Raw genomic sequence first — 96,777 nt, 5'->3', positions numbered from 1 at the left:
CTCGTACTCGCGCCGGTCGACGGGGACACCTCACCCGTGCTGCTGCTCGAACTGGTCGTTGTGGAAACCTCTCCTGTAGAGGTCGAGGTCGAGGACCCACCCGTCGAGGTCGAGGTGGAACTGCCGCCGGTAGACGTGGTGGTCGATACGTCGACGATCACGTCGGGCGTTTCGCCCCCGGTCGTGGTGGTCGAATTGACGATGACGCTGCCGCCTCCGCTCGAGCCGGTGAAAAACCCGCCGAAGAAGCCGCCGCCGAAGCCGCCGCCATATCCGCCGCCATAGCCACCGCCCGGGATCGAGCGGGCCGAGCCGCCACCGCCGACCGGCGCCGCTGCCGGCAGCGGAGGTACGGGAACGGGGGCCATCGCCTGGCGATAGACCGGCGGGCAGATGTTGTTCGGGTTATAGGCCGCTTCGGGCGATTCGGCGGGCACGCATTCGACCTGGCGTGGAATGGTGCGGGCACGCGGCACGGTCGGCCGCGGCACAGCGCGCGGCTTGGCCTGCTTGACGTATTTCACCGCTTTCGATTTGTATTGCGGATTGTCGGAAATCGGCTTTTCCGCGACATGCACGGCACCGCCTGCAAGCAACGCTCCACCCGCCGCGGTGGCCGAGAGTTTGGCTAGAGCTGACTTGACCGACATCGTGAAACTTCCTCTTGCGACCGCCCAAGGAGCGGAGGAATTTCCGCGCCTTGCAGCGACCCTTGATTCTTTCTGCGACTCCCGTTTTCGGATTTTCGCGCGAATTTACTGATCGCTCATGCATCTAGAAAGTAAATTTTTCGCGGAAATACGAGGGTTGTGCAAGCCCCGTCCCGTTTCGGGACCCTCTGATGCAGCTTTCTTACCGCTTCGATAACCCTATTTGTCGAACATGTCTCCCTGCGGTGTCGATGGCGGCGACAAGCCGAGATGCGCCCAGCCTCCATCGTTGAGGCAGCGCCCCCGCGCGGTTCGCGCGATCAGGCCGAGCTGGATGAGATAGGGTTCGATCACCTCCTCCACCGTGTCGCGCGGTTCCGACAGGCCCGCCGCGAGCGTTTCCACCCCGACCGGGCCACCCTTGTAAGTCGTTGCGATCATGGTGAGATAGCGGCGGTCCATCGCATCGAGGCCGAGCGAATCGACCTCGAGCCTGGTCAGGGCCTCATCCGCCACTTTCGTGGTCACGATCGGCTCGCCCAGCACGCTGGCGAAATCGCGCACTCGGCGCATCAGGCGGCCTGCGACGCGCGGGGTGCCGCGCGAACGGCGGGCAATCTCGCGCGCGCCGCCCTCGTCGATGCCCATGCCGAGCAGCCCCGCGCCGCGGGTGACGACCTTGAGCAGCTCGTCCTCGGTATAGAAAGTCAGCCGCACCGGAATGCCGAAGCGGTCGCGCAGCGGCGTGGTCAGCAAGCCCTGCCGCGTGGTCGCGCCGACCAGCGTGAAGGGCGGCAGGTCGATCCGCACGCTGCGCGCCGACGGCCCCTCGCCGATGATGATATCGAGCGCGCGGTCCTCCATCGCCGGATAGAGAATCTCCTCGACCACCGGATTGAGCCGGTGAATCTCGTCGATGAAGAGCACGTCGTTGGGCTCGAGATTGGTGAGCAGTGCGGCCAGATCGCCCGCCTTGGCGATGACCGGGCCGCTGGTGGCGCGGAACCCCACGCCCAGCTCCTTCGAGACGATCTGCGCCAGCGTCGTCTTCCCTAGCCCGGGCGGGCCGAAGAACAGCACATGGTCCATTGCCTCGCCGCGCCCCTTGGCAGCCTCGACGAACACGCGAAGGTTCTCGCGCGCCGCCTTCTGTCCGACGAACTCGGCAAGGCTCTTGGGCCGCAGCGCCGCATCCGGGTCTTCGGGCTGCCGGTCGGGCGAATGGAGGGGGACGGGTTCGGTCACACCACCCCCATACCGTCATGCTGAACTTGTTTCAGCATCCATCGCGCGGCAATCACCCACGCATGCCGATCGAGCACCAACCCTGCGTCTACATCCTTGCGAGTCAGCCGCGCGGAACGATTTATGTCGGCGTCACCAGCGACCTTATGCAGCGTCTCTATCAACACCGGGAGGGCCTTACAGGCGGATTTACGGCGCGCTACAAGGTCCATCGTCTCGTGCGCTTCGAGATGTTCGGCGACATGGAGCAGGCCATCCTGCGCGAGAAGCAGTTGAAGCGCTGGCATCGTCAATGGAAGATCAACCTCATCGAAGGGGACAATCCGCACTGGATAGATTTGGCTATAGAATTGGGCTTCGAGCCGCTTGCTTCGGACGAGCCGAAAAATGGATCCTGAAACGAGTTCAGGATGACGACATGGGGGGATATCCCACTCAAAACGGGTTCACCGTGTAGCCCGCTTGCTGCAGCACCGCGTGCGCGGTCATGGCGGAGAGCGCCATCTCGACGCCGGGGACGAGGTCGTCCTGCGTGATGCCGTGCGCGACGGCGCTCTGGCCACACAGGATTACCCGCACACCGTGGTCGAGAAGGTCGCGCACCAGGGCGTGGCTGGCGTTCACGCCGGGCTTGCCCTGTGCCTCCCACGCCGGTTCCTTGAGCAGATCGAGCGAAGCGCCGCCGTGAACCACGACCGCGACCTGAATATCCTCAGGATCGACTCCGGCGGCAGCGTGCATGTTGATGAAGCGCGCGGCGCTTTCGATATGGCGGTTGGCCTTCCCCTCGCTCGCAGCCTCGCTGACGTCGAAGCTGTGCTTGAACGCCGTGCCCGCCGACAGCTTTCCCACGCCCTCGACCGGCGCGTGAGGCCCGAAGTCCTTGAACACCGGCCCCGTCTCGAAGGCGCTCATGTCCTGCGCGCTTGCCGCCGAAGCTACCAGCGCCGCCAGGGCCGCCGTCAACGCATATCGCAAAATTGCCACTCTCATCCTGCTGCCCTCTTCAATGCGACGCGGATGAGGTCGCCCTCGCCCGCATCTTCGCCCAGTTCGCCCTTTGCCGCGGCCACCGCGCGCGCGGCCACGGCGGGTTTGAAACCGAGGTTTTCGAGCGCGCTCACCGCATCGGCGCTGGCACTGCCCGCAGGGGTCACGGCGACACCCGCAGCGCCGACCATCCCGCCGCCCGGCAACGCGCCGGCCTTGTCCTTCAGCTCGTTGACGATGCGCCCCGCCAGCTTCGGCCCGACACCGTTTGCGCGCGCGATCATCGCCGCGTCGCCGTTCGAGCAGGCCGCCTGCACCTCGCCCGTCGAAAGCGCGGAGAGGATCGCCAGTGCCACCTTGCTGCCGACACCCTGTACCTGGGTGAGCAGGCGGAACCAGTCCCGCTCGGCGGCCTCGGCGAAACCCAGCAGGCGCATATCGGTCTCGCTCACCTGCAAATCGGTATAGACGGTGCAGGCCCCGCCCACCTCGCCCAGCGCGGCGAGCGTCTTGGTCGAGCAATGGACGAGATAGCCGACACCCGACACATCGATCACCGCCCAGTCGGCGCCGGTTTCGTCGAGCAATCCCTTGAGCTTTGCAATCATGGTTTGTTCCTGCCCGACATTGGGCGCCTTGACCAGTCCGGCGGCCGAATTATCGCCAGCGCCTGCCCCGGCCGGGTCCGGGTGACAAAGGCGACACCCCGTCACCCCATAGGTTCGTGACCCAAATCCCTGATTTTACGGCGCAATATCGCTCCAGGACCAGGGTGACACATTGCGGGCACCCCGCCCCCCCTTTCTCACTCCCCATTCCTATCGCAGACTTTCGGCCCTGTAGGAAAATCTCGGCTTCACCCCGCCCCAAAAAAGGCAAAGTGGACAGGCCTGGCCGCTTGGGACAAGACAGGCGCATGAGCTGGAATACATTCGGACGGACCCTGCGCTTTACCACCTGGGGCGAAAGCCATGGCCCCGCGATCGGCGCGGTGGTCGACGGGTGCCCGCCGGGGATCGCATTGTCCGAAAGCGACATCCAGCCCTTCCTCGACGCACGGAAGCCGGGGCAGAACAAGTTCACCACCCAGCGCCAGGAACCGGATGCGGTCCGCATCCTGTCGGGCGTGTTCGAGAGCAAGACCACGGGCACGCCGATCAGCCTGCTGATCGAGAACACCGACCAGCGATCGAAGGACTATTCCGAAATCGCGAAATCCTATCGACCGGGCCATGCCGACTATGCCTATGACGCGAAATACGGCTTCCGCGACTATCGCGGCGGCGGGCGCAGTTCGGCGCGCGAGACGGCGATGCGCGTGGCGGCGGGCGCCGTGGCGAGGCTGGTCATCCCCGAGGTAAGCATCGTCGCCTATGTCGCGGAAATCGGCGGTGACCGGATCGACCCCGCGAATTTCGACCGCGAGGAAATCGCGCGCAATCCCTTCTGGTGCCCCGACGCACAGGCCGCATTGCGCTGGGAAAGGCTGGTCGACGAGGCGCGCAAGGCCGGCTCGTCGCTGGGCGCGGTGGTCGAATGCGTGGCCGAAGGTGTGCCGGCGGGCTGGGGTGCACCCGTCTATGCCAAGCTCGACAGCGATCTGGCGGCGGGCATGATGAGCATCAACGCAGTCAAAGGGGTCGAGATTGGGGACGGTTTCGAGGCCGCGCGGCTGACCGGCGAACAGAACGCCGACCCGATGCGCCCCTCCTTAAACGATGGGGGCAATGACGGCCCCCGTTTCGAGGCCAACCATGCAGGCGGGATCGCGGGCGGCATCTCGACCGGCCAGCCGGTGACCTGCCGCGTGGCCTTCAAGCCGACCAGCTCGATCCTCACCCCTGTCGCCAGCGTGACCCGCGACGGCGAGGCAACCGAAGTGCGTACCAAGGGCCGCCACGATCCGTGCGTCGGTATCCGCGGAACACCCGTGGTCGAAGCGATGATGGCGCTGGTGCTGGCGGACCACAAGCTGCTCCACCGCGCGCAGTGCGGGCAGGGGTGAGAGCCCGCAATCATAGCATATTAACCGTATTTTTTGGAGCCTGCCTTAGTGGTGGTCGTTCGATGAGACCGCTACTGATCCTGTTTCTCTTCGCGATCAGCCTTGCCGCGCCCACCAGCGCTTCCGTTCAGGCTGGCGTGGAGAATTGCATTGCCGCGCTACCCGTAGCGAAAGGCGCGCCAGGAGCCGAGGCCTTCGCGCAGGATTGGCGATGCGATGGCGAAACGGTTTCGCTCGACAATGAACGGATTTTTTTGCGCATCGATGCCGGGCCAACGCATGGCGGTACGCGCTTCGTTACGGCCCAACGCGGAGTTTTCGAGCGGATCCATGTGGTGACGCGGGATACTGACGGGCGTATTCGCAGCCGGTCCTGGAAGATCGATGATCTCACACCGGTCGTCGGCACCGACCTCTTCAAGCTGCCGACCCCACCGGGCAGAGATGTGGTTGTGGCTATCGACCGACTAGGCGATCCGCGTGTGGTGACAACCGCCCGTCTGGTCGACCGCGATCCCGCCGCCGAGCCCGGGCTCGACAATCTCGTTCTTTTGATTGCCGCTCTGGCTGGCATGCTCGTCATGCCGTTGATCTTCGGAATGGCGGTCTATCAGGTGCTCCGGCAGAAATTCGTATTCTGGCATTTCGCCACCGCAACGACCCTGCTTGCCACGGTTCTTATCAATTCGGGTCTTTTATCGAAGATTGCGGGAGTGCCGATGGGCCTTCTCGTCCGCATGGCGCTGGCCGACACCGGCTTCACGGTTGCAGCAACCCTGATTTTCGCCACCCATTTCGTCGAGCGAGACGCCGTACCCCCTCGCTTGCGAAAACTGGCCATCATTTTCGCGGGCTGGGCGCTGTTCATTAGCGTCGCCAATGCGGTATTTCCGCTGGCCGCGCCGAACTGGCAATTCCAAGCTTACCATATGGGTTTCGTCCCCATCCTGGCGTTTCTCGTCGTGTATCTCGCAACCGCCGCGCGGCGGGGCAGCCGATACGTCTGGTATCTGATAGTCGGCCTCGCTCCGCTCATGCTGCTTGGCGGCTGGCGCCTTCTGGGACAGCTAAGCCCGATCGGCGCGCAGTATGATACGACATTGTTCTTTTATATCGGATGCGTGTTCGAAGAAGTCGCCGTCACTCTTGGCGTTGCCGATCGTCTTCTGACATTGCGGCGTGAAAGGGACCTGGCGATTGTCCGTGCCGATGAACTCGACGAGGTGAGCCGACACGACAGCCTCACCGGGCTCCTCAACCGGCGTGCGCTCGACGATAAGAGCGAACCGATTGTCGGTTCGTCGGCCATCGCCATCCTCGATATCGACTATTTCAAGGCAATCAACGACACCTATGGCCATATCGTCGGCGATCGCGTGCTCTGCGCACTCGCCGACGTTTTGCGCACCGAACCGCAGACACGCGCCATACGCTTGGGCGGCGAGGAGTTCCTGATCCAAACAACCCACCGCCGGCCGGAAAAGCAGCTTGCCGATCTTCGTCAAGCCGTCGCGAAGGCTATCGCAAGCGACGTACCGGAAATCGAATGGCAAGTAACATGCAGCATGGGTGTCATCATCCTCGCCGGGATCGATGCGAATAGCGAACTCGATTACGAGACCTTGTATTCGCGGTGCGATGTCCTTCTTTATCGCGCCAAGGACGAAGGCCGCGACCGTATGGTTGTCGAACGGTTAGCCTATTTCGAAAGAACCGAATCTTCGGCCATCGTGCGCAAACCCAGGGCGCCAAAGGATGCCGCATGAACCGGACGGAACGCGATGGCCCTTGCGTCCCGCGCGTTTGTCAGCCCCGCATAGCTAGGCTTGAAAACCGCGGCTTTCCCGCGCGGGGGACACTCCGCCGCGCATTGAATGTAGTGCGTTATGCGTCGGGTCTGGGCTGGGTGTAATCGACCGAATCGTCGCAAATACCGTCCTTCTCGCAATCGTTTAGGCCATCGCCGTCCTTATCCCAGCTCGGGTGCATGGTCGGCTCGAGATATTCCGGGCAATAGGTCGCTCCGTATTCCGCTGGTTCGAGACCGGCGGCTTGCGCTTCCTCTTCGCTCGCATAGCGGTTGCCTTCGCCATCGCAGAAGCTGATCTTGCGTTCCGCCAGCGGAGCTTCCGAGCCGGTAACCTGCTCGATTTCCGCCTCCGCGATTTCCGTTTCTGCGGTATTCGGGTCGGCATCCTGCTCAGCCTGCTCGCACGCGGCAAGGCCGACCAGCGCCGTGATCGCCATCGAAATTCCCAGTTTCCGCATCATCGAGTTCCTCCTCGTAAACAGGTCGCGGCCTTCACGTCATCGTCGGCCCGCATGACAGGTACAACGACCCGTCCATACACGCGTTCCTCCATGGGCGGCTTTGTGGCGGCAACCGCGCGAGCCGAACAGCACAGGATGGAAAATGCACGAACGCGTCCAGATGCCGAGCTTATCGAAGGTTCCATCGATTTGATCGATTATTTCGATCCTCGCAATCGCAACTTATCGCTTTTGTGCATCGCAACAAGGCCTATCTGACCCCCATCAGTTTCAACCCGAACTACGGAGACATTCATGGGTATCATCGGAAGCCAGATCAAACCGTTCACCGCCACCGCCTTCCAGGCCGGCAAGGACTTCTTCGAAGTCACGGACGAAGACGTGAAGGGCAAGTGGGCCGTTTTCTTCTTCTATCCGGCCGACTTCACCTTCGTCTGCCCGACCGAACTCGAAGACCTCGGCGAACATTACGAAATGCTTCAGAAGCTGGACGTCGAAGTCTATGGCGTATCGACCGACACCCATTTCAGCCACAAGGCCTGGCACGACACTTCGGAGAAGATCGGCAAGCTGAACTTCCCGTTCCTGGGCGACCAGAACCACGTGCTGGCACGCAATTTCGACGTGCTGCGTGAAGGCGCCGGCCTTGCCGATCGGGCGACCTTCGTGGTCGATCCCGATGGCGTCATCCAGCTCGTCGAACAGACCTGCGAAGGTGTCGGCCGCAATGCCAACGAACTGGTACGCAAGATCCGCGCGGCCCAGTATGTGCGCAACAATCCCGGCCAGGTCTGCCCGGCCGCATGGGAAGAAGGCGAAGACACGCTGGCGCCTTCGCTCGACCTCGTCGGCAAGATCTAGGCGTTAAGCCTGATGACAGATCGGGCGCTCTAAGGGCGCCCGCATAAGAGCCCGAGCCTAAAACTCGGGTCGCTGGAAGGCCCGGGGCACTCCCCTCCCCCCTCGCCCCGGGCCTTTTCCCTTCCTCAAGATTTTCGAATCCTTCGTCCCACCCGGAGCCCGGAGTCCGCCCATGCTCGACGCAACCATGACCCAGCAGCTCAAGACCTATCTCGCGAACCTGCGCGAACCGGTCGAACTGGTCGCCTCGCTCGGCGATGACGCCAAAAGCACGCAGACGCGCGAATTGCTCGAAGAAATCGCCGCGCTTCACGACCTTGTGAGCGCGAGTTTCGACGGAACCGATGAGCGCAAGCCCAGCTTCGTCATTCGCCGCGGCGGCGATGCGGAAAAGTGGGTTCGTTTCGCGGGCCTGCCGATGGGTCACGAATTCACCAGCCTTGTGCTGGCCCTGCTATGGGCCGGGGGACACCCGCCCAAGGTCGATGCCGATCTTCTGGAACAGATCCGCGGACTTGAAGGCGATTACGCTTTCGAAATGTATTTCTCGCTTTCCTGCCACAACTGCCCCGACGTGGTGCAGGCGCTGACCCTGATGGCGCTGGAAAATCCGCGCATAACCGCCACGCTGATCGAGGGCGGGACCTATCAGGACGAGGTCGATGCACGCGAGGTCATGGCCGTGCCCGCGACCTTCCTCAATGGCGAACCGTTCTACAACGGCAAGATGGAACTGGCCGAAATCCTGGCGAAGCTCGACACGGGCAGCGAAGCGAAGGCGGCAGAGAAACTGTCGGCCAAGGACCCGTTCGAAGTGCTGGTGGTCGGCGGCGGCCCGGCCGGGGCAGCAACCGCCATCTATACCGCGCGCAAGGGCTTTCGCACGGGCATCGCTGCCGAACGTTTCGGCGGGCAGTTGCACGATACGCTGGGGATCGAGAACCTGCCTGGCACGGTCTATACCGAAGGGCCGAAGCTGGCCGGCGAATTGAAGCGCCATGTGGGCGAATACGACATCGACTTGATGGACCTCGCCAAGGCAGTGAAGCTGATACCTGCCGAGAAGCAAGGCGGTCTGCACACGGTGGAGCTTGGCAATGGTGCGAGCCTCAAGGCGCGCAGCCTGATCCTCGCCACCGGCGCGCGCTGGCGCAATCTCGGCGTTCCGGGCGAAGCGGAATATCGCAACAAGGGCGTGGCCTATTGCCCGCACTGCGACGGTCCGCTGTTCAAAGGGAAGCGCATTGCCGTGATTGGCGGCGGCAATTCGGGCGTCGAGGCGGCGATCGACCTGGCCAAGATCGTCGGTCACGTCACGCTGATCGAATATGACGATCACTTGCGCGCCGACGAGGTGCTGCAAAGGAAGCTGCGCTCGATGGCCAATGTCGAGATCGTCACCAGCGGGCAGACCACCGAGATCACCGGCAAGGACGGCAAGGTCGACGGCCTCGTGCTGAAGGACCGCCAGTCGGGCGAGGAGCGCCGCATCGATTTGGAAGGCGTGTTCGTGCAGATCGGCCTCGTCCCCAATACCGAATGGCTGCAGGGTTCGGGCCTCGAACTCACCAAATTCGGCGAAATCGTCACCGACGAGGAAGGTCGCACCAACCTTCCCGGCGTCTTCGGTGCAGGCGACGTTACCGACGTGCCCTACAAGCAGATCGTGGTTGCCATGGGGGAAGGCTCGAAGGCAGGCCTGTCGGCCTTCGATTACCTCATCCGCACCGAGCCGGCCGAGGACGTCGCGCAAGCCGCCTAGAAAACATCCCCGTCATTGCGAGCGACGCAGTCGCGCGGCAATCCAATGTGCCGCAGATGTTGGTTTCGCCACCATGGATTGCCGCGTCGCCTGCGGCTCCTCGCAATGACGGGAAAACAACTGCACATCATCGCCTGAGGCAATCAATTCGACGCAATTAATCGATTGGACGAATTAACGACAAAGGCGCATCATCCTTTCACCGGATTTTCGAATCTAAAGAGAGTGGAGAGAGACGATGGACGCCAAGACAGGTGAAATGAGCGGCTGCCCCTTCCATGGCGATGGCGGGATGCGCGGCTTGCTGGGCCGTACCAACCGCGATTGGTGGCCCGACAGCCTTCAACTCGAAATCCTCCAGCAGGGCGGCCGCAGTGCCGACCCGATGGGCGAGGATTTCGACTATTGCGAGGCGTTCAATGCGCTCGACTATCAGGCGCTGAAACGCGACCTGACCGATCTGATGACCGACAGCCAAGACTGGTGGCCGGCCGATTACGGCCATTACGGCCCTTTCTTCATCCGCATGGCATGGCACGCGGCGGGCACTTATCGCACCGGCGACGGACGCGGCGGCGCAGGCAGCGGCCAGCAACGCTTCGCTCCGCTCAATAGCTGGCCCGACAATGGCAATCTCGACAAGGCGCGCCGCCTCTTGTGGCCGATCAAGCAGAAATACGGCAAGCACATCAGCTGGGCCGACCTGTTCATCCTCACCGGCAATGTCGCGATCGAGTCGATGGGCGGCCCGGTGTTCGGCTTCGGCGGCGGGCGCAAGGACGTGTTCGAGCCCGAAACCGTCTATTGGGGCACGGAGGAACAGTGGGTCGATACCGGTGCGGAAACGCGCATCATTCCCGATGAGGGCAAGGCGCTCGAGAACCCGCTCGCGGCGATCCAGATGGGGCTGATCTACGTCAATCCCGAAGGTCCGGGCGGCAATCCGCACGATGCCGAAGGCATGGCGCGCGACATGCGCGAAACCTTCGCCCGCATGGCCATGAACGACGAGGAAACCGTCGCGCTGACGGCAGGCGGCCACGCTTTCGGCAAGGCGCATGGCGCGAAGCCTTCCGACACTTTCGGCAAGGCACCCGAGGGCGAAAACCTGCACACCATGGGCTTTGGCTGGCTGACCGACCCCGAAGAAATCGGCAAGGGCCATATCACCACCAGCGGTATCGAGGGGGCTTGGACGCCCAATCCGACCCAGTGGGGCGGCGACTATTTCCGGCTGCTGTTCAAATACGACTATGAGCTGGTCCAGTCGCCCGCCGGCGCGAACCAGTGGCAGCCGATCGATCCGGACCCGGAAGACATGGCGCCCGATGCGCGCGATCCGTCCAAGAAGGTCCCGACCATGATGACCACCGCCGATATGGCGCTGAAACGCGACCCGGAATATCGCAAGATTTCCGAACGCTTCCGCGACGATCAGGCCGCGCTCGACGACGCTTTCGCCCGCGCCTGGTTCAAGCTGTGCCACCGCGACATGGGGCCAAAGGTCCGCTATCTCGGCCCCGAAGTTCCGGCCGAAGACCTGATCTGGCAGGATCCGGTCCCGGCCGGGAAGCAGGCGTCGGACAGCGCGGTCGCCGACTTCAAACGGGCGGTCCTCGATAGCGGCCTCAGCGTCAGCGAACTGGTCAAGGCAGCCTGGGCCTCGGCCTCGACCTATCGCAATTCCGACCATCGCGGCGGCGCCAATGGCGCGCATATCCGCTTCGATGCGCTGAGGAACTGGGCCGTCAACGATCCCGAGGAACTGGGCAAGGTGCTGGCCAAGCTCGACGAGCTGCGCGGCGACATCTCGATGGCCGACGCCATCGTTCTGGGCGGTGCGGCGGCGATCGAAAAGGCGGCGAAGGACGGTGGTTACGACATCACCGTGCCGGTCAGCACCGGCCGCGGCGATGCCAGCGAAGATCAGTTCGACGCCGAAAGCTGGGAACCGCTCGAGCCGTTTGCCGACGGGTTCCGCAACTATCTCAGGACCAAGGCGAGCGTGAAGACCGAAGACATGCTGGTCGACCGGGCGCATCTGCTTGGCCTGTCCATGCCCGAAATGACCGCACTGCTCGGCGGCATGCGGGCACTGGGAGCGGTCAGCAAGCATACGCAGCATGGCAACAGCATCGGCGTCCTCACCGATCGCCCCGGCGTGCTGTCGAACGACTTCTTCACCAACCTGCTCGCCATGGGCACGGTGTGGGAAGTGGTCGATGAGAGCGGAGACGAGGAGTTCGTCGGCAAGTGCCGCCTCAAGGGGGATGTGAAGTGGCACGCCACGCGCACCGACCTCGTCTTCGGATCGAATTCGCAGCTCCGCGCCGTGGCCGAAGTCTATGCCGAAAACGGCAACGAGCGGAAGTTCGTCGACGATTTCGTCAAGGCCTGGACCAAAGTGATGGAAGCCGATCGTTTCGATCTCGAATACGCCAAATATCACTGATCCGGCCCGCCGGTTCGCACGAAACCCCCGGCAGCGATGCCGGGGGTTTTTGTATTCGCGCGATCCGATCACACCGAACGGCAAAATGTGTCACCAGGCCCGGGACCCGAACCGGCGATCGGCTCGTATGTCTATCGCAATCACACAGAAAGGCGTCGCCCATGTCCGGCACGAAAATCCCCCCCACCACCACCGATGCAGGCATCCCGGTTCAGAGCGACGAGCATTCGCTGACGATCGGCCGCGATGGGCCGATCGTCCTCAACGATCACTATCTCATCGAGCAGATGGCGAACTTCAATCGCGAGCGCATTCCCGAACGCCAACCGCATGCCAAGGGTTCGGGCGCCTTCGGGTACTTCGAGACGACCGAAGACGTTTCGAAATATACCAAGGCCAAGCTGTTTCAGCCGGGCGTGAAGACCGATGTCGCAATGCGGTTTTCCACCGTGGCGGGCGAACGTGGCAGCCCCGACACCTGGCGCGACCCGCGCGGCTTTTCGGTCAAATTCTATACCGAAGACGGCAATTTCGACATGGTCGGCAACAACACGCCGATCTTTTTCATCCGCGATCCGCTGAAGTTCCAGCACTTCATCCGCAGCCAGAAGCGCCGCGCCGACAATGCCTTACGCGATCACGACATGATGTGGGATTTTTGGACGCTGAGCCCCGAAAGCGCGCATCAGGTGACTTATCTGATGGGCGATCGCGGGGTGCCCAAGAACTGGCGCGAGATGAACGGCTATGGCAGCCATACCTACATGCTCATCAACGAGGATGGCGAGAAGTTCTGGGTCAAATTCCACTTCCACACCGACGTCGGGACGGAAAGCGGCAATGCCCATCTGACGCAGGACGAGGCAGTCGAGAAAGCGGGCGAGGACAGCGATTACCACCGCCGCGACCTGTTCGACGCGATCCACAAGGGCGATTACCCGAGCTGGACGCTCAAATGGCAGATCATGCCCTATGAGGATGCCAAGACCTATCGCATCAATCCGTTCGATCTGACCAAGGTCTGGCCGCATGAGGATTATCCGCTGATCGAAGTCGGCAAGCTGGTGCTCAACGAAAACCCGGTCGATTGGGATACGCAGATCGAACAGCTCGCCTTCGAACCCAACAATATGGTCCCCGGCATCGGTCTATCGCCCGACAAGATGCTGCTGGCTCGCGGCTTTTCCTACGCCGATGCGCATCGCGCGCGGCTGGGCGTGAATTACAAGCAGATTCCGGTGAATTCGGCCAAAAACGCGGAGGTACATTCCTATTCGCGCGCAGGCGACATGCGGGTGAAGAATGCCGTCGATCCGGTCTATGCCCCCAATTCCTATGGTGGACCGGCGGCCCAGCCCGAAGTGGGCGGCGAAGCGACCTGGCACGCCGATGGCGATATGGTGCGGCAGGCCTACACCCTGCGCGAAGACGATGACGACTGGACACAGGCGGGCATCCTCGTGCGCGACGTCATGGACGATGCCCAGCGCGATCGCTTCGTGTCCAATGTCGCGGGCCATCTGGCCGATGGCGTCAGCGAGAAGGTTCTGGTGCGGGCGTTCGAATATTGGCGCAATGTCGATGCCGCGATCGGCGATCGCATCGAAGAGGCCGTCCGCGACAAAATCGGGGGTAAGTCGAACGCACCGGGCATGGCCAGCGCATTGTCGATTTCCGGTGAGGGCGCGGCGGCGAAGGCCGACGCCGAATGACCCTTCAGCGTTCGCGCCTGAGCACGATGTAGAGTGCACCGTCTCCGCCGTGGCGCTGATGCGCACGGCGGACGGCGGCGATGGCCGAATGATGGCTCGATGCAGCCAGCCAGTCGAGCACCTTGGCGCGGATCGCGCCTCTCCGGTCGCTGCGATCCGCCGCAGCGACCGGGCGCGGCTTGCCCGTAATCAGCAGGATCGTGCGCGCGCCCATCGCCCGTGCCTGCGCCACCCCGCTCATCAGCCGGTCATAGGCGGCATCGAGATTGTGGCCATGCAGGTCCAGCGTCAGTTCCGGCTGCAGCCCGCCGGATTTCAGCCGCCGATCCCAGTGCGAATCGAGACCCCGGTCGGGTTGAGTCGGCCGGGTCGGCGGCGGCGCGATGCGGGCCGGCTTCGGCGCGCGCGGCAAGCTTGCCTTTTTGGGCGGTGCGGGCCGGGCGGGCGCTTTCGCCTCATGCGCGGGGCGGGGTTGGACAGGCTTGAGCGGATGCAGCGGCACTGTCGTCGCCGCAACCTTCTCCCATGCCGCGGCCTCTTCCGCCGACAATCCGCGCGGCGCGCTCATCGCCGGGCTTGGAGCCGTTCGATCGTCCCCCGTGGCAGCAGAACCAGCGCCGATCCGCGCGTGCTCATCTCGCCCGCAATCGCGCGCGCATCCCGGCCGTTGCCCCAGAACGTGTCGAACCGATTGGCCCCCTTGATCGCGCCGCCCGTATCCTGCGCGATCCACAGGCCATCGGCGACATCGGTTTCCATATCGAGGAATACCGGGGCTCCATAGGGCACGAATTTCGGGTCGACCGCGACCGAGGCTTCACGGCGGACCGGCACGCCCAGCGAACCCAGCGGGCCATCCGAATTCAGCTCGCGGAAGAACACCCAGCTTTTATTGAGGCGCATGATGTCGCGCCCCTCGGCGGGATGGTCCCGAATATAGGCCATGATGCCCTGCATCGAGGTTTCGTAAGGCGTGCCTTCGCCGATCAGGCCGCGCTCGCGCATGACGCGCCCGATGCCGACATATTCGCGCCCGTTCTGGCCCGCATAACCGATCCGCATAAGCGAACCGTCGGGCAGGCGCAGCAGGCCCGAGCCCTGAATCTGGAGGAAGAAAAACTCTACCGGGTCCGCCGCCCAGGCTATCTCCAGCCCGCGATTTTCCAGCGCGCCGAGTTCGATTTCGGTACGGTCGTAAAAGGGGACGAAGGCCCCACCGGCATTGTAACGCCCGAGGGGGGACCGCCCTTCGCGCTCGCTTTCAGGCATATCATCGGGCCAGGTCCGCACGAGTTCCGGGGGCACGGCGTAGATAGGCACGTCATAGCCCGGCATGCGGGTGCGACTACCGCGGATTTCGGGCTCGAAATAGCCGGTGGCGAACGCCGCGCCATCGCCCACACGCGCGGTTTCGAAATAGCTGGTGAAGAAGCGCCGCGCATCGGACACCGGCCACGTTGCCGCGGCTTCGCAGGCGGGGCGCCAGTCTTCGGCAAAGGTCAGCCCGCTCGCATCCTCACGCTTGAGAATCGAGGGGCAGGATTCGATGAAGGATACCAGCGCCGTGCCTGCATCGTCGGGCGCCAACCCCAACGATGCGACATCCGCTCCGCGCTCGATCGGCGCGAAGGCGGCACTGGAGACGGTTCCCGGCGGTAGCGCCACACCCTGGACCGGCCTGGTATCGGGCACCATCCTGACGCAGGCAGCAAGCGCCAGCGTCATCGCGATCACCATCGATTTGTGCATGAACCCTCCCCGTTGCGCGCGGGGCGTCAGCCCTCGTCCGTCTCGTCGAGCACCCAGTTGGGATCGGACGCGCCGATATTGCGGCGGAATGTCCATATGTCGCGGCTCTCGATCGCATCGTCCAGCGAACCGGCAATCACATTCCCATCGGCATCGCGCGTCACGGCAGCGATATCGGCGACGAAAAGCACCGCGATGCGGGCGGTCCGCCCGTCGAGTTCGGCGGAATGGACGCTGGCGTCCTCGATCCGGATCAGACGGTTGTCGAGCGTTTCGCCCGCTTCCTCGCGCGCATCGATGGCGCCCGCGAAGCTGGCATAAACGTCATCGTCGGTGAGTTCGCGCAGGGTTTCCTTGTCGCCATTCCAGAAAGCTTCGAGGATCATGCCATAGGCACTCTTGGCCCCTTCGAGAAAGCCGAGCAGATCGAAAGCCGGATCTGCCGAAGCAATCGCGCGGACGCCCGCTTCGTTGGCCGGCGCGCGGCTGTCGTCGACCCCGCGCAGAACGACCGGCTGGCGTAGCTGACGCGGCGGATTGTCCGCACGCGGCGGGGTATCCCCACGTTCGAACCGGTGTGGAATCACCTCTTCCTCATGCTCCGAACGGCGACCGAGCACCGAATAGAGCCGCAGCCCGAGAAAGGCGGCGATCATGGCGAGAATGACGATCTCGATGATCACGTAAGTAACCTGCTTCCCTACTTCTTTTGCGGGCGGCAGCGTGCCCCCGGCAGTCCAGCGTCTTTCCTGCCCTAGATAGGAAGGAATTACAAACCGACAATGGTAGTGCGACGAACATCGCCCTGTGCCGCGACCGCTCGCGGCCACGCATTGCTACGCGCCGCCGACAATGCTAGGCGCGCGCCCCGACAGTCCCGTGCGACCACCAGCGGCTCGCGGGGACGCACATTCGGATAATTGGAAAGCGACTGCTCATGGCCGACGAAGGCGACGTTCTCACCGACCTCAACATGGATCCCGCAGCCGGCGCCAATGGCGTCGACAACCAGCCCAGCGCGGGCATTATCTCGCAATATATCAAGGACCTGTCGGTCGAAAACCCGAACGCGCCCGCATGTTTCCAGTGGAACGAGCAACCACAGCTCGACGTGCAGGTCAATATCGGCGCCGACAAAGTTACCGACGAGGTCCACGAGGTAACGCTGAAGATCACGGCCACGGCCAAGACCAGCCAGGGCAATCTCTACCTGATCGACCTCGATTATTGCGGGCTGATGGGCATGCGCAACCTGCCAGACGAACATGCGCACGCCTTCCTCTTCGCCGAAGCACCGCGCCTGCTGTTCCCCTTCGCGCGGCGCGTGATCGCCGATGCCAGCCGCGATGCGGGCTTCCCGCCGCTGATGCTCGATCCGATGGATTTCGGCGCGCTTTACCAGCAGCAATTGGCCGCCCGCGCGCAGGAACAGCAAGCCCAGGGCGCAACGCCGCCCGCTGGCGACGCCTGAGCGCCTGACTTGCAACCGAGGCTCTGACAGGTGAGCCTGCTCAAGAACGTCGGGACGATCGGCGGGCTGACCATGGTCAGCCGCGTGGCCGGGATGGCGCGCGAGATGATTTTCTCGCGCGTCCTCGGCGCCAATGCGGTGACCGATGCCTGGTTTCAGGCCTTCATCATCCCCAATGTTTTCCGCCGTCTGTTCGCGGAAGGGGCGTTTTCCGCTGCCTTCGTCCCGATGTTCTCGAAACGCCTGAACGGCGAAGGCGGGATCGAGGAGGCGCGCAGTTTCTCCGACGATGTGCTGAGCGTATTCCTGCCGGTGCTGATCGCATTGTCCGCGATCATGATGCTCGCCATGCCGGGGGTTATCTGGCTGTTGTCGGACAAGCCGGTCGATCCCGCGACATTCGATATCGCCGTCGCCTTCGCGCGGATCATGTTTCCCTATATCGTCCTGGTCAGCCTGGTCACGCTGTTTACCGGAATGCTCAATTCGGTCAGCCGCTTCGCCCCCGGGGCGAGCTTTCCGATCATCCTCAACCTGGTGCTGATCGCCGCGCTGCTGGCGGGCGACTTTGCCATGGGCGCGCTCGGCTGGAGCGTCGAGCAGGTCGCCTTCGGCGTGGCCTGGGCGGTCACCGGGGGCGGCGTGCTGCAACTGGCCTGGCTCTATTACTGGAGCAGGGTGGAAGGCTTCCGCCCGCGCCTGCTGTGGCCGCGGATCACGCCCGAGGTAAAGCGCCTGTCGATCATCGCCCTGCCCGCCGCGATCGGCGGCGGCGCCTACCAGATCAACACGCTCGTCCAGCTCTATTTCCTCAACCAGCTTGCCGCAGGCTCGGTGAGCTACATGAATTATGCCGATCGGCTGAACCAGTTGCCGCTTGGGATCATCGGCATTGCGCTGTCCACCGCGATCCTGCCGACGCTGTCGAAATTCGTTGGCAGCGACAACAAGGAAGGCGCCGATCGCATCCAGTCCGACGCGATCGAACTGTCGATGCTGCTGACCATTCCCGCAGCGGTGGCGTTGGCGATCTGCGCCACGCCTTTCGTGACCATGATTTTCCAGGGCGGCCGGTTCAGCGTGGAGGATGCAGCCATTGCGGGCGAAGTGCTGGCCGCGCTGGTGCTGGGGCTTCCGGCCTATGTGCTGGTAAAGGTGCTGGTGCCCAATTTCTACGCCCGGGCGGACACCAAAACGCCCGTAGTCGCGGCGTTTATATCGCTGGGCGTGTTCATTGCCTTCAACCTCGCCTTCCTCCAGCGGTTCGGAGTGATCGGCGTCGCCTATGCCAGCGTGATCGGCGCCTGGATCAATGTCGGCTTCCTCTGCCTCGTACTGGCGAAACGCGGCTGGTACGCGCTGCCGGGCGCGCTGCTGCTGCGGATCGCGCGGCAATTGGTCGCAGCCGGGGCGATGGGCCTTGCCTTGTTCTATGCGCGCGATTTGCTAACCGGCTGGTTCGCTGCGGGACTGTTCGCGCGCCTCGCCGCCCTCGCGGTGCTCGTCGCCTGTTCGGCCATCGTCTATTTCGGCGTCGCCTTCGCCGTCGGCGCCATCGACCGGCAGCGCATCGCTGCCCTCACCAAAAAGAGGAATCCCTGACCCCATGCGCCCTGCAATGAGAGTAGTTTCCGGCATCCAACCTACCGGCAATCTCCACCTCGGCAACTATCTGGGGGCGATCCGCAATTGGGTGCGGATGCAGGACGAGATGGGCGATGGCGAGCAATGCCTGTTCTTCCTTGCCGATCTGCATGCGATTTCCATGCCGCATGACCCGGCGGAATTGCGACGGGCGACGCTGGAGATGGCCGCCGCGCTGGTCGCCTGCGGCATCGATCCGTCGCGCAGCGTGCTGTTCAATCAGGCACAGGTGCCCGCCCATGCCGAACTGCAATGGTTGCTCAATGGTACTGCGCGGATGGGCTGGCTGAACCGGATGACGCAGTTCAAGGACAAGAGCGGCAAGAACCGCGAAGGTGCCAGCGCGGCGCTGTTCACCTATCCAGTGCTGCAGGCCGCCGACGTACTGCTGTATCAGGCAACACACGTCCCCGTGGGCGAGGATCAGAAACAGCATCTCGAACTCGCCCGAGACATCGCGCAGAAGTTCAATAACGACTTCGCTTCCGAGGATGCGCCGGTATTCACCCTGCCCGATCCGATCAGCCCTCCCAAGGCCGCGCGGATCATGAATCTGCGGGACGGAACCAAGAAGATGAGCAAGTCCGACCCTTCGGAAATGAGCCGCATCGAACTCGCCGACTCGCCCGACGAGGTGATGAAGAAGATCAAGAAGGCCAAAACCGATCCAGAACCCCTGCCGAGCGAGGAAAAGGGTCTGGAAGATCGCCCCGAGGCGCTGAACCTCGTCACAATCTATGCCGCGCTGACCGATGCCAGCGTCGAGGACGTGCTGAAGGACTTCGGCGGCGAGGGTTTCGGCAAATTCAAGCCGGCGCTGGGCGAACTGCTGGTGGAAACCCTGCGCCCTATTTCGGAGCGCTTCACCGCATTGCTCGACGACCGCGAAGCGCTGGATGCAATCCTCGCGCGCGGCGCCAGCCAGGCGCGCGAAATCGGACGGCCGACATTGGAGGCGGCCTACACTGCGTTGGGTCTTATCCGTTAAGTCCTTCAAAGACGGTACGTAGATACAAGAAATGTGAATCCGGGCATTCAAATCGGGTTCATGGGCGTTCGTCTACACACAGGCACAGTTACTGGCAGTGTGCCTTGGGGAAGCGGCGGACTGCGCAAATGCGCGTAATCGTGGTAGACTGCGTGCTCGTTCGAAGAGGACTGATGATGACCGACCGCAAAAAGGGTTGGGGGCGCACACTCAAGCTTGCCTCCGTTCCGATGATCCTGGCAGGCCTTGCCGCCTGCGCCACGCCGTTCAAAGCCGACGTTTCGCGCTATCAGACGCAGTTGCCCGCTCCGCAGGGCGAAAGTTACTATGTGGTCGCGGATGACCCGGCGCTGGCGGGCGGGCTCGAATTCGCTCAATATGCCGATCTCGTCGAAGCGCAGATGGCGCGGCTTGGATATGCGCAAGCTGGATCGGCAGACGATGCCTCGCTGCTGGTGCGCTTCGATTACGGGGTCGACAATGGGCGAGAGCGTGTGCGCACGACAGGCTTTCACGACCCGTTCTATTCGCCCTGGTACGGTTACCGTTCGCCCTTCGGCTACCGTTCGCGGCTCGGATATTACCGCCCGCGCTATTACGGCAGTCGCTGGGGCTACGGCTTCTACGATCCGTGGTTCGGCGGCCCCGAGGTGCGCAGCTATACCGTCTATACCAGCGGCATCGACATGAAGATCGACCGCGCGGCGACCGGCGAGCGATTGTTCGAAGGCAAGGCCCAGGCGGTATCCACCTCGAACCGTCTGCAATATCTGGTGCCCAATCTGGTCGAGGCGATGTTCACCGACTTCCCGGGCAATTCGGGCGAGACGCTGCGCATCTCGATCGCCCCGGAAAAGACCACGGTGCGCCGTATCGACTAGCGGCGCATCCGACCGACGCAATGGCAGGAAAAGGGCGGCCGATGGATCGGACCGCCCTTTTTCGTTTGTTTGCGTTCGCTTAATTCTGCCTGCGTCCCTGCTCGCTCGATGGGCGACCTGGGCATTCGCGCCCTTCCCCGGCTAAAATACCAGGCGAAGGAGATGGGAAATGATTAGACCCGACTTGCGGCTGCCCCGATCGGGATCGGTCCGTCGCGTATATGTCGGCCTGGCCCTGCTGGTGCTGATGATCCCGGCAATCGCGATGCAATTCACCGGCGAAGTGGCCTGGGATCTGCGCGATTTCGCGGGCATGGCCGCGCTGCTCGCCCTGCTCGGCATCGGCCTGGAAATCGTCTTGCGGCTCGCCCGGACACCCTCGGCGCGGCTGATCGGCATTGGCGGGGCGGTTGCAATCGCGATGCTCCTTTGGGTCGAACTGGCGACCGGCAAGGTCATCTAGCCAAGCCGCGCGTGCCCGCCGGTCGAACCGAAACCGCCCGCACCGCGATCGGTCTCGTCGAGTTCCTCGACCTCTTCCCACGCGGCCTGGGTGACCGGAGCCAGCACCAGTTGGGCGATGCGGTCGCCCCGCGCGATCGCGAAATCGCCAGCGCCATGATTGATCATGATGACCTTCACCTCACCCCGATAATCGCTGTCGATCGTGCCCGGCGTGTTCGGCACGGTAATGCCGTGCTTCAATGCCAGGCCCGAACGCGGGCGGACCTGAATTTCATACCCTTCGGGGATCGCCAAGGCGAGGCCGGTCGCAACCGCATGGCGCTGGCCCGGTTTCAAGGTCAGGTCTTCGGCCGCGAGCACGTCCATCCCCGCCGCGCCGCTGGTGGCATAGGCGGGCAGATCGAGCCCTTGTCCGTGAGACAGGCGCTTGAGCCGCACGCCGACGGGTTCAGTCATGGTCGTCCTCTACGGGCTGAAGGGCCTTGGCGGCGCGAAGCACCAGTTCGCGCGCCACGTCTTCCTTGGGCATTTCCGGCAGGCTTTCGACACCGCTCACGGTGACGATGTGAACCTGGTTCAGGTCACCGCCCATCACGCTGTCGCCTTCCGCGCCCGAAACATTGTTGGCGATGATCCAGTCGGCGCCCTTGCGCTTGCGCTTCGATTTGGCGTTCTCGACCACGTTCTCGGTCTCCGCGGCGAAGCCGATCAACAATGTCGGTCTTTTCTGCCCCGCGGCGGTGCTGGCGAGGATGTCGGGGTTCTCGGCCAGGATCAGGGCTGGCGGTGCGCTGCCGCGCTTCTTCATCTTTTCGCCCGCGACATGTTTGCTCTTCCAGTCGGCAACGGCGGCGACCATGAAAGCGATGTCGACAGGTAAGGCGCGGCGCACCTCTTCGGCCATGTCCTCTGCCGTTTCCACATCGACACGGTCCACCCCCACCGGCGTCGGCAAATGGACCGGCCCGGCGATCAGCGTGACCCGCGCACCGGCGGCGGCGGCCATCGCGGCGATGGCGAAGCCCTGCTTCCCGCTCGACCGGTTGGCGATATAGCGCACCGGATCGATCGGTTCGCGGGTCGGCCCGGCGGTGATCAGCACATGCTTGCCGTAGAGTGGGCGATGCGCCGGATCGGGATCGAAAGCGGCCTGCCCCGCCAGCGGGGAATCGTCGAATGCGACCGTAGTGGTCGCAGTCCGATCCGCGACCGGCTGCGGCATGGCGCGCATGTCCTGCCGAGCGACTTCGTGGTTGAGCGCCGCGGGGTCGATCGGCGGGGCGGACGACGCCTTGCCCTTCTGGGCAAGGATCGGCCCCGCATCGGGCAGCGGTTCGCCCGCCTCGGGCGGTTCGGCGATCTCGGGCGCATCCGCTTCGGGCAAGTCCTCGAGCTCGGCCTCGATCTCCTCGTGGCTGCGCTGCTGGGTCGAGCGCGGAATAATCATCGCAAGCAGGCCGCCCAATCCGCCGCCGCTCGGCTCCGCCTCGTCCTCGTCCTCGAGGTCTTCCGCCGTGTAGGAATCGTCGGCGATGTCCTCTGCGGGCGCCGCAAGCTGCGCGGGCGCGGGCGCCATCAGTTCGGGCACTTCGATATCGAGACCCAGCTCCTCGCCGATGCGGCCCAGGATCGCAGGTGGCTCGGGCATCCGGCCCGGACCGAACTCGCCGCACGCCATCGGGCCTTCGTCCGGATCCATTACCGCCACACCCGCCTGGCGCAGCCAGTCGGCATTGCGCCGGGTTGCCGAATTCTCCCACATCTTCACATTCATCGCCGGCACGGTCAGCACCGGCTTGTCGGTAGCGAGGATCAGCGTGGTGGCGAGATCGTCGGCAATGCCCGCCGCCATTTTGGCCAGCAGGTCTGCGGTGGCAGGGCAAACGACCACGAGGTCGGCCTCGCGACTGAGTTGGATGTGCCCCATCTCGACCTCGTCCTTGAGATCGAACAGCGAGGTATAGACCTTGTTCTCGGACAGGGCGGCGAGCGCCATCGGGGTGACGAATTGCTGCCCCCCCTTGGTCAGCACACACGTCACCTCGCCCCCCGCCTTGCGGATCAGCCGGACGAGCTCGCACGACTTGTAGGCCGCGATGCCGCCGCCGATGACGAGCAGGATCTTCGGACCGCTCATGCCGCGCCCCCACCGGCCTGCATCATACCCGCGCCCTTCCGGGCCGATCGGCGAATGGTAACCCGTAAACTCATCGCTGCGCTTGCTAGCGCCCCCTGTCCGACATGACCAGCGCATAGCACTGGCGTTTTTCCCGAATCCGCCTAACATCACATGGTGAAAAAAGGGGAAACGGGGAGGTTTTCATGCATGTGATCCTGAGCGCGATACTGCTTGCGCTGGCGATCCTCGATCTGGTGCTGGGAACCAGCTTTCTGGTCGACCCGGCAGGCGCGGCGGGCGATTTCGGGCTGGCAATCGCATCCACTCATGGCGAATCCACCCTGCGCGGAGACATGACCGCGTTCTTCTATGTGACTGCCGTGTCGCTTGCCTGGGGCGCATGGAAGCGGCGTCCCGAAGCGTTGCTGCCCGCGCTCGGCCTGTTCGGCATCGCCTTTATCGGGCGGTTCATCAACGTGATCGCGCAAGGCCCCTATGACGGGTGGATGATGCCCATGGCGGTGGAGGCTTTCCATTGCATCGTCATCATCGTGGCAATGCGGGCCTGGGGCGTTCCGAAACCGGACGCCTGATCGCACCGACCAGGTCGACGAGAGCACGTGGGGCGAAGGCCAGCCCAACACCGTAGGCGGGGATGAACAGACCCATCCAATAGACATTTTCCGGCCGCGCGAAAATCGCGACCGCCGCAATGAAGCCTGCGAACCACAGGCTGGCGAATATGCCAAGCCGACCACCCACGGCAAGCCAGCCGAACAGCGGGAGCACACCGAGCGGGCCGGCGAGCCATGCAGGAAGCGTTTGCAGCAAGGTGGTGATGTGGATGCCGTAAAACGGCAGAGCGGGTCCGATCATCCCGCGCCAGCCCGGCGAGACGAGATCGCCGGGCGCACGCACATCGGCGACAGCCGACGCGTGAAGGGCAAGGCCAAGCGCGATCAGGACCAGTGCGCCTGAAATCGCGACCAGCTTGCGTCGTTCGCCCGCGAATATGGCAATGGCGCCCCACGCAAGCAGGAAGGGCAGCGCCAGTTCGCGCAAGGCGATTGCGGCGAATGCCAGCATCAAGCCGCCAACCCACAGGCTGCCCGCCGAAGCGGCCAGCGCCAGCGACAGCAGCATCCCGGCCAGGATTTCGTGGCTGAAAGGAATGTCGGCAATGAACGCCACCATGCCGAACAGCCCGGCCAGCGCACCTGCGGCGAGGCGTTCCAACCGCCGTTCCCGTCGCAAAGCGACCATCCAACCCAGCACATTCGCGCTCCAGAGAATTACCGCGATAATGCGCCAGCCCCCTTCCCCCCAAAGCGCGCTCGTCCATGCCAGAATCGGTGTACGCACAGTGACGAAAGGCGTCAGCGGCATGCCGAAATCGCGATGCTCGTCTGCCACCGCTCTGTAATAGTCCTCTCCGGCCGCCACGCGCGCGTTGACCGCGCGGTAGAGGTCCATATCGACCCGCTGTCCGCGTTCGAGCCGCTGTTCGATATCCGCCTCGTGCGCAGCATTGCGCGCCTCGAGCGCAAAGGCGTTCCCGACACAGGCGAACAGCATCGCCAGCAGCAGCGCCAATGCCGCCCAACGCGGCAAACGTGCGAAAGGCCGTTCGGGCAGGGTCACGCCTTACCTCGCGCAGATTGCACCAAAGACGTGATGGCCATGGGCACGAAGGCGAGCCCGACGAACATTGCAGGCGCCACGACCGCCCCCCAGTAGAAATTGTTCGCCCGACCCGCGAGCATGAAGGCAAGACCATAGCCAAGAAAAAGGAGCGTGCCGGTCGTGCCTGCCGGCGATTTCCAGCCCGCCCAGCCGAGCACCATCAGCAGGACCAGCGGTCCGGCAATTTCATTCGGCAGGAAGCGCAGGTTCGAGCTCAAAACGATATTGCCGAGCCAGCCCGGTAATCCGCGCAGCACCAGCCAGTCGGGGCTTTCCGGATCGCTGGGCAGGACGTGCGACGAAACCAGCGAAAAATGCCAGGCTATTGCCGCAAGAAAAGCCATTATCAGAACGCCCCATGCCGCTGCCTCCTTCCAATCGCGCCGCCAGACCGCCATCGCGCCCATGAGTAGGACAAAAGGCAAGGCATGTTCGCGGATGGCCAAAGCCAGGGCAGCCACAGCCACAGCCAGAGCCCCGCCCCAGCGCCCGGGCCGGTGCAGCCCAAAGGCCAGCGCCAGAAGCATTCCTGCCCACAGTTCATGCAGCACGAAATGATAGCGGTGGACCCCGAGCGAAGCGCCCATCAACATAAACGCCGTACCGATCCGCTGCACGCGCCGACCGCCCGGTTCTTCGCCGAGGCGTTTCCACCACGCCCAGACAGTCGCGCCCATCAGCAGGATCGCGAGGACAGTCATCCCCGCTTCGCCCAGAGCAGCGTGGATATAGGCGAGCGTCGGGAGCCGCACCGCAAGGCCCGGACGCACCGGATAGTCGCTCGCGCGCTGCTCCTCGACGACGAAATCGTAATAGGCCTCACCGCCCGCGATCCGCTCGATCACGCGATCGTAGAAGGCAAGGTCATCGTCGCGCCGAGGTTGGCTCTCGGCTGACGGCTCGTTGGAGGGCAGGTCGAGACCTTCCGCGGGCATGCCATCCATGCGTGCACCCAGCGGAGTGAGCGCGGCAAGAACCAGCAGGGCAACCACCGCCGCCAACAGAATGCGGGCGGGCCATGACCTCCAGTGGGCGAAGCGGTCCCAGGCTGGCGCCGTAGCGGCTTTGCCTAGCCGATCCACCCCTGTGCTATCGCCGCCCATGTCGCCAGCCCCCCTGCCACTGCCGCCACGGCATAGCCCAGCAGCCCTCGCGAACGCTCCTTGCGACGGCGCCTTTCCCACATCAATTCCACATCGGGCAGCGGTGGCGGTTCGGGCGCGCCGCCCTTGGGCGGAAAGCGATCCTCGATCCTGCGGACGAGGTCGGGAATGCGCAGCAGCGTCTCGGTATCCTCGCGAATACGGTCGGCAATCGCGGCTTCCGGACCCAGCTCGTCGCGGATCCAGCTGCGGACATAGGGTGCGGAAGTGTCCCACATATTGATGCTGGGATTGAGCTGCGTGGCGATGCCCTCGACCATCACCATGGTCTTTTGCAGCAGCAGCAGGTGCGGCTGCGTCTGCATGTCGAAATCGCGAGTAATGGCGAACAGCCCGTCGAGCATCTGCCCGACGGACAGCTCGCTCACCGGCTTGCCGCGCATCGGCTCGCCCACCGCGCGCAGCGCCGTCGCGAATTCGTCGACATTGTGATAGCTCGGCACATATTGCGCCTCGAAATGGATTTCGGCGACGCGTTTGTAATTGCCGGTCGTCAGCCCGTAGAGGATTTCCGCAAGCCACATGCGCGCGCGCCGGTCGATCCGGCCCATGATGCCGAAATCGATCGCGGCAATGGTCCCGTCCGCCTTCACGAACAAATTGCCCTGGTGCATGTCGGCATGAAAGAAACCCGCAGCGATCGCCTGCTTGAGGAAGGCCAGCACCAGACGACTGGCAAGGTCTTCGGTATCGTGGCCCGCCGCGCGGATGGCCTCGGTATTGCTGATCTTGATGCCGTCGATCCAGTCGATGGTCATAACCCGGCCATTGGTGCGGTCCCAGTCGATGCCGGGTATCTCGTATCCAGGCGTGCCGACCATATGTTCGGCGAGTTCCGAGGCGGAGGCGGCTTCGCGCCGGAGATCGAGTTCGCGATTGGTCCAGCGCTTGAAATTGGCGATGACCAGGCGCGGACGAAGGCGCGAAGCCTCGCCGCCCATCGCCTCGACATGCGCGGCGGCCCATTCATAGGTGTCGATGTCGCGCGCGAACTGCTCGCGCACGCCGGGGCGCAGCACCTTGACCGCAACCTGCTTGCCCTCGGTCGTGACCGCGCGGTGAACCTGTGCGATCGAGGCGGCACCGATCGGGACGGGATCGAATTCGGAATACAGCGCCGTGAGAGGCTGCTCGAAGCTCGCCTCTATACTCTGCTTGATGTGCTCGAAGGCGACCGGTGGCAGATCGTCCTGCAAGGTCAGCAGATTGCGGGCCGCGTCCTCGCCGACGAGGTCGGGCCGCGTGGCGAGCGTCTGGCCGAGCTTGATCGCCGCCGGGCCGATTTCGCGGAAAGCGCCCGCATAGTCGGGTTCCTTGGGCTGCACGGTGCCGAAGCGGGCAATACGCACCAGCCGCTTGACCGGCGGCGGTGTGTTGGGATCGCGCTCAATCCCGCGCAGCGCACCGTGACGTGCCAGCGTGCGGCCCCATTTGAGAAGCCGCCAGATGTGGGTTGCGGGCCGTACCACGCTCTAGATTTTCCACCCCGAATGAATGTTCACGGCGCCGCCGAGAATCGATTCGACGCGTGTATTCTCGAAACCGGCATCGCGGATCATCGCCTCGAATTCGGCGGGCCTGGGAAAGCGGCGGATAGATTCGGCGAGATAGCGATAGCTGTCCTCGTCATTCGCGATCACCTTGCCAAGCTGCGGCATGACCTTGTGCGAATAGAGGTCGTAGATTTCCTTGAAGCCCGGCCATTCGGTCTGGCTGAATTCCATGCAATAGAAGCGACCGCCGAACTTCAGCACGCGGTGCGCCTCGCGCAAGGCCTTGTCGATATAGGTGACGTTCCGGATGCCGAAGACGATGGTGTAGGCATCGAATGTGCGGCTGGAGAAGGTCAGCTCCTCGGCGTTCTGGCGCGACCAGACCAGCCCGTCGATCCCGCGCTCCATCGCGCGTTCGATGCCGACGTCGAGCATGTCCTGGTTGATGTCCGAAACGGTGACACTCGCTCCGCGCTCCGCCATGCGGAAGGCGATGTCGCCCGTGCCGCCCGCCATGTCGAGGATCGCCTCGCCCGGCTGCGGCTTTACGCGCGCGGCGAAGCGATTTTTCCAAAGCCGATGCATACCGCCGCTCATGGCGTCGTTCATCACGTCGTATTTGGCGGCGACATTGGAAAAGACCTCGCCCACGCGGCCGGTCTTTTCGGTCGCGTCGATGTCTTCGTAGCCGAAGGAAACGGTGTCGTTCATGGGTAACGGCCTTAGGGGGTGATGGGCGCAAGGTAAATGCGGGTTGGAAGTGAGTTTTTGTCGCGTGCGTGAAGCGCATCCGCGCTTCCCTTGCTGTTCCGTCCCACGCCCCCTCCCGACCACCCATAAGATACCGTGCCGTGGGTGGTCGGGAGGGGCGTGGGACGGAACAGGGCGCAGCGACCGAAGGGAGCGAATAGACGCCATCAAGAGTCCCTGTTACCCGCTCTTGCACCATGCCCGAGCTACCCGAAGTCGAAACCACCGTTCGAGGCCTCGCGCGCTTTCTCGAGGGCGAGCGGATCGTCAGCGTGCGCGTGAACCGGCCCGATATGCGCCGCCCCTTTCCGCCCGATCTGGTGCAGGCGCTGACCGGGGCAAGCGTAACGCATCTTTCGCGCCGCGCGAAATACGGTCTCATCCATACCAGCCGCGACCACGCGATGGTTTTTCATCTCGGCATGAGCGGGCGGTGGCGGATCGATCCGGAGGAGGCCGACAAGCACGACCATCTGGTGATCGAGACGCAGCGCAACGTCTTTGCCCTCAACGATCCGCGGCGGTTCGGATCGGTCGATTTGATGACCAGCGGCGAGCTGGTGACGTGGAAACCCTTCGCCGCGCTGGGGCCGGAGCCGCTGGGCGATGACCTGACAGCCGAGCACCTGCGCGAGGCAACGCGCGGGCGCAAGCAGGCGATCAAGCTGCTGCTGCTCGACCAGCGGATCGTGGCGGGCCTCGGCAATATCTATGTCTGCGAGGCGCTGTGGCATGCGGGCATTTCCCCAAGAAAGGCAGGCGGCAAGGTGACCATGCCGCAACTTCGCCGCCTCGTCCCGGCAATCAAGGATGTGCTCGAGCGCTCCATCCGCGACGGCGGCAGCACCTTGCGCGACTTCGCCCAGCCCGATGGCGAGCTGGGCTATTTCGCCACTCGCTTCCACGTCTACGGCCGCGAGGGCGAGCCCTGCCACCACGAAGACGGCGGCACGATCCGCCGCATCGTGCAGGGCGGGCGCAGCACATGGTACTGTCCCGTTTGTCAGAGGTGAGGGTCCGATTCATGAAGATAAGCATCTTCGAAAATGCCACGCTGATCGGCGAAGCGACGGTTTTTGCTTTGGACCCGCCGATGTGCGTCGCGATGGCAAATTTGCACCAGCTCCCGCCTATGACGCCGAGCGCCATGCTAATGTCATCAACGCCGACTATGTTGGCGATAGGTCGGGAATTCTGCGACTTGAGTTGCCAGACGGAAAGGCGATGATAGCCGAAGCTATATCCATTCAGGACTTCCCCGAAATTGATGAGCGACAAGTGGATCTGATCGGGATATTCGAGCCTTCATTCGACGAGCTATTCAGCCAGCATCCCAGCTTCAAAGATTACTGGGACTCCCGCTGAGCGATATTCCGAAACCTCACAAATCCAGCGAAGCATATTCCCGTGGCGGGGGTAGGCCGTCCATTTTCTCGCTCAGGAGCGGGCGGAAGCTGGGGCGGCTTTTCATGACCATGTACCACTGGCGCGCCTGGTCGTGCCCCTTCCAGTCGATCGCGCCGAGGTAATCGACCACCGACAGATGCGCTGCGCAGGTCAGGTCCGCGAGGCTCAACGTCGGCCCCGCGAGCCATTGGCGCGTATCGACCAGCCAGTCGATATAGTCGAGATGGCCGTGCAGCATCCGGCCCAACTGGCGCAGCACCTGCCCATCGGGCGACTGGCGCAAGACAATGCGTTTCTTCATCTTCTCGTGCAGCGCGGGTTCGGTCACGTCGTGGTAGAAATTCTCGTCGAACAGGCTGACGAGGCGGCGGATTTCCGCACGCTGCAGCGCACTGCCGGAAATCAACGGTGTGCGGTCGACCGTTTCTTCAAGGAATTCGCAGATTGCCTGGCTGTCGCTCAGCGCCACCTGGCGCGCGGGGTCATGCAAGACCGGCGTCCGCCCGGCAGGATTGAGGTGCCAGAGCTCGTCGCGCCCTTCCCAAGGGTATTCGCGCACCAGCTCGTAAGCGACGTTCTTTTCGCCCATCAACAGGCGCAGCTTGCGACTGAAGGGACACAGGGGGAATTGATGAAGTTGCCACATGGATTCAGCCGCATTGCCACAAGGGCGGGCCGCCCGTCCACCGGGCCAAGAAGGCAAGTTGCCAATTTAGCGGTGGATCAATCGCGTTCCGGCATCGCTTCGCGGAACCGCTCGGCCATTTCGCGCAGCAGCGGGGTCATCGCGGCGAGACCTTCGGCCATCGAACCGGCGGCCTGCATGGCGCGCGGCACATTGCGCGCAACTTCGTCGCCGATGCGATCGGCTTCGGGCGTCATTTGGCGCAGCGTCATATCGGGATCGATAGGGCGCACGTCCTCACCCGCCATTTCGGCGGCGGCTTCGGCAAGCGGACCGATCGGCATATCGAGCAACACTTCGGTCATCGCCCGCAGCATCAGCGCCATGTCCCGCTGACGTTCGGGATCGTGCATCTGTTCGCCCACACCCGCAAGCGGCGCGTTGGTGGGTCCGGCGGCTTCAGCCATCGCGGGAGTGGCGAGCGCCGCGAGCAAGGCGGGCAGGAGGATTTTGCGCATGAGGTATCCCCGGCAGGTTCACAATCGGCGCACACCGCTAGCGCATGCGCACTGACGCGATCCTGAACGGGAGTTACAGACCCGATGCGTCCAGCATCAGCAGGCAGGCGGGCATCACTTCGTCCAGCCGCTCGGGCGATCCGCCGAACTCTTCATGCTCGCGCACCACCAGGCCCATGATCGTATCGCGATCCGCCCCTAGCTCGTCCATCAGCCGGGCGGTGGTACGCACGAAGAATTCCTGCCCGCGCTCGGCCATGACGGGATAGTTGGCGAGTTCGCCGTCGCGCTGGGCGCGGTGAACCAGGCCGAAGGCCACCGAACAGCGCAATCCGCTGGCCTGTTCGAGCGTGAGATCGGGCAGGTCCGTGGCGGCGGCAGCCGGAGCGCCGGTGGCGGCTTGCATGAAGGACAGGGCGAGCGAGGCGAGGATAGTCGACATGCGGCGCTTTTACGCGCGCCTGGCTGAACCGCAAGCGACGAAATACGATCGCCGCTTGCCAGGATGCTGCGGCCCAGTAAGGTGGCGAATCGAAACTCAAAGGAGAGAGACGGGATGTTCAACCACATCATGATCGGCACCAACGATATCGACAAAGCCAAGGCCTTTTACGAAAAAGTGCTTAAGGTCGTCGGCTGCGAAATGGCGATCGACAATACCGATGCGAAGGGCAACAAGCGCGTCTTCTTCATGCATAATGGCGGCACCTTCTGCCTTACCCAGCCGATCGATGGCGAAGCAGCCACCTGCGCCAATGGCATGACGATCGGCTTCAAATGCGACAGCGGCGAACAGGTGAAGGAATTGCACGATGCGGCCATAGCGGCCGGCGGCACCAGCATCGAAGACCCGCCGGGCCCGCGCCAGAACACCATGGGCACGATGCACTTGTCCTATTTCCGCGATCTCGACGGGCACAAAATCTGCGGCATCCACCGCGAAGCGTGATGCGCGGCGAAGCGGGATTGCTGGCGGACCTCGACGCGCTGGCAATCCCGTTCGAAGCGCATGAGCACGCGGCGGTCTTTACAGTCGAGGAGAGCCGGAACATCGATGCCGACATTCCCGGCACGCATACCAAGAATCTGTTCCTGAAAGATGCAGGCGGCACCTTCTGGCTGGTCACCGTGCCAGCCGAGGCACGCGTCGATCTGAAGGCCCTGCCCGCCGCGATCGGCTGCAAGCGCGTGAGTTTCGGCAAGGCCGGGGATATGGACCGCCTGCTGGGCATAACGCCCGGTTCGGTCACACCTCTCGCGATGATCAACGCACAGCCCGAAAGTGTGATCGTGGTGCTCGACCGATCGCTCGCCAAGGCGGAGCGGATGAACGTCCACCCCTTGCGCAACACCGGCACGCTCGGCCTATCCGGCAAGCATGTCCTCGCCCTGCTGCGCCATTGGGGGCATGAACCGCACGTGGCGGAAATTCCGAAGAAAGCCGGCTGACGATCAGCGCGCGAGTTCGAACACAGCAAACTCCGCACGGCTGTTGGCGGCCAAGCGACCGATCGGGCGCTCTTTGGCGAAATACCAGTCGCGCACAATGGTCGCGCCCTTTTCGGCAGCGAGGTCGCGGAAGTCGAGAATGGTGACGTGGTGGATGTTCTGCGTTTCGTACCAGCTCACCGGAATGCTGCGCGTCACCGGCATGCGGCCGCCCAGCATCAGCGCGGCGCGGGTGCGCCAATGCGCGAAGTTGGGGAAGCTGATAAAGGCCCGCCTGCCCACGCGCAGCAATTCATCGAGCATCCGGTCGGGCCGTTCGGCCGTCTGGAGCGTCTGGCTCAGCACGGCATAGTCGAACCCTTTATCCGGATAATCGCCCAGATCCCGGTCGGCATCGCCCTGCACCACGGACAGGCCCTGCGATACGCAGCGCTCGACACAGGCACCGTCGATCTCGATCCCGCGCACGTCGCATGCCTTTTCGCGCAGGGCCAGCATCAGCGCGCCATCGCCGCAACCGATATCGAGCACCCGGCTGCCCGGCTCGATCTGGTCAGCGATCACCGCGAGATCGGGGCGCAGTTCGGTTGCGGGATGGTTCATCCCAGAAACCCCCCGATAACCCGGTCGAGCGCGGGCACGTCGAGCAGGAAGCTGTCATGCCCGTGCGGCGCGGAAAGCTCGACGAAACTCACCGCGGCCCCCGCCGCATTCAGGGCGTGAACGACATGACGGCTCTCGCTCGTGGGGTAGAGCCAGTCGCTGTCGAAGCTGACGAGGCAGAAACGCGCATCCGCCCCCGCAAACGCATCGGCCAACCTGCCGCCATGTTCTTCCGCAAGGTCGAAATAATCCATCGCGCGGGTGATATAGAGATAGCTGTTGGCATCGAACCGCCGGGTGAAGCCGCTGCCCTGATACCGCAGATAGCTTTCGACCTGGAAATCGGCATCGAAACCGAAGCTCTTGGCGTCCCGGTCCTGCAGGTTCCGCCCGAACTTTCCGGTCAGCGCCTCTTCGGAAAGATAGGTGATATGCGCTGCCATGCGCGCCACGGCGAGGCCGTTATCGGGCGCCTCGCCCCCGTAATAATTGCCTTGCTTCCAGCGCGGATCGGCCATGATCGCTTGGCGTCCAAGTTCATGGAAAGCGATGTTCTGCGCCGAATGGCGACTGGTCGAGGCAATCACCAGAACACGGGCAGTGCGTTCTGGCCAGTTGGCGGCAAGGCTGAGCGCCTGCATCCCGCCCATCGATCCGCCGACTACTGCATGGAGACGGTCGATCCCGAGCGCATCGAGCAGGCCGACATGCGCACGCACCATGTCGCGGATGGTGATGACCGGAAAGCGCATGCCATAGGGGCTGCCGTCGGGGGCCGCGCTTGCGGGGCCGGTCGAGCCCATGCAGCTGCCGATGACATTCGCGCAGATAACGTGGAAGCGATCCGTATCGATCGGCTTGCCCGGCCCCACCATCCGTTCCCACCAGCCGGGCTTGCCGGTGATCGGATGGGCCGAGGCGACATATTGATCGCCGGTCAGCGCATGGCACAGAAGGATCGCGTTGGACCGGTCCGCATTCAGCTCGCCATAGGTCTCGAACGCCACCTCGACACGTGCCAAGTCGCCTCCCCCATCGAGAGGGAGCGGTCCGGGTAGTGTGATCGTTTGCGACGTCGCGCTCAAAACTGACCTTCGCGAGAGGAACAGGACAAGGATTGGCGCTACGCGCCAGTTTCGCTTCCGACAAGCTCAGCCTCGGCCTTTGCGAGATATGTTTTTTCCTCGCCACTCGTCCTGTGCTTGTCGAAGCGACGTAATTCTTTCATGCGGCGAAGCACAGATGGCAAAGCAAGTTCCCACAATGAAGCCCTGGATCGAGGGCATCCACGCCTATGTCCCCGGCAAGTCGACCCGCGCCGACGGGCGCAGGCTCGTCAAACTCTCCGCCAACGAGAACCCGCTGGGCTGTAGCGCCTCGGCATTGGCGGCACTGGCAACCGATCATGCGCCTGCCGCCTACCCCGATCCGGACGCCACGGCCCTGCGCGCCGCGATCGGCAAGCAGCACGGCATCGATCCCGCGCGAATCGTGTGCGGGACGGGTTCGGACGAATTGCTCAACCTTGCCGCGCAGGGTTTCGCCGGGCCGGGCGACGAGGTGCTCTTCAGCCGCTTCAGCTTCGCGGTCTACGACATCGCCGCGCGCCGATGCGGGGCGACCCCCGTCGAAGCGCCGGACACGGATTACACCGCCGACGTCGATGCCCTGCTCGCCGCGGTGACACGGCGCACACGGGTCGTGTTCCTTGCCAATCCGAACAATCCGACCGGGACATATCTGCCGCGGGCAGAGGTCGAGCGGCTTCATGCGGGACTGCCCGGCGACGCCCTGCTGGTGATCGATCAGGCCTATGCCGAATATCTCGAACCCGGAGAGAATGACGGCGGGCTCGACCTGGCGATGGCGCATGAGAATGTGCTCGTCACGCGTACCTTCTCGAAGATTTACGGCCTGGCTGGCGAGCGTATCGGCTGGGCAACGGGCACGCCCAACCTGATCGATGTGCTCAACCGCATTCGCGGCCCGTTCAATGTCACCTCCAGCGGGCAGCGTGCGGCCTTGGCCGCCATCGCCGACCACGCCTTTCTCGCCCGCTCGCGCGAGGCCAATCGCGAGGAGCGCAAGCGCTTTATCGCGGCGATCGAGGGGCTGGGCAATCACGGCCTGCGTGCAATATCCAGCAAGGCGAATTTCGTGCTGGTTCTGTTCGAGGGGGATCTTGCGGCCGAAACCGCGCTCGATGCCATAGCCGAGGCGGGATATGCCGTTCGCCACCTGCCCGGGCAGGGCCTGGCGCAAGCGCTGCGCATTACCATCGGCACCGCAAATCAAATGGACGAGATCATCGGCGTGCTGCGCAGTTTGTGCGGGGAAGACGCATGACCATCGAGCGCGTGGCGATTATCGGGCTGGGCCTGATCGGGGGATCGATCGGTTTGGCGGCGCGCGCCATGCAGCCCGAAGTCGCGACCACTGGCTGGGATGCCGATTCCGACGTGCGCGCCCGTGCCACACAACGCGGGCTGGTCGGCGCCGTGTGCGACAGCGTGGCCGATGCCGTGGGCGAGGCCGATCTGGTCATCCTTTGCGTCCCCGTCGGCGCCATGGGGTATGCCGCGGAAGCCATAGCTCCGCATCTGAGGCCGGGAACCGTGGTCAGCGATGTGGGATCGTCCAAGCGCAGCGTGGGCGAGGCGCTGACCAAGGCACTGCCCGGGGCCGTGGTGATCCCCGCCCATCCGGTCGCCGGAACCGAGAAGAGCGGGCCGGATGCAGGCTTTGCCGAACTTTTCCGCCATCGCTGGTGCATTCTCACTCCGGGCAAGGACGCACCGCAAGATGCCATCGAAGCCGTCAGCGGCTTCTGGGAGGGCCTTGGCGCGAAGGTCGAAATCATGGATGCCGGCCACCACGACCTCGTGCTTGCGGTAACCAGCCATATCCCGCACCTCATCGCCTATACCATCGTGGGCACCGCGAGCGATCTGGAAGATGTGACCCGGGGCGAGGTGATCAAATATTCAGCCGGCGGATTTCGCGATTTCACGCGCATCGCGGCGAGCAACCCGACCATGTGGCGCGACGTCTTCCTGTCGAACCGCGACGCGGTTTTGGAAGTGCTGGGGCGTTTCACCGAGGATCTCAGCCTCCTTCAGCGCGCCATCCGCAACGGCGACGGCGACACCCTGTTCGACCTGTTCGACCGCACCCGCACGATCCGCCGTTCGATCATCGACGAAGGCCAGGACGATGCGAGGGCGGATTTCGGGCGGGGCGACCACTAGGCGGTGAGCGGCTGGCTGGCTGTCAGCCTGCCGGAACCCGGTTTCCCCGACGACCGGCGCCGGGGCGAAAAGGGATCAGGAGCCCTCCCGCGAGATCGCAGCGATGAGGGATTTCGCTTCGGAACTGTCGGGCACTCTCTCAAGATAGGCGCGGTAGGTTTCGAGCGCTTCCTCGTTTCGTCCGGCAATACGCAAACCCTGTGCCAGACTGAAGATGGCGTCATCGGAATCGGGCGTTATCGCTCGGTTCAGGCGCAGAAGATCGATCCCCTTATCATAGTGTCTCCGGTGAATATATTTGAAGGCAGCCAGATCGATCACGCCGCCCCGCGCCTTTCGCACGGCGTCGCGGTTGCGGTTCATTTTCCATCCGGCATCGTATCCCTTCGCAACCGTTTCCGCGATGAGCTGCTTGGTGAAGGCGTAATTGCGGGTCTCATCGGTCGGTCCGGCGATCATTTCATGGGCATACATCTCCACATCCCAGTAAGCGTCGACATCGCCGTTGGAGAGGACGACGAAAACGGTATCGAGGTCCGGAAACATCATCAGCTCCGCCGCGACGCCGTAATGGCCGCCCGAATGGCCGAGGAGACGCGTTCCGTTGAGCGATTGCTCGATGATTCCGTAGCCATACTTCCCAACCGGTGTTTCAAGGCGTCCTTGTAGGAAGACATCGGTCATGTCCGGGCTCAGCAGCCGGTGTTGCTTGAGCGCGGTGGCGAAGCGGAGCAGGTCGCCGGCGGTCGAATAGCCACCCCCTGCCGCACTGCCGCGCGGTTCGGCTCGGGCGGCCATGTCATCCCATGACCCAGGACGCTCGACGGATCGCATGTAGCTTTGGGCGCGATCGGGCACCGGCTTTTCGGGGAGGAAATACCCTGTATCCTGCATTCCGGCCTTGTCGAAGACCGCAGCCTGCACATGGTCGTAATAGTTGGTGCCGGTCACCGCTTCGATAATCAGCCCGAGAACGACATAGCCGCCATTCGAATAGGAAAACGCCGTCCCCGGTTCATGCTCGAGCGGGATGTCGGCAAACAGCGGGAGATAGTCGCTATGGCTGTCCAGGCTGGCACCATCCAGCTTCTCCATCGCCTCCCAGTAATTGCCGACGCCGGACGTGTGCATCAGAAGATGCTCGATGGTAACGCGCTCTGCCGCGGCCCGGTTCGGATAGTCGGGCAGGTGTGTGCCGATCGTGTCATCCAGCGAAATTGCGCCGGCATCGACAAGCTGGAGGATGCTCACCGCCGTGAACATCTTCGGCACCGACGCGAGGCTGAATTTCGTATCGACCCTGTTCGCTCGCCCGGTTTGCCTATCGGCCAGTCCATAAGCCCCCTGGAACTCGATCTCGCCCTTTCGCGCCAGCAGAATTACGCCGCTGAAGTCGGCGGTTTCTGTGAGCTGTGACGCATAGCTTTCCAGGCTCGGTGCGGCAGTCCGGTCCAGAGGCGCCAGACATCCCGAAAGGGGGGCAAGGAGCGCCGCTGCAGCACCTATGGCCAGAACCTCGCGGCAAAAAATCTTCGTCATCGACATTTGTGGGGTTCACTTCCAATTTGTCATCGCAACTCATTTATGTAATCAGTTACGGACATGTCAAGCCGCATGAGAAAAGCACCCGAAGAACCTGCCCAAGACGCGGTCCGAGCCCATGGCGCTGCCGCGCTTGGTGGACGCCTGAGACGCCTGAGCGACAGAATCGATCGTGAAGCGAAGGCGCTCTATGAAGAGCGCGGGGTCGCCTTCGAGCAGCGCTGGTTTCCCGTTTTCAATTGCCTTCGTAGCGGGGAGCCGATGTCGGTTACCGACCTCGCCGACCGCCTGCAGGTTTCGCACGTGTCGATAAGCGTCATCAGGGGCGCGCTCGAGAAGGAGGGCCTGGTTGGGTCACGGGCGGATGAACGCGACGGCAGGCGACGCGTACTTGCCCTGACCGACAAGGGGATGGCTCTCGCCCGGCAATTGGCCCCGCTGTTCGATGCGCTCGACAAGGCCGCGATCGAATTGAACGCGGAAGCAGGCGATGCGATCGCCGCGATCGATCGGCTGGAAGATGCACTGGAGAGGAAACCGCTTTCCCAACGCGTCGAGGACCACTGCGGCTAGATTTGCGATGCCGACTCTTTCCCACAGCCGGTTTCCTGGGCTTGCGGGCGCGGCGAACTCACCCGTTGAGCGCGTTGATCGCCTCGCGCACCCGCTCTTCCACTTCCGCACGGGGGAGGCCCGGCGGGATCGGCTCGCCAAAGCGATACGTGATCCGACCCGGCTTTTTCAGTCGCCTGTGATAGATCGGCCCGCTATCGACCGCGACCGGCACCACCGGAAGGCCGAGCATCTTGTAAAGGCCCGCAAAGCCTGCCTGCAGCTTGCGCTTCTCGCCATGCGGCACGCGCGTGCCTTCCGGGAAGATTACCAGCGGGCGCCCCTCGGCAACCAACGCCTTGGCCGAGCGGATCATCTTCATCAACGCCTTGGCACCGGCCTCGCGTTCGACCGGCACCAGCCCGAAGGCAGCCGCCGCACGGCCCCATAGCGGGATGTCGAACAGTTCCCGCTTGGCGAATACGCTGGGGCAATCCAGCAGCGCGGGTGCATCGATCGCTTCGAAAAAGCTCTCATGCTTGATCGCATACAGGACCGGCTCATTCTGCGGCGCGCCTTCGATCACTATCTCGCAACCGAGCAGATGGGTCAGGCACCACCGCTGCCATTGCGACCAGTCCCGCACCCGCGCCCGGAATGCCTCCACGCTGAAGGTAAGCGCGATCAAAGAAGCCGAGGTAATCAGCAGGGAACCGATGTAAAAAGCGAAATAGAAGGCAAAGTTACGCAGCAGTCGCATGGGGGGCCTCAGCTCGGCAGGCCTTGCGAAATCGCGGCGGCCAGAAGCTTGTTATATTCCAGATAGAGCGTGGCGAGATTGGGGTGCGAGGAAACCGCGTCCTCGACTACTCTTATCTCCGGCGGAAGCGTTTCGGCGAATTCGGAACCGGCCCGCGCCATGTGCCAGTCCGTCGTCACCAGCCGGACGGATCGAAAGTCGTTCTCCTTGAGCCATTGCGCCGCCTCGCCAGCATTGCTGCGGGTATCGACCGCGAGATAGCCGAGCTTGACGCAGCATTCCATCGTGCGGGCCGATACATCGAATTCGGCCGCGAATTCGGCGGGTCGCACTTCCGGATCGACACCGGATACGAACATTTCCTTTGCCAGCCCCTGTTCGACCACCGAAAGACCGCGCGCGATGCGGCCCGGCCCGCCGGTGAGCACGACGACGGCATCGGTCGGCTCGCCCGAAACCGGCTTCGGCAGGGACACGGCGAAGCCGAGGAAACCGAACGCATAAACCAGCAGGGCGGCGGCGAATAAACGGAGAATCACAGCATTTTCCTGAGCGAGGCCAGCACGGTCAAACGTGCCGTGTAGACCGCTAGAACAACCGCGCCCACGGGGACAAGGGCCAAGACCAGCCAGTCGCTCGTCTCAAGGCCGCCGCCGGACACCAGACCCGAATCCAGCGCCGCGAATTGCGCGCCCATCAGCCACACGGCCATGGCACCGACCACCAGCCCCAACACGCCCCCGACCAGCGCATCGGCGAAAATCGATCTCTGGAAAATACGGGCGATCTGGTCGTCATTGCCGCCGAGAAGATGGACGATCTCGATTGTCTCGCGATTGGCACCCAGCGCATTGCGTGCCGCCAGCCAGACCGCTGCCGCGCCGGTAAAGGCGAGCAGGGCGATCAGCCCAAGCGCCATCCAGCCGAGCGCGGAAAGCGCCGACAGGACCGGCGCCAGCCATTGCGCCTGCGTATCGATCCGTGCGGACGGCGCTTGGTCGACAAGCAGGCTGCGCAATCGATCGAGCGTCGCCGCATCGGCGCCGTCGCGCAAGCGCATGTCGATCAGGGCGGGGAGCGGCACGGTCTGTTCGGGATCGTCGGTGCCCAGCCAGGGTTCGAGCAATTGCGCCACCGTCTCCTGCGGAACCACCGACAGGCTCGCAACCGCGGAGTCCTGCGCGAGGATCGCCGCCGCCGCTTGCGCCTGCTGCGCGCGCAGAGCGGGATCGGCTTCGACGATCTGGACCGTCGCACTGCCCGCCAGCTCTCCTCTCGCGCGGTCGGCCAGATTGCCGAGCGCCAGCCCGCCACCTGCGGCCAGCACGACAAGCGCGACCATGATCGCTATGACCCACGGCATCGGCCCGCCCAGGCGCGCTTGCGGCAGGAGATGCGCTGCCCGGCGGCCCCGGAAGGGCGACAGGCCGCGCTCCACCGCGCGGGTGACGACCGGAGGCTTCTTCATTCCCCCGCCCCCACACGGCGTGGCGGATAGCGCAGCGCGCCGGTGGGGTCCGACAATGCGCCCTTGTCGAGCCGCATGATAAGCGAATCGGGCACTTTTCGCAGCAGGTGGACATCGTGGGTCGCCACCACCACGGTGGTGCCGAGACGATTGAGTGCCTCGAACAGGCGAATGAGCTTGAGCGCCATTTCGGGATCGACATTGCCCGTCGGCTCGTCGGCCACGAGCATATCGGGCCGCCCGATTACCGCGCGCGCGATGGCGACGCGTTGCTGCTCGCCGCCCGAGAGCGTTGCCGGACGGGCGTCGGCCCGGTTGGCGAGCCCCACCCAGTCGAGCATATCGGACACCGGCCCCTGCAGATCCGCCTCGCGCACACCCGACACGCGAAGCGGAAGCGCGATATTGTCGAAGGCCGAGAGATGGTCGACCAGGCGGAAATCCTGGAAAACCACGCCCATCCGCCTGCGATAGGCGGGCAGGCGCTCGCGCGGGAGGGTGATGACATCGGTCCCGAACAGGCGGATCGCGCCGCGCGACGGACGCTGGGCGAGATAGAGCAGCTTGAGCAGCGAGGTCTTGCCCGCGCCGCTGGCCCCCGTGAGAAAATAGAAACGCCCCGGATAGAGCGTGAAGGAAACATTGGAGAGCACCTCGCGATCGGTGCCGTAACGCAGCCCGACATTGTCGAACTGGACAACTTCGCCCTCGGCCCCGCTCATAGTCCGGCCCGGTCGATCAAGAGGAAGAAAGCGCCCGTCATTGTCGGAAACAGCCTATACCCGCGCTTGCATGTGGAAAAAAGGCGCCGTCGGGGGTTGCGAACAGGGCAGTCGCTTGTCGTGATTCACGAGGCAGCCTAAGGCCTTGGGTCACCATGATCATCGCCTGCCCCGCTTGCTCGACGCGTTATGTCGTGCCCGACAGTGCCATCGGACTCGACGGGCGCACGGTGCGCTGCGCGAAATGCAAGCATAGCTGGTTCCAGGACGGCCCCGATGCCGAACGCCTCGCGGACGTCGATATAGTGCCGGTACCGCCACCGCCGCCAGAGCCGACTGCGCCGCAACCGGCTGCAGTCGAAAAGCCGGCCGCACCCGATCCGGCAGCCAAGCCGGGCTTCACATATGACGACGCGGATAGCGGAAGAACCGGCCGCGACGGGCCTGATTTCGACGAAACCGCACCGCCCTATGGCGAAGTGCAGGAGGATCTCCCGCCGCCGCCGGAGGCCGAAAGCGAACAAGGGCCTTCACGCTTCGATCATGCTCCCCCGTTCCGTCCGCGCCGGAACGTCACCAAGCTATGGACCTGGGCCGCGGCCCTCTTCGCGGTAATCGCACTCGGCACCGTGGCGGCGGTAAACTATGGCGGCGTCCCCGAATGGGTGCCAGTGACACGCCCGCTGTTCGGAGCCGCGCAACCCGATCTCGAACTGGCTTTCCCCGTGGACCAGCAGGAACGGCGTACATTGCCCAACGGGACCGAATTCTTCGGCGCGCGGATCATTGTCACGAATACCGCGCGCGAATCGCGGCAGATCCCGCCAATTCTGATCGTTTTGCGCGACCAGCGCGAGCGGCAGGTCTACAGTTGGGTCGTCCAGCCCCCCCAATCGAACCTGGCGCCGGGCGAGGAGCTGACCATCAACGAAGCCGTCACCGATGTACCGAAGTCGGCCGTGTTCGCGGATATCGGCTGGGCACCGCGCTAGCTTTCGGATTCGGTCAACAAAGGTGCTTGCGGGGGCGCAGCCTCGCTGCTAGTGGCGCGCTCCTACCGGCGGGAGCATCCAGCAGGATTCGCTCCCGATGCAGACTGTGTGCGGTCGTGGCGGAACTGGTAGACGCGCAACGTTGAGGTCGTTGTGGGTGAATAACCCGTGGAAGTTCGAGTCTTCTCGACCGCACCAATCCCTTGAAATCGAAGAGATCGTCCAAGGCTTCAAGGGTAGCGCGATCTTCGAGCCGCCCTTCGGATCATATCGGAAAGAGTATCGGAACGCTCGCTATGGCTGACGCTCGTCGCCCAGGCGTCAGGACCTAAACCTTTGCCGTCCCGTGTCTGGGCCATTGGCACTCTCATCCGGGCTCTTCGCGCAAGCTCTCGATCATCGCGTTCATATGACCGAGCACCTCTGCGGCATCGACCCCCTCCAACCCCGCCAGCGCCAATTGGTTGACCGAATGCGCCGCCTGTTTTGCCGACTGTTCGAGGGCTCGCGCCTTGTCGGTCAACCAGACAAGCTGCGCGCGCCGATCGTGCGGATGCGGCGTCCGCTCGATCAGTCCATCCCGCTTCATCCGCGAGAGGGTGTTGGCCATGGTCGCCTGCTCGACATCGAGGCGATCGGTAAGCTCTGCCTGGGTCAGACCATCGCCTTCCCAAAGTTCCAGAAGCGTCATGAACTGCGCCGGAGCGAGCCCCAGAGGCGCGATTCGGGCGTGCAGATGCTGGGCGAACAACCGCGCCAGCCGGTTGGTGACAAAGCCCATGGAGCCGTTTTTCTCGAATGACATCTCGTGACCTTGAATATCCATAGCATGCTGTGTATATGAAAATAGCATGCTATGTAGATGAGAGGAAGGTCCAATGAAGCATCTTACCGCATTCGCCATCCGGGAAAGCGCGATGGCCCTCGCCGCCGCTGCGACGCAGAAGCGCGAGCTCAAAATCGTGCCGGTGGTCGAAGGCCTTGGATATCGCCGCGCGATCCCCACCGATGCGCCGCTCGCAGCGGGATCGGGACAGTGAAAATGAAGAAGATCATCCATCCTCTCGCCGGTGGAGTTGCGATCCTCATGATTGCAATTTTCTGGCTCTCTACCGCCATCTCCGAACTCTCGGGCTCGGAACCTTTCGTAGTTCTCGTCAAGACGCTCATACCGTGGGGTTTCATCATTCTCGTTCCCGCTTTGGCGGCAGTCGGCGGAACCGGCTTCGCACTCGGCGGCGGGCGATCGAGCGGTCTCGTCGGCAAAAAGCGCAAGCGGATGCCGATCATTGCCGCCAACGGCGTTCTGATTCTCATCCCTTCGGCGCTGTTTCTGGCCGCCAAGGCGAAAGCCGGCGATTTCGATGGAACATTCTATGCCATACAAATGGTCGAACTCGCCGCAGGCGCGGTCAATCTCTGGCTTCTGACGAAGAACGCGCTGGACGGGCGCAAGCTCACCGCCCGCCGTCGCTCGTCAGCCAGGCGCTAGGTTTCTTGGCATCTTGGCGGCAGGAAAAATGCGCGCTCTATCTGTTTGCGGTCTACAACGGGATCGCCCGGTCCCGTCCCTGCGATCGTCGCGAAGCGTATCCGCATGAAGCGACGAGCGGATGTCCTGCGGTCGATCTCCGAACAAATTTTGAGGGATGCGCCCCGGTCCATCGTATTGTCTGACAGGATGTTCTCATCCTCGTGAGACAGGGCAGGGAAGAAGGTGCGCCATCATAGCCAAGATACGCAGGGGCGCAGGCTCTGCTGCGCGCCCCGACGGCCCCATGCTTTTCGCCGCGCCCGTCGTTTGGCGCGTTACAGCCGCTATCGAGATATTGCAGGGGCTGGGCGGACATCGTTCGCTTGGCACTGTTTGAGAAACCATGTCGAAGAAAGGTGAAGCAGCATGACCGAAACTCCATCCCACTCCGACAAGGCAGGGGGCGGCAATTATTGGCGATTCATGGCCATGGTTTCGACTTCCACCGTCATCATGTTCTTCCTGATGTATGCCAACACGTTCGACATGGACGATGTCTTCTGGAGCGAAACCCGCTTCTGGATGATGTTCGTGATGGGCGCGATGATGATGGTCGTCATGCTGCTCTTCATGTGGGGCATGTATAAGGACCGGACCAAGAACTTCGTCATTCTGGGTGTCGGCGCCCTGGTTTTCGCGCTCGCCTTGTGGCTCGTGCGCAGCCAGACCACCGTCGATGACACCGAGTATATGGCGGCGATGATCCCGCACCACTCGATCGCGATCATGACGAGCGAAAGGGCCAGCCTGAAGGACCCGCGTGTGCGCGAACTCGCCCAGGCTATCATTGTCGCGCAGCGCCGCGAGATCGCCGAGATGAAATATCTGATCGACGATATCGAACGGAATGGCCCCAGGACCTCAGAACGCCTGCCCGAGGAGATGCAGCAATGAACCGGATCGCCTTCATCGCATTGGCTGCGGCACCGCTGGCGGCCTGCAATTCGAATACCGCCGTCGGAAATGACCGGGAGGCCCGGCTCGATCCACCGGCGAGCGCGGCTCCGATCGAGAACGCGGCCAGCGCGCTTGCGAATCTCAGCCCAGGGCTGATGCTTCCCGAGACGATGAGCGATGCGGACCTCGCCGCTCTCGGAGCCGAGAATGCCTGCCAGTTCCGCCTGACCGAAGTCGCTTTCCCCTCTTTCGTCCATGATGGCGACGGGCGGGGCGCGATCAAGATCAACGGCAAGCTCATCCCGGTAACGTCGAACGGTCCCGGGGGCTTTGCCAACGGAGAGCTTCGCATCCGGACGCGCCTGCTCGACGATCGGGGAACCGCTGGCCTGCAAATGCAAGAGATGATCGTCGCTGCCCCGCGAGCGAAGGACGAGTTCGGCTTCTGGGGCTACACAACCTGCGACAGTGACGAGACCTAGCCCGCGCCCGGGAGGGCGCTGGCATCCGCCGGCGCTCGCCTGACAGCATCCACGCACATCCGCCTCGATCGCGCGTGCCGATCAAAGCGTGGAGCAGAGACAAGGGAAGTAAACCAGTGAGCGATACATTGCCCATCGCCGTCTTCGGAGCCGGAGGAAAAACCGGGAGCGAAATCCTGCGTCAGGCAATCCGCCGCGACGTGGCGGTGCGGGCATTCGAACACTCCTTGCCCCCGCCATCGGATCGGATCGAAGGCGTCGAATACATCGAATGCGATGTCCTGAACGGTGGATTCGCCGATAATCTTGAAGGATGCCGCGCGATCATTTCTGCGCTCGGGGTCGCGTTAAGCCCCTCGACAGCCATCCACCCGCCTCCGCTCTATACAGAGGGAACGCGAAAGCTAATTCTTGCGATGCGGGAAACATCGATCCGCCGCATCGTGGTAACCTCGGCGGCTTTCGTAGAGCCGCAGCCCAGCATTCCGGCGTGGTTCGAACTCATGGCAAGGCCCGCGCTTCACAATATCCTCCAAGAAATGCGAGCGATGGAAAAGACGCTGGAGCGCGAGACCGACCTCGACTGGACCGCAGCCCGTCCTGGATGGCTCCTAGACGCACCCTTTACCGGCGAAGCCATCATATCCGACGAGCGGCTGGCCGAAGGCTGTTTGCGATGCCGTCATGCCGACTTGGCGGCCAGCCTTCTCGAATTCGTCTGCGAAAATACGTGGGTGCAGGCCAAGCCGGCGATCGGACGGCCGGAAGAAAACCGGTTCGAAGACATGACCGCGTTGAAAACCGAACTCGGCATCGCCTGACCGAATACATGCGCCGATTTGGCGGCAAGGAGCGTAAGGACACGACATGGTTCTGGAAAAGATCGAGACGCCGGGACTTTCCCAACTGTCCTGTCTGATCGGCTGGCAAGGCAAGGGGTTGGGAAAGCTCGATATCTATCTCGGCTCCATGGGCGCCTGGCAAGCGGCGTCAGAGGCTGCCGCGGACCAGCAGGGATAAGCAAACTTTGGCCGAGCCGACCGCCCCTGCACGATTTGTCCGAATGCTACGCGCCTTTGCACTCGTCTTGATTGCTTGCGGCCTATCCGTTCAATCGATCGCCCATGCATCGGCAATTCCGCAAGATTCCACGGCGGTGGGGGGCGATTGCACCGAGATGCGCATGGCGGCCGAACCCTCGCCCGCTCACGACAGCGACGGGCCTCCGTGCGAGAATATGCGGATCGAGTGCCTCGTAACTCACGGCTGCATTTCTCCGTTGGCCCTCGTCGATGATGCAATGGCGCCCCGAGACCGCCTGACAGTTCTATCCCTGTTCGCCGACATTACCGGCTTTCCCCTGGCAAGCACCGCGCGCGTCCCCGAAACCCCGCCTCCGCAAGCACGCGCGTAGCGCTCGTGCGGGAGTAATTCTGCACGCCCACACCGGACGAACGGCCCGCGCATTTCGCGCCGCCTGCAGGGTCCGACCGCGCGCCTGGCGCGCCTCTTTGCGGAATGAGAATCATGAAACGAGTATGGTGGACCGCGCTTCCGGTCCTGTTGGCCTTAGCGTCGGCAAGTTATGCCCAATCGGTGTCCTACGACGACGCTCTGAGAGCGGCGGTCAGCGACCAACCACGGATCCGGGCGAGCGAATTACGGCTCGATGCCCGGCGGGACGTAGCCGATGCAGCCGACGAATTGCCCGATCCAAAGCTGCGGGCCGGGCTACGCAACCTGCCGGTGACCGGTCCCGATCTGTTCGACCCGACAATGATGACGGCTTTCGAAATCGGCGTCGATCAGGAAATACCGAACCTGGTCGAACGCCGCGCGCGCGCAGGATTGGCTGCGGCCGACATCGAGCGGGCCTCCGCCGAGCTTTCCTATGCGCGCAATGCCGCACGGCTGGGCGCAGGGCGCGCGTGGATATCTCTTGCCTATGCCCAACAGGCGGAAGAAATCGCCAGCGACGCTCTCCACGAGATCGAGCGCCTGGTGCCCCTTGCGCGAAGTTCGGTGGCCGCTGGCACAGCCAGACCCGGCGAAAGCCTGGAGGTCCGCCGCGCGGTACTCGAAGTGGAAGACAGGCGAACACAAATCCGGGCCGACATGCAGACGGCGCAGGCCCGCCTTGCCCGCTATATCGCCGTGGAGGACGCGCTGGCCGTTGGCCCACCCCCTTCGCCCGAGGTCAATCCCGAGCAATTGCGCGCGACGCTGGAGTACACCCCGGAAATCGTGCTCGCGGAAACTGAGATCAGGCAGGCCGAAGCGGGTGTCGACCTGGCACGATCCGATCTGCGACCGGACTTCAGCGTCGGTGCCAGCTACGGCATCCGCGAACGCCAATATGGCGATCTGTTCTCCGTCATGGGCACGGTTACCCTGCCACTGTTCGCCAAGCGCCGACAGCAACCCAGGATAGAGGCTGCCCGCGCGCAAGCCGCCGCTGCCGGCGAAGCCAGACTGGACATGCTGCGCACGCTCGAAGCGCAGTTTGGGGCGGATCTTGCGTCATGGCGCAGCGCCTATCGGCAATGGCAACGCGCCACCGATGAGTTGCTGCCGCTGGCCGAAAGCCGGGCCGAGCTCGAACGAGCGAGTTTTGCCGCAGGCCGCGCAGACCTGCTCGACGTGATCGGAGCGATCAAGACACTGGCAGTGCTGCGCATCGAGATTCTCGCGCGCGAGCAAGCCACCGTCGAAGCCGCAGCCAATCTAAGACTGACCTACAGGGAGCATGGCCAATGAGAGCCGCAACACAAGCCGCGTGGGACAGGCTGTCGCCGCGTCAGAAGTCATGGACGACGGCGGCCTCTGTCGCCCTGATCAGTCTCGCAGCCGGATATGGTCTGTCACAGCTCGGCAGCAGCGGCACCGGGCCGAACGAGAACGTCGGTGGGCCGGACAGCGAATGCGAGGACGTGCTGTACTGGTACGATCCGATGGTTCCAGGACAGCAGTTCGACAAGCCAGGCAAGTCACCCTTCATGGATATGGAATTGTTGCCCAAATGTGCGGGCGAGGAGGTGTCGGCCGGCGTGAAGATCAATCCCGGCATGGTGCAGAATTTCGGGATTCGCACGACACAGGCCGAGTACGGCATTCTCGAACCCGAAGTGACCGTAACCGGGGTGCTGGCCTACAACGGGCGCGACGTTGCGATCGTCCAGCCGCGCGCGGGGGGCTATGTCGAGCGAACCTATGGCCATGCGCCGGACGACGTGGTCGGACGCGGTGCGCCCCTCGTCGACATCCTCGTACCCGAATGGGGCGGCGCCCAGCAGGAATATCTCGCCGTGCTGCGCAGCGGCGACGACGAACTGGCCCGCGCCATGCGCGAACGGATGCGTCTGCTCGGCATGTCCCCCGGACTTATCGCGTCGGTGGGGCGTAGTGGGCGGCCACACTCGACGATCACGGTTACGGCGCCGATCGGAGGGGCGATCACATCGCTCGCCGTGCGCCCGGGGATGAGTGTGACATCGGGCCAGACTCTGGCGGAAATCACCGGCTTCTCTCCGATCTGGCTCGAAGCTGCAGTGCCCGAGACACAAGCTGCGAATGTCCGTGTCGGACAGCCCGTCAACGCGACCCTGACCGCATTTCCCGAAGAACGGTTCGCGGGACGGATCATCGCCATTCTTCCCAGCGCGCAGGATGCAAGCCGAACAATCACCGTCCGCGCCGAGTTGTCCAATCCATCGGGACGGCTCAAGCCGGGCATGTTCGCGCAGGTTTCCCTGACCCCGGATACTCGCCGGGCGCTGCTGGTTCCTTCCGAAGCGGTAATCCGGACCGGGCGGCGAACCATCGTAATGGTCAACCAGGATGAGAACGGCTTCATGCCTGCCGAGGTTCGTATCGGACGCGAAGCAGGCGGCAGGACCGAGGTTCTGGCCGGTCTCGCTGCCGGCGAAAAAGTCGTCACCTCCGGCCAGTTCCTGCTCGATTCCGAAGCCAGCCTGACCGGTCTCGATGTCCGCCCGATCGATCAGGCAATTAACGCGGCCAAAGAGAACAACGAGGAATCGCGCTTCAGCGCGACGGGCACCATCGAGAAGATTGCCGATGGCACGGTGACCCTGCGGCACAGCGCCGTACCACGGCTCGATTGGCCCGCGATGACGATGACCTTCCGTCTCAAGGTCCCGACCCAGATACGCGGGTTCAAGAAGGGTGACAGGGTACACTTCACCTTCATCCAGCAAGATGCGGGCCCCCGGATCGAGACCATCCGGGGGAGCGGACAATGATTGCCAGAATCATCGATGCCTCGATCGCAAATCGGTTCTTCATCGTGCTCGCGGCCATCGCCGTGACCCTGGCCGGTTTTTGGGCCGTTCGCACAACACCGGTCGACGCGCTGCCCGATCTTTCCGATGTCCAGGTCGTGGTCCGCTCCAACTATCCGGGGCAGGCGCCACGCATCATCGAGGACCAGGTCACCTATCCGCTGGCGACGACCATGCTGTCGGTCCCGGGCGCGAAAACCGTGCGCGGATACTCGATGTTCGGTGACAGCTATGTCTACATCATCTTCGAAGACGGCACCGATCTTTACTGGGCGCGCTCGCGCGTTCTGGAATATCTGAACCAAGTGCAGAACCGTCTGCCCGAAGGGGTCACAAGCACGCTTGGACCCGATGCGACAGGTGTCGGGTGGGTTTACGAATATGCTCTGGTCGATCGGACCGGCGGGCACGATCTGGCTGGACTTCGCAGCCTGCAGGACTGGTTCCTGCGCTATGAACTCAAAACCATTCCCGGTATCGCGGAGGTCGCCAGCGTCGGCGGGATGGTCAAGCAGTATCAGATTGTGCTCGAGCCCTTCCGGATGGCGTCGTTCGGCGTCACCCATGCCGAAATCGTCAGTGCGATCCAGTCGGCAAACCAGGAATCCGGCGGCTCCATCGTCGAGATGGGCGAAGCCGAATATATGGTCCGCGCATCGGGCTATCTCGGCAGTCTGGACGACTTCCGGGCCATCCCCTTGCGGGCAACGGCCGGCGGCGTTCCGGTGACTCTGGGCGATGTGGCGACGATCCAGATCGGTCCAGAACTGCGTCGCGGTATCGCCGAACTCAATGGCGAAGGCGAAGTCGCCGGCGGCATCATCATTCTGCGTCAAGGTGCGGATGCGCGAAGCGCGATCCGGGCAGTCGAACAGAAGCTCGACGAATTGCAGGCCAGCCTGCCCGAGGGCGTCGAGATCGTCACGACCTACGATCGCTCGCAACTGATCGACGCCTCGGTGGAAAACCTCACCTACAAGCTGATCGAGGAATTCATCGTGGTGGCCTTGGTGTGCGCGCTATTCCTCTGGCACGCACGGTCGGCCCTGGTCGTCATCATTACCCTGCCTCTGGGGGTGCTCGCGGCTTTCATCGTGATGCGCTTTCAGGGGGTCAATGCGAATATCATGTCGCTGGGGGGAATCGCGATCGCTATCGGTGCGATGGTCGATGCCGCCGTCGTCATGATCGAGAACGCCCACAAGCATCTCGAACGGTGGGAACACGAGAATCCAGATGCCGTTCTCGCGACACGGGAGCGGTGGCGGATCATCGCCGACGCCTCGAAGGAGGTCGGCCCTGCGCTGTTCTTCAGCCTGCTGATCATTACCCTGTCCTTTCTGCCGGTCTTTACCCTGCAGGCGCAGGAAGGGCGCCTCTTCGCCCCGCTCGCCTTCACCAAGACCTATGCCATGGCGGCGGCGGCCATTCTCTCGGTGACATTGGTACCGGTGATGATGGGCTGGCTGATCCGTGGAAAGATTCCATCCGAGGATTCCAACTTCCTCAATCGCTGGCTGACGAAGATATATCGCCCCGGGCTCGACTGGGTCATGCGACGGCCCAAGGCGACCTTGGCGATTGCCGGTCTCATTTTTCTTACCACGGCTATTCCCTTCACTCGGCTGGGCGGGGAGTTCCTGCCACCCCTCGACGAGGGTGACCTGCTCTACATGCCGAGCGCGCTGCCCGCTCTGTCTCCCGGCGAGGCATCGGAGCTGCTGCAACGTACCGATCGCCTCATCAAGTCGGTCCCGGAGGTTGAAACCGTGTTCGGCAAGGCGGGACGCGCCGATACGGCGACCGACCCGGCACCGCTGACCATGTTCGAGACCACGATCCGCTTCAAACCGCGCGATCAATGGCGCGAGGGGATGACTCCGGACAAGCTCGTCGAGGAGTTGGACCGGGTGGTCAAAGTGCCCGGACTCGCCAATGTATGGGTCCCGCCGATCCGCAATCGCATCGACATGCTGGCCACCGGGATCAAGAGCCCGATCGGGATCAAGGTCTCCGGCGAGGACCTCGAGGAAATCGAGCGCGTCGCGCTCGAGATCGAAGGGATCGCCAAGGCGGTTCCCGGGGTGAGTTCGGCACTTGCGGAACGGCTCTCCGGCGGCCGCTATGTCGATGTGGACATCGATCGGGCGGCAGCCGCCCGATACGGGCTTAACATCGCCGACATTCAGCAGATCGTCGCCGGCGCAGTCGGCGGCACCAACATCGCCCGAACAGTCGAAGGCCTGGCGCGTTATCCGATCAATGTGCGCTATCCACGCGAGATCCGCGACAGTGTGGACAAGCTGAGGGCGCTGCCGCTGCTTACGCCTTCGGGGCAACAGATCACGCTCGGTACCGTGGCGCGTGTCGGTGTCAGCGATGGCCCTCCGATGCTGAAGAGCGAGCAAGGGCGGCTTACCGGCTACATCTATGTCGATGTTCGAGGGCGCGATCTGGCCTCAGTGGTCACCGACCTTCAGGAAACCGTCTCCGCTGGCGTCGATTTGCCTGCTGGCGTCAGCCTTTCCTATGCGGGACAGTTCGAATATCTCACCCGCGCCTATGAACGGCTTCAAGTCGTGGTGCCGGCCACATTGGTGATCATTTTCCTGTTGCTCTATCTGATCTTCAGGCGGGTGGATGAAGCCTTGCTTATCATGGGCACCTTGCCGTTCGCACTTTCCGGCGGTTACTGGCTGCTTTATCTCATGGGCTACAACCAGTCGGTGGCGACCGCCGTCGGGTTCATCGCACTCGCCGGTGTATCTGCGGAATTCGGCGTGGTGATGCTGATCTATTTGAAAGCAGCGCTCGAGCGGCGCGGCGGGGAACTCACTGCCGAACAGGTCGACCAGAGCATCCGCGAAGGTGCGCTGTTGCGGGTCCGGCCCAAAGCAATGACCGTCGCCGTAATCTTGGCCGGCCTGTTCCCGATCCTGATAGGCACGGGCGCAGGTTCGGAAGTGATGAGCCGGATTGCCGCCCCGATGATCGGCGGAATGATCACGGCCCCTCTGTTATCCATGTTCCTGCTTCCCGCGGCCTATCTGCTGTTGCGCCGCCCCCGTCAGGCCAATCGATATGATAGTGCGGATGAGCCGGCAAATGCAGAACACCCCACCCCATGATCCCCTCATCGACGAAAAACCGAATTTTGAGGGGTAGGCCCTGCCCGTGCGTATTGGGAATGACTGGGTCAGTCCGGTCCGGATCGAAAAGGAAAGACGATATGAAAAAGTTTCTTCTGGTAGCCTCCGCGTTGGCTGCAGTCGTCGCAGCTCCCGCGATCGCACAGGAAACACAACATCAGCACGACAGCGGACAGAAGTCTGGCATGCAGATGGAACACGATGGCGGGATGCAGCAGAACCAGCAGGCCATGCAGGAGATGCAAGATCTCAGGCAGCGCGCGAAAGCGGCAACCGACCCGGCAGAGCGCCAACGATTGATGGCCGAGCACCGCAAGAAGATGAAAGAGCAGATGGCGCAGATGATGTCGGGTGAAAACGCCGAGATGATGAAGCAGTGCCATCAGCATATGGCGATGATGCAAGAGATGATGGCGCAGATGGCGGATAACCCGGCCATGGCCGAGGACGGCAATACGCAACAATAGGCGCCCCTTCATCAATGGCGGCTTGTTCCACACCCAAGCATCCGGACGATTGCATTACGCAGTCCCCCCTGAATCGTCCGGATGCAACCCCGGCCTTCGTCATTTCTAATCCGATGACGAAGGTCGGCAATCTGCCTCAGCGGAGCAAAGCCCAAACGACCTGCCGGGGCGGAGCCCGTGGCAATCAACGGCACGGAGGCAGGAACAATCGAAGGCATCGTGCCGCCGCTCGCTCCGGCCCATAGCTCCGCTCCGGGAAGCTCATATTTGTCACGGCACCCGGTTTTGAACGCCGAGACACCCTTAAGGAGACATCGAATGCGTGTAGCAACCTATCTTGGCCTGCTGGCTGCCCCATTTGCGCTCGCTGCATGCGACAGCGCCCAGGAAACGCCGGAGGCGGCACAGACGATGATGGACGATTCCATGCCCGACGGCGATGGAATGCCCATGTCAGGCGACATGCCCATGTCGGGCGACACGCCCATGATGGAGGATACCGATGCGATGCACGATGCTCGCGCCGAAGGCACGGTAACCGCGATCGATCCCGAAGCGGGTACGATCACCATCAAGCATGGCCCGATCCCCGCGATCGACTGGCCCGCCATGACGATGAGCTTCGAAGCCGACAAACAACTGCGCGACCAGGTCGGCGTGGGCGATGCAGTGGCCTTCGAATTCACCACTGGTCCGCAAGGCAGCAGCATCACCTCCATTGCCCCGCAATAAGGTAACGGGAGAGCACCGGAGGCCAATACTCTAGCGAGGGAGCGGTACGAGGATGAACGGCAAGGAAAAGCCATTCCTTATCGATCGGCGCAAGCTGGTCGGGGGTCTCGGCCTTGCGGCGTTCGGATCGACCGCTCTCCCGCTTGCCGGTTGCCAGGTACGCAGCGCAGCGATGCTCGACGGTTCGGACGAGCGCAATCCGCTCGCTGTTCCACCCTTGAACAGGGGTCTGATCGAGCAGGGTGTGCGAACCTTCCGCCTGTCCGTGACTGCGGGTGAGAAGGAATTTGTCCCGGGCACAGCTTCGCAAACGATCGGTATTGAGGCCCCCTACTTGGGGCCGACGCTGGACATGCGCCGCGGTGAGCGCGTGCGCTTTCACATCGACAACCAACTGAGCGAAGATGTCACCGTCCACTGGCACGGCTTCGAACTTCCTGCCGCCGCCGATGGGGGGCCTCATCAAGTGATCCGGCCCGGCAAGCGCTGGAGCCCATCATATGAAGTGCGCCAGCGCGCCTCGCTCTACTGGTGCCATTCGCACCTGCATGGCCGGTCTGGACCGCAGGTCTATGCGGGCCTCGCCGCGCCGATCTACGTCCGCGACGATGAAGAAGAACGCCTCGGTCTGCCGAGCGAATATGGTGTCGACGACATTCCCCTGATCGTACAGGACCGTGTCATCGACGGTTCGGGCCGGATAATCTATCCGCTGAACATGCGCACCCGGATGATGGGTGTTAAGGGCGATGCCCTCTATGTCAACGGCACCCGGAACGCGCTGTTCGAAGCACGCACCGGACAAGTCCGGTTGCGCATTCTCAACGGATCGAATGCCCGGTTTTACACCTTCTCGCTCGAAGGCAACCGGTCGATGCAACTGGTCGCGAGCGATGGCGGATTACTGGCATCTGCGCATTCCGTTCGTTCAGTCATCCTCGCCCCTGGAGAACGCGCGCAGGTTGTCATCGATCTTTCCGATGGACGCCCGCTGCGGCTGTTGGCCCACACACCGGGTAACACCATGGGCATGATGGGCGGTCGCGGGCGAGGCATGATGGGCAGCCGGGAAACCCGTGGCGGCGATGTAGTCCCCATTCTCGACATAAGGCCGACAGGCTCTTTTGCCGCCGCGCGATTGCCTGCGGACCTAGTGTCGCTGCCCCCGCCCGATCCGTCGCTTGCCGCCCGGACGCGGCGTTTCGTGCTTGCTATGGGCATGATGGGACGAGGCATGTCGATTAACGGCGCGACCATGGACATGAATGTCGTCAATACACGTGTTCCCGTAGGACAATGGGAGATATGGGAGATCGTGAACGCCTCGATGATGGCACACCCCTTCCACATCCATAACGTGCAATTCCGGGTGCTCGATCGCGATGGCAAAGCGCCTCCGCCGATGGAAACCGGGTTTAAGGACACGGTGATCGTCCATTCACGCGAACAGGTACGCCTGCTGCTCCGCTTTGAGGAGCACACCGATCCCGATCTTCCCTATATGTATCACTGCCATATTCTCGAGCACGAGGATGCGGGCATGATGGGACAGTTCGTCGTCATCTGATACCGGAGCCAGGAACTCTGCGTCGTCTTGGTGCGGCGGCTACGGGCTGGCGCGCCTGATCGCCACCAGCAGCGGGCAAAAAGGCGTAAGCGATCGCCGGGTAATCGCTACCTCCGCTCGCCGAGCCCGGTTTCTTGCCGAAAGTTCAGCAGTCGGCAAAGTCCATGCTAGTGTTCGTGATCGTCATGATCGGTGCGCGGGCGCGCCGCGTGATGGTCGGCCACCAACGCATCTTTACAGTCGCGCACGAGACACGCTTCGAACGTGGCATGCGCGATGCCAAAACGCTGCGTGAGACTGGCGCGGAGCGATAGCTTCAACTCCTCGAAGGCAGCGAGCGAATCAAACGACGGGACGATATGCGTTTCGAGGGCGCGATGATGTTCGCCTAGGTTCCAGATATGAACGTGATGGACGCTCTCGACACCCTGCTGACCTTCGAGAAATTCGACGATGCGGTCGAACTCCAACTCATCCGGCACCGCGCCCATCAGCAATCGTACGGTCCGGGGAAGGAGCGTGATGCCCTGCCAGATGACGTAACCCGCAATGATGAGCGTTATCACCAGATCGGCGAGGTAGAGATCGTACAGGATAATGAGAACCCCGGCGACGATCACGCCCACCGAGGCCAAGGCATCCGAGACATTGTGCAGGAAAGCGGCTTTCATGTTTATACTTTCATGCGCGCCGCGATAGACGATGAAGGCGGTGACAAGGTCGATGACAAGAGCCACGCCGGCAACCGCGATCACCGTCCAACCTTCGACCGGCTGCGGATCGGCAAACCGGTTGATCGCCTCGACAATCAGATAGAACCCGATGATGAGCAGGGTCGTCAGGTTTATGAGCGCTGCGACCACCTCGCCCTGCGCATAACCAAAGGTCATGAGCTTGTCGGCGGGACGCCGACCTATCCGCCGCGCGAACCAGGCTAGTCCGAGTGAAGCCGCATCGCTGAAATTGTGCAATGCGTCGGCGATGAGCGCCAGCGAGCCGGAGACAATACCACCGATGATCTGGGCCAATGTCAGAAGGACATTGATCGCTACTGCGAAGACCAGCTGACGATCGCTGAGCTGTTCCTCCCCATGACTGTGCCCTGAATGCCCACCCGACTGCACCATCAATGCGCTCCCCTATTCGTGTTATCGCTTCGATAACCGCACAATTCGCGACCGCACGACTGCTCGCGAGCCAATCCGGGGCTGTCCCCTTGGCCTGCAAGCACGACCGGGGTCAGGACCCGAGGACATCTTCCCGGTCGCATATCTCTGTGGAACGCCATCATTCGCGTTCCTCGCCATGCACCGTCCCGCGCTCGTCATGGCCATCCATGTGAGCATCGCGCAAGATGTCGATCCCCCCATAGATCGCGATCCCGGCCACCGCGATGCCAACGACGAGATCCGGCCAGTTAGCACCCGTCAGCATCACAATGACAGCGGCGATGATGATTCCACCATTGGAAATGAAATCGTTGAAACTGAAGGTCGTGGCCGCGCGCAGGTTCACATCCTTGCCCTCCATGTTCTGCAACAGGCGGAGACAGACCAGATTGACCACCGCCGCGACAGCCGCCATCGCCAACATCATCATGCCGGCGGGATCGGACCCGTCCACGAAACGCCTGATGGCATCGATGATGACGCCTGCCGCAAAGACCAGCAGCATGATTCCGGAAAAGCGCGCGGCCCCCCGCTTCCATCGACGCGGACGGGCGAGCGCCAGTAGACTGAGAGCGTAGACGAGCGCATCGGAAGAATTGTCGAGGCCGTTCGCGAGCAGTGCGTTGGAATCGGCAAGGTAGCCGACCGCGAAGAATCCGATGGCAATGGCGAGATTGAGCCACAGAACCACCCAGAGTGTCCTGCGCCTTTTCGCCGTGTCCAGCCTGAATTCCCCTTCGCCGCTCATGAAGGCGCCTTTGCGATCCTCACGCCTTTTCCTGCCGCATAACGCGGTGAGGGCGTAAGAATTTCCTCGTCGGTCCGAAACCGGGAACGATTGAGCTGGTTCACTCCGTCCTTCCAATCCACCGCGATGCGATCAAAGGAAGACAGGCGGGTGGAGTGGCCGCTGTGCACGGCCACTCCTCCGAAACGTATCCTTCGGTCACCCATGTGGTGCATGAGCTGCCCAAATAGGAGCGCTGTCAAATTATGTCTCCCAACTCACGCTGCTCGTCGCGTGTGGCGTTACGGCGCAGGCGGTCCCACCATCTTTGGCGCCAACTCTGCCCGTCGTCCGAACGGTTGAGGACCAGCCGTGCGATTGCGGGCAGGACGAACAGTGTGAGCGCTGTCGCCGTAATCAAGCCGCCGATCACGACGGTTGCCAGCGGTCTTTGCACTTCCGCCCCGGTGCCGGTGGCGATCGCCATCGGTACGAAGCCGAGCGACGCGACGAGCGCGGTCATCAGCACTGGTCGCAACCGGGCCAAGGCACCATCCACAACCGCTTCGCTGAGTTCGACCCCTTTCTCCAGGCGCTGGCGGATCGCGGTGACCATCACCAGTCCATTGAGTGTCGCCACTCCCGAAAGCGCGATGAAGCCCACGGCCGCCGAAACGGAAAACGGCATGCCACGCAGCGCCAAGGCAAACACACCGCCCGCAAGTCCCATCGGAATTGCGGTAAAGACGGCGAGCGCGGGTACCCATCCGCCGAGCGCCATGTAGAGCAACAGCAGGATCACCGCGAAGGCCAGCGGTACCACCAGGGCAAGCCGTCCCTGGGCGGCCTGGAGGTTCTGGTACTGCCCGCCCCATTCGATAAACGAGGCTGCGGGCAGTTCGACCCGATCGCGCACTCCTTCCTGAGCTTCCTCGACGAAGGTGCCAAGATCGCGTTCGCGCACATTGGCCGAGACGATCACGAGGCGGCGGCCCTGTTCACGGCGCACTTCGGCAAGCCCGTCGACCACTTGGAACTGGGCGACAGTCCGCAGAGGCACGGTCGCTCCATTGGGCAGCAATATCGGCAGCGTTCCGAGTTGGTCGAAGTCATCGCGTGTCGCATCGGCGAGGCGCACCATCACGTCGAATCTGCGATCACCCTCGAAGACGAGACCCGCCGGCCGACCGCCCAGTGCTATGGCAACCGACTGGGCCACATCTTGCACGGTCAGGCCGTATCGGGCGATCGTCGGCCGATCGAAGACGATGTCGAGCGTCGGGAAGCCGGTCACCTGCTGGACCTTGACGTCGGCGGCACCCTCGATGTCCCGCAGGACACCTGCAACCTCGTTGGCTGTCGAGGTCATGGCGGCGAGATCGTCGCCATAAATCTTGACTGCGACATCACCGCGTACGCCGGCGATCAGCTCGTTGAAGCGCAGTTCGATCGGTTGGCTGAATTCGTAGAGATTGCCGACCAGACCATTGAGGGCACTTTCCATTTCGGAAACGAGCTCATCCTTCGGCAGGTCCGGATCGGGCCATTCCTCGCGTGGCTTCAGAATGACGTAGGCATCGGATGCGTTGGGCGGCATCGGATCGCTCGCAACCTCCGCCGTGCCGGTACGCGAGAACACCAGCGCGACCTGCGGGAACTGCTCGAGCCGGTCTTCCACCTGGCGTTGCATGGCGAGCGACCGCTCGAGCGACGTGGACGGAATCCTGAGCGACTGGATGGCTATGTCGCGTTCGTCGAGCTGCGGAGTAAACTCGCTACCCAGCAGGGTGAAAACGAAAGCTGCCAGAACGAACAGTCCAGCCCCGCCAGCGATCACTGGCCAAGGCCGGGCAATCGTTTTTCTCAGCAGCGGGCCATAGCGTTCCTTCGCCAGGCGGATCGGCTTGACCTCCTTTTCAGTCATCTTCTTGTTTAACAACACGGCGATCATGGCGGGAACAAAGGTCAGCGACAGGACGAAAGCCGAAGCGAGCGCAAGCATGACCGTGATCGCCATCGGCGAGAAAGTCTTGCCTTCCACGCCGGAGAACGTCAGCAGAGGGGCATAGACCAGCAGGATGATCGCCTGTCCGTAAACGGTCGGTTTGATCATTTCCTGCGCGGCAAGCCGTGTTTCGGCCAAGCGCTCGCCGAGCGTGAGCAAGCGTCCCTCGTGATGCTGTCGCGCGGCGAGCCTAGCGACGCTGTTTTCAACGATGATCACAGCACCATCGACGATCAGGCCGAAGTCGAGCGCCCCCAGGCTCATCAGATTGCCCGAGACGCCGAGGCGGTTCATTCCGATTGCCGCCATCAACATCGAGACCGGGATTACCAGCGCCGCGATGATCGCGGCACGGATGTTGCCGAGCAGGAGGAACAGCACCGCAATGACCAGAAGAGCACCCTCGACGAGGTTCTTCTCGACCGTCGCAATGGTCGCATCGACCAGCGAGGAACGGTTGTACACGATCTCGGCGGCGACGCCCTCCGGAAGCGAGGATCGAACTTCTTGAAGCCTTTCCGCGGCTCCAGCGGAAACCGTGCGGCTGTTTTCCCCGGCTCGCATGAGAACCGTCCCGACCACGGCTTCCTCGCCATTCAGCGATGCAGCGCCGGTTCTCAGATCGCCCCCGATGGCGACCGTCGCGACATCGCTGATCCGGATCGGAACGCCTTCACGAGTTGCGACGACGGCGTTTTCGATATCTTCGATACTGCCAAGCCGCGCATCGACGCGGGCGAGCAGCGCTTCACCGGACCGTTCGACAAAATTGGCGCCTTCGGCCAGATTGGCCGCTTCCAGCGCCTGAATCAACGCGTCGAAAGACAGACCATATCCGGTCAACCGCGCGGGATCGGGCTGAACCAGGTATTGCTTTTCGAATCCCCCGATGGAGTCCACCCCCGCAACGCCATCGACCGATCGCATGAGCGGTGCGACCACCCAGTCCTGCACTGTGCGAAGATAGGCGGCCTTGGCAACATCGCTGCCCAGACGATCGCCGCGTTCAGTGACGAAGCTGCCGTCCCGTTGCCAACCGGTTGCCCCACCGACGGGTGCGCCTTTTCCGCCCGGATATTCATACTCGATGGTATACATGAGTACTTCGCCGAGGCCGGTGGAAATCGGCCCCATGACCGGTTCCGCACCTTCGGGAAGCGAGGCGGTGATGGGTGCCAGCCGTTCATTCACCTGCTGGCGCGCGAAATAGATGTCGGTACCCTCCTCGAAGATGGCGGTGACCTGGCTGAAGCCGTTGCGCGAAATCGAACGGGTCATTTCGAGACCGTCGATACCGGCCAGGCCCGTTTCGACCGGATACGTCACCTGGGTCTCCACCTGCGACGGCGAAAGGGCCGGGGCCTCGGTATTGATTTGCACCTGGACGTTCGTGATGTCGGGAACGGCATCGATCGGCAGGCGCAAAAGGTTGAGCGCGCCCCAGATGGAGATCCCGACCGTCAGGACGATCATCACCCAGCGGAAACGGACCGCTACATCGAGGATCATGCCAATCAGGCCATGACCATGCTTCTCTTCGAGGTGCTGGCCCTCGGATGGATTATCAGTGACCATGTTCGGCGCTCTCTTTCTCGAGCTCGGCTTTGAGCAGGAAGGCGTTCGCAGTGGCGATCCGCCATTTGGCTTCGAGACCGGATTCGATGACGACCTGGCCGCCTGACCGAGTGCCGGTTACAACGGGTCGCGCCTGAAATCCGCGACGGGTCCGCACGAAAACCATGTCCTGACCATCGATGGTCTGCACCGCGTCTTCGGGAACCGAAATCCGCGTTTGGTCGACCTCACCCGAAGGCCGGATACGCGCCTGAAGGAAAGCGCCGGGCTGCAATCCGGGTATCGGCCGGGACAGCGCAAGAACCGCCGTGGCGCTGCGACTTTCCATATCCAGTGAGGGCGTCACCGACCGGACGCGGGCGCTGACCTCATCGTCGGTGCCTATTTCCAGAGTGGCTTGGTCGCCGGGAGCGATACGGGTGGCATCGACGGCAGGCAGAGCAACCTCGACCTGCATCGCATCGGGATCGACAACGCGGTAAAGTTCCTCGCCGGAGGCGACGAACGCGCCCAAGATGATCGGCGCGGCCGTGACCCGCCCTGCAAGCGGGCTGGTCACCGCAAGCGATCTCCCATCCCCGCTGACGCCGGCAGCGGCAACGGCGGCCTGCGCGCGCGACAATTCGGATTGGGCGACCTGCAGATTGGCCCTTGCCGCTTCCAGATCCTGGCGCGCGGTCACGCTCGCCTCGAACAGGCGGCGCTCCCGCTCGTAGGCCGCCGATAGTTCATTCACCCGTGCCCGGGCCGCGTTGAGCGCGGATGCCAGCGCTGCGGCATCCGCGCTTTCGATGCGCGCAACGGTTTCTCCTGCGCGAACATAGTCGCCCAGTGTCTTGTTCACGCTCCGCACGACGCCCGCCGCGCGCGCATCGATCCTCGCACTCCCAGTCGGGCTCGCGGCAATCGTCGCCGGAAAAACCAGCTCGACGGCAGAGCCCCGGCCAACGGCCTCGACCGAAATTTTTGCTGCACGGATCTGTTGCTCATCGAGCAGGACGAGCCCTTCGGGCAGTTCGGCCTCGCTCGCTGTTTCGACCGGTTCGGTTTCTTGAGCGCCATCGGGCCAGAAGAGCGACAGGATAACGGCGGACAGTATGATTGCCCCGGCGATGATCGCCAGTGTTTTGCGGTTCATGATTGTTTTCCTCATTGTGCTGCCAGCCGGATGAGTGCGGCGGCAGCCTGGCCCCGTTCTTCCTGCGCAGCGATCAGCGCTTCACGGATGGCATCGCGCGCCTCGGCAGCACTGAGCACCTCGATCAGGGGGAAGCGGCCGTTGCGATACCCGATACGGACAAGCCGCAGTGCCTCTTCGGCCTGCGGGAGCGACGTGGCGGAAAGCGTTTCCACGCGCATCTCTGCAGCAAGGAACTGGGCACGCGCACGCGTCACCGCCTGCTCGAAATCTGCCAGTGCCACCGCCTCACGCGCGGATGCGGCCCTGAATTCGGCTTCTGCGGCAGCGATGTTACCCTGGTTGCGGTTGCTGAATGGAAGAGGGATCGACACACCGACAAGGAAAGCGTTGTCATTGCTTTCCGCGAAGCGGCGAACCCCAGCCGAAACGAGCGGGTCGGGAACCCGCAGGCTGCGCTCGCGCGCGATTTCGGCTGCCGCCACCCGGCTTTCCGCGCGCGCGACCTTCAGCGCAAGGCCATCCGTCGCGGCGAGAAGACGGGCGGGCGGGTCGATTACCGGGAAACTGGCAGGAACCGTGGGGGGACTGTTCTGTTCGCCCCACAGCGAAGCGAGCGCCGTACGCGCGGCAACGCTCGCCGCGTCCGCCGCTTCCAGCTCGGCTCTTGCTTCCGCCAGGGCAGCTTCGGCGCGAAGTGCACGCAAGGGAGGTTCGCGGCCGACCTCGACCAGCAGGCCGGCTATCCGCGCCAGTTCTTCGTTACGTGTGACGACATCGCGCGCAAGTTCGACACGCGCGGCAGCGGCTGTCGCCGCCAAGTAGCGCTCGCGCACAAGAAAGGCGAGGTCGACATCCGCGAGATCGGCACGCAGATCGGCGAGGTCTGCGCTGGCCTGCGCTGCACGGACCCTCGTCCCGCGTTTGTTTCCAAGCTCGAGACGCTGTCCGATGGAGAACGTATATTCGGTAGCGCTCAAACCCGAGAACGCTCCGCTACCTGCAATATTTTCGGCCTCGAAGGATACTTCGGGATTGGGCCGGAGCCGAGCCTGACCGACGAGAGCGCGCGCAGCGTCGGCCTGCGCCCGCGGACCAGCTATGCGCGGATTGGGCGCGGCCTGGTTAGGACCCGCAATGACATCCGCGCGACGCAAGGCATCGTCGAGCGAGAGGCGCTCACGCTCCTGCGCCGCCACGGGTGTGGCGATTGCGGCGAGGGTCAGCCCTGCAAACAGGACCCCCCGCCAATTGATGGCTGACATTTCTGGAAATTTCCTCTGCTGACGATCCAAAAAGCACTGCAGCGCGCAGCGCGATGACGGTCGTCAGGCGCGAGGAGGACGCCTCAGTCGATCGCTGACACTCGACACCAGGACCATCGGCGGAGCTGAGACAAGAAGGACAGGCTCATGCATAACCGAAGTCTTCTGAACAGGAGCAGCGAAGCTTGCCCCGTGATGGCAGTGGCCATGATTGCATACGCCATGCTGCTCTGTCGGAGCGGAGTCACCGCCCCGCTCATCCTCGGCAATGGAGTCCGAAGCCGCAGCAACCGAAACGCCTTTGCCGTCAATCAGAACAGCAGAAGCTTCCGGCATCACTTCGGCCCCGCAGGCCGCAGCATCCGCCGCAGTCACAAAAACCATCGCGACCAGCATCAGCAGGACGATGAACGGTTTCAGGACAAGGCGACGGTAGCTCGTGGTCATGGGCTGGCAGCCCTCTAGCAAATGAAGGTTGTCATGAGAAGGGTCGAAAAGCATTTAAATGGCGCGGACTTGTTATATTATAACAAGTCCGCGCCTCAACTATCCGCGATTGAGCGCTCGAACAGTCGTTGAACATCTTCTACCCGGCATAGATCGGTGCCCGGGGTGAGCACAGCGGCAGCACCAGCTGCAAGCCCGAAGCGAAAGGCGATACCGGGTTCCTTGCCGGCCGCGAGCGCATGAACCATCGCAGCCAAAAAGCTGTCACCTGCCCCCACCGCGCTTTTCGTCTCGACCGTTATGGCCGGCAGACGCAGCACACCCTCGCGGCTCGCCAGCAGCGCCCCTCTTTCAGCCATGGTGATTGCCAGATAATCGACCTTTTTGGTGCGGACCAATTCGGTCGCGGCCTCGGCAATCGCTGTATCGTCCGGCAAATCATGACCGATCAGGGCACGAAACTCTCCGAGGCTCGGCTTGGCGAGGTGAACCCCACCGCCTTCGATCCCGGCCGCAAGCGCTTCTCCCGACGTATCGAGAACGAAACGTACATCGTTCTTGGCCGCGATCGCCGCGACCCTTGCGTAGAAATCGGACGGTACGCCGCGCGGCAGCGAACCGCTGGCTACCAGAAAATCATGGCGCGAGCGCTGCAGTATCGAGAGGCACTCGGTCCATTCCTCTTCCGTCACCTCGGGTCCGCCCGGGACGAAGCGGAATTCCTGGCCCGTATTGCGCTCGTGGACCGCGGTGCTGACCCGGGTCGCCCCCGCGATTCTGATTGGCGAGCGCACAAGCTGGTGCAGGTCCAGCAGGCCGTCGAATGCGACGCCGGTTGCGCCGCCGGACAAATAGTAACAACGCGCATTCCCCCCCAGGCGGACAAAGACGCGGGCAACATTGATCCCGCCCCCGCCAGGATCGTAGCGTTCGTTTTGCGTGCGCATCTTGCGCATGGGAATGACCTGCTCGACCTCGCACGCAACGTCGATCGTCGGGTTCAGCGTCAGTGTGCCGATGTCCATCATGCGCCCGTCTCCTGCTCTGGGCCGCCTTTACTACGTATCCGTTCGGCTGACGCCACATGGTTTTTGACCGCGACGAAACTATCCGGAGTGACGGAGATCGAATCGATACCGCATTCAACGAGAAACCGTGCGAATTCCGGATCATCGCTCGGGGCCTGCCCGCATAGCCCCACCTTTGCCCCCGCACGATGCGCCTCTTCGACAGTTCGGCGGATCATCCATGCGACTGCCGGATCGCGCGCATCGAACTGATCTGCCAGAAGCTCGGAATCGCGATCGATCCCGAGCGTGAGCTGCGTCAGATCGTTGCTCCCGATCGAGAAGCCGTCGAATCGCCGAGCGAATTCGCCCGCCAGGACGACGTTGGAAGGGATTTCGCACATCATGTAGAGCTCGAGGCCATCACGGCCACGTGCCAGCCCTTCTTCGCGCAAGGTCTCGATCACACGATCGGCTTCCTTCAACGTTCGGCAGAACGGAATCATGATCGCCACGTTGGAAAACCCCATGGTTTCCCGAAGATGCCGGATCGCGTGGCACTCCAATGCGAAACCCGCACGGTAGCGTTCCGAGTAATAGCGCGATGCACCGCGAAATCCGAGCATCGGATTTTCTTCCTCGGGTTCGAACGCGGCTCCACCGACCAGCCCGGCATACTCATTGGTCTTGAAATCGCTCATCCGTACAATCACCGGACGGGGAAAGTGCACTGCGGCGATCCGCGCAAGACCCTGGGCGAGATGTTCGATGAAATAGTCCCGCTTGTCGGAATAACCCTCGGTTAACCGCTCGATCTCCGCCTTGACGGTGGTGTTTTCGAGTTCCGCGAAATGCACCAGGGCCATTGGATGGACCTTGATGGTATTGGCAATCACGAACTCCATCCGTGTGAGGCCCACGCCATCGCTCGGCAGCCGCCACCAGCGGCTGGCGGCACCCGGATCGGCAAGGTTGAGCATGACCTTCGTCCGGGTTTCGGGCACGGCGCTCAAATCGATATCCTCGACGGCGACCTCCGCTTGGCCGCCATAGACGACCCCCTCATCGCCGCCGATACAGCTGACTGTCACCTGCTGGCCGGGTTGCAAAACCCCTGTGGCATTGCCCGTTCCGACGATCGCCGGAAGGCCGAATTCGCGGCTGACGATCGCCGCGTGGGAAGTGCGCCCACCGTGGTCGGTGACGATCGCGGCCGCGCGCTGCATGATCGGCACCCAGTCAGGATCCGTCGTCGCGGTGACCAACACGGCGCCGTCGACAAAATCCGCGATATCGTCGGCACTTTCGATCAGACACACCGGACCGCTGGCCGCAGCCCCGCCAATCGCCAACCCGGTCAGCAATGCTTCGCCTTCGTTGCGCAGCGAATAGGATTTCAGCGAGCCGCCCGCCGTGCGGGACTGGACCGTCTCGGGACGAGCCTGAAGGATGCAAAGACCTCCGTCGGGACCATCCTTGGCCCATTCGATATCCATCGGACGACCGTAATGCTCTTCGATCAGGACCGCCCACCGGGCGAGCCGCAGCACCTCGGCGTCCGACAATACGAACATCTCGCGCTCGTCGGGGTCCGTCTCGATGCTGACAGTCGAAACGTGCGGACCGGCTGCGTAGATCATCTTCTTGCGCTTGCCGCCAAGCCTGCGCGTGACAATCGGATTGGCCACGCGCTCTGACAGGAGGGGTTTGAACACCTGCCAGGCGTCGGGATCGACCGCCCCTTGCACGATGCTTTCGCCAAGGCCCCATGCGCCATCGATCAGGACGAGATCGGGAAAGCCGGTTTCGGTGTCGATCGAAAACATCACGCCCGAACATGCCCGGTCGGAGCGCACCATGCGCTGCACACCGACCGAAAGCGCAACCGTGCCTTCGGCAAAGCCATGAGCGGCGCGGTAGGTGATGGCCCGATCGGTGTAGAGCGATGCGAAACAGCGCTTGCAGGCATCGAGCACGGCGTCTTCGCCGGTGATGTTGAGATAGGTTTCCTGTTGCCCGGCAAAACTGGCTTCGGGGAGGTCCTCCGCCGTCGCGCTGGAGCGAACCGCGACCGTCGAAGCCTCCTCGCCCGCCTGCTCGCCCATCGTCGCGTAGGCATCGATGATGGCCCGGCGCAGCGCGTCGGGCCATTCGGCGGCTTCTATGGCAGTACGAATTGCCTCGCCGGTCTGGGCAAGGCCCGCCTCGCCCGCCTCGTGGGCTGCGAAAAGGCCCGCAATGGCACCGTCGAGATCATTGTGTTCGAGAAACAGCCGGAAAGCCCGTGCCGTCGTCGCGAACCCGGGAGGGACCACAATGCCCCGGGGAACCAGCGATCGTATCAATTCGCCGAGGGAGGCGTTTTTGCCACCCACGAGGCTGACGTCGTTTTTCGATACCTCGGTGAAGTTCAGCACAAGGGGTTCGGTCACACGCGCTCTCCTGCGATCTCGGGCTGCTTCGCCGGACACAGGACCCGAACCGAATGGGTTTTGCCGGCGGGAGGAAAGGAAATGGCATTGTCGGGCAAGCTTTTGCCATCGACCGTAAGGCGAATATCGGACAGTTCCGGTGCAACCGAAACCTCGATTTCAAGCGTTGCATCGCCGCGCCGCAATGTCGCGCGATAGCCGGGCCAATCGCTCGGCAGCACCGGGGCGATACGGACCTTGCCGCCTTCCAAGGAAAGACCGAGCAAACCTTCCACACCCAATCGCCAGGTCCAGGCCGCCGCGCCAGTGTACCAGCTCCAGCCACCCTTTCCGCCATGCGGCGGTGCCGAAGCGATATCCCCCGCCACAACATAGGGTTCGATCCGATAGTGTTCTGCCCCTCCGGCGCTAGCCGTGCGTTTGGCTGGGCATATCATATGAAAAATGTCGAGCGCGCCGTCGGCATCGCCGGTTTGCGCCAGTGCCAGGCCCAGCCACGCCGCGGCGTGGGAATATTGCCCGCCATTCTCCCGCAGTCCCGGTGGGTAAGCGGCAATATAGCCCGGATCGATGAGCCCTTGGTCGAATGGGGGCCACAAGAGCCGCGCCAGCCGGGCTTCGCCATCGATCAGTTCGCGCCGCGCCGCATCGAGCGCAAGTGCCGTGCGTTCCGGGTCCGCCCCGGCAAAGACCGCCCAGCTTTGGGAAATCGAATCGATCCGGCATTCGGCCTCCCGCGCCGATCCCAAAGGGTGGCCCTCATCGTCATAGGCTCTCCGGTACCAGGCGCCGTCCCACCCGGCGTCTTCGGCATTACGCCGCCAGCGACGTGCCGTCTGCATCCATTGCTCCGCTTCATGCGGACGGTCTATTCTGCTGTTGAGATCGGCGAGCAGGTCGGCCGAAACCGAAGCGAACCAGGCCAGCCACACGCTCTCGCCCCTTCCGCGATCGCCGACACGGTCCATCCCGTCGTTCCAATCGCCCGTACCCATGAGCGGCAGGCCGTGCGCGCCCAGCGCAACCCGTTCCAGAGCCCGCTCGCAATGATCGATCAGCGGAGCCCGGGCCTCCGACCGTTCGAACAGTGCATAACGATCATGTTCGTCAGGACCGAGCGGCGGCGCCGAAAGAAACGATACCTCTTCCTCGAGGATACTCAGATCGCCGGTCGCTCGCACATAGGTGCCGGTCGCGTAGGGCAGCCATAGAAGATCGTCGGAGAACCGCGTGCGAACCCCCCGGCCCGAGGGAGGATGCCACCAATGCAGGACATCCCCCTCCTCGAACTGGTGCGCGGCGCAGGTCAGGATGTGGGACCGGACCCTGGCGGGATCGATGAACAACAGGGCAAGCACGTCCTGAAGCTGATCGCGAAAGCCGAAAGCACCGCTGGCCTGGTAAAACCCCGCGCGCGCCAGGACGCGCGACGACAGCGATTGATAGACCAACCAGCGATTGATCATCAGATCGAAGGCGCGATCCGGTGTCTCCACGCTGACGCGCGTGAGCAGATCGTCCCATTTCCGTGCCAGTGCGGCTTCGGCTTGCGGAGTGGCCGCGGGTACTTTCCACTGCCGGGCAAGCGCCACCGCCTCTTCGTCACTCGCGGCATCACCGAGGAAGAAGGTGACTTCGTCGCTTGCGCCAGGAGCAAGGTCGATATGGACCTGATAGGCGCCGCAGGCGTCGGCCCCGGCGACCTGCCTGTTGCTCAGCCCCCACCTGCGCAACGATTCGGGTTCCGCATAGCGCCCCTCCCGGCCAAGGAACTCCTCACGGTCGCTGGTGAAACCGTGCGCCTGATGGGTGGCACCGAGGAAGGCGCGCCGTTCGGCAAAGTCTCCATTCCAGGGATTGGCAGCGATGATGAGCTGCTCCGCTTCATCGAAACGGCAAGAAACATGATGGCGGGAGACCGATGGGAGCGATCCCAGCAGCCATTCGCAATAATAAGTCGCGGTGAGCCTGCGATGCCGCCGGGTATTGTTCCTCAGCCGAAGGCGGATCAGCTTTATCGGGGCATCCGGCGCCACGAAGACCCGCTGCTCCTGTTCCAGCCCGTGGGAGACGCAACGCCATTCGGAATAGCCCATGCCATGCCGAATATGGCATGTCTGATCGTGTCCGGCCGGGGCCGGCGTGACCGTCCAGATGGCGACAGATTCCTCGTCTCTCAGGTAGAGGGCTTCGCCGGGGCGGTCGATTACCGGATCGTTCGTCCAAGGCGTGATACGATGTTCGCCGCTGTTGATCGACCAGGTAAAGCCGCCACCGCTTTCGGTGACCAGCGTGCCGAAGGCTTCGTTGGCCAATATGTTGGTCCAGGGCGCAGGGGTGCTCTGTCCCGGTGCCAACCGGATCACATATTCGCTCGCATCACGCGCGAAGCCACCATATTGATTGAAAAAAGACAGCTTTTCGCCCTCGGCAGTCTTGTCGGCCACAACGGGCAAGCGGGGGAAAGTCGGCAAGATCGGTGGCGGGAGGGCACCCGACGTCATGGCTCGGGCCAGTTGCCGGTCGAGTGGGCCGCAGCCATCGTCGAGAATGGCCCAGGCCATTGCCTCGAGCATTCTTGTCTGTTCTTCACCGCCCTGATCCGCGAAGAGAAGATGCAGACCGCCATTGCGCCCAAGCATGTCGCGGGCGCCCACCTCTCTCAGCAATTCCAGGAGAGCTTCGCGGAGCGGCTCGATATAGGCCGAGCCGGAATTTTGCAGAATGACAAGATCGACCGGCAGCCCCGCGCGGCGCCACAATTCGTGCGCGCTTGCGACTTGCGCGAGCAGCCCTTCCCGGTCTCCGTTTACACGCATCAACAGGATCGGATAGTCTCCGGACAGCGCAAGACCCCAGAGGTTCGACTGACCGAGGTTGTTCGCCCGGATCCGCTCCGGCTCGGCCCGCAAAGCGCCATGTGGGTAAATCATCAGCGAACCCAGTGCCTGCACATGGGGCAGTTCCGCCGCCCGCAATTTTCCGCGCGCGATCGTGCGGGCCGATTCCAGAGCCGCATCGCCGACGATCCAGTCCATCGAAGCCAGAGTGGCATGGCGCGCGGCCATTTCCAGCACATTGCCCGCGCTGGCCGCCACGGCAGTGACCAGGCACATCACCCGTCGTTCTCCGGGCTCCATTGCGACCTCCCATTGCAATGCGGAAATCGGGTCGAGTGTGAAACCGCTCCTACCGTTCAGCGGGCGCGATGCACCCAGCGGGTCGTCCAGACCGCGCCCGCGGCCGATAAACGCCCGCCGGTCGACTTCGTATCGCAGCCCGGTGATCGGACCATCGCCATCGATGACGAACTGAGCCAGCGATGGGTGCGCTTCGCCGGGTTTCCTCGGCCTGCGCTTGAATACGATACCGCCGATCTGACGGACGAATTCTCCGCCGGTAAACAGCTTGCTGAACGCCGGGTGCCGTTCATCTTCCAGCGGCGGGGCAAGGACGATCTCGGCATAGCTCGTCAGCCGCAGACGCCGCGGCCCCGCGCTTTCGTTTACCAATGTGACGCGGCGCATCTCGATGTCCTCGCCGCTTCCCACGCATACTTCCATCCGCAGGTCGATACCCTGGTCACGGCGGTGGAACTCCGCGAGATGCGGTTGGAACTGCACGTGATGTTCATCGGGAACCGCGCCGGTCGGCTGGCGGGTGGCCGACCACAGCGCGCCGCTCTCGACATCCTGCAGGTAAAGCCAGAGTCCCTCCGCATCGCGTGTTGCATCGGGGGAAAATCGGGTCAGCGCCTGTTTCTGCCAGCGCAGCGCGCCGCCCCCGCTTTCGCCGATCCAGCTCGACAGACGTCCGTTCCCCAGCACCTGAATCTGCGGGAAGGGCATCGCGCGGGGCGTCCAAGGAGCAATCGGCCCGATCTCAACCCTTCCCGCCGCAGTATCCACTGTTTCCAAACGCTCGATCTCCGGGGGCAGCTCGCGCGGCACTCGCTCACTCAACAGAAGCGAGACCAGTCCCATCTGCGGATCGCGAAGGAAGCGTGTGACCATGCGATCCTGCGTCAGCGCATTGGCTATGGCGCAGATCACCATGCCCTGATGATGCGCCATATAGGCCATGACCGGCGCAAATGGCTGCGAAGCGGGGGCACGGTCGGAAGTGAAATCCAGCGCTTCCCACATGCCGTAGCGGCTTTGCGCACCAAGCTCCGTCAAGTGCCTGAGATTTTCGGTCGCGAGACGTGGGGCGACGGCCAGAGCAAGCGCGGACGCATAGGGCGCAACGACGTGATCGCGCGCGAGCCCGCGCTTGAGCCCGAGTCCGGGTGTGCCGAATGCCTGGTAGCGATAGCGGTGCTCGGGATCGCGTTCGGCATAGGCGGATTCGGAGATTCCCCAGGGTATTCCCTGCTTGCTCCCGTACCGCCGCTGGATCTCGACCGCTACACGCTCGCTCTCGCCCAATAAGGTCTCAGGCTCGCCGCGAAGCAGCAGTCGCGGCATGAGATATTCGAACATCGAACCGTTCCACGAGACGAGCGACAATCCGCCTTTGGTCGTGATTACGGGTCGCTGAAGGTGAAACCAGTGTTCGGGCGGTACGTCGCCTTTGGCGATTGCAAAGAAACTCGCCAGCCGGGCCTCCGATGCGAGCAAATCGTAGTGATGCGTATCGATCCGGCTGGCAGTGACATTGTGACCGATGAAGAACAGGCGGCGTTCACGATCGTAGAGCCAGGCGAAATCCATCGACCAGGCCAGAGCCACCACCTCCTCGGCCAGCTCGATCATATCGCCGCGCAGTCCCTCCGGCGCATCGAGATCGCGGTTCATTTCGGCCACATGATGGCGGAAGCGATCGAGCCAGACGAGCAGATCCTGCAACTGTTCTGGCGCGCCATCGCCGGTAGCAGCCACAATCGCTTCGACATCGTCTGCAAGTGCGAAAAGTTCGCCGCTACGAAACCCGTCGACGATCTTCGCTTGCGTGGCGGGCCGGCTTTCCTCCGCTCCCTCCGCGCCAGAACGGATTGTAGCCAGGCGTGTCAGCAGCGAATCGGACCCGGGAAGGCCGGACGCGGCTTCTTCGAGGAGGTCGAGAATATCACGAAGGCCGGACCAGCGCTGGATTTCCATATCCGGGGAGGACGCGGCTTCACGCAGGGTTTCTGCATAGGCGATCAGGCTGACGGCGAGGTTGCCACTATCCACGGTCGAGACATAACGCGGCTCGAGCGGACGCAAGTGTCGGGTATCGTACCAGTTGAAGAAGTGCCCGCGATACCTTTCTAGCTGCTCCAGCGCATCGAGTATATTCCGCCCCCGCGCGGCCAGTTCCTGCCTACCAAGAAAGCCCAGATCCCAGGCGGCAGCGGTGGAAATCAGCAGCATCCCGATATTCGTCGGCGACGTGCGGTGGGCGATCTCCTCGTGCGGCGGTGCCTGATAGTTGTCGGGCGGCAGCCAATTGTCTTCCGGCCCGGCGAAACATTCGAAGAAATACCAGGTGCGGCGAGCCAACAAACGCAAGAAGCGATCATCCCCATCGCCGAGCGGAATGGCCTTGGCCCGGCGCGGCCGCCCAGTGAAAAGCGCAATCTCCGGTGCGGCCAGCCACGCCGCCAGCAAAGGCAGGGCGATCGGCAGGGCATTAGGCCGCAACACGGCCAGCGCGACGCCGGCAAGCGCCGCCACGAGCGAGCCAAGCCACATCTCGCGCCAGACCGTGCGGCGAGGACTGGTCTGTCCCATACGGGCCGCGACCTGCGCGGCCGCAGTCCACTGCAACATATGCCGATGACTGACAAAGGTGCGCCACAAGGTGATCCCGATGGCATGAAGCGACAAGATCGCCTCGTGCATCAGATAGACCATCAGCAACAGCCAGCGCCCTGCCTGGTCTGCAAGCCGGTTGGCCAGACCATAGCTGGCGCCAACTCTCCTTCCGCGCGCCAGCCCGCTGACTAGATCGGTTATGAGCTGCCAGCCGGGAGCGAGGATCACGAGAACGGTCCAGAAGGCGGGATGTCCGGGAAGCACGAACCAGCCCGCAAGCGCCATGAACAGGAGGCCCGGCGCAATCAGACTTCGGCGCAGGTTGTCGGCCATCTTCCACCGGTCGATCCCGCTGATGGAACTTTCGAGCCGCGCGCCGTCGGGACCGGGTACGCGCGGCCACAGCCATGCGAGAAGCTGCCAGTCGCCGCGGATCCAGCGATGCAATCTGCGGGCATACTCTGGATAGCTCGCCGGAAAATTCTCGTAGAGCACGATATCCGTGGCCAGCGCGGCGCGACCGTGTGCTCCTTCGAACAGATCGTGGCTGAGAATCCGGTTTTCCGGAACGCGACCGTCTATCGCGGTGTGGAAGGCACCGACGTCATACACACCCTTCCCGACGAAAATCCCCGCACCGAACAGGTCCTGATAGACATCCGACACCGCCCGGCTGTAAATGTCGATCGCGGTATCGCCGGTGAAAAGTCTTGCGAACAGGCTGCGATTGCCCGCTTGCGGCGATATTTCGACCCGCGGTTGCACCAGCGCGTATCCGCGCAGAACCCTGCCGCTTCGCGGATCGAACCGGGCGCGGTTCAGCGGATGCGCGATGGTCCCGACAAGCTGCGCTACCGAGCCTGGCGGGAGCATGGTGTCGGCATCGACAGTCACCACGTAACGCACGTCGCGAAACGCATCGGTGTCGCCTATATGGATCGAGAATGCGGACCGATCGCCTTCCACTATCAGGCGATTGAATTGCTCCAGCTTCCCGCGCTTGCGCTCCCATGCCATCCAGCACGCTTCCGACGAATTGTAGTGGCGGGGTCGCAAAAGCAGGTGGAAAGGTCCGCTACCCTCCGATTTGCCATGCCTGCGGTTGAGGTTCAGGATCGCCTCTTCGAGCGCATCGGAAATGGGCGCATCGCTTTCCATTTCCTGTTCGGGCGCGTCGGCCAGATCGGCGAGGAGAGCTACATGGACCCGCGCGTCGACATTCGCGAGCCAATGCGTTTCGAGCTGCTGGGAAAGACCGGCAATTTCCGTATCGGAGCCGATCACGACCGGAACGACTACGAAGCATTTCGCATTCTCCGGCAATCCTCGGCGGTAATCGAGTTTCGGCAGAACGGACGGGGGAATTAGGCGGGTGATCGTCCAGTGCAAGGCGGTTATCGCCAGGATCGAAGCAGGCACGGTGCTGACGATCATCGCGCCGATCCAGCCCTCTAGCGACGATCCGACACGGGCGAGATAAAGCGCGGGCGGAATCAACACGCCCAATCCGCCGAGAACCAGCGCCGATGCGTAGAACTTTCCAGGATTGTCGAGAACGACGCGGCGCATACGCTCGCCCAGGCTGAGAGATACTCCCAGTTCGCGTTCGAGAGCAGGCCTGCCGCGATCGATCAGCCAATATCCGACATGACCGGATGGCTCCGCGCTTGGCATGGCGCGAGCACATCGCAGGGCGGCCTCTGCCACGTCGGTTTCGGTCCACGCGCCGCCACGCGCGATCCGTTCGACGGCCTTGCGGTAACGGTCGCGGGTATCGAAATCCATTTGCGGATAGTGATGCGTCGGATCGCGCGAGAGAATTCTCTCGACCAGGCTGACGCTGTCGAAAAAATCCTTCCAGGAAATCGAAGCTACGGTTGCGAGATTGGCAATCGAACGCGCGACGCGTTCGGTTGGATCAAGCGAAAGCGTTTCGAGGCACGTACAGTCGGCCGTAAAAGGCGGGCTCTGCGATAGCGCCAGCAAACGATCCATCGAAGTCACCAGGAACTCGACGCTCGCAATTCGCAGCATCGTGGGCAAAGCCCAGATTTCGGCAATCGAGAGGGGTCGGTGCCGCTGATAGCCATCGACGAAACCGGCAAGCCCTTTCGGCGATATTTGCAAGTGGCTGGCGCGCAGATATTCGGTCGCCAGATCGTAAATGCGTGGAATTCCCTCTCGGTCTCCGCCGAGTGCAGCGAGTTGCCGATAGAAGGTCTGCGCCAGGTCCTTGCCTATCTGCTGTAGCGCCCGGTAGACGTGATAATCATTGTCGAGCAGCCATTCGGCGGCTTTGCTGGCATGAGGCGGGGGATCGACGCAGGCCTTGCGCGCCACCTCGAACCATCGCTTCGTTTCCGCAATCCGTTCGAGCAGCGCTAGCGGCCTGGGCGGCGAGCTGCCAAGCATGTGCGCCGCAGCCAGATCGTTGGCAGCATGTTCGAGCGGTGGTTCGAGATCGGCCGACGCGGTCACCCGGTCAAACGGAACGCCGAAGAATGGCCACAGCTTCTTTCCTCGGGGCTGAAACTGCATCGCAGGTTGGGCCTGACGATCAGAAGCGGTACCGGGGTGTGCCCCGCCAGATATTCGGCCACGCTACCGCATGAAACATCGTCCAGCCCGGTCACACCGTGCGATGCCATGACGATCAGGTCGATACTCTCCGAAACGGCGGTTTCGCGAAGCAACGCTCGCGGATCTCCGGGACCGCGAATGATCGTTCGCACCTCGACACCGTCCTCTACGCTGCGGCTCCGTAATTCCTCGAGATGCGTCTTGCCGAAGCGAGTCTGCTGCTTGTCCAGTTCCACACTCAACCGCTGGAGGTTCGGAGCGCGCTCTCTTTCCAATATCGGCGCTTGCGGTACGATGTGAACCAGCACCAGATCGGCGCCATGAGTCCGGGCGATACGGCGGGCGATCGGGAGTACCGCATCACCCCGGTGCGATCCGTCTACCGGGACCATTATCCGGCGGTAGCCTTCCTCTTTCGTCGGTCCCGGAGGCACGAGGAGAAGAGAATGTTCACCCTGATCGAGAAGCGACTGGGCGGTCGATCCGAGCCCTTTTGCGGTCTCGCTTCGACTGCAGCCCGAAACGAGCAGTGTCGCGCCATGTTCGAGCGCCCAATCGCTGATCTCCTCTGCCGGACAACCGGCCAGGAGAACGCTGTTGGCGGCCACTGCGGCCTCCTTGTCGCCAGCGAACCGCCGCAAGTCCCTTTTCTGGCTGTGCTGGCGCAATTGCCATTCGACCGGATCCGCCGGCGATCCGGATTTTCCGTGTGCATCGATGACCCGCGCGAAGGTCACTTCCATTCCAAGACTGCGAGCGATCGCAAAGGCATGATAAGAAACACGCCGGGCCAGTTGCCCGTCATCGACACAAGCCACCAGGCGAGGCGCGTCGCAATATGGTCGAAAAAGCCCGCGCGGCACTGAATGCGAGCGACGCATCAGGGGGGCGGAGCGCGGCCCGGCATCCACAAATCCTCTCAATTGGTCTCCGGGCACGACGGTCTCCTTGGGAAGCGGGGCAGAGCGAGTCTCAAACGATGTGCCTAGCGTGAAGGTCGTGCTGGACGCTTCCAATACGGAACCCTCCTTAACCGCCACGCTCAGGATAGTTACGGATGGCCCTGGCCGAACGGCTCCTGCGAAGACGCGCGGTCATGTACCAGCGCAGCCCCGACCGTTTCACCGCCGGTCCGGTTCCGCCCGAACCGGGAAAGCTATGCTCGTGAATGAGCCATCCTTCCTCGCCGCTATTATCGGCTTCTGCCTGGCCGCCGGCGCTGTATGGTGGGCCGGCACGCGCTTGCCGCGCTATGTCATTGCGCTGAGCGACAAGACCGGACTGGGCCAGGGTTTTGCCGGAATGCTGGTATTGGGCGGGATTACGTCCCTGCCCGAACTTGCAACTGCCACAACGGCGGCCGCAATCGGCGCGCCGCTTCTCGCGACCAACGACGTGCTGGGTAGCGCGGCTTTCAATATTCTGCTGCTGGCGGTGGCCGATATGCTGATTGGGCCGCGTCCCTTGACTTCGGTCGTGGCGCGACCGGTCACGTTGATTCAGGGTGTCTCGGGCATGATGGTGCTGGCACTGGTCATCGCCGCAATCACTGCCGAAGGGCGCGTCCCCATAGGCGGAGCAATCCTCTGGCCAGGTCTGATCTTCGCTGCCTCGATTGCGTCGATCGGCATCGCCGACCGGGCCGAACGGCGCCCGATGTGGCAGGTGATCGACCAAAGCGAGCGGGCGTTCGCCGAGGAGGTCAAACAGCGTGACATCGGTTGGCGGCAACTGCTCCTGTGGCTCGCGCTGCTGGCCGGTATCATCATGATCGCCGGGGCGACGCTGGCAGCCACGGCGATCAGGATCGCGGGCGCGACGGGCATCGGCGGAAGCCTGATGGGTTTCCTTTTCGTATCGGCAGCAACTTCGCTTCCTGAATTTTCAGCCATCATCGGCGCCATTCGCAACCGGCGATACGAACTGGCGATCGGCGAGGTGTTCGGTTCCAACTTGTTCAATTTCGGCCTCATCCTCGTCATCGAACTCGTCGCCAGCGGCCCCCCGGTGCTCTCCATGGCAGGCGCATTCGAAGCCATGGCGGCGCTTATTGCGCTGGTGATGTCGGGCGTATTCGTGCTGGGGCTCATCGAAAGACGGGATCGCACGATCTTCAGAATGGGCGTGGATTCGGTAGCTGTCATCCTCGTCTATGCGGTAGGGCTGGCATTTCTGCTGGCAGCGGGGGACGGACTGTAACGCCGAACGGCGCGGGAAGGATGTGTCACTAGGGATAGTTGCGTAGCGCACGGCCGCGACCCACGTTATAGACCCGCGCGATGCCCGAGGCGGTGATGACAGAACCCGGAAATGGACGCGAAGTTGCCTTTGTCGGGCGATCGCTTCGCAAAACCTACGTGACGGGCGAAACCGAGGTTCACGCCTTGCGCGGAGTGGATCTCGACATCATGGCCGGAGAGATTTTGGTGCTGCTCGGCCCGTCGGGCAGCGGCAAGTCGACGCTGCTCAACATCGTCGGCGGGCTGGACCGGCCCACCTCCGGCACGCTGTGGTATCGCGACACCGAACTCACCGCGCTGGACGAAGCCGACCTTACCCGTTTTCGCCGGTCCAGCATCGGTTTCATCTTCCAATTCTACAATCTCATTCCCAGCCTGACCGCAGAAGAGAACGTGCGGCTGGTAACCGACATCGCGGAAAATCCCATGTCGGCAAAGGAAGCGCTGGAACTCGTCGGTCTGGGGGACCGGCGCCATCATTTCCCGGCCCAACTGTCGGGCGGCGAACAACAGCGCGTCGCGGTTGCCCGGGCGGTTGCGAAACGGCCGGGAGTCCTGCTGTGCGACGAACCCACCGGAGCGTTGGACAGCGCGACCGGCGTCAGGGTTCTGGAGACGCTGGCAGAGGCCAATCGCGAACTCGGCACCACCTTGATCCTGATCACGCACAATGCCGGCATCGCCGCCATGGCCGACCGGGTCTTCAACTTCCTCGATGGGCAGATCGCATCGATCGAAACCAATGAGAACCGAATTTCGGCCTCGGAGATGACGTGGTGAGGGCGCTGGATACCAAGCTCCTGCGCGATCTGTGGCGCCTGCGCGGACAGGCGCTCGCGATTGGGCTGGTGATCGGTGCCGCGATGGCGACGTTCGTGATGGCAATGGGTGTGCACCACTCGCTGACTCAGACCCGCGATGCCTATTACGATCGCTATCAATATGGCGATATCTTCGTCAGCATGACCCGGGCGCCGCGCAGCATCGTGCAGCGGATCGAAGCGGTCGATGGGGTGGCCATCGCCGAAGGCCGGATCGAACAATTCGCCACGCTGGAATTCGCCGACCGCATCGAACCGGTCCGCGCGCTGATCAATTCGGTCGGAGCGGGCGGCGAAAGCAAGCTCAACAGGCTGGTCCTGGCGGAAGGCCGCGGCCCGGTGATCGACAAGGCCAGCGAGGTCGTGATCGACAAGGCGTTTGCCGATGCCAATGATCTCGAACTGGGCGCCCGGATCGATGCTGTCGTCTATGGCAGCCGGACACGGCTCGAAGTGGTCGGCATCGGCCTCGCGCCAGATTACATCTGGTCGATCGCACCGGGAGAGCTGATCCCCGATGCCAGTCGCTACGGCATTTTCTGGATGGGGGAGAAAGCGCTCGAGGCCGCTTCGGGCCGCACGGGCGCGATCAACGCCCTGTCGCTGAAGCTCGAACGCGGAGCGAGCGAGGACGAGGTCGTCCGGCACGTCGATGCCATCGTCGCGCAATATGGCGGGACCGGCGCAGTCGGCCGCGAAGACCACATGTCGAACGCCTTCCTGACCAGCGAACTCGACCAGCTCGAGGCGATGACCACGATCATCCCGCCGATCTTCCTGCTGGTCTCCACCTTCCTCGTCTATGTCGTGCTCGGCCGGACGATCCGCACGGAGCGCGAGGAAATCGGGCTGATGAAGGCTTTCGGCTACGGCAACTGGGCAATCGGCTGGCACTATCTGAAATTCGCCATTGCCGTGGCCCTGATCGGCATTCTCATGGGTTCCGCGCTCGGCTGGTGGATGGGACTGTCCATGACCGAGCAATATGCCGAATATTATCGCTTCCCATTCCTCTACTATCAGGTCGCGCCCAACGTGTTCGCGACCGGCGCCGCGCTGGCATTCGGGTCGGCCGGGATCGGCGCCATCGGCGGGGTGCGGGCTGCCGCAGCGCTGACTCCGGCGGTCGCCATGTCGGCGCCGCCACCGCCCATCTATCGCGCAGGCCTGGTGGAGAAATTCGGCCAGTGGGCGGGCATATCGGCTGTGGGTAACATGATCATCCGCCACATCGCACGCTGGCCGGGACGCTCGGCGGTGACTGTATCGGGCGTGGCTCTTTCCCTTGCCCTGCTTTTCGCGACGATCCAGTTCATCGACGGTTCGCGTGCCATGCTCGACAATTATTTCTTCCGGGCGCAGCGACAGGACATCTCCGTCGCCTTCATCGAACCGCAGAACGAAAAGGTTCTCTTCGAACTGGCCTCGATGCCCGGTGTCCTGAGAGTGGAACCGGCCCGTGCGGTCCCGGTGGTCATGCGCAACGGTGCACTCTCGGAACGGGTCGGGATCGAGGCGGCAGAAATCGACGACCGGCTTTCCGCGCGAGTCGATGCGAACGGCTTCGAGGTTCCGCTGCCGGCTTCGGGCCTGATGTTGAGCCGCTCCCTCGCGAAAAAGCTCGACCTCGCACCCGGAGACAGGGCGGAAGTGGAACTGCTCGGCGGGCGCCAGACCAAGACGACATTGACCGTTGCGAGCATTATCGACGAACTGATCGGTACACGGGCCTATGCGCGAAACGAGGCGCTGTCCCGCCTGACACGCGACGGGACTCCGGTGGGCAGCGCCAATCTGCTGATCGATCCGCTCTATCGCGACCAGTTGATAACCGAACTCAGCGATATGCCGCTGGTCCTCGGGATCACCGAACGCGATGCGGCGATGCAGCTTTTCGAAGAAATCATCGAGGAGAACATCATGGTGATGATGGGTTTCTATATCGCGTTCGCAGCCGCCATCGCGGTCGGCGTCGTATATAACAGCGCACGCATTCTCTTTTCCGAGCGGGCGCACGAGCTCGCCACCATGCGCGTGCTGGGATACCATCGCAGCGAAGTCGGCATCGTTCTGCTCGGAGAACTCGCCCTGCTCGTCGTTGTCGCGGTACCCGTCGGGTGCCTCACCGGCTATCTTCTGGCCCAATTGATGGTTGCGATGTTCAGTTCCGATCTCTTCCGCCTTCCCTTCGCCCCCGACCGGTCGAGCTACGGGTTCGCCGCGCTGGTAGTGCTGGCCGCGGCCAGCGCGACGGCATTGATCGTCGCCCGCCGGGTCGCCCGGCTCGACATGGTCCGTGTATTGAAGGCGCGCGACTGATGTGGGACCGGATCAAGAACTGGCGCTGGGCCATCATCATCACGGCGCTGCTGGTAGCCGGGCTCGCCTATAGCTTCTGGCCCGAAGCGGAGGCCGTCGATCTCGGCACGGTCAGCGAAGGGCCGATGGAGGTGGGCCTGACCGATGACGGGGTAACCCGCGTGCACGATCTCTACACCGTCACGGCACCGGTCACGGGATATGTCACGCGGATAGAGCTGGATCCCGGCGACGAGGTCGTTGCGGGCCAGACCGTGATCGCCCGCATGTCGGGAATTCCGTCGACGCCGCTCGACCGGCGGACAAGGCTGGAAATCGGCAATGCGATTGCCGCGTCGCGCGCTGGCGAGGCGAGCGCGGCCGCTACCCTGCGGCTGGCGAAGGCCGATCTGGAGCGCGCGGAGGCCTTGGCCGAGCGGGGTTTTCTGCCCCGGTCGGACCTCGACGCGCGGCGGGCCGCGGCTGCCACGGCGAGCAGCGAACTGGCACGCATCCGCGCCGAAACCAAGCGGTTGCAGAGCCAGCTATCCGAGCCTGCCGCCTCTGGCCTGCCATCGAGTGGGACAGTGGCGGTACGCTCGCCGGAAAGCGGGGTCTTGCTTCGGCGGCTTGTCGAAAGCGAAGGAGTCGTGGCGCAGGGAACCGCGCTGGTCGAAATCGGCGATCCGGCACGCATCGAGGTGGTCGCCGATCTGCTGTCGCGCGAGGCTGCGCAAATCAAGCCCGGCGATACAGTGAAGATCACACGGTGGGGTGGCGAGGATGCCCTGCCCGGCCGGGTGCGCCGGATCGAACCCTTCGGCAGGCTCAAGATATCCGCGCTCGGGATCGAAGAACAACGCGTCAATGTCATCATCGATTTCGCGCCCGATGCCGCCCGGCGGATCGCGCCCCTCGGCCATGGCTACCAGATCGATGCCACGGTCATCCTGTGGCGCGAAGACGCGGTGGTGCGGGTTCCCGTTGGCGCTTTGTTCCGGGGATCGGAAGGCGGCTGGCAGGTCTTCGTCGAAGCCGATGGCAGGGCACGGCGGCGCGATGTCGCGATCGGTCACCTCAATGATGACTTTGCCGAAGTTCGCGACGGTTTGAAAGCGGGCGAGCGCGTCGTCCTCAATCCGTCGGGTAATATCGAGGACGGTACGCGCGTTTCTCCGCGCGCCTAATCCTGTCCCGGATACTTCACCCGCGGCCCGATCCGCGAAATCACTTCGCGCGCGTCGAAGGCGCGCAAATTGCCGTTCGGCATCGGCCCGTCTCCGAGGCGGATTTCGGCAATTGCCTCAAACCGATCGACTTCGCGGATATCGACATGATCGGTCCAAAAGGAATGGCCGTGATAAGGATACCAGGCCTGCCAGCCACGCGGCCCGTAATACCGCCAGTATGGACGCCAATAGCCATAATAGGATCGATACCAAGGATCGTATAGCGGATCGCGCCGGAAGCTGCGTTCGACCTCGTGCTCGATGACACGATCTTCGATCACGAACCAGGTGTGCCCCTGCTCCAGCGTCAGTTCGGCGGCGCGGAACAACAAGTAACTTTCGACCTGTTCGCGCGAGGTCAGCGAATTGCCTGCAAACGACACCCGAAAGCGATATTCGCCCAGTTGTTCATCGCTATAGCCGCCCGATACACGGTTGGCCGAAGAAATCGGCTGGTATGGCGTGCTGTTGTAGGTACAAGCTGCCGTCGCAAGCAGACCCGCCCCGACCAGCGCCGTCATTGCCTGTCTGAAGAACCGGGCCATCTATTCTCTCCTCAGGATATTGGATCGACCCGCATCGTCGGCGCCATCGCAGCCCCGCTCCATAAGTAATGTACCGCTCGACCGGGCACGACGCGTACGATTGATCCACCATTTCGCCGCTTCGGTGGAAAGCAGGACGGCCGAGGCGGCAAGAAGGCCCTGCGCGACGACATCGGTGCCGACGGGACTGATACCGAGCAATGTCTGGGACAGCGGAAGATGCTGGGCAGCGACATGCAGCATCAACGCGCTGCCCAGCCCCGCGAACAGCCATCCGTTTTCCGGCGCATGCCACCTCCAAAAGGGCCGATGGAGGTTGCGAACGGTGAGCAGGAAAGCGTTCTGGAACAGCACCACGATGAACAGGACGGCGTTACGTGCCTCCGCGACGCTTTCTCCCGCGGCTAGATGGCCTGCCATGACCCATATCGCGGCTGCGGTCATCACGAGGGTTCCCGGCAACATCAGTATGATGGCATCGATATCGATCAGCGTGACCAGCTTCCGCCGCGGGGGTCTCTGCAATTCATCCCCCTCTCCCTTGCCGAACCCCAGCGTAACATCCTGAATGCCATTGGTGACAAGATTGAGCCAGAGAAGCTGGACGGGAGTGAGCGGCATCGGCAGCCCAAAGCCCAGGGCGCCGATGAACATGAGGATTTCGGCAAGCCCCGTCGCCAGCATGAAGATCACGATCTTGCGAATGTTGAGGAAGGTAACGCGCCCTTCCTCGATTCCGGACAAGATGGTGGCGAAATTGTCGTCCGCGATGACCAGGTCGGAGGCTGCACGCGCAACATCCGTACCGCCCTTGCCCATGGCAACGCCGATGTCCGCCGCGTGCAATGCGGGGCCATCGTTCACACCATCCCCCGTAACGGCGACGATATGGTGGTTGCGTTGCAGGCCTTTCACGATCGCCAGCTTCTGCGCAGGCTCGATTCTCGCGAAGATTTCCGCATCGCCGATCGTCCGATCGAAAGCTTCGCTCTTGCTATCCAGCCCCGCAAGCTGAGCCCCGGTCACGACCTCGCCTGGATGGACATCCAGGCCCAGTTGCCTGGCAATGGCGAGGGCCGTCGCCGGATGATCGCCAGTAATCATTCGCACCGAAATGCCTGCCTCGCGGCAATGCGCGAACGCTTCGACAACGCCGAAGCGCAGCGGATCGGTCAAGCCGACGAACCCCAGCAGCCGAAGCCCGTGGAGCCGTTCGTGGATAGGCCCTGCGGATGCCGCCGAATCGGCGTAGGCCAGTACGAGGACCCGGAACCCCTCGGCGGCAAGCCGCTCGGCAGTTTCGACCGCGCCCGGAGGCACTCCCGCACACATTGGCAGGACCGTTTCCGGCGCCCCTTTTACCACGAGGCGGGTTCCCTGGGATGATACAGCTTCGACGGCAGCGAAGCGGGCCGCAGGCTCGTAGGGAACGATGGCCAGCCGCTCCATTCCGAGCAGGTTCTCGGGATCGTGACCGGTCTCGCGGGCCAGATCGAGCAGAGCGACATCCACTGCATCGCCTACCGGGCTGCCCGTATCGCTCAGATGGGCTTCGTTGCAAATGGCGGCCGCCGAACCGATCTCGCCAAGGCGATCGCTTCCGCCTCCATTGAGCCACTGCTGGCGCTCGAAACTGGTTCCATCGGCCAGAACCACGCGATGGACAGTCAGCCTGTTGAGGGTCAGCGTTCCGGTCTTGTCGGTTGCGATGAGTGTGCAGGACCCAAGTCCTTCCACGGCTGGCAGCGACCGCACGATCACATTGCGCCGGGCCATACGGCTGGCGGCTGCGGATAATGCTACGGTCACTGCGATGGGCAGGCCTTCCGGGATCGCTGCAACGGCAAGGGCAATGGCCAGCAGCACAATCTCGCGCCATCCTCCACCCTGAAGCGCAAGCAGGACGGCCAGCACCAGAATCAGGAATACCGTGGCAATGGCTATCCTTCGCGCAAGCTTCGCCATGCGTCTGACCAAGGGTGTTTCGACCGCGCCGCGAGCGTTTTCGGTGAGCATGGAGCCGATATTGGCCAGCAAGGTACCCGCCCCCGTTGCCACTGCGACACCAAGCCCGCGCCCTTCCACGACGACGGTCCCGGCATGTGCCATGGTCAGCCGGTCCCCGGCTACGGTTTCCGACTCCAGCGACAAATCGGCATCTTTCAGCACGGGCATGGATTCGCCGGTCAGGGAGCCTTCGTCGATCCGGAGACCGTGTGCTTCCACCAGCCTCATATCGGCCGTAACCTTCATCCCGCTTTCAAGTTCGACGATGTCGCCCGGCACGATCTCAGCCGCCGGTATCTCGCGCACGACACCGTCACGCACCACGCGGGCGAATTGCGGCACCAAGCTGCGCAGCGCGCGCGCGCCGGCATCGGCCTTGTATTCCTGATAACTGCCAACAAGGGCGTTTGTCGTCAGGACACCGAAAATGAACACCGCGTCCCACCTGTCGCCGATGAGGAGAGATAACGCCCCCGCGAATATGAGCAGATAGATGAGCGGGCTGGTGAACTGGTGTGCGAAGATGCGGAGAGGACCCATCCTCTGGGGCTCGGGCAGCAGGTTCGGCCCGTGCGATGCCAGCCGCCGCTCGGCTTCGCTCTGCACAAGGCCGTTACGGGAAGAGGCGAAGCGGTTGAGGGCGTCCCTGGCGTCAAGCGCATACCAAGGTTCGTCGGCTCCTTGCTGCGGATCGGTGATGGATATGTACCTCTGCTGTCAGTTATGCCGCTTGTCGCCGGGGCATGGGCCGCCGCCGTTCTTATCGGGACCCTGAAAAGGAGAAGCGGCGCGGGCTATCAGTATTAGTCCATATTGATGGGGGTCGGCGCCTTGCCAACGCCGTGAGTTGCGGGAGAGCGCCGGGCTGCCCCTTCCCGATCAGGTCTCACTTGCCTCGTAATCCGGCCAGAGTTCCCGAATCTGCTTGGGCAGAGCCCGATAGACCTTGCCGACCTGACCCGGCGAGAGATGGCGATCGAGAACCCGGACGACGGCATCGATCGCGTCGCTCGCCCCGACCGCGCGGGCATCGGCGAGATTCGCAGCAATATGCTGGCGGAATTCCTCCGCCGTATGCCACCGGGTCGGCATCGTGGAGGGATCGAAACCCGCATAGAAGCCTCCCCGGACAAGAAGCGGCAATTGCGCCCCGAAATGGGCGGCCAGTTCCACGGGCAAGCGGTCGCGTAGTGCCTGTAGCACGGTGGTGAGCACCTTCCAGGCCAGATGGCGGTCCGGGCCGATCTCCTCCATGATTTCATCGAGCCAGATATGTGTCGATTGCAGAGTCTTGTCGAAAACTTCGAGGCCTGTCGTGCTCATGAAAGATCCTTCGCTCGGCTATCGGTGCACCGGACAAGCTAGCCGCGATCACAGGCGGCGCATTAAGGAAACCTCCGCATATCGCCGATTGGCACTTTGAAGCTCAGTCTTGGTCGCTGGGATGCAGCCCGGCGGAATGAAGCGGCCTGCCATCCCGCTCGAAAGCGCTGGCATTGGCAATCGTTATCCGCGCGATCGCTTCGAGCGCCTCGGTGGTGAAAAACCCCTGATGGCCCGTAATCAGAACATTAGGAAAGGTCAGGAGCCGCGCGAAAGTATCATCCATGATCGCCTGGCGCGACATATCCTCGAAGAAGATGTTCTCCTCTTCTTCGTACACATCCAGTCCGAGCAGACCGATTTTCCGCGTCTTCAGCGCGGCGATGATCGCTTGCGTATCGATTACCGCCCCACGACTGGTGTTGATAATGGTGACCCCGTCCTTCATTCGCGAAAGGGCCTGCGCATCGATCAGATGATGGGTCTCGGGCGTGAGCGGGCAATGGAGAGTGACGATGTCGGCGCTCTCGAGCAACTCGTCGAGCGCAACGTACCGACCATGGAAATCGCCGTTCGGCAGCGGATCGGTTCCCAGAACCTCGCATCCGAAACCGGTGAGTATTCTTGCCACGCACATCCCGATCTTGCCCGTGCCGACAACACCGACAGTGCGACCCGCAAGATCGAAACCGAGCAGCCCGTCGAGCGAGAAATTGCCCTCGCGTACGCGGGCATAGGATCGGTGGATTTTGCGGACCAAGGAAAGCAGGATCGCAACGGTATGTTCCGCGATTGCGTGAGGAGAATAGGCAGGGACCCGCGCTACGGCGAGGCCGAGATCACGAGCGGCTGCAAGGTCGACATTGTTGAAACCGGCGCTGCGCAGACAGATCAGGCGAACGCCGACATCGCGCAGCACCTCCAGCGCCGGACGGTCGGCACAATCATTCACGAAGGCGCATATCGCATCGCTACCTTGCGCCAGTGCCGCGCTTTTCTCCGACAGATGGGCGCGGTGGAACTCCAACTCGTGCGGGGCGCCTGCCTCGGTGTTGGCGGATAGGAGGAATTCCTCATCATACGGCTTGGTACTGAAAACAGCGATTCGCATCGTCGAACTGCCCTTCCTCCATCGGCCTCAAACTCCGGTGACATGATCATCGCAGCCCCGACATCGATAAGAAAGAGCCCCGACTCGTCAATGAGCCGGGGCCTCGTTGTGGAGCGTTGTGTGGGGGCACATCTTGCTCCTTCGGGCTGCCCCGATAGACGGGAGGTCGGGACAGGGGGCAGCCTGATTCAGGAAGCGCTCTTCGAATGGATCTCGATCTTGCGCTTTTCGGATCTTGCGTCCTTGCTGCGCGGGATCGCGATACGCAGCATACCCGCTTCTTGTTCGGCAGTAATTTCGTCGGTCAGCGCATCGTGCGGAAGGGAGATGCGTCGCTCGAAGGAGCCATAAGCTCTTTCGCTGATGACATAATCACAGTGCTCTTCGTGGCTTTTCTCTTTCTTTTCGCCCTTGATGATCAGTGTGTCGCGATCGACCTGGATCTCGACATCCCCATTCGCGACCCCTGGGATTTCCGCATCGATGGTATAGAGCGTGTCGGTTTCTGCCATTTCGATGACAGGCGATGCTGGAAACTGAAAGGCCGACCAGCGCGCGGGCAGTTCGTCCATCAGGTGATCGACCCCCGTTCGCATCCGGGTGAAAGGCTCGATAAAGCGCTCGGCGAAGCTTGGTTCTAGCCGCCGCTCGGTGGCTCTGACTGTCTGCTTGGCCATTCTCCGGTCCTCCTTTCTGCCATTTGTGCAAACCGCATAAATCCGTCCAGAGGCGGCCACGATACGCAAACCTCCGTATGGCGATCCTCACCCACGCGGACATGCGAGATCACGCGCAGGTCATTCTTGCCTGCTTCGGCACGGGCGCGCGGCACGGGCACCGTAAACCGCACTGGGGATCGCGGAGGGCAACCATATAGTGTAAGTATCTTACGCCTGAATTCGTCTATCGGAGGGCCTGGTCCGAGATATTGTGTCTCGACGCTTAGCCATCACCCAAATGAAGGTCGCCCAACTACAAGTCCGCAGCATGAACAATCATCAATCCACCCCAGGAGTCCCTAGCCAGGTGTTTCGCCGAATCGACGAACTTCACGCGCTGATCGATGTGGTTCCCGACGCAATGGTCGTAATCGATCGAACCGGGGCGATCCGATCCTTCAACAAGGGGGCAGAGCGGATATTCGGATATAGTGAAGAGCAATTGCTGGGCGAGAATGTCAGCGTTCTGATGCCCTCGCCCGATCGCGAGGCGCATGACGGATATATCGCACGCTATCTCGAAACGGGCGAAAAGCGCATTATCGGAAGGGGTCGGGTCACGACCGCGCGCCGCCGCAACGGCGACACTTTCCCAATCGAGCTGGGGCTAGGCGAGGTGGAAATCGCGGGAGTTTTGCATTTTACGGGCTTCATTCGGGATCTAAGTCAAATGCGGGAGAGCGAAAAGCTCATGCATTCTCTACAGGCCGATCTCGCCCATGTCTCGCGCATTTCATCCATGGGGAGCCTAGCGAACTCTATTGCTCACGAGCTCAACCAACCGCTGACGGGGATAGCCAACTACGCAGGCGCGGCCGTGGATCTTCTCGACGATCCCTCGCCGGAAGATCTGGAGAACCTGCGACATGCCGTGTCCGAATGCCGTAACGAAGCTCTTCGTGCAGGCGATATCATACGGCGGCTGCGCACCTTCATATCGCGTGGTGATGTAGAGCTGGAGATCGACAGCCTCAGACGGATCGTCAATGCCGCCACAGCCATCGCTTTGGTCGATGGCGACGGGCGCGACGTGGATTTCTCCAGCCAGTTCGCTCCGGACTGCGAATGGGTGCTGGTCGTCCCCGTGCAGATCCAGCAGGTCCTGGTCAATCTGATCCGCAACGCTCTGGAAGCAATGCAGGATACCGACAGCAAGCGCATCCGCGTCTACAGCATGTGCGAGAGCGACGGGATGGTCCGCGTTTCGGTCAGCGATAGCGGTCCCGGCCTGGATCCGCGCGTAGCGGAAAGACTGTTCCACCCCTTCGTCAGCACCAAGTCCAGCGGCATGGGGCTGGGCCTTTCCATATGCCACACGATCGTCAACGCGCATGGCGGAAAGATTTGGGCCGGCCCATCCGAATTGGGCGGAACCGAGTTCTCATTCACACTCAAAAGGGCCGATTTGAGAGATGCGGATGGCTGATTATCCAGTCTATCTGGTCGATGACGACCCGTCGATCCGGCGTTCAATCGGATTCATGCTCCGCACCTCAGGGCACACGGTCCATACGTTCGAAAGCGGCACTCAGTTGCTCGGCGAAGTCGAACGGCTCGATCCGGGATGTGTCGTTATCGACATCCGCATGCCGGGTCCCGATGGACTCGATGTGCAGGAGCAAATGCGCAAGCGGGCCATCACGTTTCCGGTCGTGGTCATGACGGGCCACGGCGATGTCGAACTGGCGGTCAAGGCGATGAAAGCCGGCGCGATCGATTTCATCGAGAAGCCCTTCGACAAGCGCCAACTGTTTGCCGCGATCACCGAAGCATGGCGGCGTCTTGACGACAACGACAGATGGCGGACGAGAAGGGAAGAAGCGCAAGCCCGGCTTAAACCGCTTACCACCCGCGAAAAGGAAGTGCTGGAAGGCTTGGTCAAGGGCCATCCCAACAAGACCATCGGCTACGATCTCGGCATCAGCCCACGCACGGTCGAGATCCACCGCGCCAACCTGATGTCGAAACTGGACGTGCACAGTCTCTCCGACCTCCTTCGCGTGGCGTTCATGGCGGGTGTCGGAGAAACGGATGAGATTCCTGGGAAGGACTAAATCAGGGCAATCTCGGCAACGCGAAATGGCAAACTCGTGCCGTCGCGTTCGATGACCTTCAGAACCGCGTCGGCCCTGATCGAGCGATCAGGCATGCTGGCAAAACAGCCCTTGCTTCCCGGGAAATCTCCGTCGCGAAAACTCCAGCAGTCCCGACACTTCACGACATAGCCGGACAGATCCGGTTCGTTCGGCCAAAAGCGCCTTACGGTTGCTCTTTTCGGGTTTCGTGCCACACCGGCCCCATCGATCATGCCAATCCGATCGAGCGGGACGCGGATGAGGTAGGCCCGACCGACAGAACCAAGCGGATAGTCGGCCGAACGGGCCATCTCCAGCTTCACAAGACTCCAGTCGCTCATGGCAGCCGCTTCTCCTGACCTGGCGCAATCGTGTCCTTCGTGCGCACCGACGCAAATACGGAAACTACCGAGGCTATCCGTCAGGACATTTGCGTAATTTCGCAAAGACCTCTGCCGCCTAGGAGGCGGGCTACAGAAACAGTCAAGGAAGGGGAGAGTTCCATGCGCTCGATACTGCTCCATATTCACGACGACGAGGCCATGGAGGCCAGATTCCAGGCCGCTCTCGACGTCGCCCGACGCTTCGATAGCCACATCACCTGCCTCCAGGCCGTGCCCTATGAATTCGGCATGCCCGGAGACCTCTATTTCTCCCTGGCGATGGACATGGCGGCTTCGTTCCGCGCCAACGCGGACCGGTTCCAGAAAGAGATCGAGAACCGTCTGACGGGCGAAGGGGTGCGATGGGACTGGGTCCGCACGAAAGGCGATGCTGTCGATCAGATCGATCATCTGGCGCCGCTGTCGGACATGGTGATCTTGGGGTCGCGCAACCCCGTCGGGGATGCCAGGCAGCCGTCACGGCTGGTCACCGAAGCAGTCGTCGGCGTAAAGGCTCCGGTTCTCGTCGTCCCCCCATCGGTCACCGGCTTGGCTCTGGATGCGCCTGCGGTCGTCGCATGGAATGGCTCTTCGGAAAGCGCCCACGCCCTTCAGGCGGCGCAGCCGATACTGAGCGCGGCGTCGGAGGTCCATATCTTCGCCGTAAGAGAAAAGACGAGCCCTGACAGGCGGGGTTTGTCGACATCTGAGGCAGCGAAATTTCTCGCCCGTCACGATATCGAGCCGCTGATCACCGAACTCGCCCGCGAGGGCGAGACTTCGATTGCCGCGACGCTCATCGATGCGGCAAAGATACGCAAGGCGGGGGTCGTCATCATGGGCGCTTACGGTCGTTCGCGCTTTCGCGAGCGGCTGCTCGGAGGCGTGACGCGCGACATGCTGTCCGATCCTCCGATCCCCCTTTTGCTAAGCCACTAGATAACTCCAATCGTCGCCGGGGGATATTCGTCCGGACTACGATCGGGTTCGTCGAAATCGGGTTCGGTCGGGATGATCTCGGGCTGTCGGTCCGGAACCGGCTCGTCCGGCTGAGCCGGAGTTTCGGGCGGCGACTGGGGATCGATCCGGTCCGGTTCGCGCGGGGGTGTGGTGGCCATGCTTTGCTGCCTTCCTTGCAAGGTCTGCCGAGCCACAGATCTCTCGCCATGCATTGTGCCGAACGCGATACGTAATCCACCTAGGACAGGATGATAGCTAATGTCCGGGTCGGGCCGCACAGCGGGATCGCCGCTTTTGCGACGCTTCTTAAACCCCGTCGATCTTGCTCAGCGGCCACCATGGACCCTCGGGCCGTTCTGCCTTGTGGCGGCCGAGATCGCGCAGGCGGGCCATGAAGGCGGGTTTGAACATCTCGTCCTTCTTGAAGTTCTCGCCCACATCGCTGGGGAAGGTATCGTAGCGATCCGCACTGGTCAGCATGATACGGCCATAGGGATTGTTGAGCCTGAGTGCTGCGATCGCTCCGATTTCGCTTTCATTGACGAGCAGATCGTAACCGCGCTGGCCGTTTCTGAGCGGACCCGATTTGGTGTTGAGCGTCGCGTCGGGCTTGCGCGCCGTGGGGCCGTTGCGCACCACATAGACGCTCGGTGCCGTCGCTTCGTAATCCTTTACGAAAGCGTCTTGCGTGACGCCGTCGGCAACCTTTGCCAGCGCGTGACTCTTCATCTGCTCGCGCACTTCGGCGTCGACGGCAGCCATGGCGCGGTCGAAGAAAACGGAGCGGCGGACCCCGCCATCGTAAAGCGCGAGCTCTTTTCCGTTGCTGCCGGCGACACGCAATTGCTGGTGGAATACCGGCATGGCCGAAGATGCCATTGTCGCCGCCGCCAGAGCCTCTGCCGCTGCCGCGGCATTGGGCGCGGCATTCACCAGCTCCTTGATATCGGCATAGCGGAACACCCCGCGTTCCGCCTCGACGAAACCGGCGAAACCTTCGATGCTCGATTCCCCGATCGCTTCGATCAGTCGCGTATCGCCGCCTGGCATGAGCGCCTCGACGATCCGCTTGCGCAAAGGCGCAGTGCCCGCGGCCGAACCGTAAACCGGGACGCCGATCATTTTGGTATGCTTGACGACCTCGCTCTCGCGTTTCGGCGAATAGCCCCATACCAGCCGATCGAGCGCAAAGCGGCGCATTTCGGGCGTCTGCTTTGGGTCGAGCGCCACCATCAGCATCAAGGTCTGAAGCGACCCGGTCGAAATGCCCGTGATGACCCCGACATCGTTCAACGCCAGTTCGTTGGCGCTGTTGCGGCTGAGTGTGTCGAACAGACCGGCACCATAGGCGCCCCATTGACCGCCCCCCGACAGCAGCAGCACGTTGCAATCGGGCCGACCCGCCTGGTTATGCGATTGCACCGCATCGCGGATCGAGCAGGACAGGCGGTCATCCAGGCGGCATTCCTGCGCATGCGGAACGTCGGCCTGAACATCGCGAACGAAGGGGCCGACATCGCCATCGACGACATGCGTGTAGAAGTCCTCGATTGCGAAGGTCAGCGGGCCGCGACGAAACAGCCGGAAGGCCAGGTAACCAAACACGCCGAGCGCCAGCAGCGTGGCACCTACGCCAAGCAGAAAGTTTCCCATCATTACTTCCCCCCCATCGGACGGGAAGACAATGCGACGGTTTCACTCCAATATCAATCAGCCGTGCGCACCGAATTCATTGGCAATCGCGGTCGATATCCGCAGACACAGCGCGTAGGCTTGCTCGATAGGGTCGATATAATTCTTGCGGATCGCGGCATATCCTTCGCCTTCGCCGCGCGGATATTCGCCCGGCTCGTCGAGCCTGAAATCGTCCTTGCGGGGGAAGCTGGTGGGAAAGGCACGGCGAAGCTGCGCCAGGGCCTCGTCGATACGCAGGGTGAACACCATTTCGAGCACATCGGTGCGGCTGATGTCGTTGGCGCGGCTGAATGCGGGTACCGAAACCACCTTGAGAAACATGTGCTGAAGCAGCGCCAGTCGCACGGCCTGCAATACGCCGATCGCGCGGCGGACGCTTTCGCGTTCTGGATGCGGATCGTCGTCCGGCACGAGATCGAACAGCCGGTGGAGCTTGAGCGCATCGACACGCAACCGCGAAGCAAGGCGCCGGAAGACCCCGTTGCGATCGTCTTTGATAAGATATTCGGCCAGAGCCTCGCAGGCCTGCGCCAGATGCGGCTCGGTCCCGCGATAGGGGCGGCTCGCCCAATAGGCGGAGTTGAACAGTTCGCCGAAAGCGGCAACGGTCTTGATGCTCGCAAGCGCGTTGGAAGCGCGCACCAAACGCATGATCTGGCGACCGCGCGGGCTTTCCGAAAGCAATGCGCCCACCTCCTCGATATTGGTTTCCGCCGCGCTGCCCACCCCGGCGATGATGTTCACGGGATAGCCCAATTGTTGCAGGATCGCATTATGCGGTATCGCCCGTATCTGCCGCAGGCTCATCTCGCGATCGGCATTGAGGTCGCTCTGTCGGCGCGACCTGCGACTGCCTGTCTCGTTCAGCAGGCCGAGGCCGAAGGCCGTGATCGCGCGGCTATAGGTGCGGCTTTCGAGATGTTCGCGCTGATGATCCTTGATCGCGCGGTAGAAATCGAGGCTGAGATCGGTCCGGCGATAGAAAGGATCGGTGGGCACGTCGGAATCGGTGTGCGCGGGGCTGTGCGCCACGATTTGCGTCAGCGTGGCCAGCGCCATGTCGGGCGTCGCAAACAGCAGATACCCATCCCCGCCCTGGAAACTCGCTTCGGGTTCGAGCGCGATTCCAGCCCGCGCGAACCGCCGTTGCGCCCACGGGCTGAGCGCCCATTCGATACGATCTTCGAAGCTGGAAGGATGCGCGCCCCGCCCCATTCCCTCGCCATGCGTGTCGAAGATCAGCGCTGTGATATCGCTCAGGCCGTTGGCGTCCATCGCCTCGGCCAGACGGCCCTGCAGGCGCTCGATCGCCAGGCTGGCGGGTATCTGCCCCACGAACCGGCCTGCATCCGAAAAACCGGTCTGGATGGCCACCCGGCCACGCGTTCGCGCATAGGCGCGGTAATCTGGCTCTGCGAGCAGGAGGTCCAAGAACCGTCCGCCATGTTCGAGCGCGGTTTCCGTTTCGAACAGCGGCGACACATCGACCTTGTCGGCTATCCCGAACAATCTGGCGAAATAGAGCGCGGCAAGCACGGTCGAGGGTTGTTCGCACTCTGCCACCAGCATGCGGATCGGCGCATCGGCATCGATATGTTTGAGAATCTGCGCCATTGCGAGAAACTGGCGGGTCGCGGTCGAGCTTTCGACGGCGAGACTGGCGAAGTTGGCGCTTTGCGGCTCGACATTGGCAAGGAGTTCGCGCAGCGCCGCAATGGCGCCGCGGCTCGACAGATCGATATCCGCAGCGTCCCCGAGACGGGTCCGGATGGCATTGTGGAGTTGCTTCGCGTTCACGCGGAAGTGAATCCAGCCCATGCCCAGCCCATCCGCGCGCATGGCAGCGACAAGCGTGCGCAGGGCAATGGCCCGCTCGGCATCGCCAGCGGCTGCATCGCTCTCCAGTTGCTCGATCAGGGGGGTGAGCGAAAGGAGCTTGTCGGGACCATCCCTCGTCAACCGGTTCGCCGCTGCCGAAAGGGCTTCGGGATCCGAAAGATCACCGGCAAATTCCGCCGCGCTGGTTTCGGCACGGTCGGATGCGGCGCGCAGGGTCGCGACAAAATCGTGAGCGGCATCGATTTCCGTCAGCCTATCGGCATACCGGCCCAACCGCTGGGCCTTCTCGGCCAGACGGAAGGCAATGGACGTGTACCATTTGATATCGGTGCGGCCATCCATGTCGTAGCCGACCCAGGTGGCGAAGCGGAACGGCAGCGGCTGCAGTTCGGACCAGCGATCCGGAAAGGCCCGCCGCGCTTCCCGCAAAACCCCGCTCACCATGCGGTCGCGCGCATCCTGCGCATTGGCGAGCGCTGCCATCGCGCGATCGTGTTCATATCGCAGCGTGATCTCCGGCTCCTCCGGAGCTTCGCGAAGCCGGGGCTCGCCGCCCGACAAGACAGCCTCCGCAACTGCTTCGCTCCTGTGGGGCGACAGGAGGAAGGTCGGATGGGCGGTGAAGACCGCGTGCATATGGGGCCGCTCCCACATCGCACGATACATCTCGAAGTCATCATTTGCGACACTCAGGGCCGAGAGTCTCTGGACCGCATCCTGCGGCTCGATCAGCTGGCGCAATCGTGCGGCCCGCGCGCCGAGCGACTGGGTTTCCAATTCGTCGACCAGCCCGGCCAGCGCTTCGATGCTGAGCTCACCCCCTTCCAGCTTGCGCGAAATGTCGAGCGAGAGCTGGAAAACGGGATTGAAGAGCGGCGTTTCGCGCGTTTGTCGGTGGAGGATGCGCAAGCGTTCGCTCAAGCTTGCCAATGTCGGTTCGATCGTCGTTTCGGCCATCGTTCTTCTCTATGCACCGGGAAGGGAATGCGTTCCGCGGCAATGCGGCGCCGCTGTCAAGCAATGCCCGCAGCAGGGCCAATGAATACGCATGCGAAAGGGAAATTGGCTTACGTTCCGCCCTCATTTGGACGGACGGTCTCGTTTATGCTCCCCGATGAGCGCTGATATCGTCGCGCGGTAAATTTCTGGACAGAGTGCACGCCAACCGCCACCCGTGATTTTCTGGACAAGCGCTTTCGGCAAGGGGATTTCATGAGCGAGTGGACCATCGGCATCATCGGGGGGTCGGGGCTCTATGCCATCGACGCACTCGAGGAGGCCCAGTGGATTCCGGTACAATCGCCCTGGGGCGAGCCTTCCGATGAAATATTGTGCGGCAGGATCGGTCATGTCAGGGTGCGCTTCCTTCCACGCCACGGCCGCGGCCACCGGATCGCGCCCTCCACAATCAATGCGCGCGCCAATATCGACGCGCTCAAGCGCGCGGGCTGTACCGATATTCTCGCCATCAGCGCGGTCGGATCCCTATCCGAAGAACTGGCGCCCGGCCGCTTCGTCGCCGTCGATCAATTCATCGACAACACCAAGGGCCGTGCGTCGAGCTTTTTCGGCGATGGCTTCGTGGCGCATGTGTCCATGGCCGATCCGGTTTGCCAGCGCCTGTCGAAACATGCGGCCAGATCGGTGGCCATGGCGGGGGGCGAATGCGCCGAGGGCGCTACCTACCTCGCGATGGAGGGGCCGCAATTCTCGACTCGTGCCGAAAGCAGGCTGTATCGCCATTGGGGCGCCGAGCTGATCGGCATGACCGGCATGCCCGAAGCCAAGCTCGCGCGGGAGGCAGAGCTGCCCTACGCCCTGCTCGCCATGGTCACCGATTACGACTGCTGGCGCGAAGAAACCGAAGCGGTCGACTTGGCGCAGGTGGTCGAGCAGATGCAGCGCAACGCGAAACTGGCGCGCGAGATTATCGAGACATTCTGCAAGAACCTGCCGAAAAAGCGCACGCCTTCCCCTATCGACCAAGCGCTGAGCGACGCGGTGATCACGGCGCCGGACCGGCACGATAAAGCCCTGCTGGCCAAGCTCGACGCGGTGGCAGGACGGCTGCTCAAGTCCG

The 96,777-nt window shown here is 62.9% G+C and carries 85 protein-coding genes, 1 tRNA gene and 1 pseudogene (1 of these 87 cut by a window edge); 43 read left to right on the top strand and 44 right to left on the bottom strand.

Features of this window, described 5'->3' with window-relative positions; genetic code table 11:
* Together L5849_RS11500 and ruvB are read right to left on the bottom strand one after the other, a co-directional pair.
* A pseudogene (locus L5849_RS11500) lies at positions 1-650 on the bottom strand (PEP-CTERM sorting domain-containing protein); the annotation flags it as partial.
* Between the two features lie 219 nt (positions 651-869).
* Complete coding sequence (ruvB, locus tag L5849_RS11495; RefSeq protein WP_236925678.1) at positions 870-1,895, bottom strand: Holliday junction branch migration DNA helicase RuvB; 1,026 nt, start codon at positions 1,893-1,895, stop codon at positions 870-872.
* A 62-nt stretch (positions 1,896-1,957) separates the two neighbouring features.
* On the opposite strand from ruvB, the gene L5849_RS11490 reads away from it, so the two are divergent.
* Positions 1,958-2,293 carry a GIY-YIG nuclease family protein gene (locus tag L5849_RS11490; RefSeq protein WP_236925677.1) on the top strand — a complete coding sequence of 112 codons (336 nt, stop codon included), beginning with the start codon at positions 1,958-1,960 and terminating at the stop codon, positions 2,291-2,293.
* 37 nt (positions 2,294-2,330) lie between these two features.
* Here the strand turns inward: L5849_RS11490 and L5849_RS11485 are convergent, their stop codons facing one another.
* Both L5849_RS11485 and ruvA read right to left on the bottom strand, forming a co-directional pair.
* On the bottom strand, positions 2,331-2,888 hold the full coding sequence (locus L5849_RS11485; RefSeq protein ID WP_236925676.1) for a DsrE family protein: 558 nt from the start codon (positions 2,886-2,888) through the stop codon (positions 2,331-2,333).
* A complete protein-coding gene (gene ruvA, locus L5849_RS11480) occupies positions 2,885-3,493 on the bottom strand; it encodes a Holliday junction branch migration protein RuvA (RefSeq protein ID WP_236925675.1) in 609 nt (202 codons plus the stop codon). The genes L5849_RS11485 and ruvA overlap by 4 nt, the downstream gene beginning before the upstream one ends.
* A gap of 308 nt (positions 3,494-3,801) precedes the next feature.
* Here ruvA and aroC point away from each other — a divergent pair, with 308 nt between their 5' ends.
* Together aroC and L5849_RS11470 are read left to right on the top strand one after the other, a co-directional pair.
* Positions 3,802-4,890: a chorismate synthase gene (gene aroC / locus L5849_RS11475; protein WP_236925674.1), complete on the top strand. Its 1,089-nt coding sequence runs from the start codon at positions 3,802-3,804 to the stop codon at positions 4,888-4,890.
* Positions 4,891-4,952: 62 nt separating this feature from the next.
* Positions 4,953-6,656, top strand: coding sequence for a diguanylate cyclase (locus tag L5849_RS11470; protein ID WP_236925673.1), 1,704 nt, complete (start codon positions 4,953-4,955; stop codon positions 6,654-6,656).
* A gap of 118 nt (positions 6,657-6,774) precedes the next feature.
* Here the strand turns inward: L5849_RS11470 and L5849_RS11465 are convergent, their stop codons facing one another.
* Positions 6,775-7,161 (bottom strand): hypothetical protein, encoded by a 387-nt coding sequence (locus tag L5849_RS11465; RefSeq protein WP_236925672.1) that lies wholly within the window; start codon positions 7,159-7,161, stop codon positions 6,775-6,777.
* 294 nt (positions 7,162-7,455) lie between these two features.
* Between L5849_RS11465 and ahpC the strand changes: the two genes are divergently transcribed.
* From ahpC to L5849_RS11445, 4 genes are all read left to right on the top strand, one after another.
* The gene (gene ahpC / locus L5849_RS11460) at positions 7,456-8,022 is read left to right on the top strand and encodes an alkyl hydroperoxide reductase subunit C (protein WP_115415820.1); all 567 of its coding nucleotides are present in this window, start codon (positions 7,456-7,458) and stop codon (positions 8,020-8,022) included.
* A 172-nt stretch (positions 8,023-8,194) separates the two neighbouring features.
* Positions 8,195-9,784 (top strand): alkyl hydroperoxide reductase subunit F, encoded by a 1,590-nt coding sequence (gene ahpF / locus L5849_RS11455; protein ID WP_236925671.1) that lies wholly within the window; start codon positions 8,195-8,197, stop codon positions 9,782-9,784.
* Positions 9,785-10,022: 238 nt separating this feature from the next.
* The gene (gene katG, locus L5849_RS11450; RefSeq protein WP_236925670.1) at positions 10,023-12,236 is read left to right on the top strand and encodes a catalase/peroxidase HPI; all 2,214 of its coding nucleotides are present in this window, start codon (positions 10,023-10,025) and stop codon (positions 12,234-12,236) included.
* A gap of 161 nt (positions 12,237-12,397) precedes the next feature.
* Complete coding sequence (locus L5849_RS11445) at positions 12,398-13,948, top strand: catalase (protein ID WP_236925669.1); 1,551 nt, start codon at positions 12,398-12,400, stop codon at positions 13,946-13,948.
* A 4-nt stretch (positions 13,949-13,952) separates the two neighbouring features.
* Here the strand turns inward: L5849_RS11445 and L5849_RS11440 are convergent, their stop codons facing one another.
* Genes L5849_RS11440 through L5849_RS11430 form a run of 3 tightly spaced genes read right to left on the bottom strand, consistent with a single transcriptional unit; the run spans position 13,953 to position 16,380 of the window.
* Positions 13,953-14,516: a Smr/MutS family protein gene (locus L5849_RS11440; protein ID WP_236925668.1), complete on the bottom strand. Its 564-nt coding sequence runs from the start codon at positions 14,514-14,516 to the stop codon at positions 13,953-13,955.
* Positions 14,513-15,697, bottom strand: a complete 1,185-nt coding sequence (locus tag L5849_RS11435) for a murein transglycosylase A (protein WP_236925667.1) — start codon at positions 15,695-15,697, stop codon at positions 14,513-14,515. Before L5849_RS11435 ends, L5849_RS11440 begins: the two co-directional genes overlap by 4 nt.
* A gap of 26 nt (positions 15,698-15,723) precedes the next feature.
* A complete protein-coding gene (locus tag L5849_RS11430; protein ID WP_115415814.1) occupies positions 15,724-16,380 on the bottom strand; it encodes a Tim44/TimA family putative adaptor protein in 657 nt (218 codons plus the stop codon).
* A gap of 254 nt (positions 16,381-16,634) precedes the next feature.
* Between L5849_RS11430 and secB the strand changes: the two genes are divergently transcribed.
* From secB to L5849_RS11405, 5 genes are all read left to right on the top strand, one after another.
* Positions 16,635-17,168, top strand: coding sequence for a protein-export chaperone SecB (gene secB, locus L5849_RS11425; RefSeq protein ID WP_115415813.1), 534 nt, complete (start codon positions 16,635-16,637; stop codon positions 17,166-17,168).
* A 30-nt stretch (positions 17,169-17,198) separates the two neighbouring features.
* The gene (murJ, locus tag L5849_RS11420; RefSeq protein WP_236925666.1) at positions 17,199-18,770 is read left to right on the top strand and encodes a murein biosynthesis integral membrane protein MurJ; all 1,572 of its coding nucleotides are present in this window, start codon (positions 17,199-17,201) and stop codon (positions 18,768-18,770) included.
* A 16-nt stretch (positions 18,771-18,786) separates the two neighbouring features.
* Positions 18,787-19,800, top strand: a complete 1,014-nt coding sequence (trpS, locus tag L5849_RS11415; RefSeq protein ID WP_236925665.1) for a tryptophan--tRNA ligase — start codon at positions 18,787-18,789, stop codon at positions 19,798-19,800.
* A gap of 176 nt (positions 19,801-19,976) precedes the next feature.
* Positions 19,977-20,681, top strand: a complete 705-nt coding sequence (locus tag L5849_RS11410; RefSeq protein WP_174223720.1) for a DUF4136 domain-containing protein — start codon at positions 19,977-19,979, stop codon at positions 20,679-20,681.
* A gap of 169 nt (positions 20,682-20,850) precedes the next feature.
* A complete protein-coding gene (locus L5849_RS11405; protein WP_236925664.1) occupies positions 20,851-21,144 on the top strand; it encodes a hypothetical protein in 294 nt (97 codons plus the stop codon).
* Here L5849_RS11405 and dut read toward each other — a convergent pair.
* Together dut and L5849_RS11395 are read right to left on the bottom strand one after the other, a co-directional pair.
* Positions 21,141-21,602 (bottom strand): dUTP diphosphatase, encoded by a 462-nt coding sequence (gene dut / locus L5849_RS11400; protein ID WP_236925663.1) that lies wholly within the window; start codon positions 21,600-21,602, stop codon positions 21,141-21,143. The genes L5849_RS11405 and dut overlap by 4 nt on opposite strands.
* Positions 21,595-23,283, bottom strand: coding sequence for a phosphopantothenate--cysteine ligase family flavoprotein (locus L5849_RS11395; RefSeq protein ID WP_236925662.1), 1,689 nt, complete (start codon positions 23,281-23,283; stop codon positions 21,595-21,597). Before L5849_RS11395 ends, dut begins: the two co-directional genes overlap by 8 nt.
* Before the next feature lie 185 nt (positions 23,284-23,468).
* On the opposite strand from L5849_RS11395, the gene L5849_RS11390 reads away from it, so the two are divergent.
* The gene (locus L5849_RS11390; RefSeq protein ID WP_115415807.1) at positions 23,469-23,858 is read left to right on the top strand and encodes a hypothetical protein; all 390 of its coding nucleotides are present in this window, start codon (positions 23,469-23,471) and stop codon (positions 23,856-23,858) included.
* Here L5849_RS11390 and L5849_RS11385 read toward each other — a convergent pair.
* From L5849_RS11385 to L5849_RS11370, 4 genes are read right to left on the bottom strand one after another with little or no spacing between them, the layout of a single operon-like run.
* Positions 23,812-24,906 carry a hypothetical protein gene (locus L5849_RS11385; protein WP_236925661.1) on the bottom strand — a complete coding sequence of 365 codons (1,095 nt, stop codon included), beginning with the start codon at positions 24,904-24,906 and terminating at the stop codon, positions 23,812-23,814. The genes L5849_RS11390 and L5849_RS11385 overlap by 47 nt on opposite strands.
* Positions 24,903-26,051: a hypothetical protein gene (locus L5849_RS11380; protein WP_236925660.1), complete on the bottom strand. Its 1,149-nt coding sequence runs from the start codon at positions 26,049-26,051 to the stop codon at positions 24,903-24,905. The genes L5849_RS11385 and L5849_RS11380 overlap by 4 nt, the downstream gene beginning before the upstream one ends.
* Positions 26,018-27,580, bottom strand: coding sequence for a 2-polyprenylphenol 6-hydroxylase (gene ubiB / locus L5849_RS11375; protein ID WP_115415805.1), 1,563 nt, complete (start codon positions 27,578-27,580; stop codon positions 26,018-26,020). Before ubiB ends, L5849_RS11380 begins: the two co-directional genes overlap by 34 nt.
* Positions 27,581-27,583: 3 nt before the next feature.
* The gene (locus L5849_RS11370; RefSeq protein WP_236925659.1) at positions 27,584-28,315 is read right to left on the bottom strand and encodes a class I SAM-dependent methyltransferase; all 732 of its coding nucleotides are present in this window, start codon (positions 28,313-28,315) and stop codon (positions 27,584-27,586) included.
* A gap of 236 nt (positions 28,316-28,551) precedes the next feature.
* Here L5849_RS11370 and mutM point away from each other — a divergent pair, with 236 nt between their 5' ends.
* A complete protein-coding gene (gene mutM / locus L5849_RS11365) occupies positions 28,552-29,367 on the top strand; it encodes a bifunctional DNA-formamidopyrimidine glycosylase/DNA-(apurinic or apyrimidinic site) lyase (RefSeq protein ID WP_115415803.1) in 816 nt (271 codons plus the stop codon).
* A gap of 82 nt (positions 29,368-29,449) precedes the next feature.
* Positions 29,450-29,719: a hypothetical protein gene (locus L5849_RS11360; protein ID WP_236925658.1), complete on the top strand. Its 270-nt coding sequence runs from the start codon at positions 29,450-29,452 to the stop codon at positions 29,717-29,719.
* Positions 29,720-29,735: 16 nt separating this feature from the next.
* On the opposite strand, the gene L5849_RS11355 is transcribed toward L5849_RS11360, so the two are convergent.
* From L5849_RS11355 to L5849_RS11345, 3 genes are all read right to left on the bottom strand, one after another.
* On the bottom strand, positions 29,736-30,407 hold the full coding sequence (locus tag L5849_RS11355) for a glutathione S-transferase family protein (RefSeq protein WP_236925657.1): 672 nt from the start codon (positions 30,405-30,407) through the stop codon (positions 29,736-29,738).
* Positions 30,408-30,484: 77 nt separating this feature from the next.
* Entirely contained in the window at positions 30,485-30,904 is a 420-nt protein-coding gene (locus L5849_RS11350; protein WP_236925656.1) for a hypothetical protein, read from the bottom strand.
* 73 nt (positions 30,905-30,977) lie between these two features.
* Positions 30,978-31,346, bottom strand: coding sequence for a hypothetical protein (locus tag L5849_RS11345; protein ID WP_115415799.1), 369 nt, complete (start codon positions 31,344-31,346; stop codon positions 30,978-30,980).
* Between the two features lie 114 nt (positions 31,347-31,460).
* Here L5849_RS11345 and L5849_RS11340 point away from each other — a divergent pair, with 114 nt between their 5' ends.
* Both L5849_RS11340 and L5849_RS11335 read left to right on the top strand, forming a co-directional pair.
* Positions 31,461-31,853, top strand: coding sequence for a VOC family protein (locus L5849_RS11340; RefSeq protein WP_115415798.1), 393 nt, complete (start codon positions 31,461-31,463; stop codon positions 31,851-31,853).
* Positions 31,853-32,353: a prolyl-tRNA synthetase associated domain-containing protein gene (locus L5849_RS11335; protein ID WP_236925655.1), complete on the top strand. Its 501-nt coding sequence runs from the start codon at positions 31,853-31,855 to the stop codon at positions 32,351-32,353. The genes L5849_RS11340 and L5849_RS11335 overlap by 1 nt, the downstream gene beginning before the upstream one ends.
* A gap of 3 nt (positions 32,354-32,356) precedes the next feature.
* Here the strand turns inward: L5849_RS11335 and metW are convergent, their stop codons facing one another.
* The gene (gene metW, locus L5849_RS11330; protein ID WP_236925654.1) at positions 32,357-32,956 is read right to left on the bottom strand and encodes a methionine biosynthesis protein MetW; all 600 of its coding nucleotides are present in this window, start codon (positions 32,954-32,956) and stop codon (positions 32,357-32,359) included.
* Complete coding sequence (locus L5849_RS11325) at positions 32,953-34,041, bottom strand: homoserine O-acetyltransferase (RefSeq protein WP_236925653.1); 1,089 nt, start codon at positions 34,039-34,041, stop codon at positions 32,953-32,955. The genes metW and L5849_RS11325 overlap by 4 nt, the downstream gene beginning before the upstream one ends.
* A 178-nt stretch (positions 34,042-34,219) precedes the next feature.
* Between L5849_RS11325 and hisC the strand changes: the two genes are divergently transcribed.
* Together hisC and L5849_RS11315 are read left to right on the top strand one after the other, a co-directional pair.
* The gene (gene hisC, locus L5849_RS11320; RefSeq protein ID WP_370459226.1) at positions 34,220-35,302 is read left to right on the top strand and encodes a histidinol-phosphate transaminase; all 1,083 of its coding nucleotides are present in this window, start codon (positions 34,220-34,222) and stop codon (positions 35,300-35,302) included.
* A complete protein-coding gene (locus tag L5849_RS11315) occupies positions 35,299-36,204 on the top strand; it encodes a prephenate/arogenate dehydrogenase family protein (RefSeq protein WP_236925651.1) in 906 nt (301 codons plus the stop codon). Before hisC ends, L5849_RS11315 begins: the two co-directional genes overlap by 4 nt.
* Before the next feature lie 75 nt (positions 36,205-36,279).
* Here L5849_RS11315 and L5849_RS11310 read toward each other — a convergent pair whose 3' ends face one another.
* Positions 36,280-37,743 (bottom strand): serine hydrolase, encoded by a 1,464-nt coding sequence (locus tag L5849_RS11310; RefSeq protein WP_236925650.1) that lies wholly within the window; start codon positions 37,741-37,743, stop codon positions 36,280-36,282.
* A 75-nt stretch (positions 37,744-37,818) separates the two neighbouring features.
* Here L5849_RS11310 and L5849_RS11305 point away from each other — a divergent pair, with 75 nt between their 5' ends.
* Positions 37,819-38,319: a MarR family winged helix-turn-helix transcriptional regulator gene (locus L5849_RS11305; protein ID WP_236925649.1), complete on the top strand. Its 501-nt coding sequence runs from the start codon at positions 37,819-37,821 to the stop codon at positions 38,317-38,319.
* Between the two features lie 58 nt (positions 38,320-38,377).
* On the opposite strand, the gene L5849_RS11300 is transcribed toward L5849_RS11305, so the two are convergent.
* Genes L5849_RS11300 through ftsE form a run of 4 tightly spaced genes read right to left on the bottom strand, consistent with a single transcriptional unit; the run spans position 38,378 to position 41,248 of the window.
* On the bottom strand, positions 38,378-39,058 hold the full coding sequence (locus tag L5849_RS11300) for a 1-acyl-sn-glycerol-3-phosphate acyltransferase (protein WP_236925648.1): 681 nt from the start codon (positions 39,056-39,058) through the stop codon (positions 38,378-38,380).
* 8 nt (positions 39,059-39,066) lie between these two features.
* Entirely contained in the window at positions 39,067-39,597 is a 531-nt protein-coding gene (locus L5849_RS11295) for a YdcF family protein (protein WP_115415789.1), read from the bottom strand.
* Positions 39,594-40,526, bottom strand: coding sequence for an ABC transporter permease (locus L5849_RS11290; protein ID WP_236925647.1), 933 nt, complete (start codon positions 40,524-40,526; stop codon positions 39,594-39,596). Before L5849_RS11290 ends, L5849_RS11295 begins: the two co-directional genes overlap by 4 nt.
* Positions 40,523-41,248, bottom strand: coding sequence for a cell division ATP-binding protein FtsE (gene ftsE / locus L5849_RS11285; protein ID WP_236925646.1), 726 nt, complete (start codon positions 41,246-41,248; stop codon positions 40,523-40,525). Before ftsE ends, L5849_RS11290 begins: the two co-directional genes overlap by 4 nt.
* Before the next feature lie 155 nt (positions 41,249-41,403).
* Here ftsE and L5849_RS11280 point away from each other — a divergent pair, with 155 nt between their 5' ends.
* Both L5849_RS11280 and L5849_RS11275 read left to right on the top strand, forming a co-directional pair.
* Positions 41,404-42,240 carry an MJ0042-type zinc finger domain-containing protein gene (locus tag L5849_RS11280; RefSeq protein ID WP_236925645.1) on the top strand — a complete coding sequence of 279 codons (837 nt, stop codon included), beginning with the start codon at positions 41,404-41,406 and terminating at the stop codon, positions 42,238-42,240.
* Between the two features lie 110 nt (positions 42,241-42,350).
* Positions 42,351-42,438, top strand: a tRNA-Leu gene (locus tag L5849_RS11275).
* 169 nt (positions 42,439-42,607) lie between these two features.
* Here the strand turns inward: L5849_RS11275 and L5849_RS11270 are convergent.
* Entirely contained in the window at positions 42,608-43,045 is a 438-nt protein-coding gene (locus L5849_RS11270) for a MarR family winged helix-turn-helix transcriptional regulator (RefSeq protein WP_236925644.1), read from the bottom strand.
* A 73-nt stretch (positions 43,046-43,118) separates the two neighbouring features.
* On the opposite strand from L5849_RS11270, the gene L5849_RS11265 reads away from it, so the two are divergent.
* From L5849_RS11265 to L5849_RS11205, 13 genes are all read left to right on the top strand, one after another.
* On the top strand, positions 43,119-43,280 hold the full coding sequence (locus tag L5849_RS11265; RefSeq protein ID WP_236925643.1) for a hypothetical protein: 162 nt from the start codon (positions 43,119-43,121) through the stop codon (positions 43,278-43,280).
* 2 nt (positions 43,281-43,282) lie between these two features.
* Positions 43,283-43,732, top strand: a complete 450-nt coding sequence (locus tag L5849_RS11260; protein WP_236925642.1) for a hypothetical protein — start codon at positions 43,283-43,285, stop codon at positions 43,730-43,732.
* Between the two features lie 408 nt (positions 43,733-44,140).
* Positions 44,141-44,668 carry a DUF305 domain-containing protein gene (locus tag L5849_RS11255; protein ID WP_174223719.1) on the top strand — a complete coding sequence of 176 codons (528 nt, stop codon included), beginning with the start codon at positions 44,141-44,143 and terminating at the stop codon, positions 44,666-44,668.
* Entirely contained in the window at positions 44,665-45,153 is a 489-nt protein-coding gene (locus L5849_RS11250; RefSeq protein WP_236925641.1) for a DUF6692 family protein, read from the top strand. Before L5849_RS11255 ends, L5849_RS11250 begins: the two co-directional genes overlap by 4 nt.
* Positions 45,154-45,269: 116 nt before the next feature.
* Positions 45,270-45,974 (top strand): NAD(P)H-binding protein, encoded by a 705-nt coding sequence (locus tag L5849_RS11245; protein WP_236925640.1) that lies wholly within the window; start codon positions 45,270-45,272, stop codon positions 45,972-45,974.
* 46 nt (positions 45,975-46,020) lie between these two features.
* Entirely contained in the window at positions 46,021-46,173 is a 153-nt protein-coding gene (locus tag L5849_RS11240; RefSeq protein WP_236925639.1) for a hypothetical protein, read from the top strand.
* Positions 46,174-46,336: 163 nt separating this feature from the next.
* Positions 46,337-46,567 (top strand): hypothetical protein, encoded by a 231-nt coding sequence (locus L5849_RS11235; protein WP_162814838.1) that lies wholly within the window; start codon positions 46,337-46,339, stop codon positions 46,565-46,567.
* Positions 46,568-46,680: 113 nt separating this feature from the next.
* Positions 46,681-47,910 (top strand): TolC family protein, encoded by a 1,230-nt coding sequence (locus L5849_RS11230; protein WP_236925638.1) that lies wholly within the window; start codon positions 46,681-46,683, stop codon positions 47,908-47,910.
* Positions 47,907-49,415 (top strand): efflux RND transporter periplasmic adaptor subunit, encoded by a 1,509-nt coding sequence (locus tag L5849_RS11225; protein WP_236925637.1) that lies wholly within the window; start codon positions 47,907-47,909, stop codon positions 49,413-49,415. The genes L5849_RS11230 and L5849_RS11225 overlap by 4 nt, the downstream gene beginning before the upstream one ends.
* A complete protein-coding gene (locus L5849_RS11220; RefSeq protein WP_236925636.1) occupies positions 49,412-52,582 on the top strand; it encodes an efflux RND transporter permease subunit in 3,171 nt (1,056 codons plus the stop codon). The genes L5849_RS11225 and L5849_RS11220 overlap by 4 nt, the downstream gene beginning before the upstream one ends.
* Positions 52,583-52,683: 101 nt before the next feature.
* A complete protein-coding gene (locus L5849_RS11215) occupies positions 52,684-53,070 on the top strand; it encodes a hypothetical protein (RefSeq protein ID WP_236925635.1) in 387 nt (128 codons plus the stop codon).
* 318 nt (positions 53,071-53,388) lie between these two features.
* On the top strand, positions 53,389-53,802 hold the full coding sequence (locus L5849_RS11210; RefSeq protein WP_236925634.1) for a copper-binding protein: 414 nt from the start codon (positions 53,389-53,391) through the stop codon (positions 53,800-53,802).
* Between the two features lie 52 nt (positions 53,803-53,854).
* Positions 53,855-55,369, top strand: coding sequence for a multicopper oxidase family protein (locus tag L5849_RS11205; protein ID WP_236925633.1), 1,515 nt, complete (start codon positions 53,855-53,857; stop codon positions 55,367-55,369).
* Between the two features lie 167 nt (positions 55,370-55,536).
* Here L5849_RS11205 and L5849_RS11200 read toward each other — a convergent pair whose 3' ends face one another.
* The 10 genes from L5849_RS11200 to L5849_RS11155 all read right to left on the bottom strand — a co-directional run bounded on the left by L5849_RS11200 (position 55,537) and on the right by L5849_RS11155 (position 76,270).
* Positions 55,537-56,496, bottom strand: coding sequence for a cation diffusion facilitator family transporter (locus tag L5849_RS11200; protein WP_236925689.1), 960 nt, complete (start codon positions 56,494-56,496; stop codon positions 55,537-55,539).
* A 160-nt stretch (positions 56,497-56,656) separates the two neighbouring features.
* The gene (locus tag L5849_RS11195; protein ID WP_236925632.1) at positions 56,657-57,286 is read right to left on the bottom strand and encodes a cation transporter; all 630 of its coding nucleotides are present in this window, start codon (positions 57,284-57,286) and stop codon (positions 56,657-56,659) included.
* A 238-nt stretch (positions 57,287-57,524) separates the two neighbouring features.
* A complete protein-coding gene (locus L5849_RS11190; protein ID WP_236925688.1) occupies positions 57,525-60,788 on the bottom strand; it encodes an efflux RND transporter permease subunit in 3,264 nt (1,087 codons plus the stop codon).
* Between the two features lie 46 nt (positions 60,789-60,834).
* Positions 60,835-61,983 (bottom strand): efflux RND transporter periplasmic adaptor subunit, encoded by a 1,149-nt coding sequence (locus L5849_RS11185; RefSeq protein WP_236925631.1) that lies wholly within the window; start codon positions 61,981-61,983, stop codon positions 60,835-60,837.
* An 11-nt stretch (positions 61,984-61,994) separates the two neighbouring features.
* Entirely contained in the window at positions 61,995-63,248 is a 1,254-nt protein-coding gene (locus tag L5849_RS11180; RefSeq protein WP_236925630.1) for a TolC family protein, read from the bottom strand.
* A gap of 63 nt (positions 63,249-63,311) precedes the next feature.
* Entirely contained in the window at positions 63,312-63,695 is a 384-nt protein-coding gene (locus L5849_RS11175; RefSeq protein WP_236925629.1) for a hypothetical protein, read from the bottom strand.
* Positions 63,696-63,790: 95 nt separating this feature from the next.
* Positions 63,791-64,723, bottom strand: a complete 933-nt coding sequence (locus tag L5849_RS11170; RefSeq protein WP_236925628.1) for a 1-phosphofructokinase family hexose kinase — start codon at positions 64,721-64,723, stop codon at positions 63,791-63,793.
* Complete coding sequence (ppsA, locus tag L5849_RS11165) at positions 64,720-67,134, bottom strand: phosphoenolpyruvate synthase (protein WP_236925627.1); 2,415 nt, start codon at positions 67,132-67,134, stop codon at positions 64,720-64,722. Before ppsA ends, L5849_RS11170 begins: the two co-directional genes overlap by 4 nt.
* Positions 67,131-75,410: a GH36-type glycosyl hydrolase domain-containing protein gene (locus tag L5849_RS11160; RefSeq protein ID WP_236925626.1), complete on the bottom strand. Its 8,280-nt coding sequence runs from the start codon at positions 75,408-75,410 to the stop codon at positions 67,131-67,133. Before L5849_RS11160 ends, ppsA begins: the two co-directional genes overlap by 4 nt.
* A complete protein-coding gene (locus tag L5849_RS11155; protein WP_236925625.1) occupies positions 75,347-76,270 on the bottom strand; it encodes a universal stress protein in 924 nt (307 codons plus the stop codon). Before L5849_RS11155 ends, L5849_RS11160 begins: the two co-directional genes overlap by 64 nt.
* Before the next feature lie 346 nt (positions 76,271-76,616).
* On the opposite strand from L5849_RS11155, the gene L5849_RS11150 reads away from it, so the two are divergent.
* The 4 genes from L5849_RS11150 (at position 76,617) to L5849_RS11135 (ending at position 81,998) form a co-directional block, all read left to right on the top strand.
* The gene (locus tag L5849_RS11150) at positions 76,617-77,651 is read left to right on the top strand and encodes a sodium:calcium antiporter (protein WP_236925624.1); all 1,035 of its coding nucleotides are present in this window, start codon (positions 76,617-76,619) and stop codon (positions 77,649-77,651) included.
* A gap of 95 nt (positions 77,652-77,746) precedes the next feature.
* Positions 77,747-78,472: an ABC transporter ATP-binding protein gene (locus tag L5849_RS11145; RefSeq protein WP_236925623.1), complete on the top strand. Its 726-nt coding sequence runs from the start codon at positions 77,747-77,749 to the stop codon at positions 78,470-78,472.
* Positions 78,469-80,832, top strand: a complete 2,364-nt coding sequence (locus L5849_RS11140; RefSeq protein ID WP_236925622.1) for an FtsX-like permease family protein — start codon at positions 78,469-78,471, stop codon at positions 80,830-80,832. The genes L5849_RS11145 and L5849_RS11140 overlap by 4 nt, the downstream gene beginning before the upstream one ends.
* Positions 80,832-81,998, top strand: a complete 1,167-nt coding sequence (locus L5849_RS11135) for an efflux RND transporter periplasmic adaptor subunit (RefSeq protein ID WP_236925621.1) — start codon at positions 80,832-80,834, stop codon at positions 81,996-81,998. The genes L5849_RS11140 and L5849_RS11135 overlap by 1 nt, the downstream gene beginning before the upstream one ends.
* On the opposite strand, the gene L5849_RS11130 is transcribed toward L5849_RS11135, so the two are convergent.
* From L5849_RS11130 to L5849_RS11110, 5 genes are all read right to left on the bottom strand, one after another.
* Positions 81,995-82,585, bottom strand: a complete 591-nt coding sequence (locus L5849_RS11130; protein WP_236925620.1) for a hypothetical protein — start codon at positions 82,583-82,585, stop codon at positions 81,995-81,997. The genes L5849_RS11135 and L5849_RS11130 overlap by 4 nt on opposite strands.
* Entirely contained in the window at positions 82,586-85,291 is a 2,706-nt protein-coding gene (locus L5849_RS11125) for a cation-translocating P-type ATPase (protein WP_368735736.1), read from the bottom strand.
* 180 nt (positions 85,292-85,471) lie between these two features.
* Positions 85,472-85,915: a DUF2267 domain-containing protein gene (locus L5849_RS11120; protein ID WP_236925618.1), complete on the bottom strand. Its 444-nt coding sequence runs from the start codon at positions 85,913-85,915 to the stop codon at positions 85,472-85,474.
* Positions 85,916-86,018: 103 nt separating this feature from the next.
* Positions 86,019-87,026, bottom strand: coding sequence for a 2-hydroxyacid dehydrogenase (locus L5849_RS11115; RefSeq protein ID WP_236925617.1), 1,008 nt, complete (start codon positions 87,024-87,026; stop codon positions 86,019-86,021).
* A 188-nt stretch (positions 87,027-87,214) separates the two neighbouring features.
* On the bottom strand, positions 87,215-87,703 hold the full coding sequence (locus L5849_RS11110) for an Hsp20/alpha crystallin family protein (RefSeq protein WP_236925616.1): 489 nt from the start codon (positions 87,701-87,703) through the stop codon (positions 87,215-87,217).
* Positions 87,704-88,052: 349 nt separating this feature from the next.
* Between L5849_RS11110 and L5849_RS11105 the strand changes: the two genes are divergently transcribed.
* The gene (locus L5849_RS11105; RefSeq protein ID WP_236925615.1) at positions 88,053-89,171 is read left to right on the top strand and encodes a PAS domain-containing sensor histidine kinase; all 1,119 of its coding nucleotides are present in this window, start codon (positions 88,053-88,055) and stop codon (positions 89,169-89,171) included.
* Positions 89,164-89,799, top strand: a complete 636-nt coding sequence (locus L5849_RS11100; RefSeq protein WP_236925614.1) for a response regulator transcription factor — start codon at positions 89,164-89,166, stop codon at positions 89,797-89,799. Before L5849_RS11105 ends, L5849_RS11100 begins: the two co-directional genes overlap by 8 nt.
* On the opposite strand, the gene L5849_RS11095 is transcribed toward L5849_RS11100, so the two are convergent.
* On the bottom strand, positions 89,796-90,161 hold the full coding sequence (locus L5849_RS11095) for a hypothetical protein (protein WP_236925613.1): 366 nt from the start codon (positions 90,159-90,161) through the stop codon (positions 89,796-89,798). The two genes, L5849_RS11100 and L5849_RS11095, sit on opposite strands and share 4 nt — an antisense overlap.
* 162 nt (positions 90,162-90,323) lie before the next feature.
* Here L5849_RS11095 and L5849_RS11090 point away from each other — a divergent pair, with 162 nt between their 5' ends.
* Positions 90,324-91,142, top strand: coding sequence for a universal stress protein (locus L5849_RS11090; RefSeq protein WP_236925612.1), 819 nt, complete (start codon positions 90,324-90,326; stop codon positions 91,140-91,142).
* Here L5849_RS11090 and L5849_RS11085 read toward each other — a convergent pair.
* The 3 genes from L5849_RS11085 to L5849_RS11075 form a co-directional block, all read right to left on the bottom strand.
* The gene (locus L5849_RS11085; protein WP_236925611.1) at positions 91,139-91,321 is read right to left on the bottom strand and encodes a hypothetical protein; all 183 of its coding nucleotides are present in this window, start codon (positions 91,319-91,321) and stop codon (positions 91,139-91,141) included. The two genes, L5849_RS11090 and L5849_RS11085, sit on opposite strands and share 4 nt — an antisense overlap.
* Before the next feature lie 148 nt (positions 91,322-91,469).
* Entirely contained in the window at positions 91,470-92,819 is a 1,350-nt protein-coding gene (locus tag L5849_RS11080; RefSeq protein WP_236925610.1) for a patatin-like phospholipase family protein, read from the bottom strand.
* A gap of 54 nt (positions 92,820-92,873) precedes the next feature.
* Positions 92,874-95,654, bottom strand: coding sequence for a phosphoenolpyruvate carboxylase (locus L5849_RS11075; RefSeq protein WP_236925609.1), 2,781 nt, complete (start codon positions 95,652-95,654; stop codon positions 92,874-92,876).
* 255 nt (positions 95,655-95,909) lie between these two features.
* On the opposite strand from L5849_RS11075, the gene mtnP reads away from it, so the two are divergent.
* Positions 95,910-96,777: the 5' portion of an S-methyl-5'-thioadenosine phosphorylase gene (gene mtnP, locus L5849_RS11070; protein WP_236925608.1), read on the top strand. 5 nt of this gene lie beyond the right edge of the window; the window shows 868 of its 873 coding nt (coding positions 1-868); it begins with the start codon at positions 95,910-95,912; the stop codon falls past the right edge of the window.

Source organism: Erythrobacter sp. SN021 (genome assembly GCF_021864455.1).
This window is presented reverse-complemented; position numbering and strand designations above follow the sequence as displayed.

What these genes read in the sequence shown, in the direction of transcription:
- L5849_RS11290 (WP_236925647.1), bottom strand. Translation starts at nt 40,526, where the DNA reads ATGAAGAAGCCTCCGGTCGTCACCCGCGCGGTGGAGCGCGGCCTGTCG.
- ruvA (WP_236925675.1), bottom strand. Translation starts at nt 3,493, where the DNA reads ATGATTGCAAAGCTCAAGGGATTGCTCGACGAAACCGGCGCCGACTGG.
- L5849_RS11235 (WP_162814838.1), top strand. Translation starts at nt 46,337, where the DNA reads ATGGCGGCCGAACCCTCGCCCGCTCACGACAGCGACGGGCCTCCGTGC.
- L5849_RS11255 (WP_174223719.1), top strand. Translation starts at nt 44,141, where the DNA reads ATGACCGAAACTCCATCCCACTCCGACAAGGCAGGGGGCGGCAATTAT.
- L5849_RS11490 (WP_236925677.1), top strand. Translation starts at nt 1,958, where the DNA reads ATGCCGATCGAGCACCAACCCTGCGTCTACATCCTTGCGAGTCAGCCG.
- L5849_RS11395 (WP_236925662.1), bottom strand. Translation starts at nt 23,283, where the DNA reads ATGAGCGGTCCGAAGATCCTGCTCGTCATCGGCGGCGGCATCGCGGCC.
- L5849_RS11170 (WP_236925628.1), bottom strand. Translation starts at nt 64,723, where the DNA reads ATGATGGACATCGGCACACTGACGCTGAACCCGACGATCGACGTTGCG.
- hisC (WP_370459226.1), top strand. Translation starts at nt 34,220, where the DNA reads ATGAAGCCCTGGATCGAGGGCATCCACGCCTATGTCCCCGGCAAGTCG.
- L5849_RS11300 (WP_236925648.1), bottom strand. Translation starts at nt 39,058, where the DNA reads ATGCGACTGCTGCGTAACTTTGCCTTCTATTTCGCTTTTTACATCGGT.
- L5849_RS11075 (WP_236925609.1), bottom strand. Translation starts at nt 95,654, where the DNA reads ATGGCCGAAACGACGATCGAACCGACATTGGCAAGCTTGAGCGAACGC.
- trpS (WP_236925665.1), top strand. Translation starts at nt 18,787, where the DNA reads ATGAGAGTAGTTTCCGGCATCCAACCTACCGGCAATCTCCACCTCGGC.
- L5849_RS11315 (WP_236925651.1), top strand. Translation starts at nt 35,299, where the DNA reads ATGACCATCGAGCGCGTGGCGATTATCGGGCTGGGCCTGATCGGGGGA.
- L5849_RS11260 (WP_236925642.1), top strand. Translation starts at nt 43,283, where the DNA reads ATGAAGAAGATCATCCATCCTCTCGCCGGTGGAGTTGCGATCCTCATG.
- L5849_RS11195 (WP_236925632.1), bottom strand. Translation starts at nt 57,286, where the DNA reads ATGAGCGGCGAAGGGGAATTCAGGCTGGACACGGCGAAAAGGCGCAGG.
- L5849_RS11340 (WP_115415798.1), top strand. Translation starts at nt 31,461, where the DNA reads ATGTTCAACCACATCATGATCGGCACCAACGATATCGACAAAGCCAAG.
- L5849_RS11220 (WP_236925636.1), top strand. Translation starts at nt 49,412, where the DNA reads ATGATTGCCAGAATCATCGATGCCTCGATCGCAAATCGGTTCTTCATC.
- L5849_RS11355 (WP_236925657.1), bottom strand. Translation starts at nt 30,407, where the DNA reads ATGTGGCAACTTCATCAATTCCCCCTGTGTCCCTTCAGTCGCAAGCTG.
- ftsE (WP_236925646.1), bottom strand. Translation starts at nt 41,248, where the DNA reads ATGAGCGGGGCCGAGGGCGAAGTTGTCCAGTTCGACAATGTCGGGCTG.
- L5849_RS11345 (WP_115415799.1), bottom strand. Translation starts at nt 31,346, where the DNA reads ATGTCGACTATCCTCGCCTCGCTCGCCCTGTCCTTCATGCAAGCCGCC.
- L5849_RS11230 (WP_236925638.1), top strand. Translation starts at nt 46,681, where the DNA reads ATGAAACGAGTATGGTGGACCGCGCTTCCGGTCCTGTTGGCCTTAGCG.
- L5849_RS11120 (WP_236925618.1), bottom strand. Translation starts at nt 85,915, where the DNA reads ATGAGCACGACAGGCCTCGAAGTTTTCGACAAGACTCTGCAATCGACA.
- dut (WP_236925663.1), bottom strand. Translation starts at nt 21,602, where the DNA reads ATGACTGAACCCGTCGGCGTGCGGCTCAAGCGCCTGTCTCACGGACAA.
- L5849_RS11115 (WP_236925617.1), bottom strand. Translation starts at nt 87,026, where the DNA reads ATGCGAATCGCTGTTTTCAGTACCAAGCCGTATGATGAGGAATTCCTC.
- mutM (WP_115415803.1), top strand. Translation starts at nt 28,552, where the DNA reads ATGCCCGAGCTACCCGAAGTCGAAACCACCGTTCGAGGCCTCGCGCGC.
- katG (WP_236925670.1), top strand. Translation starts at nt 10,023, where the DNA reads ATGGACGCCAAGACAGGTGAAATGAGCGGCTGCCCCTTCCATGGCGAT.
- L5849_RS11130 (WP_236925620.1), bottom strand. Translation starts at nt 82,585, where the DNA reads ATGGCCCGGTTCTTCAGACAGGCAATGACGGCGCTGGTCGGGGCGGGT.
- L5849_RS11410 (WP_174223720.1), top strand. Translation starts at nt 19,977, where the DNA reads ATGACCGACCGCAAAAAGGGTTGGGGGCGCACACTCAAGCTTGCCTCC.
- L5849_RS11405 (WP_236925664.1), top strand. Translation starts at nt 20,851, where the DNA reads ATGATTAGACCCGACTTGCGGCTGCCCCGATCGGGATCGGTCCGTCGC.
- L5849_RS11435 (WP_236925667.1), bottom strand. Translation starts at nt 15,697, where the DNA reads ATGCACAAATCGATGGTGATCGCGATGACGCTGGCGCTTGCTGCCTGC.
- L5849_RS11100 (WP_236925614.1), top strand. Translation starts at nt 89,164, where the DNA reads ATGGCTGATTATCCAGTCTATCTGGTCGATGACGACCCGTCGATCCGG.
- L5849_RS11250 (WP_236925641.1), top strand. Translation starts at nt 44,665, where the DNA reads ATGAACCGGATCGCCTTCATCGCATTGGCTGCGGCACCGCTGGCGGCC.
- L5849_RS11110 (WP_236925616.1), bottom strand. Translation starts at nt 87,703, where the DNA reads ATGGCCAAGCAGACAGTCAGAGCCACCGAGCGGCGGCTAGAACCAAGC.
- L5849_RS11160 (WP_236925626.1), bottom strand. Translation starts at nt 75,410, where the DNA reads ATGCAGTTTCAGCCCCGAGGAAAGAAGCTGTGGCCATTCTTCGGCGTT.
- L5849_RS11240 (WP_236925639.1), top strand. Translation starts at nt 46,021, where the DNA reads ATGGTTCTGGAAAAGATCGAGACGCCGGGACTTTCCCAACTGTCCTGT.
- L5849_RS11085 (WP_236925611.1), bottom strand. Translation starts at nt 91,321, where the DNA reads ATGGCCACCACACCCCCGCGCGAACCGGACCGGATCGATCCCCAGTCG.
- L5849_RS11305 (WP_236925649.1), top strand. Translation starts at nt 37,819, where the DNA reads ATGAGAAAAGCACCCGAAGAACCTGCCCAAGACGCGGTCCGAGCCCAT.
- L5849_RS11225 (WP_236925637.1), top strand. Translation starts at nt 47,907, where the DNA reads ATGAGAGCCGCAACACAAGCCGCGTGGGACAGGCTGTCGCCGCGTCAG.
- L5849_RS11380 (WP_236925660.1), bottom strand. Translation starts at nt 26,051, where the DNA reads ATGGGCGGCGATAGCACAGGGGTGGATCGGCTAGGCAAAGCCGCTACG.
- L5849_RS11080 (WP_236925610.1), bottom strand. Translation starts at nt 92,819, where the DNA reads ATGATGGGAAACTTTCTGCTTGGCGTAGGTGCCACGCTGCTGGCGCTC.
- metW (WP_236925654.1), bottom strand. Translation starts at nt 32,956, where the DNA reads ATGAACCATCCCGCAACCGAACTGCGCCCCGATCTCGCGGTGATCGCT.
- L5849_RS11180 (WP_236925630.1), bottom strand. Translation starts at nt 63,248, where the DNA reads ATGTCAGCCATCAATTGGCGGGGGGTCCTGTTTGCAGGGCTGACCCTC.
- L5849_RS11135 (WP_236925621.1), top strand. Translation starts at nt 80,832, where the DNA reads ATGTGGGACCGGATCAAGAACTGGCGCTGGGCCATCATCATCACGGCG.
- secB (WP_115415813.1), top strand. Translation starts at nt 16,635, where the DNA reads ATGGCCGACGAAGGCGACGTTCTCACCGACCTCAACATGGATCCCGCA.
- L5849_RS11145 (WP_236925623.1), top strand. Translation starts at nt 77,747, where the DNA reads ATGACAGAACCCGGAAATGGACGCGAAGTTGCCTTTGTCGGGCGATCG.
- L5849_RS11090 (WP_236925612.1), top strand. Translation starts at nt 90,324, where the DNA reads ATGCGCTCGATACTGCTCCATATTCACGACGACGAGGCCATGGAGGCC.
- L5849_RS11310 (WP_236925650.1), bottom strand. Translation starts at nt 37,743, where the DNA reads ATGACGAAGATTTTTTGCCGCGAGGTTCTGGCCATAGGTGCTGCAGCG.
- L5849_RS11210 (WP_236925634.1), top strand. Translation starts at nt 53,389, where the DNA reads ATGCGTGTAGCAACCTATCTTGGCCTGCTGGCTGCCCCATTTGCGCTC.
- L5849_RS11175 (WP_236925629.1), bottom strand. Translation starts at nt 63,695, where the DNA reads ATGACCACGAGCTACCGTCGCCTTGTCCTGAAACCGTTCATCGTCCTG.
- L5849_RS11350 (WP_236925656.1), bottom strand. Translation starts at nt 30,904, where the DNA reads ATGCGCAAAATCCTCCTGCCCGCCTTGCTCGCGGCGCTCGCCACTCCC.
- L5849_RS11335 (WP_236925655.1), top strand. Translation starts at nt 31,853, where the DNA reads ATGCGCGGCGAAGCGGGATTGCTGGCGGACCTCGACGCGCTGGCAATC.
- L5849_RS11440 (WP_236925668.1), bottom strand. Translation starts at nt 14,516, where the DNA reads ATGAGCGCGCCGCGCGGATTGTCGGCGGAAGAGGCCGCGGCATGGGAG.
- ahpF (WP_236925671.1), top strand. Translation starts at nt 8,195, where the DNA reads ATGCTCGACGCAACCATGACCCAGCAGCTCAAGACCTATCTCGCGAAC.
- ahpC (WP_115415820.1), top strand. Translation starts at nt 7,456, where the DNA reads ATGGGTATCATCGGAAGCCAGATCAAACCGTTCACCGCCACCGCCTTC.
- L5849_RS11445 (WP_236925669.1), top strand. Translation starts at nt 12,398, where the DNA reads ATGTCCGGCACGAAAATCCCCCCCACCACCACCGATGCAGGCATCCCG.
- L5849_RS11095 (WP_236925613.1), bottom strand. Translation starts at nt 90,161, where the DNA reads ATGAGCGACTGGAGTCTTGTGAAGCTGGAGATGGCCCGTTCGGCCGAC.
- L5849_RS11270 (WP_236925644.1), bottom strand. Translation starts at nt 43,045, where the DNA reads ATGTCATTCGAGAAAAACGGCTCCATGGGCTTTGTCACCAACCGGCTG.
- L5849_RS11370 (WP_236925659.1), bottom strand. Translation starts at nt 28,315, where the DNA reads ATGAACGACACCGTTTCCTTCGGCTACGAAGACATCGACGCGACCGAA.
- L5849_RS11485 (WP_236925676.1), bottom strand. Translation starts at nt 2,888, where the DNA reads ATGAGAGTGGCAATTTTGCGATATGCGTTGACGGCGGCCCTGGCGGCG.
- L5849_RS11200 (WP_236925689.1), bottom strand. Translation starts at nt 56,496, where the DNA reads ATGGTGCAGTCGGGTGGGCATTCAGGGCACAGTCATGGGGAGGAACAG.
- L5849_RS11205 (WP_236925633.1), top strand. Translation starts at nt 53,855, where the DNA reads ATGAACGGCAAGGAAAAGCCATTCCTTATCGATCGGCGCAAGCTGGTC.
- L5849_RS11185 (WP_236925631.1), bottom strand. Translation starts at nt 61,983, where the DNA reads ATGAACCGCAAAACACTGGCGATCATCGCCGGGGCAATCATACTGTCC.
- L5849_RS11265 (WP_236925643.1), top strand. Translation starts at nt 43,119, where the DNA reads ATGAAGCATCTTACCGCATTCGCCATCCGGGAAAGCGCGATGGCCCTC.
- aroC (WP_236925674.1), top strand. Translation starts at nt 3,802, where the DNA reads ATGAGCTGGAATACATTCGGACGGACCCTGCGCTTTACCACCTGGGGC.
- L5849_RS11470 (WP_236925673.1), top strand. Translation starts at nt 4,953, where the DNA reads ATGAGACCGCTACTGATCCTGTTTCTCTTCGCGATCAGCCTTGCCGCG.
- L5849_RS11465 (WP_236925672.1), bottom strand. Translation starts at nt 7,161, where the DNA reads ATGATGCGGAAACTGGGAATTTCGATGGCGATCACGGCGCTGGTCGGC.
- L5849_RS11215 (WP_236925635.1), top strand. Translation starts at nt 52,684, where the DNA reads ATGAAAAAGTTTCTTCTGGTAGCCTCCGCGTTGGCTGCAGTCGTCGCA.
- L5849_RS11280 (WP_236925645.1), top strand. Translation starts at nt 41,404, where the DNA reads ATGATCATCGCCTGCCCCGCTTGCTCGACGCGTTATGTCGTGCCCGAC.
- L5849_RS11390 (WP_115415807.1), top strand. Translation starts at nt 23,469, where the DNA reads ATGCATGTGATCCTGAGCGCGATACTGCTTGCGCTGGCGATCCTCGAT.